The organism is Labrys sp. Lb11 (genome assembly GCF_057554225.1).
In genome coordinates, this window is the sequence record NZ_BAAJOT010000011.1 from 56919 (window position 1) to 169077 (window position 112159).

Annotated in this window: 100 protein-coding genes and 2 pseudogenes (2 of these 102 only partly in view); 29 read left to right on the forward strand and 73 right to left on the reverse strand. The window is 69.4% G+C overall.

Annotated elements, in window-relative coordinates; genetic code table 11:
* Window positions 1-136 carry the 5' end (the start) of an ArsC family reductase gene (locus AC27L4_RS31895; RefSeq protein WP_487146726.1) on the reverse strand. 224 nt of this gene lie to the left of the window's left edge, so the window shows 136 of its 360 coding nt (coding positions 1-136); it begins with the start codon at window positions 134-136; its stop codon lies off the left edge, out of view.
* Between the two features lie 115 nt (window positions 137-251).
* On the reverse strand, window positions 252-668 hold the full coding sequence (locus tag AC27L4_RS31900) for a DUF2000 domain-containing protein (protein WP_487146727.1): 417 nt from the start codon (window positions 666-668) through the stop codon (window positions 252-254).
* 145 nt (window positions 669-813) lie between these two features.
* Between AC27L4_RS31900 and AC27L4_RS31905 the strand changes: the two genes are divergently transcribed.
* Complete coding sequence (locus AC27L4_RS31905) at window positions 814-1323, forward strand: Lrp/AsnC family transcriptional regulator (RefSeq protein WP_487146728.1); 510 nt, start codon at window positions 814-816, stop codon at window positions 1321-1323.
* A 37-nt stretch (window positions 1324-1360) separates the two neighbouring features.
* Here AC27L4_RS31905 and AC27L4_RS31910 read toward each other — a convergent pair whose 3' ends face one another.
* The 4 genes from AC27L4_RS31910 to AC27L4_RS31925 form a co-directional block, all read right to left on the reverse strand.
* A complete protein-coding gene (locus AC27L4_RS31910) occupies window positions 1361-2257 on the reverse strand; it encodes a carbohydrate ABC transporter permease (protein ID WP_487146729.1) in 897 nt (298 codons plus the stop codon).
* A 62-nt stretch (window positions 2258-2319) separates the two neighbouring features.
* Window positions 2320-3612 carry an ABC transporter substrate-binding protein gene (locus tag AC27L4_RS31915; RefSeq protein WP_487146730.1) on the reverse strand — a complete coding sequence of 431 codons (1293 nt, stop codon included), beginning with the start codon at window positions 3610-3612 and terminating at the stop codon, window positions 2320-2322.
* Window positions 3613-3659: 47 nt separating this feature from the next.
* Window positions 3660-4484 (reverse strand): carbohydrate ABC transporter permease, encoded by an 825-nt coding sequence (locus AC27L4_RS31920; protein WP_487146732.1) that lies wholly within the window; start codon window positions 4482-4484, stop codon window positions 3660-3662.
* Window positions 4485-4822: 338 nt separating this feature from the next.
* Window positions 4823-5614 (reverse strand): SDR family NAD(P)-dependent oxidoreductase, encoded by a 792-nt coding sequence (locus AC27L4_RS31925; protein WP_487146733.1) that lies wholly within the window; start codon window positions 5612-5614, stop codon window positions 4823-4825.
* Window positions 5615-5770: 156 nt separating this feature from the next.
* Here AC27L4_RS31925 and AC27L4_RS31930 point away from each other — a divergent pair, with 156 nt between their 5' ends.
* Window positions 5771-6571 carry a BtpA/SgcQ family protein gene (locus AC27L4_RS31930; protein WP_487146734.1) on the forward strand — a complete coding sequence of 267 codons (801 nt, stop codon included), beginning with the start codon at window positions 5771-5773 and terminating at the stop codon, window positions 6569-6571.
* Window positions 6572-6666: 95 nt separating this feature from the next.
* Here the strand turns inward: AC27L4_RS31930 and AC27L4_RS31935 are convergent, their stop codons facing one another.
* A complete protein-coding gene (locus tag AC27L4_RS31935) occupies window positions 6667-7287 on the reverse strand; it encodes a TetR/AcrR family transcriptional regulator (protein WP_487146735.1) in 621 nt (206 codons plus the stop codon).
* A gap of 32 nt (window positions 7288-7319) precedes the next feature.
* Here AC27L4_RS31935 and AC27L4_RS31940 point away from each other — a divergent pair, with 32 nt between their 5' ends.
* Window positions 7320-8090 (forward strand): NAD(P)H-dependent oxidoreductase, encoded by a 771-nt coding sequence (locus AC27L4_RS31940; protein WP_487146736.1) that lies wholly within the window; start codon window positions 7320-7322, stop codon window positions 8088-8090.
* Here AC27L4_RS31940 and AC27L4_RS31945 read toward each other — a convergent pair.
* A complete protein-coding gene (locus tag AC27L4_RS31945; RefSeq protein ID WP_487146737.1) occupies window positions 8072-8539 on the reverse strand; it encodes a MarR family winged helix-turn-helix transcriptional regulator in 468 nt (155 codons plus the stop codon). The two genes, AC27L4_RS31940 and AC27L4_RS31945, sit on opposite strands and share 19 nt — an antisense overlap.
* Before the next feature lie 45 nt (window positions 8540-8584).
* Here AC27L4_RS31945 and AC27L4_RS31950 point away from each other — a divergent pair, with 45 nt between their 5' ends.
* Both AC27L4_RS31950 and AC27L4_RS31955 read left to right on the forward strand, forming a co-directional pair.
* Window positions 8585-8986 carry a DUF488 domain-containing protein gene (locus AC27L4_RS31950; protein ID WP_487146738.1) on the forward strand — a complete coding sequence of 134 codons (402 nt, stop codon included), beginning with the start codon at window positions 8585-8587 and terminating at the stop codon, window positions 8984-8986.
* A gap of 138 nt (window positions 8987-9124) precedes the next feature.
* Window positions 9125-9915, forward strand: a pseudogene (locus AC27L4_RS31955) (PLP-dependent cysteine synthase family protein).
* A gap of 49 nt (window positions 9916-9964) precedes the next feature.
* On the opposite strand, the gene AC27L4_RS31960 reads toward AC27L4_RS31955, so the two are convergent.
* Together AC27L4_RS31960 and AC27L4_RS31965 are read right to left on the reverse strand one after the other, a co-directional pair.
* Complete coding sequence (locus tag AC27L4_RS31960; RefSeq protein WP_487146739.1) at window positions 9965-10774, reverse strand: alpha/beta fold hydrolase; 810 nt, start codon at window positions 10772-10774, stop codon at window positions 9965-9967.
* Between the two features lie 227 nt (window positions 10775-11001).
* Window positions 11002-12531 (reverse strand): ATP-binding protein, encoded by a 1530-nt coding sequence (locus tag AC27L4_RS31965; RefSeq protein WP_487146740.1) that lies wholly within the window; start codon window positions 12529-12531, stop codon window positions 11002-11004.
* A 759-nt stretch (window positions 12532-13290) separates the two neighbouring features.
* Between AC27L4_RS31965 and AC27L4_RS31970 the strand changes: the two genes are divergently transcribed.
* Window positions 13291-14778 carry a nucleobase:cation symporter-2 family protein gene (locus tag AC27L4_RS31970; protein ID WP_487146742.1) on the forward strand — a complete coding sequence of 496 codons (1488 nt, stop codon included), beginning with the start codon at window positions 13291-13293 and terminating at the stop codon, window positions 14776-14778.
* A gap of 112 nt (window positions 14779-14890) precedes the next feature.
* Here the strand turns inward: AC27L4_RS31970 and AC27L4_RS31975 are convergent, their stop codons facing one another.
* The 5 genes from AC27L4_RS31975 to AC27L4_RS31995 form a co-directional block, all read right to left on the reverse strand.
* Window positions 14891-15925, reverse strand: a complete 1035-nt coding sequence (locus AC27L4_RS31975) for a MerR family transcriptional regulator (RefSeq protein ID WP_487146743.1) — start codon at window positions 15923-15925, stop codon at window positions 14891-14893.
* A 56-nt stretch (window positions 15926-15981) separates the two neighbouring features.
* On the reverse strand, window positions 15982-16632 hold the full coding sequence (locus tag AC27L4_RS31980; RefSeq protein WP_487146744.1) for a 2'-5' RNA ligase family protein: 651 nt from the start codon (window positions 16630-16632) through the stop codon (window positions 15982-15984).
* 215 nt (window positions 16633-16847) lie between these two features.
* Window positions 16848-17489: a glutathione S-transferase family protein gene (locus AC27L4_RS31985; RefSeq protein WP_487146745.1), complete on the reverse strand. Its 642-nt coding sequence runs from the start codon at window positions 17487-17489 to the stop codon at window positions 16848-16850.
* Window positions 17490-17507: 18 nt separating this feature from the next.
* Window positions 17508-18104, reverse strand: coding sequence for a YdeI/OmpD-associated family protein (locus tag AC27L4_RS31990; RefSeq protein WP_487146746.1), 597 nt, complete (start codon window positions 18102-18104; stop codon window positions 17508-17510).
* A gap of 195 nt (window positions 18105-18299) precedes the next feature.
* Window positions 18300-19322 (reverse strand): helix-turn-helix transcriptional regulator, encoded by a 1023-nt coding sequence (locus tag AC27L4_RS31995; RefSeq protein WP_487146747.1) that lies wholly within the window; start codon window positions 19320-19322, stop codon window positions 18300-18302.
* 105 nt (window positions 19323-19427) lie between these two features.
* Between AC27L4_RS31995 and AC27L4_RS32000 the strand changes: the two genes are divergently transcribed.
* The 3 genes from AC27L4_RS32000 to AC27L4_RS32010 all read left to right on the forward strand — a co-directional run bounded on the left by AC27L4_RS32000 (window position 19428) and on the right by AC27L4_RS32010 (window position 24572).
* On the forward strand, window positions 19428-19952 hold the full coding sequence (locus AC27L4_RS32000) for a cupin domain-containing protein (RefSeq protein WP_487146748.1): 525 nt from the start codon (window positions 19428-19430) through the stop codon (window positions 19950-19952).
* A 277-nt stretch (window positions 19953-20229) separates the two neighbouring features.
* Window positions 20230-21408 (forward strand): efflux RND transporter periplasmic adaptor subunit, encoded by a 1179-nt coding sequence (locus tag AC27L4_RS32005; protein ID WP_487146749.1) that lies wholly within the window; start codon window positions 20230-20232, stop codon window positions 21406-21408.
* Entirely contained in the window at window positions 21405-24572 is a 3168-nt protein-coding gene (locus AC27L4_RS32010; RefSeq protein WP_487146750.1) for an efflux RND transporter permease subunit, read from the forward strand. Before AC27L4_RS32005 ends, AC27L4_RS32010 begins: the two co-directional genes overlap by 4 nt.
* A gap of 298 nt (window positions 24573-24870) precedes the next feature.
* On the opposite strand, the gene AC27L4_RS32015 is transcribed toward AC27L4_RS32010, so the two are convergent.
* From AC27L4_RS32015 to AC27L4_RS32075, 13 genes and pseudogenes are all read right to left on the reverse strand, one after another.
* Window positions 24871-25923, reverse strand: a complete 1053-nt coding sequence (locus AC27L4_RS32015) for an ABC transporter permease (RefSeq protein WP_487146751.1) — start codon at window positions 25921-25923, stop codon at window positions 24871-24873.
* Between the two features lie 11 nt (window positions 25924-25934).
* A complete protein-coding gene (locus AC27L4_RS32020; RefSeq protein WP_487146752.1) occupies window positions 25935-27449 on the reverse strand; it encodes a sugar ABC transporter ATP-binding protein in 1515 nt (504 codons plus the stop codon).
* An 84-nt stretch (window positions 27450-27533) separates the two neighbouring features.
* Window positions 27534-28694, reverse strand: a complete 1161-nt coding sequence (locus AC27L4_RS32025) for a sugar ABC transporter substrate-binding protein (RefSeq protein ID WP_487146753.1) — start codon at window positions 28692-28694, stop codon at window positions 27534-27536.
* A gap of 258 nt (window positions 28695-28952) precedes the next feature.
* Complete coding sequence (locus tag AC27L4_RS32030) at window positions 28953-30794, reverse strand: heavy metal translocating P-type ATPase (protein ID WP_487146754.1); 1842 nt, start codon at window positions 30792-30794, stop codon at window positions 28953-28955.
* A gap of 71 nt (window positions 30795-30865) precedes the next feature.
* Window positions 30866-32123 (reverse strand): annotated as a pseudogene (locus AC27L4_RS32035) (multicopper oxidase family protein); the annotation flags it as partial.
* A 183-nt stretch (window positions 32124-32306) separates the two neighbouring features.
* Window positions 32307-32804 (reverse strand): cupin domain-containing protein, encoded by a 498-nt coding sequence (locus tag AC27L4_RS32040; protein WP_487146755.1) that lies wholly within the window; start codon window positions 32802-32804, stop codon window positions 32307-32309.
* 68 nt (window positions 32805-32872) lie between these two features.
* Entirely contained in the window at window positions 32873-33928 is a 1056-nt protein-coding gene (locus tag AC27L4_RS32045) for an ABC transporter ATP-binding protein (protein ID WP_487146756.1), read from the reverse strand.
* Window positions 33928-34716 carry an ABC transporter permease gene (locus AC27L4_RS32050; protein WP_487146758.1) on the reverse strand — a complete coding sequence of 263 codons (789 nt, stop codon included), beginning with the start codon at window positions 34714-34716 and terminating at the stop codon, window positions 33928-33930. The genes AC27L4_RS32045 and AC27L4_RS32050 overlap by 1 nt, the downstream gene beginning before the upstream one ends.
* Window positions 34716-35579, reverse strand: coding sequence for an ABC transporter permease (locus AC27L4_RS32055; protein ID WP_487146759.1), 864 nt, complete (start codon window positions 35577-35579; stop codon window positions 34716-34718). Before AC27L4_RS32055 ends, AC27L4_RS32050 begins: the two co-directional genes overlap by 1 nt.
* A 90-nt stretch (window positions 35580-35669) precedes the next feature.
* A complete protein-coding gene (locus AC27L4_RS32060; protein WP_487146760.1) occupies window positions 35670-36725 on the reverse strand; it encodes an ABC transporter substrate-binding protein in 1056 nt (351 codons plus the stop codon).
* 31 nt (window positions 36726-36756) lie between these two features.
* On the reverse strand, window positions 36757-37728 hold the full coding sequence (locus tag AC27L4_RS32065; RefSeq protein WP_487146762.1) for a PfkB family carbohydrate kinase: 972 nt from the start codon (window positions 37726-37728) through the stop codon (window positions 36757-36759).
* Window positions 37725-38759, reverse strand: a complete 1035-nt coding sequence (locus AC27L4_RS32070) for an ADP-ribosylglycohydrolase family protein (protein WP_487146764.1) — start codon at window positions 38757-38759, stop codon at window positions 37725-37727. The genes AC27L4_RS32065 and AC27L4_RS32070 overlap by 4 nt, the downstream gene beginning before the upstream one ends.
* 3 nt (window positions 38760-38762) lie before the next feature.
* On the reverse strand, window positions 38763-39488 hold the full coding sequence (locus tag AC27L4_RS32075; RefSeq protein ID WP_487146765.1) for a GntR family transcriptional regulator: 726 nt from the start codon (window positions 39486-39488) through the stop codon (window positions 38763-38765).
* 153 nt (window positions 39489-39641) lie between these two features.
* Between AC27L4_RS32075 and AC27L4_RS32080 the strand changes: the two genes are divergently transcribed.
* Window positions 39642-39992 (forward strand): GFA family protein, encoded by a 351-nt coding sequence (locus AC27L4_RS32080; protein WP_487146766.1) that lies wholly within the window; start codon window positions 39642-39644, stop codon window positions 39990-39992.
* Window positions 39993-39997: 5 nt separating this feature from the next.
* On the opposite strand, the gene AC27L4_RS32085 is transcribed toward AC27L4_RS32080, so the two are convergent.
* The 3 genes from AC27L4_RS32085 to AC27L4_RS32095 all read right to left on the reverse strand — a co-directional run bounded on the left by AC27L4_RS32085 (window position 39998) and on the right by AC27L4_RS32095 (window position 42296).
* On the reverse strand, window positions 39998-40459 hold the full coding sequence (locus AC27L4_RS32085; RefSeq protein ID WP_487146767.1) for a DoxX family protein: 462 nt from the start codon (window positions 40457-40459) through the stop codon (window positions 39998-40000).
* 379 nt (window positions 40460-40838) lie between these two features.
* The gene (locus tag AC27L4_RS32090) at window positions 40839-41288 is read right to left on the reverse strand and encodes a tetratricopeptide repeat protein (RefSeq protein WP_487146768.1); all 450 of its coding nucleotides are present in this window, start codon (window positions 41286-41288) and stop codon (window positions 40839-40841) included.
* Window positions 41289-41330: 42 nt separating this feature from the next.
* On the reverse strand, window positions 41331-42296 hold the full coding sequence (locus AC27L4_RS32095) for an MBL fold metallo-hydrolase (protein WP_487146769.1): 966 nt from the start codon (window positions 42294-42296) through the stop codon (window positions 41331-41333).
* A gap of 205 nt (window positions 42297-42501) precedes the next feature.
* Here AC27L4_RS32095 and AC27L4_RS32100 point away from each other — a divergent pair, with 205 nt between their 5' ends.
* Together AC27L4_RS32100 and AC27L4_RS32105 are read left to right on the forward strand one after the other, a co-directional pair.
* The gene (locus AC27L4_RS32100; protein ID WP_487146771.1) at window positions 42502-43062 is read left to right on the forward strand and encodes a sigma-70 family RNA polymerase sigma factor; all 561 of its coding nucleotides are present in this window, start codon (window positions 42502-42504) and stop codon (window positions 43060-43062) included.
* The gene (locus AC27L4_RS32105; RefSeq protein WP_487146772.1) at window positions 43052-43837 is read left to right on the forward strand and encodes an anti-sigma factor family protein; all 786 of its coding nucleotides are present in this window, start codon (window positions 43052-43054) and stop codon (window positions 43835-43837) included. Before AC27L4_RS32100 ends, AC27L4_RS32105 begins: the two co-directional genes overlap by 11 nt.
* A gap of 79 nt (window positions 43838-43916) precedes the next feature.
* Here the strand turns inward: AC27L4_RS32105 and AC27L4_RS32110 are convergent, their stop codons facing one another.
* The 5 genes from AC27L4_RS32110 to AC27L4_RS32130 all read right to left on the reverse strand — a co-directional run bounded on the left by AC27L4_RS32110 (window position 43917) and on the right by AC27L4_RS32130 (window position 48948).
* Window positions 43917-44930 carry a purine-nucleoside phosphorylase gene (locus tag AC27L4_RS32110; RefSeq protein WP_487146773.1) on the reverse strand — a complete coding sequence of 338 codons (1014 nt, stop codon included), beginning with the start codon at window positions 44928-44930 and terminating at the stop codon, window positions 43917-43919.
* 225 nt (window positions 44931-45155) lie between these two features.
* Entirely contained in the window at window positions 45156-45911 is a 756-nt protein-coding gene (locus AC27L4_RS32115; RefSeq protein WP_487146774.1) for a hypothetical protein, read from the reverse strand.
* Between the two features lie 112 nt (window positions 45912-46023).
* A complete protein-coding gene (locus AC27L4_RS32120; protein ID WP_487146775.1) occupies window positions 46024-46293 on the reverse strand; it encodes a hypothetical protein in 270 nt (89 codons plus the stop codon).
* Window positions 46274-47086, reverse strand: coding sequence for a DUF899 domain-containing protein (locus AC27L4_RS32125; RefSeq protein ID WP_487146777.1), 813 nt, complete (start codon window positions 47084-47086; stop codon window positions 46274-46276). Before AC27L4_RS32125 ends, AC27L4_RS32120 begins: the two co-directional genes overlap by 20 nt.
* A gap of 161 nt (window positions 47087-47247) precedes the next feature.
* On the reverse strand, window positions 47248-48948 hold the full coding sequence (locus AC27L4_RS32130; RefSeq protein ID WP_487146778.1) for an SWIM zinc finger family protein: 1701 nt from the start codon (window positions 48946-48948) through the stop codon (window positions 47248-47250).
* A gap of 407 nt (window positions 48949-49355) precedes the next feature.
* Between AC27L4_RS32130 and AC27L4_RS32135 the strand changes: the two genes are divergently transcribed.
* Both AC27L4_RS32135 and AC27L4_RS32140 read left to right on the forward strand, forming a co-directional pair.
* On the forward strand, window positions 49356-50579 hold the full coding sequence (locus AC27L4_RS32135) for a helix-turn-helix domain-containing protein (protein ID WP_487146779.1): 1224 nt from the start codon (window positions 49356-49358) through the stop codon (window positions 50577-50579).
* 29 nt (window positions 50580-50608) lie between these two features.
* Entirely contained in the window at window positions 50609-51265 is a 657-nt protein-coding gene (locus AC27L4_RS32140; protein WP_487146780.1) for a Vgb family protein, read from the forward strand.
* Window positions 51266-51329: 64 nt separating this feature from the next.
* On the opposite strand, the gene AC27L4_RS32145 is transcribed toward AC27L4_RS32140, so the two are convergent.
* From AC27L4_RS32145 to AC27L4_RS32155, 3 genes are all read right to left on the reverse strand, one after another.
* The gene (locus AC27L4_RS32145; RefSeq protein ID WP_487146856.1) at window positions 51330-51800 is read right to left on the reverse strand and encodes a cytochrome P460 family protein; all 471 of its coding nucleotides are present in this window, start codon (window positions 51798-51800) and stop codon (window positions 51330-51332) included.
* Window positions 51801-51860: 60 nt separating this feature from the next.
* Window positions 51861-52892, reverse strand: coding sequence for an alpha/beta fold hydrolase (locus AC27L4_RS32150; protein ID WP_487146781.1), 1032 nt, complete (start codon window positions 52890-52892; stop codon window positions 51861-51863).
* Between the two features lie 205 nt (window positions 52893-53097).
* Window positions 53098-54846 carry a cytochrome c biogenesis protein DipZ gene (locus AC27L4_RS32155; RefSeq protein WP_487146782.1) on the reverse strand — a complete coding sequence of 583 codons (1749 nt, stop codon included), beginning with the start codon at window positions 54844-54846 and terminating at the stop codon, window positions 53098-53100.
* Between the two features lie 280 nt (window positions 54847-55126).
* Here AC27L4_RS32155 and AC27L4_RS32160 point away from each other — a divergent pair, with 280 nt between their 5' ends.
* Together AC27L4_RS32160 and AC27L4_RS32165 are read left to right on the forward strand one after the other, a co-directional pair.
* Window positions 55127-55867 carry a response regulator gene (locus AC27L4_RS32160; RefSeq protein ID WP_487146783.1) on the forward strand — a complete coding sequence of 247 codons (741 nt, stop codon included), beginning with the start codon at window positions 55127-55129 and terminating at the stop codon, window positions 55865-55867.
* Complete coding sequence (locus AC27L4_RS32165) at window positions 55864-57186, forward strand: sensor histidine kinase (RefSeq protein ID WP_487146784.1); 1323 nt, start codon at window positions 55864-55866, stop codon at window positions 57184-57186. Before AC27L4_RS32160 ends, AC27L4_RS32165 begins: the two co-directional genes overlap by 4 nt.
* Window positions 57187-57200: 14 nt before the next feature.
* Here the strand turns inward: AC27L4_RS32165 and AC27L4_RS32170 are convergent, their stop codons facing one another.
* Window positions 57201-58175, reverse strand: a complete 975-nt coding sequence (locus AC27L4_RS32170) for an isocitrate lyase/PEP mutase family protein (protein ID WP_487146786.1) — start codon at window positions 58173-58175, stop codon at window positions 57201-57203.
* Between the two features lie 64 nt (window positions 58176-58239).
* Here AC27L4_RS32170 and AC27L4_RS32175 point away from each other — a divergent pair, with 64 nt between their 5' ends.
* Window positions 58240-59211 (forward strand): LysR family transcriptional regulator, encoded by a 972-nt coding sequence (locus AC27L4_RS32175; protein WP_487146787.1) that lies wholly within the window; start codon window positions 58240-58242, stop codon window positions 59209-59211.
* 144 nt (window positions 59212-59355) lie between these two features.
* Here the strand turns inward: AC27L4_RS32175 and scpA are convergent, their stop codons facing one another.
* Both scpA and AC27L4_RS32185 read right to left on the reverse strand, forming a co-directional pair.
* Window positions 59356-61488: a methylmalonyl-CoA mutase gene (scpA, locus tag AC27L4_RS32180; protein ID WP_487146788.1), complete on the reverse strand. Its 2133-nt coding sequence runs from the start codon at window positions 61486-61488 to the stop codon at window positions 59356-59358.
* 136 nt (window positions 61489-61624) lie between these two features.
* Window positions 61625-62452: an SDR family oxidoreductase gene (locus AC27L4_RS32185; protein WP_487146789.1), complete on the reverse strand. Its 828-nt coding sequence runs from the start codon at window positions 62450-62452 to the stop codon at window positions 61625-61627.
* Window positions 62453-62546: 94 nt separating this feature from the next.
* Between AC27L4_RS32185 and AC27L4_RS32190 the strand changes: the two genes are divergently transcribed.
* Window positions 62547-63461, forward strand: a complete 915-nt coding sequence (locus AC27L4_RS32190) for an AraC family transcriptional regulator (RefSeq protein ID WP_487146790.1) — start codon at window positions 62547-62549, stop codon at window positions 63459-63461.
* A 138-nt stretch (window positions 63462-63599) separates the two neighbouring features.
* Here the strand turns inward: AC27L4_RS32190 and AC27L4_RS32195 are convergent, their stop codons facing one another.
* The 8 genes from AC27L4_RS32195 to guaB all read right to left on the reverse strand — a co-directional run bounded on the left by AC27L4_RS32195 (window position 63600) and on the right by guaB (window position 76599).
* Window positions 63600-64277: a DUF3142 domain-containing protein gene (locus tag AC27L4_RS32195; RefSeq protein ID WP_487146791.1), complete on the reverse strand. Its 678-nt coding sequence runs from the start codon at window positions 64275-64277 to the stop codon at window positions 63600-63602.
* A gap of 821 nt (window positions 64278-65098) precedes the next feature.
* Entirely contained in the window at window positions 65099-67225 is a 2127-nt protein-coding gene (locus tag AC27L4_RS32200) for a PA5441 family protein (protein ID WP_487146792.1), read from the reverse strand.
* A gap of 262 nt (window positions 67226-67487) precedes the next feature.
* Window positions 67488-69185, reverse strand: coding sequence for a GmrSD restriction endonuclease domain-containing protein (locus tag AC27L4_RS32205; RefSeq protein ID WP_487146793.1), 1698 nt, complete (start codon window positions 69183-69185; stop codon window positions 67488-67490).
* 2 nt (window positions 69186-69187) lie between these two features.
* Complete coding sequence (locus AC27L4_RS32210; protein WP_487146794.1) at window positions 69188-69457, reverse strand: hypothetical protein; 270 nt, start codon at window positions 69455-69457, stop codon at window positions 69188-69190.
* Between the two features lie 767 nt (window positions 69458-70224).
* Window positions 70225-71484 (reverse strand): AAA family ATPase, encoded by a 1260-nt coding sequence (locus AC27L4_RS32215; protein WP_487146795.1) that lies wholly within the window; start codon window positions 71482-71484, stop codon window positions 70225-70227.
* A 359-nt stretch (window positions 71485-71843) separates the two neighbouring features.
* The gene (guaA, locus tag AC27L4_RS32220; RefSeq protein WP_487146796.1) at window positions 71844-73394 is read right to left on the reverse strand and encodes a glutamine-hydrolyzing GMP synthase; all 1551 of its coding nucleotides are present in this window, start codon (window positions 73392-73394) and stop codon (window positions 71844-71846) included.
* Between the two features lie 49 nt (window positions 73395-73443).
* On the reverse strand, window positions 73444-74742 hold the full coding sequence (locus tag AC27L4_RS32225; protein WP_487146797.1) for an RsmB/NOP family class I SAM-dependent RNA methyltransferase: 1299 nt from the start codon (window positions 74740-74742) through the stop codon (window positions 73444-73446).
* 357 nt (window positions 74743-75099) lie between these two features.
* The gene (guaB, locus tag AC27L4_RS32230; protein WP_487146798.1) at window positions 75100-76599 is read right to left on the reverse strand and encodes an IMP dehydrogenase; all 1500 of its coding nucleotides are present in this window, start codon (window positions 76597-76599) and stop codon (window positions 75100-75102) included.
* 230 nt (window positions 76600-76829) lie between these two features.
* Between guaB and AC27L4_RS32235 the strand changes: the two genes are divergently transcribed.
* The gene (locus tag AC27L4_RS32235) at window positions 76830-77357 is read left to right on the forward strand and encodes a pentapeptide repeat-containing protein (RefSeq protein WP_487146799.1); all 528 of its coding nucleotides are present in this window, start codon (window positions 76830-76832) and stop codon (window positions 77355-77357) included.
* Window positions 77358-77396: 39 nt separating this feature from the next.
* On the opposite strand, the gene AC27L4_RS32240 is transcribed toward AC27L4_RS32235, so the two are convergent.
* From AC27L4_RS32240 to AC27L4_RS32270, 7 genes are all read right to left on the reverse strand, one after another.
* The gene (locus tag AC27L4_RS32240; RefSeq protein WP_487146800.1) at window positions 77397-78083 is read right to left on the reverse strand and encodes an ABC transporter permease; all 687 of its coding nucleotides are present in this window, start codon (window positions 78081-78083) and stop codon (window positions 77397-77399) included.
* A gap of 4 nt (window positions 78084-78087) precedes the next feature.
* A complete protein-coding gene (locus tag AC27L4_RS32245; protein WP_487146802.1) occupies window positions 78088-78795 on the reverse strand; it encodes an ABC transporter permease in 708 nt (235 codons plus the stop codon).
* 326 nt (window positions 78796-79121) lie between these two features.
* Window positions 79122-79919 (reverse strand): transporter substrate-binding domain-containing protein, encoded by a 798-nt coding sequence (locus AC27L4_RS32250; protein WP_487146803.1) that lies wholly within the window; start codon window positions 79917-79919, stop codon window positions 79122-79124.
* A gap of 78 nt (window positions 79920-79997) precedes the next feature.
* Window positions 79998-81959 (reverse strand): DUF2817 domain-containing protein, encoded by a 1962-nt coding sequence (locus AC27L4_RS32255; RefSeq protein ID WP_487146804.1) that lies wholly within the window; start codon window positions 81957-81959, stop codon window positions 79998-80000.
* Between the two features lie 102 nt (window positions 81960-82061).
* Window positions 82062-83192 carry a histidinol-phosphate transaminase gene (hisC, locus tag AC27L4_RS32260; protein ID WP_487146805.1) on the reverse strand — a complete coding sequence of 377 codons (1131 nt, stop codon included), beginning with the start codon at window positions 83190-83192 and terminating at the stop codon, window positions 82062-82064.
* 41 nt (window positions 83193-83233) lie between these two features.
* Window positions 83234-84331: a 2Fe-2S iron-sulfur cluster-binding protein gene (locus AC27L4_RS32265; RefSeq protein ID WP_487146806.1), complete on the reverse strand. Its 1098-nt coding sequence runs from the start codon at window positions 84329-84331 to the stop codon at window positions 83234-83236.
* Window positions 84328-85368 (reverse strand): aromatic ring-hydroxylating dioxygenase subunit alpha, encoded by a 1041-nt coding sequence (locus AC27L4_RS32270; protein WP_487146807.1) that lies wholly within the window; start codon window positions 85366-85368, stop codon window positions 84328-84330. Before AC27L4_RS32270 ends, AC27L4_RS32265 begins: the two co-directional genes overlap by 4 nt.
* Window positions 85369-85494: 126 nt before the next feature.
* On the opposite strand from AC27L4_RS32270, the gene AC27L4_RS32275 reads away from it, so the two are divergent.
* The 3 genes from AC27L4_RS32275 to AC27L4_RS32285 all read left to right on the forward strand — a co-directional run bounded on the left by AC27L4_RS32275 (window position 85495) and on the right by AC27L4_RS32285 (window position 87867).
* Window positions 85495-86424 carry a LysR substrate-binding domain-containing protein gene (locus AC27L4_RS32275; RefSeq protein WP_487146808.1) on the forward strand — a complete coding sequence of 310 codons (930 nt, stop codon included), beginning with the start codon at window positions 85495-85497 and terminating at the stop codon, window positions 86422-86424.
* Between the two features lie 112 nt (window positions 86425-86536).
* Window positions 86537-87010, forward strand: a complete 474-nt coding sequence (locus AC27L4_RS32280; RefSeq protein WP_487146809.1) for a carboxymuconolactone decarboxylase family protein — start codon at window positions 86537-86539, stop codon at window positions 87008-87010.
* The gene (locus AC27L4_RS32285) at window positions 87010-87867 is read left to right on the forward strand and encodes a sigma-70 family RNA polymerase sigma factor (RefSeq protein ID WP_487146810.1); all 858 of its coding nucleotides are present in this window, start codon (window positions 87010-87012) and stop codon (window positions 87865-87867) included. Before AC27L4_RS32280 ends, AC27L4_RS32285 begins: the two co-directional genes overlap by 1 nt.
* 110 nt (window positions 87868-87977) lie before the next feature.
* On the opposite strand, the gene AC27L4_RS32290 is transcribed toward AC27L4_RS32285, so the two are convergent.
* The 10 genes from AC27L4_RS32290 to AC27L4_RS32335 all read right to left on the reverse strand — a co-directional run bounded on the left by AC27L4_RS32290 (window position 87978) and on the right by AC27L4_RS32335 (window position 99313).
* Window positions 87978-89561: a GMC family oxidoreductase gene (locus AC27L4_RS32290; RefSeq protein ID WP_487146811.1), complete on the reverse strand. Its 1584-nt coding sequence runs from the start codon at window positions 89559-89561 to the stop codon at window positions 87978-87980.
* A 30-nt stretch (window positions 89562-89591) separates the two neighbouring features.
* Window positions 89592-90368, reverse strand: a complete 777-nt coding sequence (locus AC27L4_RS32295) for an enoyl-CoA hydratase-related protein (RefSeq protein WP_487146812.1) — start codon at window positions 90366-90368, stop codon at window positions 89592-89594.
* A 3-nt stretch (window positions 90369-90371) separates the two neighbouring features.
* A complete protein-coding gene (locus AC27L4_RS32300; protein WP_487146813.1) occupies window positions 90372-91331 on the reverse strand; it encodes a dihydrodipicolinate synthase family protein in 960 nt (319 codons plus the stop codon).
* Between the two features lie 63 nt (window positions 91332-91394).
* Window positions 91395-92345, reverse strand: coding sequence for a substrate-binding domain-containing protein (locus AC27L4_RS32305; protein WP_487146814.1), 951 nt, complete (start codon window positions 92343-92345; stop codon window positions 91395-91397).
* A gap of 64 nt (window positions 92346-92409) precedes the next feature.
* A complete protein-coding gene (locus tag AC27L4_RS32310; RefSeq protein WP_487146815.1) occupies window positions 92410-93402 on the reverse strand; it encodes an ABC transporter permease in 993 nt (330 codons plus the stop codon).
* A gap of 13 nt (window positions 93403-93415) precedes the next feature.
* Window positions 93416-94249: an HAD family hydrolase gene (locus tag AC27L4_RS32315; protein ID WP_487146816.1), complete on the reverse strand. Its 834-nt coding sequence runs from the start codon at window positions 94247-94249 to the stop codon at window positions 93416-93418.
* 4 nt (window positions 94250-94253) lie between these two features.
* A complete protein-coding gene (locus AC27L4_RS32320) occupies window positions 94254-95720 on the reverse strand; it encodes an aldehyde dehydrogenase family protein (RefSeq protein ID WP_487146817.1) in 1467 nt (488 codons plus the stop codon).
* 10 nt (window positions 95721-95730) lie between these two features.
* Complete coding sequence (locus tag AC27L4_RS32325) at window positions 95731-97224, reverse strand: sugar ABC transporter ATP-binding protein (protein ID WP_487146818.1); 1494 nt, start codon at window positions 97222-97224, stop codon at window positions 95731-95733.
* Between the two features lie 50 nt (window positions 97225-97274).
* On the reverse strand, window positions 97275-98096 hold the full coding sequence (locus tag AC27L4_RS32330; RefSeq protein ID WP_487146819.1) for a 3-ketoacyl-ACP reductase: 822 nt from the start codon (window positions 98094-98096) through the stop codon (window positions 97275-97277).
* Window positions 98093-99313 (reverse strand): CaiB/BaiF CoA transferase family protein, encoded by a 1221-nt coding sequence (locus tag AC27L4_RS32335; RefSeq protein WP_487146820.1) that lies wholly within the window; start codon window positions 99311-99313, stop codon window positions 98093-98095. Before AC27L4_RS32335 ends, AC27L4_RS32330 begins: the two co-directional genes overlap by 4 nt.
* Window positions 99314-99449: 136 nt before the next feature.
* Between AC27L4_RS32335 and AC27L4_RS32340 the strand changes: the two genes are divergently transcribed.
* Both AC27L4_RS32340 and AC27L4_RS32345 read left to right on the forward strand, forming a co-directional pair.
* Window positions 99450-100478, forward strand: coding sequence for a LacI family DNA-binding transcriptional regulator (locus tag AC27L4_RS32340; RefSeq protein ID WP_487146821.1), 1029 nt, complete (start codon window positions 99450-99452; stop codon window positions 100476-100478).
* Window positions 100479-100504: 26 nt separating this feature from the next.
* Entirely contained in the window at window positions 100505-100789 is a 285-nt protein-coding gene (locus tag AC27L4_RS32345; protein WP_487146822.1) for a muconolactone Delta-isomerase family protein, read from the forward strand.
* Window positions 100790-100830: 41 nt separating this feature from the next.
* Here the strand turns inward: AC27L4_RS32345 and AC27L4_RS32350 are convergent, their stop codons facing one another.
* The 4 genes from AC27L4_RS32350 to AC27L4_RS32365 all read right to left on the reverse strand — a co-directional run bounded on the left by AC27L4_RS32350 (window position 100831) and on the right by AC27L4_RS32365 (window position 105774).
* A complete protein-coding gene (locus tag AC27L4_RS32350; RefSeq protein ID WP_487146823.1) occupies window positions 100831-102108 on the reverse strand; it encodes an L-fuconate dehydratase in 1278 nt (425 codons plus the stop codon).
* A gap of 80 nt (window positions 102109-102188) precedes the next feature.
* Window positions 102189-103133, reverse strand: coding sequence for a substrate-binding domain-containing protein (locus tag AC27L4_RS32355; protein WP_487146824.1), 945 nt, complete (start codon window positions 103131-103133; stop codon window positions 102189-102191).
* Between the two features lie 101 nt (window positions 103134-103234).
* Window positions 103235-104233 carry an ABC transporter permease gene (locus tag AC27L4_RS32360; RefSeq protein ID WP_487146825.1) on the reverse strand — a complete coding sequence of 333 codons (999 nt, stop codon included), beginning with the start codon at window positions 104231-104233 and terminating at the stop codon, window positions 103235-103237.
* Complete coding sequence (locus tag AC27L4_RS32365; RefSeq protein ID WP_487146826.1) at window positions 104230-105774, reverse strand: sugar ABC transporter ATP-binding protein; 1545 nt, start codon at window positions 105772-105774, stop codon at window positions 104230-104232. Before AC27L4_RS32365 ends, AC27L4_RS32360 begins: the two co-directional genes overlap by 4 nt.
* Window positions 105775-105986: 212 nt before the next feature.
* Between AC27L4_RS32365 and AC27L4_RS32370 the strand changes: the two genes are divergently transcribed.
* Window positions 105987-106766, forward strand: coding sequence for an IclR family transcriptional regulator (locus AC27L4_RS32370; protein WP_487146827.1), 780 nt, complete (start codon window positions 105987-105989; stop codon window positions 106764-106766).
* Between the two features lie 111 nt (window positions 106767-106877).
* The gene (locus AC27L4_RS32375) at window positions 106878-107384 is read left to right on the forward strand and encodes an AAA family ATPase (protein WP_487146828.1); all 507 of its coding nucleotides are present in this window, start codon (window positions 106878-106880) and stop codon (window positions 107382-107384) included.
* Window positions 107385-107428: 44 nt separating this feature from the next.
* Here AC27L4_RS32375 and AC27L4_RS32380 read toward each other — a convergent pair whose 3' ends face one another.
* On the reverse strand, window positions 107429-108226 hold the full coding sequence (locus tag AC27L4_RS32380) for an AraC family transcriptional regulator (protein ID WP_487146829.1): 798 nt from the start codon (window positions 108224-108226) through the stop codon (window positions 107429-107431).
* 104 nt (window positions 108227-108330) lie between these two features.
* Here AC27L4_RS32380 and AC27L4_RS32385 point away from each other — a divergent pair, with 104 nt between their 5' ends.
* From AC27L4_RS32385 to AC27L4_RS32395, 3 genes are all read left to right on the forward strand, one after another.
* A complete protein-coding gene (locus AC27L4_RS32385; protein ID WP_487146830.1) occupies window positions 108331-109536 on the forward strand; it encodes an MFS transporter in 1206 nt (401 codons plus the stop codon).
* Window positions 109537-109812: 276 nt separating this feature from the next.
* The gene (locus AC27L4_RS32390; protein WP_487146831.1) at window positions 109813-110097 is read left to right on the forward strand and encodes a hypothetical protein; all 285 of its coding nucleotides are present in this window, start codon (window positions 109813-109815) and stop codon (window positions 110095-110097) included.
* Between the two features lie 171 nt (window positions 110098-110268).
* Entirely contained in the window at window positions 110269-110703 is a 435-nt protein-coding gene (locus AC27L4_RS32395; RefSeq protein ID WP_487146857.1) for a YqaA family protein, read from the forward strand.
* A gap of 72 nt (window positions 110704-110775) precedes the next feature.
* Here the strand turns inward: AC27L4_RS32395 and AC27L4_RS32400 are convergent, their stop codons facing one another.
* Window positions 110776-112159: the 3' portion of an alkaline phosphatase D family protein gene (locus AC27L4_RS32400; RefSeq protein ID WP_487146832.1), read on the reverse strand. Its footprint extends 203 nt past the window's final position; only the last 1384 of its 1587 coding nucleotides appear in the window; the start codon falls outside the window, past its right edge — the gene reads right to left on this strand; it ends in the stop codon at window positions 110776-110778.

Genomic DNA, 112159 nt, shown 5'->3' on the forward strand with positions numbered 1-112159 from the left:
GGGCGCGGTCGATGCCCTCGGCCTTGTAGTCATGGAAGGTGTAGGCCATGCCGCGGCCGTCGAGCCAGCTGCGCGCCTTCTTCATCGTGTCGCAGTTCTTGATGCCGTAGATCGTGACGGGCTTGCCCCCGGCCATCGCCTTGCTCCGCTTGCGCCCGGACGCGATGCGGGCTCATCGGCAGCCGCTATAGCCGCCGGGACCGGGGCATGCCAGCAGCCGGACGCCGCATCCACAACCCCGGCTCGCCGCGTCAGCGCAGCAGCCTGAGGGATCCCGTCAGCGACTTCACCCATTTTGCCGGGCCGGCCAGGCCGAGGCCGTCAATCGCCTCCGCCTGCAGGTCGCGCCCGAGGAGCGCCGCCTCGTAGTCGGCGAAGGCGTGCAGGCTGCGGGCGAAGGCGGGGAACGGCACCACCGCCCGCTCGCCGGGCTGGGCGAGGGCCTTGACCAGCAGCGCGCGGATGGCCTCGTCCGCGGCCTGGAGCAGTGGCACCGGCCGGTTCGAGCCGATGTCGATCGTCCTTCCCTTGCGGTCGGCGAGCTGGCTGCCGGCCAGCAGCGGCAGCCGGGCGCCGAGCCCGATCGCGACAGCGCCGATGGTGTTGGCGAGGAGGCCGAGCGGAAGCGCGGGATTGACGATGATGGCGACGCGGAGGTCTTCGTTCACGGCAGGACCTGTCGATGCATTGCGCCGGGCCGGCGCTTCTCGACCAGGATATGCCGACCCCTTTGGGCAATCATGCCTCATTATTGCGTGAGATGGCACGATATCGGTAGAATCCACCTCTCTTTTGAAAGGAGAAAGGTGAATTATGCCTGAGCACACGATCGAGGCCGCGGACACGCGAATCCTCGCCGCCCTGCAGAGTGACGGCCGGCTGACCAACCAGGAACTGGCCGACCGGGTCGGGATGTCGACCTCGCCATGCTGGCGGCGGGTGCGCCGGCTGGAGGAGCAGGGCGTCATCCAGGGCTATCGCGCCGTGCTCGACCGGCGCCGGCTGGGCCTGGGCGTGCTCGCCTTCGTCAGCGTCCGCATCGACAGCCACAGCGAGGCCGAGGCCCAGGCCTTCGAGCGCGACGTGCTCGGGCTCGACGAGGTCGTCGCCTGCTACAGCATCGCCGGCAATGCCGACTTCCTGCTACAGGTCGTGGCTCGCGACCTCGATACCTATGCCGAGTTCGCCATGACCGTGATCCGCCGCCTGCCCCGGATCAAGGAGATGCAGACCATGTTCGTCCTCAAGGAGATCAAGCCCTTCGCCACCCTGCCGCTGGCACCTGCCTTGGGCCGAGAGCCCGGCCCGAAAGCCGGAGCCTGAGCACCGGCCGGCTGCCGGATGGCCTCACGCGGCGACGTCAGATGGCCTCGCGCGTCTCGGAGCGTTCGAGCATCCAGAAGAACAGCACGGTCAGGACCAGGACGATCATGAGGAGAACGAAGGCCGCGGCCGCTCCCTGGTTCAGCGCCAGGCCGAGGAAGGCGCGGCGATAGGCGAAGAAGCTCAACACCTCCGTGGCCGAGCCCGGGCCGCCGCGGGTCAGGACATAGGTGAGGTCGTAGGTGCGGAACTCGTTGATCAGCTGGATGACGACGGCGATGGCGGCAACCGGGCGCAGCATCGGCAGGGTGATGTAGAAGAACTGCTGCAGACTGCTCGCACCGTCGACCTCGGCCGCCTCGTAGGGCTCGCGCGGCAGGGCGGCGAGGCCGGCGGCAAGGATCAGCACGACGAAGGAGGTCTGCTGCCAGATGTCGATCGCCGCCATCGTCGACAGCGCCAGGTTCGCGCTGCCGAGCCAGTCGACCCGCGGCAGACCGGCGCTCTCCAGGAGATGATTGACGATGCCGAGATTGGGCTGCAGCAGCATGCGCCAGACCAGGGCGACGCTGATCGGCGACATCGCCATCGGGATGGTCAGGACCGCGAAGTAGAAGGGCTTCATCCGCACGGTGCGTTTGAGCATGAGCGCGATGCCGAGACCGATCGCGAACTCGCCGGCGACGGTGACGATGGAGTAGCGCACCGTCAGGAGCAGCGTGTGCCAGAACAGCGGGTCGGCGAACAGGACGGCAAAGTTGTCGAAGCCTTTCAGCGGCCACAGGCTCGGGCGCATCAGCGTCATCGAGGACACCGACATCAGCACGGCATAGGCGAGCGGGAAGCCCATGACCATCGCCAGCAGCGACAGGCCTGGCGCCGCGAACGCCCAGCCCATGCGCCATTCGCGCCCGAAATCCGTGATGGCTCGCATCGTCCGTTCTGCCCCTCTCGAACAGGCGGCGCGGCCCGGCGGGCCGTGCCGCTGCGCCGGCCTCAGCGCGCCTTGAGGTCGGCCAGTCCCTTGGCGGCAGCGGCCAGGGCTTCGCCGGTGCCGGAGCCGTCGCTCGCCGCCGTCGAGATCTGCGTGCCCAGCACGTTCTCGTACTCCGCCGAATAGGTGAAGATCGGGAAGGATTTGCCGCTGGCGACCACCTGCTGGGCGATCGCGTAGTAGGGGTACTTGGCCGTCACCGCCGGGTCCGAATAGACGTCGCTGCGCACCGGGGCATGCCCCTGCAGGGCGCGCTTCACCGAGACGTCCTTGCTCTGCACCCACTGGATGAAGCTCCAGGCGGCGTCCTGCTCCTCGGGCGTGGTGTTCTTCGGGATGCCCCAGCCCCAGCCGCCGCTCTCGCCATGACCGCCCGGCATCACCGCCAGCGCCACCTTGCCCGCCACCGCCGGGCAGCCCTTGGCGTCGTCGAGCTGCGGCAGCATCCACCAGTAGGTGACCATGCTGAAGGCCTTGCCGCTGCACATCAGCCGCAGCGTGTCGTCGAGCGTCGCCGACAAGGCGCCCTGCTGGGCGCCGTTCTTGATGTTGTCGACATAGAGATCGAGCGCCTTGCGGCCCTCGGGGCTGTCGAGCACCACCTTGCCGCCGGCATCGAGATAGGCGCCGCCAGCCGAGAACAGGTAGTTGGAGAATTCGATGGAGTTGGGGTCGCCGCGCTGGCCCTGCATGGCCGCGCCCTCGACGCCGCCCTTGGCCTTCATGAACTTCGACAGGGCGACATAGTCGTCCAGCGTCGCCGGCACCGCGAGTTCCTTGCCGGTCGCGGCCTTGTACTCCGCCTGGAGCTTGGCATCGGCGAGAAGGTCGGTGCGGTAGATCAGACCCATCGAATAATTGTACATCGGCAGGATCGGCAGGGACTGCTCGGTGCGGCCGAGCAGGTCGAGCATCGCCGGGATGAAGGGTGCGAGGTCGTAGTTCGATTTCTCGACCAGGGGCTTGAGGTCGACCAGCCAGTTGGCCGCCGGGAACTCGCCGGCCCACAGGAAATCGACGGACAGCAGGTTGTACGCGCTTTGCGGGCTGACCAGCTGGGTTACCAGCTTGTCGTGCATGTCGGGATAGCCGATCTTCTCGAACTCGACCTTGATGCCGGTCTTGGCCGTGAACTCCGGCAGCAGGCCCTCGATGATGCGCGTCTCCGGCACGTCCTCCATCAGCGCGCGCAGAGTGGCCTCGGACGCGGCGGCCGGGCCGGCGATCGCCGCGAGGCAGACGGCGGCGAGGGCGGCGCTCCGAAGGGCTCGCCTGGGCAATGGGGGCATTTTCATCGGTCTCTCCTCTGGTGCTTGCAGGCCTTTGCGGCCTTGCCGTTGGGTCATTTGACGCTGCCGAAGGTGAGCCCCTCGACCAGGAAACGCTGGATGAAGCGCGAGGCGACGAGGAGCGGCAGCACCGCGAGCACGACGCCCGCCGCCACATTGCCGATCTGCACGCCGTTGGAGGTCTGCAGTGCGGCCAGCGCCACCGGGATGGTCGCGGTGCCGGGGCCGCTGAGCACCAGGGCGAACAGGAACTCGTTCCAGGCCAGGATGAAGCCGAGCACGCCTGCGGCGGCGATGCCGGGCAGGGAGATCGGCAGGACGATGCGCCAGAAGGCGCCCCAGGCCGTAGCGCCGTCGGTCATGGCCGCCCATTCCAGATCGACCGGGATGCCCTTGAAGAAGCCCATCAGGATCCACGCCAGGAACGGCAGGTTGAGCGCGGCATAGACGATGATCAGCCCGGCAAGGCTGTTGGAGAGCTCCAGGGTGCGGAACAGCATGAAGGTCGGCAGCACCAGCGCCACCGACGGCAGCATCTGCGTCGCCAGCACTGCGAAGCGGGCGAAGCCGCCGCCGGTCCGGAAGCGGGCGAAGGCGTAGCCCGTGGTCGCGGCGAAGGGCATGGCGACCACGACGGAACCGATCGCGACGACGAGGCTGTTGAGATAGGACTGGCCGAAGCGGCCGGAGAGCAGGGCCCGGTAGTTCTCCACCGAGACGGCCGGCATCAGCTCGGTGCTGTAGGAAAGCTCCGGCGGCACCAGGCTGACGCGCAGCACCCAGAGCAGCGGCAGCAGCACCGCGAGGCAGACGAAGACGAGGCCGAGGTGCAGGGCGACCTTGCCGACCCGGCTGCCTTTGCCCCCCGCTCCCCTCATGCCGCATGCCCCCGGCGAAACCGCGGCGCCGACGCCGGACAGGCGGGCGGCCCGGCCGCTTCGCCGGCGCGCCAGGTGGAAGCGCCGCCCGGGCGCCCGCATATGCCGCGTCGTTCGATACCCGCCATTGGCCGCTCCCGCTGTGGCGCGTGTGACCGGCGTCCGCCCGCAAGGGCCCCGATGCGGGGAAACAGCCCGGCGAAGGCTGCTCCATCGCGGAACGCCGGCCGGGTTCCGCATGGTCCCGATCCGGACCGAGACGTCGTCACGATACAAACAACTTCAAACATTTCTAGAGTGGAAGCCGGGTTGCCCTCCTTCCATCCCCGGCTTCGGTCTCAGGTCATGTAGACGCCGCCGGTCACGTTCACGCCCTGCCCGGTCATGAAGCGCGCCCGGTCCGAGGCGAGGAAGACGACGACGTCGGCAACGTCCTCCGGCTTCTCCAGCCGCCCCAGCGGCGTCTGAGCGATGTAGTCGGCGACGACCTGCTCGGGCGGGACATCGCGCAGCTCGGCTTCCCAGGCGATCTCGCGGGTCTGCATCCCGGTCTTGACGAAGCCGGGGCACACGGCATTGACGCGGATGCCCTTCGGTGCCAGCTCGCGGGCCAGCGCCTGCGTCCAGCCGAGCACCGCGAACTTGCTGGCGGAATAATGCGCCAGCAGCGGCGCGCCGACCTTGGCGGCGAGCGAGGCGGTGTTGACGATGCAGCCCCTGCCCTCGGCGATGAAATGGCGGGCGGCGATCTGGTTGGTCAGGAAGACGCCGCGGGCGTTGACGTCGAAGTTGAAGTCCCACTCCTCGTCCGTGATCTCCAGCGCCCGCTGCATGGTGGAGACGCCGGCATTGGCCACGAGCAGGTCGCAGCCGCCGAGCTGCTCGCGCGCCACGGCAAAGGCCGCTTCGACCGAGGAGCGCTTGCGCACGTCGATCTCGATCGCCACTGCGCCCTTGCCGATCGCGGCGGCCGCCTTGGAAGCGCCGGCAAGATCCAGGTCGGCGATCGCCACCGCCACGCCCTCGCGCGCCAGCGCCGCGGCGATGGCCCGGCCGATCCCCGTGGCGCCTCCTGTGACCATGGCCCGGCGGCCGGCGAGCTCGGGATAGGCGATGCTGGCTTCGGGCATGAGGCTGGGCTCCGCGATCGATGCCGGCAACGCTATCCAACAAAGCCCGGCGCATCAACAGATATTGTTTGAATATGTTCGGTTTGTGCGTATATTTTCAAAACCTGCCGGTGCGTTCCGCCGCCCCGCAAGCCCCCCGCCGCAAAGGACAGACAGATGGTGTTCGACTTCTTCGGTGACCGGAAAAAGGTCGTGATCGCAATGGCCCATATCGGCGCGCTGCCCGGTGCGCCGCTCTACGACGCCGACGGCGGCATGGCCAAGCTGATCGACGACGTGGTCGCCGATATCGAGAGGCTGCAGGCCGGCGGCGTGGACGCGATCATGTTCGGCAACGAGAATGACCGGCCCTATGTGTTCAAGGGCTCGCCCGAGAGCATCGCCGCCATGACGGCGATCGTGCAGGCGGCCCGGCCGTCGCTGAAGGTGCCCTTCGGGGTCAACTATCTCTGGGATCCGGTGGCGAGCGTCGCCATCGGCGCGGTCACGGGCGCCAGCTTCGTGCGCGAGATCTTCACCGGCCTGTTCGCCTCCGACATGGGACTGTGGCAACCCGACTGTGCCGGAGCGGCACGCCTGCGCACGCAGCTCAAGCGCGACGACATGAAGATGCTGTTCAACATCAACGCGGAGTTCGCCCACTCGCTCGACCAGCGCCCGATCGCCCTGCGCGCCCGCAGCGCCGTGTTCTCCTCCAAGGCCGACGCCATCCTGGTCTCCGGCCCGATCACCGGCCAGCCGGCCGACCAGTCGGATCTGCGCACGGTGTGCGAGACGGTGAAGGACGTCCCGGTCTTCGCCAACACCGGCGTCAACATCGACAATGTCCGCGACGTGCTGGCGCTGGCGCAGGGCGTCGTCATCGGCACCCATTTCAAGGTCGACGGCAACACCTGGAACCCCGTGGACGCGGCGCGCGTCAAGCGTTTCATGGACCTGGTGGCGACGCTGCGCTGAGCAGGCCGCGCAGAGGCTGCCGGCCTGCGCCGGCAGCAAGCTCGGAGCGACGTGGCCGCGCTGGAGCGGCGGAGGACCTGCCGCCGGCGGCGGGCTCAGGCGGCGGCGCCCGGCGCCTCATCCACAGGCACGGCGCCGCCGGCGCGCTCTCCCCGCCTCGGCAGGGCGAGGATCAAGCCGGTCAGCACGGCCGTCGCCTCGGCCGGCGCGACCCGGCCCGAGGCAGCCGCGGCCGAAAGGCTCTCGGCGGCACCGACCATGGCGATCAGGCCCGCGGTCGTGATCGCCGCCCCGCCGCCGAAGGGCGCCAGCGCGGCCTGGCATTCGCCCATGAAGGCGTCCAGGCATTCCCGCTTCACCGCCTCCAGCTCGGGGGAGCCGGCCAGGGCGGCGCTGACCGCGACGACCTCGGGCTGGGCGGAGACGATGCAGTCGACACAGGCCCAGGCCAGGATGCGCGCGGCATCATCGAGCGTCGCGGCACCAGCCCCCAGGGCCGCCCGCAGCGCCGCCGCCTGGCGCCGGTCATAGTCGCGATAGAGCGCTGCGAGCAGGCCGGCCCGCGTGCCGAAATGCTCGTAGGCGATCGGCTTGGTGACGCCGGCCCGCTCCGCGAGCCGGGCGAGAGTCAGCGCATCCGTCCCCTCCTCGGCGACGAACGTCCATGCCTGCGCCAGCAGCTGGCGGCGGCGCTCCTCCCTCGACATCCGGCTCATGACGTCCGAACCGCCCTGGCCTCCGCGGCCTTTTGCTTGACAGAAAATCTACCATAGGCAACTTACCGATTGTAACATATTTCCGCAGGTCAAGCATGTCTGCCGAGACCCGACCGCCGGACGCGCCCGCCGAGGAAGCCGCCGTCTCCGCTCGGGACTTGGACACTGCGCTCGTCGTCGTATCCCATCCCGAGCAAGCCTCCCTCACCCGCCGGCTGGCCGACACCCTGGCGGCTACGGTCGCGCAGGCCGGCGGCCGCGCCGTCATCGCCGACCTGCATGAGGAAGGCTTTGATCCGCGCATCGGCGCCGCGGATCTCGCGTTTTATCGGGGCGAAGGCCCTGCGCCCGCCGAAGTCCTGTCCGAGCAGGCCCGGATCGATCGCGCGGCCGCCCTTGTCCTGGTCTTTCCGGTCTATTGGTGGTCGATGCCGGCCCTGCTGAAGGGGTGGATCGACCGGGTCTTCACCATTGGCTGGGCCTATGGGACCGGGCCGGACGGCAGAATCCGCGGCCTTTTCTCCGGCCGCAAGGTCGTGCTTGTCATGGTGGCGGGCGAGGATGCCGACGGTTTTGCCCGGCACGGCTACGCCGAGGCCATGCGTAGCCAGATCGACCGCGGCATCTTCGGCTATTGCGGCATCGACGATGTGACCGCCCTGACGATCCATCGCTCGGAGAGCCGCGACGACCGGCACCGGCTGCACGGCCTGGAGCAGGTGCAGGCTCTGGGAGCGGCCCTGGCGGCGCGGCACGCCGCAGCTCCCCCGCTTCCGGCGGACGATCAGCCCTCGCCGGGCTGAAGCGAAGCGGCCTGGTCCGCCAGCCGCCGGGCCAGCTCGGCATCGACCTGCCCGGCCAGCTTGGCCTGCGCCCGGCGCCAGGCCGGCAGCGCCGCCTCCAGGCGCCGCAGGCCGGCTTCGGTGAGCCAGGCCGCCCGGCGCCGCAGGTCGGTTGCGACCGCGGCGATCTCGACCATCCCCTCGCGCTCCAGCGTGCGCAGGTTGCGCGACAAGGTCGACTGCTCCAATCCGGTGCGCTGGGCCAAGGCATTCAGCGTGTCGTCGGACAGGACGGCGATCTGCGCCATCAGGCCGACCTGCGCCGCGGTCAGGCCCTGATCCGCCAGCTCACGGTCGAGCGCCATGGCGATGCGCCGGGCCGCCAGCCGGCTGTTCCAACCGGGGCAGGTCTCGACCAGGGCGCGGGCGTCGGCGCGCAGGGTCCTTTGCGGTTGCTTCGGCATGCTCATGGATGTATGCATGTACAATATATGTAGATACATGGAAAGCCATCCATGGCTCCGATATCTCTCGCCTCCCCCGCTTTTCGAGGTGTCTCACCCGCCCTCAAGCGGGTCTACGACCCGCCGGCCGCCGAGGACGGCACCCGCATCCTGGTCGACCGGCTCTGGCCGCGCGGCCTCGCCAGGGACAAGGCGCGGATCGACCTGTGGCTCCGGGACGTGGCGCCGAGCGACGCCCTGCGCCGGCGCTTCCATGCCCGGCCGGAGGATTGGGAGGCGTTTCGCGCCGCCTATGCCGCCGAGCTGGAGCAGGAGCCGGCGCGAGCCGCCGCAGCCGAGCTGCTCGATCGCCTGCGGCAGGGGCCGGTCACCCTGCTCTATGCGGCCCGCGACGAACGGCACAACAACGCCGCGGCGCTGCAGCTCTGGCTGGAGGGGAGGCAGGCCTCGTGACCGCGCCGGCCCCCACCACCGTCTTGGACAGGATCGGCCGCACCGCCCTGCTCGCCTTGCCTCGGATCGCGTCCGGCACCGGCGCGCATCCTGCTGAAGCTGGAGAGCGAGAATCCGACCGGCAGCATGAAGGACCGGATGGCCCTCGCCATGATCGAGGCGGCGGAGGCGGATGGGCGCCTCGCCGCCGGCGGCTCGGTGGTCGAGTACACCGGAGGCAGCACCGGCGTATCGCTGGCACTGGTCTGCGCCGTCAAGGGCTATCCCTCGACATCGTCACGTCGGATGCCTTTGCGCGCGAGAAGCTCGACCATATGCGCGCCCTCGGCGCAAGGCTGCAGGTCCTGGCGAGCGACGGCGGCCGCATGACGGAAAAGCTGACCCGCGACATGATCGAGGCCGCCCGCATCGTCGCCGAGCGGACCGGCGGCTTCTGGCCCGACCAGATGAACAACACCGACCAGCTCGCAGCCTACCATGCCATGGCTGATGAGATCTGGCGCCAGACCGGAGGCCGGGTCGACGGCTTCGTCCAAAGCGTCGGCACCGCGGCATCGCTGCGCGGTCTCGGCGAAGCCCTGCGCCGACATCGCGGCACCGTCCGTCTCGTCGCGGTGGAGCCGGCTGAATCGCCGGTGCTGTCGGGAGGGCCGACCGGCGCCCACGGCATCGACGGCATCGGCGCCGGCTATGTCGTGCCGCTCTGGCACCCGGGCGCCGCCGACCGGATCGAGCCGGTCTCCACGGCCGAGGCCGAGGCCATGGCGGCCCGGCTCGCCCGGGAGGAGGGCCTGTTCGCCGGCACCTCGACCGGCGCCAATCTCGTCGCCGCCCTTCGGCTGGCCGAGACCCTCGGCTCCGGCGCCACCGTCGTCACGGTGATGTGCGACACCGGCATGAAGTATCTCAGCAAGCGCGGGGCGAGGTGAGCGGCCGGTCCCGGCTGGTCGTGCCCGGCGCGAGCTGCACCGGCAGGATCTAAGGCAGGGCCCGGCGCAGGAAGCCGAGCACGGCGGCGTTGAACAGCACCGGCCGCTGCAGCGGCGCGAAATGGCTGACGCCCGGCAGGATCACCAGTTGGGCATCGGGAATGACCTCGGCGAGATAGGTCGCGTGCTCCGCCCTGATGAACTCCTCATGTTCGCCCTGCACGACCGCCACGGGCATGCGAATGCCGGCAAGCACCTCGGTCGGACAGTTGGGCTGCGTCTTCATCATCCGCTCGACGTCGGCGACGAAGCCCTTGAACGCCTCGGGCGTGGCCGAGAGCCGGGCATAGTCCTTGGCATGCCGGCTGAAGCAGCGGTCGAGCAGCGGGCTCGGCTCGACCACCGCCTTCACGCCGCTGGGGTCCATGTTGCAGGCAAAGAAGAACACTCCCGCCACCCGCCGGGGCGCCGCGATGGCCAGGGTGAGGGCGATGCAGGCGCCGTCGCTCCAGCCCACGAGCACAGCCTGGCCGAGGCCCAGCGTGTCCATCACCGCGAGCACATCCGTCGCCATCAGGTCGTAGCTGTAGGGCCGATCGTCGCGCGTGCTGCGGCCATGGCCGCGGCTGTCGACCAGAACGACGCGATAACCCGCCACCACCAGCGCCGGCAGTTGGTAGCACCAATTGCCGCCATGGCCGAAACCGCCGTGCAGCAGCACCACCGGCGGGCCGTCTCCATAGGCCGCGTACCAGATCCGGGCCCCATCATGCTCGACATGACCCTGCACATCCGCGGTCGGCAGGGGCGCGCAACCCTCGGCTTCGAACCGTTCGAGATCGTCGTCGCTCATATCCATCCTGGTTCCCACGCGCGTTGCCGGGTCGGCGACGCCGCTGCCCATAGACGAACGGCGGGGCAGAAAAGCGACATCCCGGCCGAAAAAATCCGCCATGCGGAAGATCCCGCAGCCGGCTGCCGGCAGGCGCCGCGTCGCCGAAATGGCATGCGTTCCGCGCCGCGCAGAGGGATCGTCGTCCGCCGTTCCCGGCCGATCCGGCCTTCGCGCGCCCCTGGCGGCCGGCCCTACTCCGCCGCGACGATGTCGCCGTCGCCGGTCTCGGCCAGCGTCGCCGGGCCGTTCGGATCGCCGAGAGCGGTTTCCCAGCCCAGATCCGGCACCACGGCGATGCGGTTGCCGCGCATGTCGGCGCGGGTGACGATGAAGCCGGCCCGTTCGAGATGGCGGATCTGGCTCTTGGCGCGGCCGGCGGAATGGGAGCCGCAGCGATGCGCCACCTCCATGTTGGAGGGACAGGGCGTCCCCTGCAGCGCCGCGCCAGCGAGAATGAGGAACACCGCCTGCAGGTCGCTGGGGATGCGACGGGCGACGTCGATGGCCGCGTCCCAGCCCGACGCATCGACGACATCCGGGTCGATGCCGGCGCGGGCGATGTTGAGGTGCACCCGGAAGTCGGGCAGCGGCGGCGTGCCCAGCACCCTTTCGAGCCGACAGCGGGCGAGGAAGTCCTGGTACAGCACGGCTTCGGGCCGGAAATGCGCCTGCGGTTCCAGCATCATCTCGCGCGCCAGCCGGCGGAACAGCGCCTCGCGCTCGGCGGGCGGCATGACCGGCCCCTCTTCCGCGGGCGCGGAGGCCGGGCGGTTGCGCACCACCTGCTCCAGGATCTGGTTGGTCGACAGCGGCGGCGCGACCGGCCGCCGCTCCGCCGGAGCGCGCGCCGGCGCAGCCGGCACCGGCGCCAGGATCAACTCGCGGGCGCTTTCGGAAGGCTGCTCCGGGAGCGGCGTCAGCTTCGGCGCCGCGGCACGCACCTGCGTCTCCACCGGCCCGACCTTGATCGGCAGCGGGCGCCGCGAGATCGCCGGCCCGAGGGCGACGAAATGGCCGCGCTGCAATTCGCGGAAGGTCTCGGCCTGGCGCCGGTCGAGGCCGAGCAGGTCGGCGGCGCGGGCCATGTCGATGTCGAGGAAGGTGCGGCCCATCAGGAAGTTGGAGGCCTCGGCCGCCACGTTCTTGGCCAGCTTGGCCAGGCGCTGGGTGGCGATGATGCCGGCGAGGCCGCGCTTGCGGCCGCGGCACATCAGGTTGGTCATGGCGCCGAGCGAGAGCTTGCGCACCTCCTCGCCGACATCGCCGGAGACGGAGGGGGCGAACAGCTGCGCCTCGTCGACCACGACCAGCATCGGATACCAGTGGTCGCGCTCGGCGTCGAAGAGAGCGTTGAGGAACACCGCCGCCGCGCGCATCTGCTTTTCCGCGTCGAGGCTCTCCAGGTTGACGACGGCCGAAACCCTGTGCTGGCGCACGCGCCCCGCAATGGTCTCGAGCTCGGCGACGCCGCGGTCGGCGTCGACGACCACATGGCCGTACCGCTCGGCCAGGCCGGCGAACTCGCCCTCGGGGTCGATGATCACCTGCTGGACATGCGGGGCGCTCTGCTCCAGCAGGCGGCGCAGCAGATGCGATTTGCCGGAGCCGGAATTGCCCTGCACCAACAGGCGCGTAGCCAGCAGTTCCTCGATATCGAGCATCGCCGGCCCACCGGCTCCGCCCGGGGCGGAGACGCTGCCCATCTCGATCTCGATCTTCATCCGCCTCCTCCGGCTCGGGCGTGGCTGTCGCCGAGTCGGTGCGAATTCGGCAGCCCTTGCATACCGGCATCGGCGCGCCGATGAAATCCCCGGTCAGGCCGGGCTTGCCGCGCTTTCCACATGTTACACCTCGGCGCGGCGACTCCTGCCAAAGCAGGCCGGCGGTGCCGGGCTCGCCAGCCCCGCGGGTTGGGAGACGGTGGATGCGCCGGCGCAGGCATTGCGCTATGGTGGGCCATGCCCCGCTGCGGCACCGTCGGCGCCCGGCGCCATGGCCGCGATCATCCGGCTTGGCCGAGGCGGAAAACACGGGCCGAGGATCCGGGGCGATGCCTCGGATTTTCCCATTCTGCAAGCAAGTGCTTCGCGCGGCGCGCCCCTTCTGCGCCGACAGCCGTTGCGGAATGATGACACCAACAAAGGCGTCGACCGCTTGTCGAGTTCACGCTGGCAATGGGAGGCCGGAACGCCGCGCCTGATACCCCGGATGGCCGGGGCTCCCCATCGACTTTGGGCCGGCAGCGTCCGGTCCCCTGCCTGCCGCCCATGACCGCCCCGTAGGGCGGGCGGCAACGATTGTCATGCCTATGCCGGCACGGCCGATGTGGCCGCCGCGGCAAGTGATTGTGCGATGCGGGCGCCCGAAGCTGGCCCTGCCGTCCTGCCTGCCGCAGGGCGTGCGGCCGCCTCCCGCCGCGTCGCGGCCTGTCCGACGATTGTCAGTCCATCGACGCAGAACGAGCAAGGGGAGAAACCGGTTTGACTTCGACAACGGCATCGCCCGCTGCCATCGAGGCGCAGCGGCCCGAGGATGTGAATCTCGGCATCGGGGCCAACCTGGCCTACGGCCTGCAACACGTCCTCACCATGTATGGCGGCATCGTCGCCGTTCCCCTGATCATCGGCCAGGCCGCCGGCCTGGCGCCCGCCGAGATCGGCCTCCTGGTCACCGCCTCCCTGTTTGCTGGCGGCATGGCGACCATCCTGCAGACCATGGGCCTGCCCTTCTTCGGCTGCCGGCTGCCGCTGGTGCAGGGGGTTTCCTTCGCCGGTGTCGCCACCATGATCGCGATCGTCACCGCCAAGGACGGCGGCGGGCTTCCGGCCGTGCTCGGCGCGGTGATGGTCTCCGCCTTCATCGGCCTGCTGATCACGCCGGTGTTCTCGCGGATCATCCAGTTCTTCCCGCCGCTGGTCACCGGCATCGTCATCACCACGATCGGCCTGACGCTGATGCCGGTCGCCGCACGCTGGGCCATGGGCGGCAACTCGAGCGCGCCCGACTATGGCAGCGTCGCCAATATCGGCCTCGCCGCCTTCACGCTCGCCGTCGTGCTGCTCTTGAGCAAGCTGGGCAGCGGCATGATCTCGCGCCTGTCCATCCTCCTGGCCATGGTGATCGGCACCGTCGTCGCCGTCGCCCTGGGCATGACCGACTTCTCCAGGGTGGCCCAGGGACCGACCGTGGCGCTGCCGACCCTGTTCCATTTCGGTCTGCCGACCTTCAGCATCGCCGCCATCGTGTCGATGTTCATCGTCATCATCGTCACGCTGGTGGAGACCTCCGCCGACATCCTGGCCGTCGGCGAGATCATCGGCACCAAGGTCGACTCGCGCCGCCTCGGCGACGGCCTGCGCGCCGACATGCTCTCCAGCACGCTGGCGCCGATCTTCGGCTCCTTCACCCAGAGCGCCTTTGCCCAGAATGTCGGCCTGATCGCGGTCACCGGCATCAAGAGCCGCATCGTCGTGGCCACCGGCGGCCTGATCCTGGTGGCGCTCGGCCTGCTGCCGGTGATGGGGCGCGTGATCGCCTCCGTGCCGCCGTCGGTCCTCGGCGGCGCCGGCCTCGTCCTGTTCGGCACCGTGGCGGCCAGCGGCATCCGCTCGCTCGCCAAGGTCGACTACGCCAACAACATGAACCTGATCATCGTGGCCACGTCGATCGGCTTCGGCATGATCCCGATCGCGGTGCCGCAGTTCTACGAACACTTCCCCAGCTGGTTCGCCACCATCTTCCACTCGGGCATCAGCTCGGCGGCCCTGATGGCGATCTCGCTGAATCTGTTGTTCAACCACCTGCGGGCCGGCACGCCGGACCAGCCCTCGGTCATCGCCGCCGGAACCGAGCGCATCCTGCGCTACCAGGACATCGCCCCGCTGCATGACGGCGACTACTTCCTGAACGGCAAGCTCTACGACGCCCAGGGCCAGGAAGTGCCGATCGCCTCGTCCCATCACGGCTGACAAGCTGCGCCGGCAAGGGCGCCCCGCCGGGAGGCCGGGCCGGGGCGCCCTTCGCGTTCGCGGCTGCCACCCGACTGCCGGGCCTCGCGGAAATCCGAGCCGGCCACAGGCCCTATGCCGCTTGCGGCCGCCATGCGACGACGCCCTCCGTCCGCGCCCGCACCTCGGGCGGGGCCAGGCAGGTGGCGACGGCCTCGTAGCCGGGCGCGCCGGGACATGGATCGACCGGAATCGGCGGACTGTGGTTGGCCGGGCACAGGATGATCGTTTCGTTCGGACCGACCGCGGCCAGATCCAGGATCACGCAGGACCGGGTGAGCAGAAAGAGCGGGCGACCGGTCGCTCCGCGGCGCCGCAGATGCGCCGCCAAGGCCGCCTGCGTGGCCCGATCCAGCCCCTGCTCCACCAGGTCGACGACGAGAGCGGCGGATCCCTCGGCCTCCAGCCCGGCGAGCAGCGCCACCAGAGCCTCCGACACCGCGGCGCCGTCCTCGGCGAGCCGGCCCAGCGTCCGCTCGACCCGCGTCTTCAGAGAAGGATCGGCATCGAGCCGGGACCGGACCGCCGCCCCGCCATCCGCCGAGCGGTCAAGACCCAGGAAGGCGGCGCCGGGCAGGGTCTCGGCCAGGCGCCGGGCCAGCCGGGTCTTGCCGCTGCCGAGCGGGCCGACAACGTAGGTCAGCGCCCGGACGTCCCGCAGCTCGAACCGCTCGCCGCCCCAGGGCCAGGGCAAGTCGAAGGCGACACGGAGCCCGGTGCTCCGAGGCGTGCTCCGCTCCAGCCCGCCAGGAGGCGGCACATTGGCCTGCGCGAGCCCGGACCGGAGCTCCCGCACTTTCGCGACGGCGCGGGCGAGATCCCGGATCCGGTCTTCCAGGACCGCCTGATGCCGGGCCAGGGTCGGCGCCAGCGCCTGCGCCTCGCCGGCCAGAACGGACGCGATGTCGGCGAGACCGAGGCCGACCGCGCGCAGCGCGACGATCTCCGCCGCCCGCGCCATGGCCTGCGGACCATAGGCTCGCCATCCGGCCGCCGTGCGCACCGGGGCGATCAGGCCCTGCTCTTCGTAAAGTCGAAGCGCCTTGACGGAGACCCCGAGCCGCGCGGCGGCTTCGGAGGGGCTGAAGGACCGGGCGGAAGACCTCACGACTCACCTCATCCAGTGTTGGTCTCCGCCTTATCGGGGCGCCCCCGGGGACCGGGTCAAGCCGATCCGACGGTTTCGCTGCCGGTTGCCCGGCCTGGACGCCCCGCGCCAAGCGGATGCAGCGGCCAGCGCCCGAGCTCGTCATAGCGCGACAGGCCCTGCCAGCTGCGGATCAGGACGAAATCCTCGACGGTCCAGTGGATCGGCCGTATCGCGGTGGCCGGCACGTGGTTCTCGTCATAGAGCAGGGTGAGATGGGGCGGCCGCGGCGCGCTGACCTGCAGGCCGGCACTCTTCAGCGACAGGCAGAGCTCGGCTCGGAACGCGTGGAGCGCCGGCAGTTCCTCGCTCGGCTGCAGCACGAAGGGATGCCTCGCCGCATACTCGGAATAGCTCAAGGCCTGGTCGAGGCAGACCGCGAAGCGCGGCACCGAAATCGCCTGGATGGCGCGCGCCACGCGCCCGACGAAATCGGACTCCGCCTCACCCGCCCGCGAAGCCCCGGAGAGCGTGATGTGATAACGCTCCGCGCCGATCGCCGGCCGCCTCAGCCCGTAGCGGCGCCTCAGGTCGGCCGCGGTCCTGTCGATGTGCCCGGCCGTCTCCCGATCCGGCAGGATCGCGAGGAAATAGGCGATCGCATAGGCGCGGCGGCGTCCTGTCCGACCTCTCCTTCCTTCCGGCTTCGACCCATTGCCCTGCATCATCGAACCGCCCTCCCCGGCATTGAGCTTCTGACGTTGATGAAAGGCGATGATAGAACAAAACAAGAACATTTCAAGCAAAAGAACAGCGGCCCGAGAGCCGCAGCCTCGCCTTCATGCTCGACGACGAGGCTGCGCCGACCCGCCACCCGGCGGGGAGCACGGCCCGGCCGGCCCGTTCGACACCTGGAAATTACCCTTCGCGTCTTTCGCCGCCCTCAGCGGGCACGCAGGGCCTCGTACGAAATCATGACGTGCTCGCGGAAGGGCGCCCGCCCGGCGAGCCGGTCATAATAGCGCCGCAGGGCCGGATGATCCGGCCGCGCGATGGCGATGTCGTAATAGCGGTAGAGCACATGGCCGAACTGGATGTCGGCCAGGCTGAAGTCGTCGCCGGCCAGGAAGGCGTGGCGCTCGAGATTGGTCTCGGCGATGTCGAGCTTGCGGCCGAGCGCCTCGATCGCCCGCCGGATCGCCGCCTCGTCCCGCTCCCGCGGCGCCGTCCGCACCACCCGCCAGAAGATCGGCCCCGTGAAGGCCATGGCGATGTTGATCTTGGCCCACTCGGTCCATTTGTCGACATGCGTCCGTGCCGCGCCCTCGACCGGCCAGAACGGAGCCGCACCGTAGCGTCCGGCGAGGTAGCGCAGGATCGCGCCGGTCTCCCAAAGCGGCTCACCGTCCCCGTCCCGCAGGACGGGGATCGCGCCGTTCGGGTTCATCGCCAGGAACTCCGGTGTATCGTTGCCGCCATGGACATGGCCGATGTCGTGGCGCTCGAACGCCAGCCCGAGCTCGCCGATGGCCCACATCAGGGCCTGGACATTGGACGACGTCTTGCGGCCCCATACCGTCAGCATGCCCGGTCCCTCCGGTCGTCACTTTCCCTGCGGATAGATCGTCTCGCCGCGCTTCAGCATGGCGACGAAGGTCTCGATCTTCTTCCGGCGCCCGGCTTCGGTCTTCATATTGCGGGTGCGGAAGGCCAGCGCGAAGCGGTTCTGGGCGCTGAGCCTGGCCAGCATGGCCCTGGCTTCCGGAACGGCGTCGATGGCGGCCTGGAGGTCGTCGGGGATCGTCATGTCCTTGCCGCCCTGATAGGCACGGTCCCAGCGCCCGTCGGCCTTGGCGGCCTCGACCTGCCTCAATCCGTGCTCGGTCATCCGCCCCTCGGCGATCAGCCGGGCGACGTTGTCGACGTTGATGCGGCTCCAGATGCTCTTGCGCCCGCGCGGGGTGTAGCGCTGCAGATAGCTGGTATCGTCGAAAGCCTTGCGGATCGCATCGATCCAGCCCCAGCACAGCGCCACGTCGATGGCCTCCCGCGGCGTGATCGAGGGCAGTCCCGAGCCGACCTTGTGGATCTTGATCCAGATCTCGCCGGCCGTGGCGTGATGCTCGCCGAGCCATGCGTGGAAGCCGGCGGCATCGGCAAACTCGCGGATCCCGGCGGGATCCACAATGACGGGCGCCATCAGCCTGCCCTCGCTACCGCGGACAGCCGGCGGGCAAGGCCGCGGCCGCGGCCCCTGCCTGGGTCGCCGCCCGCCTCAACGCTCCAAGGCTTCCGCGTCATCACCACTCTCCCTGACAAACGGCCACCATCCAACCGCGGCCGGCGATCGGCCGGCGACGATCATGCGTGATTCCGGCGACAACTCCGAAGCACGTCAAGCCGGCGGGGCGTCGCCTTCGGCGGACTGTTCCCGATCCTCCGCCGCACCCTGCCCTCGTGCATAGAGTTCCGCCAGCCCGGATATGGCCCTCTCCATGGCGGAGCGAACCTCCGGTGGATCGAGAACCTCGATCTCGGCGCCCAGGCGAAGCAGATCGAATGCCGCTTCGTGCGCCGGCCCCACCGGCAGCGTGGCGCGCCGCCAGCCCCTGGCATCCGCCGTCTCCTCGATCCGCGTCGCACCGCGCACGAAGGGCGGACTGACAGCCTTCAGCATCCGGATGCCGAGCGGCGACAGCCGGACCGTGGCGACATGGGGATGGAGCTCCGCGTCAAGGCGCTCCGTCGCCTCCTTCCAGTAGGCGGCGAGGTCGAAATCGTCCGGTCGCTCGAAACGCTCCTCGAGCACGGCCAGTTCCAGGACGCGGCCGATGCGGTAGCTCCGCACGCTGTGCCCGATACGGCCGGCGAAATACCAGGCTCCGCCCTTCAGGACGATGCCGAGCGGATCGACGATGCGCTGCTTTTCCGCGCGCCAGCTGCGATAGCGCATGTACAGCCGTCTCTGACGCCAGACCGCGTCGGCGATGGCGGGGAGATGGAGCGGCTGCTCGGCCTCGCCGAACCAGCCGGGCACGTCGAGATGGAAGCGGGCCCGCATGCGCTCGGCACTGGCCCGCAATTCCTGCGGCAGCGCCGCCAGCAGCTTGGTCTGGGCGGCGGCAACCGCGGCGCCAAGGCCGAGATCGGCCGCCGGGCCGGACAGGCCGGTCAGGAACAGGGCTTCCGCCTCCCGCTCCGACAGGCCGTTCAGCCGCACCCGATAGCCGTCGAGCAGGCGGTAGCCGCCATCGGCTCCACGGTCGGCATAGACGGGGATGCCGGCGGCGGCGAGCGCGTCGATGTCGCGGTAGATGGTGCGCACCGAGACCTGGCATTCGTCGGCCAGCGACTGCGCGGTCACGCGGCCGCGTGCCTGCAGCGTGGTCAGGATCGAAAGGAGCCGGCTCGCGCGCATGATGCAAAAGACCTAAACAAACCTGACACGGATTGACAGATATGGCGGCGTACCCTGCATGCCGTCGAACCGCCGGCCCGTGCCGCCGGCGGCCCCACAAGGACCATGGCCGTGCCCCATCCCATCCTCAATGTCGACGACCTCGACTTCCAGCCGCGTCCGGCCGCCTTCGCGCCGACCGGCGCCGCCGCCGAGCGCTATGACGCGAAGGTCGCCTTCATCGGGCCGCGCATCGGCGCCCGCAAGCTCGGCTACAACGTCACCGCCGTGCCGCCGGGCAAGCGCGCCTATCCCTTCCACAATCACCAGGTGAACGAGGAGATGTTCTTCGTGCTCTCCGGCACGGGCGAGGTGCGCATCGGCAAGGACATTTTCCCGATCCGGGCCGGCGACATCATCGCCTGTCCGCCCGGCGGCGCCGAGACCGCCCACCAGATCGTCAACACCGGCGAGGCGGAACTGCGCTACCTCGCCGTCAGCACCAAGATGTCGCCCGAGATCGCCGAATATCCCGAGACTGGCCGCTTCGGCCTGCTGGCGGAGATGGCGCCGCGCGCGGACGGCTCGCCGCGCACGCTGATGTTCATCGGCCGCGAGGACCAGAGCCTGAACTATTGGGAAGGCGCGTAGGCCATCCGCGCCACAGGCTTCCCGTGCCGCTCTGGAAGCCAGTCGATGTGCGCGGACGGACCTGAGGTGTCCGCCCGTCCCGACACCGTTCACGCACGATTGATCGGCCGAGCCCGCAACGGCGCAATCCCGCGCGCCGGGACCTTGCCCAAACTTCATACGGCGGAAACACTTCTTCACACCGGACAGGCAAAATCGCCACGAATATTTGGTTAAACGCACCGTCCCACTGAGCAACGCATCGGAGGCGACCATGGCCGGGGCGAAGCGTGGATTGGTGCGTCGCGGACTCCCGCTGCTGGCGGGGCTCCTGGTCCTTGCGGGCGGATACGGCGCATGGCGCCATCACGCGGACAATACGGCGCGAACCGCCGATGCGGCCGCTCCGGCCGCGGCGCCGCGGGTGCCCGTCACCGTCGCGACGGTCGGCCGAAACGACTTCCCGCTCTACCTCTACGGGCTCGGCACCGTCGATCCGCTCAACACGGTCTCCATCTCCAGCCGCGTCACCGGCGTGGTCACCAGCGTTCCCGTCGAGCAGGGACAGATGGTCAGGCAGGGCGACCTGCTTGCCGAGATCGACCCACGCCCGTACCAGGCCATCCTCGACCAGGCGACGGCGAAGCAAGCCCAGGACGAGGCCAACCTCAAGAACGACGAGCTCAACCTCAAGCGCTTTGCGACGCTGATCAAGCAGAACTTCGAGACCCAGCAGAACGTCGACACCCAGCAGGCCCTGGTCGACTCGACCATCGCCCAGATCAACGGCGACAAGGCCGCGGTCGAGACCGCCCGGCTCAATCTCGAATTCACCCGGATCACCGCGCCGCTGACCGGCAAGACCAGCTTCCGCAACATCGATCCCGGCAACATCGTCCAGGCCAACCAGAGCCCGGGCCTGTTCACCGTCATCGAGTTGCAGCCGATCGACGTGAGGTTCACCCAGCCGCAGGAGCAGGTCGGCGCGATCAACGCCGCCCTCGCGGCCGGCCCGGTCCCGGTCGACGCGCTCGGCCCGGACAAGCACACGATCCTGGCCAGCGGCAAGCTGGAGGCGGTCGACAACACCATCGACCGGGCGTCCGGCACGATCTCGCTGAAGGCGACCTTCGCGAATGCCGACAATGCCCTCTGGCCCGGCCTCTCCGTGAACACGCGCCTGCTGGTCGGCACGATGCCGCAGGCCGCCACCGTTCCCGACAGCGCCGTGCAGCACGGTCCGGACGGCCTCTTCGCCTATGTCGTCGGCGACGACGGCAAGGTCCATCGCCACCCGGTCACGGCGGGCCCGGCGGACGATGGCAGCACGGTGATCACCGCCGGCCTCTCCCCGGGCCAGCGCGTGGTGGTCGCCGGCCAGTACCGGCTGTTCGACGGGGCGAGCGTCGACGCGACGCCGGCGCCCGCGACGACGCCGCGGGGCGACGCCGCCAAGGCCGGGGGAACCGGCTCATGACCTCCGGCGGCTTCTCCGGCCTCTTCATCCGCTATCCCGTCGCCACCTCGCTGCTGATGGTCGGCGTGCTGTTCGTCGGCCTGGTCGCCTATCTCAACCTGCCCGTCGCGCCGATGCCTCGCGTCGACTTCCCCACGATCGAGGTGTCCGCCAGCCTGCCGGGCGCCGATCCCGTCACCATGGCTTCCTCGGTGACGCAGCCGCTCGAGACCCGGTTCGCCCAGATCCCCGGCGTCGCCGAAATGACCTCGGTCAGCCTCTCCGGCTCGACCGAGATCACCCTCCAGCTCGCTCTCGACGTGAACATCGACGCCGCCGCCGGCCTGGTGCAGTCCGCCATCAACGCCGCGGGCGGGCAATTGCCCAAGACCCTGCCGAGCCCGCCCACCTACCGGGAAGTCAACCCGACCGATGCGCCGGTGATGCTGATCGGCGCCACCTCGGACGACCTGCCCCTGACCACCGTCAGCGACGATCTCTACACCCGGCTCGCCCAGATGATCAGCCATGTCGACGGCGTCGCCCAGGTGCTGGTCGGCGGCCAGCAGACCCCCTCGATCCGGGTGCAGCTCGACCCGGCCAAGCTCGCCGCCCGCGGCCTGTCGCTGGAGGATGTCCGCGCCCCGCTGTCGGTGAACACGGCCGACCTGCCCAAGGGCAATCTCCAGGGCGAGATGCGCTCCTTCGCCATCTTCTCCAACGACCAGATGACCGACCCCGGCGACTGGAACAACGCCATCATCGCCTATCGCGACGGCGCGCCGGTGCGGGTGCGCGACATCGGCCGGGCGGTGCTGGCGGCGCAGGACTACACCCAGGCCGGTTGGGCCGACACCACCCGCGGCGTGGTGCTGGTGATCTTCAAGCAGCCGAACGCCAACGTCATCGCCACCGTCGACAAGATCAAGGCGGAATTGCCGCGGCTGACGGCGTCGATGCCGGCCTCGCTCAAGGTGCAGGTCATCTCCGACCGGACCCAGACCATTCGCGCCTCGGTCAAGGACGTGCAGTTCACCCTGCTCCTGACCATCGGGCTGGTGGTGCTGGTGATCTTCCTGTTCCTGCGCAATGTCTGGGCCACGGCGATCCCGGCGGTCACCGTGCCGCTCGCCCTGCTCGGCGCCTGCGCCCCGATGTGGTTCGCCGGCTACAGCATCGACAACCTCTCGCTGATGGCGCTGACCATCGCGGTCGGCTTCGTCGTCGACGACGCCATCGTCATGCTGGAGAACATCGTCCGCTATGTCGAGGAGGGCGAGCCGCCGATGGCCGCCGCGTTCCGCGGCGCCGGCGAGATCGGCTTCACCATCCTGTCGATCAGCATCTCCCTGATCGCGGTGCTGATTCCGCTCTTGCTGATGAGCGGCATCATCGGCCGCCTGTTCCAGGAGTTCGCGGTGACCCTGGCCATGACCATCGCCGTCTCGGCCGTGGTGTCGCTGACCCTGACGCCGATGATGGCCTCCCGCTTCATCAAGCCTGCCGCCGAGGCGCGGCACGGCCGGCTCTACCGCTCGAGCGAACGGGTCTTCGACAGGCTGCTGCGCAGCTACGAGCGCGGCCTCGACGTGGCGCTGCGCCATCGCTTCGTCACGCTGCTGAGCTTCCTCGCCTGCATCGGCATGACCGTCTATCTCTTCCTCGTCATCCCCACCGGCTTCTTCCCGCAGCAGGACACCGGCCTGATCGTCGGGCGGGCCATGGCCGGGCAGGACGTCTCGGTCGGGCAGATGCAGGGCTATATGCGCCAGTTCGGCGCGATCGTCATCAAGGACCCGGCCGTCGCCCATTTCGGCATGATGATCGGCGGCACCGGCAACACCCTCAACGCCGGTCGGATGTTCATCCAGCTCAAGCCGCGCGACGAGCGCGACGCCTCGGCCGACCAGGTGATCCGGCGCCTGCAGCCGGCGCTCGCCAAGGTCCAGGGCGCGCGCCTGTTCATGCAGGCCCAGCAGGACGTACGCGTCGGCGCCAAGACCACCGCGGCGCAATACCAGTACACGCTGCAGGGCGCCGACATCGACGCGCTCGACCAGTGGGCGCCCAGGCTCCTGGCCAGGCTCCAGGCCCTGCCCGAGCTCAAGGACGTCTCCACCGACCAGATGAGCTCGGGCACGACCCTGACGCTGAAGGTCGACCGGGACCAGGCGGCACGCTACGGCCTGACCGCGGAGGCCGTCGACAACACCCTGGACGACGCCTTCGGCCAACGCCAGATCGCGCAGTACTTCACCCAGCTCTCGACCTATGACGTAATCATGGAGGTGCTGCCGTCGCTGCGCGGCGACATCAAGGCGCTGGACCAGATCCGCCTGACCGCGTCCGGCGGAGCGGAGGTGCCGCTCTCGGCCATCGCCCGGTGGACGACGGAACCGGTGCAGCCGCTGGTGATCAACCACGACAACCAGTTTCCGTCGGTGACGATCAGCTTCAACCTGGCGCCCGGCACCTCGCTGGGCCAGGCCACCGACGCGATCGCCAAGGTCACCGGCGAGATGCGGATGCCCGCGACCATCCAGGCAGCCTTCGCCGGCACCGCCCAGGCCTTCCAGCAGTCGCTGTCCTCGGTGCCGATCCTGATCTTCGGCGCGCTGGTGGTGGTCTACCTCATCCTCGGCATCCTCTATGAGAGCTACATCCACCCGCTCACCATCCTGTCGACCCTGCCCTCCGCCGGGCTCGGTGCCCTGGCGACGCTGCTGCTGTTCCACATGGAGTTCAACCTGATCGGCCTGATCGGCCTCATCCTGCTGATCGGCATCGTCAAGAAGAACGGGATCATGATGGTCGACTTCGCCATCGCGGCCGAGCGCGACCAGCGCCTGACCTCGCGCGAGGCGATCCGCCAGGCCTGCCTGCTGCGCTTCCGGCCGATCCTGATGACGACCATGGTGGCCATGCTCGGTGCCCTGCCGCTGATCCTGGGCAACGGCACCGGCGCCGAGATCCGCCAGCCCCTCGGCTACACCATGTTCGGCGGCCTGCTCGTCAGCCAGATCCTGACGCTGTTCACCACGCCGGTCATCTACCTCTACCTCGACGACTTCTCGCACTGGATCGGCCGGTTCCGGCCGCATCGGGCCGGCGGCGAAGCCTCGGATCCGACCGCCGGCGAGACGAAGCTCGCCGACGCGCCGAAGCGTCCCGTCGCGGCCGAATAGCCGGCGCCCGCGTCATCGCCCCAGCTCTCCGGACGGCAGGCGAACGACGACCCCGAAGCCGCCGGCCAAGGCCCTCCCTCCCGAACGGCATCGACGACGGCGCGACGGGCCGCTGCGCCCCTCCCATCGGAGCGCGGCGGTGATGCCGCACACGCCCTTTAACGCGATGCTCAAGCACCCGCGACGGCTGTCGGCTCCTCGCTTCCCGGCTTCGGCGCCCGGCGGCGGTTCGGCGAGATGGCCGTCCCGCGCGGGTCCGACCGCCGTGACGCCCCCGGGTGCGACGGCTCCCGGCCGCTCAGACCTTGGACATCTTGCGCCGGCGCCACTGGTCGAAGACGACGACCAGCACCACGACGACGCCCTGGGCGATGCGCTGGTAGAACGGGCTGACGCCGAGCAGGTTGAGGCCGTTGCCGAGCACGCCGACCAGCATCGCGCCGATCAGCGAGCCGATGACGCCGCCCTCGCCGCCGAACAGGTTGGTGCCGCCGATGACGACGGAGGCGATGGAGCGCAGTTCCTCGCCCTCGGCCAGCAGGGCGTTGGCGGCGCTGAGCCGCGCCACCAGCAGCACCCCGGCGATCGAGGCCAGCAGGCCGGAGATGGCGTAGACATAGATCTTGGTGCGGCCGATCGAGATACCGCACACCCTCGCCGCCTCCCGGTTGCCGCCGACGGCGTAGATCGCCCGGCCGAGCGCGGTGAAGCGCAGCACGTAGATCGCGGCGGCGGCGCAGGCCAGGGCGATGAAGATGCTCACCGGAATGCCGGCGAGATTGGCCGAGCCGAGCCAGGCGAAGGCGTCGGGCATCTCGCGGGTCGAGGACGGCCCCGGCACGGACTGCCCGCCGGTGGTCAGCAGGGCGACGCCGCGGAACACCTGCATGGTGCCGAGCGTGGCGATGAAGTCCGGGATCTTGAAGGTGGAGATGATCCAGCCGTTGAGGATGCCGGCGAGGAGGCCGACCGAGAGGCCGACGCCGATGCAGACGGGGATCGGCAGGTAGCCGAAATCGACCCCGAACAGCACCAGCGGCGCGGTGAGCAGCACCGCCGTGGTCGCCGAGGCGAAGGCGGCGATCGCCGCCACGGACAGGTCGATGCCGCCGGTGAGGATGGCGAAGGTCTGGCCGATCGCCATGATCGCCAGCGGCGCGGTCTGGCGGCCGATATTGGCGAAGTTGGCGTAGGTGGCGAATTTCGGCGAGGCGAAGGCGAGATAGCCGATCAGGGCGACGAGGGCGATCAGGGGCCCGGCCTTGAACAGCACGTCGCGCAGGGCCTGGCGCCGCTGCGAGGCCACCGCCTTGGTCGGTTGCAGGTCGGACTGCGCGGAATCGGATGCCATGGCAATGCCTGTCAGTGGGAATGGAGCAGCAGCGCTTCCTGGGAGAGCTGGTCGCGGGGCAGCTCCACCTTGATGCGGCCGCCGCGCATGACGAGGACGCGGTCCGCCAGCGCCACCAGCTCGTTGATCTCCGAGGAGATCATCAGGATCGAGGTGCCGGCTTCGATCAGCCGGCTCATGATCGCGAAGACCTCCGCCTTGGCGCCGACGTCGATGCCGCGGGTCGGCTCGTCGAAGATCAGCACCTTCGAGCCGCTCGACATCCAGCGGGCCAGGATGATCTTCTGCTGGTTGCCGCCGCTGTAGTGCAGCAGGCTCTGCGTCATCGAGGGCGGCCGGATCCGCATCATGCGGATATAGTCGGCGCTCTCGCGCTTCTCGCGGTTGAGGTCGAGGGCGGAGAGCATCGCCCGGTCCGCGAGCCAGGCGAGGCTGAGGTTGGGGGCGATCGGCTGCATCGGCACCAGGCTCTGGCGCCGGTCGCGCGAGAGCAGGCCCACCCCGGCGGCGATCGCATCGGCAGGACTGTGGTTGCCGAGCCGGACGCCGCCGACCTCCACGGCGCCGCCCTCCATCGGCGTCAGCCCGAAGATGGCGCCGGCCAGATCCGCCTGCCCGGCCCCCATCAGGCCGTAGACGCCGAGGATCTCGCCGCGCCGCAGGGCGAAGGACACGCCCTTGAGCGCGCGGCCGGACACGAGGTTGTCGACGCGCAGCACCGTCTCCCCGGCGATCGCGCCCTCGAATTTCGGGAATTGCTGGTCGAGCGTCCGGCCGACCATGAGGCCGACGATCTTCTCCTGGCTGGCTTCCGACACCGGCAGCGAGGCCGCGACCTCGCCGTCGCGCAGCACGGTGATGCGGTCGGAGATCGCCATGATCTCCGAGAGGTTGTGCGAGATGTAGACGATGCCGTGGCCATCGGCCTTGAGCTGGCGGATGACGTCGAACAGCCGGCTCCTTTCGCTGTCCGACAGCGCCGAGGTCGGCTCGTCGAACAGGATGATCCTCGGCGCGCGCTCGAGGACGCGGGCGATCTCGACCAGTTGTTGCTCGGCCACCTCCAGCTTGCGGACCGGCATGCGCGGGTCGACGTCGACGCCGAGCCGGGCGAAGGCGGCGCGCGCCTTCTCGTGGGCGCCGCGCCAGTCGACGGCGCCGAAGCGCCGGGGCAGCCGGCCGAGATAGATGTTCTCCGTCACCGACAGGGCCGGCACCAGGCTCAGTTCCTGGTGCACCAGGCCGATGCCGTACTCGGCCGCCTCGAACCGCGCGGGAACCGCCCTGCCTCCGACCGTCATGGTGCCGGAGGTCGCCTCATATTCGCCGGCGATGATCTTCATCAGCGTCGACTTGCCGGCGCCGTTCTCGCCCATCAGGGCGTGGACCTCCCCGGCGCGGATGTCGAGCGACACGGCGCGCAGGGCAACGTTGCCGGGAAAGGTCTTGCCGATCGCCTCGAGCGCGAGCAGCGGCGCGGTGTCGCCGCCGGGATGCGGCGGGACGCGTACGGGCGAGGCAGCCATCGGGACGGCTCCGTGCAGCGGGTCGGATCGCATTGAAGGAAGGCGGGGCCACGGCGTTCGCGCCGCGGCCCCGCCGTCAGGTCGTCACTTCTTGCAGCTGGCGCGCAGCCCCTTCCAGTCGATCTGCTCGAGCTTCGGGTCCGGATAGAACTGGCGGGCATTGTCGATGTAGACGGTGCGCGGCCGGATGTCGAAGACCTTGGGCGCCTCGAGCTTGCAGGCGATCTCGACAGCGATCTTGGTGCCGTACCAGCCCCAGTCGGCGAAGCCGTGGGTGGTCTCGGCGATCAGCTTGCCTTCGGCGATGCGGTCGACGGATTCAGGCGTGACGTCGTTGGTGAAGATCGCGACCTTGTCGTCGCCGGTCTTCGGACCGTCCGCGGCGGTCTCCAGCCGCTTGGCGTTCTGGGCGGCGAGCATCGCGCCGAGGCCCATCTCGTTCGAGGCCGCCCAGATGAAGTCGATGTCGCCGTTGGCCTGCAGGAAGTCCTCGGCGCAGTTGGCGCCCTTCTCGCGCTTCCAATCGCCGGCGCAAGGGGCGCCGACGATCTCGATGCCCGGGAAGTCCTTGAGCACGTTGCGGAAACCGGCAAGGCGCGTGTTGGAGAAGAAGTTGCCGGCCACGCCCTCGATGATGACGCCCTTGGCCTTGATGCCGGCCTTCTGCTCCGGCGAGAGCTTCTCGAAGGCCGCCTTCCAGAAGGCACGGTCGAGATAGGTGTCGGGCTTGACGTCGATCTTGTCGCCGGCGCCGAGCACGCCCGGCCCGCCGAAATAGTCGACCACCGCCGAGGCGCTGACTTCGGCCGCGATGGTGTTGTCGTAGCCGATATAGCTGTCGACTTCGACGCCCTCGACCGGCTCGAGCAGGTTGACGATGATGACGCCGATGCCGGCCTCCTTGGCGCGCCGCAGGGCCGGCTTCACCGAGTTCACGTCGGCCGGCGACACGGCGATCACGTCGACCTGGCGCTGGATCAGGTCGTCGACCGCGTTGACCTGTTGGGCGATGTCGTGGCCTTGGCCTGTGGACGTGACGATCTTGACGTCGAAGCCGTTCTTGCTCGCCTCGGCCGCCGACTTCTCGAAGAAATCCGTAGCCGTCTTGAACACGCCGGACACGTCCGGCGGCGCCCAGCCGATCGTCACCTGGACGGGTGCGTCCTGGGCCAGCGCGCCGGGGGCGGCGGCAAGCAGAGCGAGCGGCGCGGCGGCGATCGCCAGCGCCCGGTACAGTCGGGTCATCGTTTCCTCCCTTGGTGCGTCTTCTGACCACCCGCCGTCACTGTGGCCAGCGACGATACCTATGTCAACATAGGCGGATGTCCTGACAAGTTGGTTTGTCGTGCAACGACGACCGAATCGCGCGGGCGGCCTCGCGACGCCGGGACGGGATGGGACGTTCCGTCGCGGGCAAGGCGGCGCCATCGCGACCGGCAAAACCGGATTGCCCGGCCAGCGGCCGACGCCATCCTACCGCCGGCGTCGCGGCCAGGGGGCGCTTCAGCGCAGCGCCCGGAGCGCGTTGAGGATCACGGCGATGTCGATCGCCTCCTGCAGCAGGGCGCCCTGCACCGGCGGCAGGTAGCCGAGCGCAGCGACGATCATCGCGCCGACCGACAGGCCGAGGCCGACGATCACGCTCTGCAGGGCGATCCCGCGGGTGCGATGGGCGACGCCGATCGCCTTGGCCAGGGGCGCCAGCGCATCGACCAGCAGCACGACGCCCGCCGCCTCCGAGGAGGCGGCGGCGCCGCGCGCGCCCATGGCGACGCCGACGCTGGCCGCGGCGAGCGCCGGCGCGTCGTTGACGCCGTCGCCGACCATCATCACCGGCGCGGCTTCGGCTTCCCGGCGCACGGCAGCGAGCTTGTCCTCCGGCGCAAGGTCGCCCAGCACCGCATCGACGCCGAGGCTGCGGCCGACGCGCGCGGCGATGTCGGCGCGGTCGCCCGAGGCCAGCACGATCCTGTCGATGCCGGCCGCCCGCAGGGCGGCGAGCGTCTGCCCCGCGTCTTCGCGCAGCCGGTCCTCGAGCACGATGATGCCGGCCGTCTCGCCGCCGATCGCCACTGCGACGGTCATCGCCCCGGCCGGCACGCCGTCGTGCAGGCTGTAGGGATCGACGCCGGCGCTGCGGTCGCGCACGAAGCCGTCGCCGCCGACGATCACCGGCACGCCCTCGACCAGGCCCTCGACACCGGTGCCGGCGGTCTCGCGCGCCTGCTCCGGCGGCGACAGGGCGAGGCCGCGCGCCCGCGCCTCCTTGATGAGCGCCGTCGCCACCACGTGGCTCGACGCCTGGTCCAGGCTGGCGGCCAGGCGCAGCACTTCGTCGGCGGAGCGCCCGGCCACCGTCCGCACCTCGGTCACCGCCGCCTCGCCGCGGGTCAGCGTGCCGGTCTTGTCGATCAGCGCGGTGCGGATGTTCGCCATCGCCTCGAGCGCGCCGCCATCCTTGACGAGAACACCCATGCGCGCCACCCGCGACATGCCCGAGATGATCGCAACGGGCACGGCCAGGATCAGCGGGCAGGGCGTTGCCACCACCAGCACCGCCAGCACCCGCACCGGCTCGTGCGAGAACAGCCAGGCCGCGCCCGCCATGGCGAGGGTGAGGACGAGGAAGCCGATGGCATAGCGGTCGGCGAGACGCATCATCGGCGCCTTGCTCGCCTGCGCCGCCTCGACCAGCCGCACCACGCCGGCATAGGTGCTCTCCGCCGCCGGGCGGGTCGCGACCAGATCGAACGGTGCGCCGACTGAGGTTGCCCCGCTGAGCGCCTCCCCGCCTTCGGAGGCGGCCTCCGGCCGGGACTCGCCGGTGAGCGCCGACAGGTCGAGCATGGCTCCCTCCCCGGCGACGCGGCCGTCGACCGGCAGGACCTCGCCGTGGCGGATCAGCAGCCGGTCCCCCGGAGTGATCTCCGTGATGTCCGTCTCCTCCAGCGCATCGCCGCGATAGCGCATCGCAGTGCGGGCGACGCGCCCGAGCAGCGCGGTCATCTCCCGCTGCGCCCGGCGCTGCGCAAACGCCTCCAGCAACTGCCCGCCGGAATACATCAGCGCCACGACATTGCCGGCCAGGGGTTCGCCGAAGGCGAGGGCCGCCGACATCGACAGGGCGGCGACCACGTCCAGTCCGACATCGCCGCGGCGCAGCGACGCGACGATCTGCACCAGCAGCGCCGCCAGCACCGGCAGGATCGCCAGCGACCAGGCGAGGTGCGCTGCGCCGGGTCGGTCGGTCCAGGCGAGAAGCCCACCGGCGGCCAGGCCCGCAATGGCCACCGCCACCAGCCCGATATCCCGCCGCGCCACCAGAGAATGCCACACGCCTGCCATCGCCCGCCCCGATCGGATCAGCCTCCGGCGGAGCAGCGCCTGCGTGGACGCCGCTCCGCCGCCCTCACCGGCTACACGAGGTAGCCGACATACGCCATCATGCCCGTCGCCATGTGATAGAGATGGTGGCAATGCAGCGGCCAGCGGCCGGGATTGTCCGCGTCGAAGGCGATGACGACGCCGGCCGTCGGCGGCACCAGGACGGTGTCGCGCACCGCCCCCGCCACGGCCTCGCCGTTGATGCCGACCACCTGGAAGTGATGGCCATGCAGGTGCATCGGATGCGCCATCGTCGACATGTTGCGCATCGCGACCTCCACCCGCTCGCCGGCTTCACCGCCATCTCCTCGCCGCCGGCGATAACCCCAGCGATAGCCCGCCATGCTCCCCGTGAGCGTCAGGGCGAAGCGGCGGTCCGCCGGACGGGACGCCAGCGGCGTCACGGCGCCGAGGCTCCGCTCGAGGTCGAGCCCGACGATCGGCCCCCTGCCCTCGCCCGGCACCGCCAGGCGTTCGATCCTCGCCCCCGCCGACGCCAGGATGACGCCGGCGCGCTCGGGCTGCCTTCGCGGAGCGCCAGGATCGGATAGGCACCGCCTTCGCGCGGCAGCGTGACGCGGATGTCGAGACGCTGGCCCATGGAGACAGGGAAGGTTCGACCGGCGACAGGCCGGACCTCGCAGCCGTCGACCGCGATCAGTTCGCCGGCCAGCGCGCCGGTGTCGATGGCGAAGGCCGTCGCCGTCGCGCCATTGATGACGCGCAGGCGGACGCGGCCGCCCTTCTCCACCGTCACGACCTGCGGACCATCGAGCGTGCGATCATTGGCGAGGTACGCGTCATAGGCGATGTCGTTGAGATCCATTCCGGCCATGCCCGGCATCGACATGCCGGGCATCGACATGTCGGCGGAGCCGTGTTCCTGCATCATCCCGCCCAGGGCCCCATGCCCCATCGCGGCATGCCGCCCGCGGACGAGGCCGTGAGCCTGGCCAGCAGGTCCTCCGGCGGGGTGAAGGAAAAGTCGTGCAGCAGGATCACGGCGTCCGGCTTATCCCGTCGCCGGTCCGCCGCCGTGTGCACGATCAGCGGCGCTGCCAGCGGGCTCTGCTCCTGCAGCGTATGCGCATGCATCCAGTGCGTCCCGCCTGGACCGGCGGGGAAAGCGTAGCTGCGGCTCTCGTCCGGCTTGAGCAGGGCGGCGGGGTTGTCCGGCACGCCGTCCTGTGGCCAGGGCGGCGTCAGGCCGTGCCAGTGGATCAGGGTCGGCGCATCCATGCGGTTGGCGAGCGCGACGTCGAAGCTCGCCTCCGCATCGAGCGTCAGGCCGACGGCGGCCAGGGCGCGGGCATGAAGCCTCAGCGCATGTATCGCCAGTTGCAGGAGACAGCGGCCTGAGGCCAGGAGGGGGGGGCGTCGTGCGCCCCCCGGATCACTCGACGCCGGCTCGCAGCTCGGCGCCGGCCCCGGCACGCGAGTCCCTCATGCACCGGCAACCTGCACGGCTTGCCTCTACCCCGTCTCCTCCCCGTCCCAGTAGCCGCGCATTGCGGCCATGTCGAAGATGTCGGCCTGGCGGCGCAACGCCCTCACCGACACCTTGTTCGAGTCCGGATAGACGCAGACTTCCGCGGGATTGCGCTCGCCGATCATCAGGTAGCGGCAGGGGCCGGCGCCGCTGTTCAGGAAGGCATGGCCGACCGGCAAGCCGGCGGGGAAGCAGACATAGTCGCCGGCCGTCATCTCGTGGCGCTCCTCGTCGAGGCGCAGGGTGAGCCGGCCTTCGAGGATGTAGACATGCTCCTCCTCAAGGACGTGATAATGCGCCGGCGCGCTCTGCATGCCCGGCGCAAGCTCCTCGACGGCGACGCCGACGCGCCGGTCCTCGCCGAGCGCCGCCCGGCTCAGGGCCCGGACGCGCCGGCCGAAGCGCGGCACCTCGGACCAGTCCTCCCACGCCAGGTCGCGCTCGGAGATCGGCTTCGGCGGCATGGCTGTCGGCGCTGGCATGTCGGGCTCCTCCGCGGCACGGGAGCATTCGAGACCAGGCCCCTCCGCGACGCAAGCCGGATGCGGCCTTACGCCGACAGCAGCACCGTGCTCTCCGGCGACCAGCTCAGCACCACCTCCTGGCCTTCGCCCAGCCGGGCCTGGCCGCTGTTTTGCACCAGCACCTTGATCGTCTCGCCGGCGCGATCGACGAAATAGGTGCTGGAATTGCCGGCGAAGATGCGCCGGGCCACCCGTCCGCTCAGGCTGTTGCCGCCGCCTGCCGGCTCCGGCGCGGGTGCGATGCGGATGCGCTCCGGCCTCACCGCGCAGACCGCCCGGCCGCCGGCCGCCGCGGCTCCGGACCGGGCGGCGATCGGCGTCCCGTCGGCGAGGCGGATGCCGTTGCCGGTCGCCTCGCCGCGCAGGATGTTGGCGTCGCCGAGGAAGGTGGCGGCAAACTCACTCCGCGGATTGTCGTAGATGTCCTCGGGCGGGCCCTCCTGCACCAGCCGCCCGTCGCGCAGGATGCCGATGCGGTCGCTCATGGTCAGCGCCTCGTCCTGGTCGTGGGTGACGAAGATGGTGGTGATGCCGATCTCGCGCTGGATGCGCTTGAGCTCGATCTGCATGTCGACGCGCAGCGCCTTGTCGAGCGCCGAGAGGGGCTCGTCGAGCAGCAGCACGCGCGGCCGCGTGACGATGGCGCGGGCCAGGGCCACGCGCTGGCGCTGGCCGCCGGACAATTGATGCGGCCGGCGCCCGCCGAGCTTGCCGAGCTGGACCAGGTCCAGTGCCCGCTGCACCGCCGTCTCGATGGCCGCCCTGGGCTCGCCGCGCACCGACAGCCCGAAGGCGATGTTGTCGGCGACGCTCATGTTCGGGAACAGCGCATAGTTCTGGAACACCATGCCGATGCGCCGCTTCTCCACCGGCACCCGCTCCACGCCTTCGCCGCCGATGATCAGGCGGCCGGAATCTGGGAAGTCGAAGCCGGCGATCATCCGCAGCAGCGTGGTCTTGCCGCTGCCCGAAGGCCCGAGCAGGGCGTAGAAGCCACCGTCGGGAAAGACGATCGAGACCTCGTCGAGCGCCCTGTGCGCGCCGAAGCTGCGCGAAACCTTCTCGACCACGACCTCGGCCATTACCTCTCTCCCCCGAACCTGAAGAAGCGCGCCGTCAGCAGCATCAGCCCCATCGAGACCGCGATGATGATGGTGGACACGGCGTTGATCTCCGGCGTGAAGCCCTTGCGGATCGCCGCGTAGATCTCGACCGGCAGCGTCGCCTGCCCCGGCGTCGACAGGAAATACGACACCACGAACTGGTCGAAGGACACGGCGAAGGCGAACAGCGCGCCGGCGATGACACCGGGCATGATCCAGGGCAGCGTCACCCGCCGCGTCACCTGCCACTGGCTGGCGCCGAGCGAGCGGGCGGCCTCCTCCAGGTCCGGCGCGAAGGTCTGCAGGCGCGCCGAGACGACGACGATGACATAGGGCAGTGCCAGCGCCACATGCCCGAGCAGGATCGCATGCAGGCCGCGGCCGATGCCGACGCCGAAGAAGAAGATCAGCATGGCCGTGCCGGTGATCAGCCAGGGAATGGCGATCGGCGGGAACAGCAGGGCCTGCAGCAGTTTCTTGCCGCGGAATTCGTAGCGGAACAGCGCCAGCGATGCCGCCGTGCCGAGCACCGTCGCGATCGCGGTGGCGATGAAGGCGATCTCCAGGCTGTTCCAGGTCGCGGCCAGGAGCTGCGCGTTGCCCGACAGCTGCACGTACCAGCCTGTCGTCCACTCGAAGGGCAGCTGGTAGAAGGGCGAGGCGTTGAACGACATCAGCGCCATGATGGCGATCGGCAGGTAGAGGAAGGCGAGCAGCAGCCCGACATAGAAGCGGCCGAGGCCCCGGAGCAGGCGGGTGGTCGACATCAGGCGCGCCTCCGCATCACCGGCGCCGCCACGGCGAGGATGACCAGCACCACCGCCAGCAGGATGAAGGACAGCGCCGCGCCCAGCGGCCAGTTGAAGACGGCGACGAACTGGTCCTCGATGACGGTGCCGTAGAAGGTGCCGGTGCGCCCGCCGAGGATGCGCGGCTCCATGAACGAGCCGACGACCGGCACGAAGATCAGCACCGCGCCCGCCACCAGCCCGGGCATGGACAGCGGCACGATCAGGCGGCGCAGCACCTGCAGCCGCGAGGCGCCGAGCGAGCGGGCCGCCTCGATCAGGGAATCGTCGATCGCCTGCAGCGTCAGATAGCAGGTCAGCACCATGTAGGGCACGTAGGAATGCACCAGGCCGATGATGACCGCCGGGTAGGAATACATCAGGTCGATGCTGACCTTGAACGGCAGCACCGCGTTCAGCGCCGTATCGAGGATGCCGCCCTCGCGCAGCACCATGGCCCAGGAGAAGATGCGCACCAGCCCGTTCGACCAGAACGGCAGGATCACCAGGAGGAAGATCGCCTCGCGAGCCCGGCCCTTCAGCACCTTGGCGAGGACATAGGCGGCGGGAAAGCCGATCACCGCGCACCACGCCGTGACTTCGAGCCCCAGCCGCAGCGACGCCCCCAGCAGGGTCGGATAGAGCGTCGAGGAGAAGAAGGCCGTGTAGTTCTTGAGCGTGAAGGACCACGCCTTGCCGGAGAGCGGCAGGCCGGTCATGACCGAAAAGAAGGCCATGGCCGAGAGCGGCAGGAAGATCGCCACGGTCAGCCAGAGATAGGCCGGCGCCAGCAGCGGCAGCGCCGGTGCCAGGCCGCCACGCGCGATGGATCGCGTCGCCATGCCAGTCCTCCCGTCGGTCATGCCCGCCGGCTCGGTGGGCGGACGACCCCGCTTCCCGGCGGCGCCTGCGGGCCGCCGGGCAAGCGCGGCTCACTTCACGTCGACCTTGAGCTCCTGCCAGGCCGCGAGATAGGCCTCGCGCTGCGCATCGGTGATCGGCGCCTGGAACTGGATGCGCTCGGCCACCTTCGGGTCGCCCATGACCTTGCGGTTGAAGGCGTCTTCCGGCAGGGCCGCCACCGCCTTGGGGTTGGCCGAGACCGGCGCCCCGACCTTGGTCACCCATTCGACGTAGAAGGCCGGGTCGATCATGTAGTTGATGAAGGCCGTCGCGCCGTCGACGTTCTTGGCGTCGGCCGGGATGGAAAAGGCGTCGAGCCAGGCCACGGCGCCCTCCTGCGGGATCACCAGCGTGACCGGCAGCTTGAACTGCGTCCTGGCGCGGTCGGCCGAGCCGCTCCAATAGGTGCCGACGTCGATCTGGTTGGACGCCACCATCTGGTTCCAGTCGTTCTCGGAGCTCCAGAAGGTGCGGATCTGCGGCATCAGCGAGGCCAGCTTCGCTTTCACCGCATCCATGTCCTTGATGTCGTTGATGTTCTGGCCCGATGCGATCGCGCCGAACTGGATCGCCTCGACGGCGTCGTCGCGGATGACGACCCGGCCCTTGTGGGCGGGATCCCACATCACCGAAATGCTGGTCGGCGGCCTGTCGAAGGCCTTGTCGTTCACGGCGATGGCGGTCAGGCCCCAGACCCACGGCACGCCGAACACCTTGCCGTCACGGTTCAGCATGGGCGAGGCCGCCTTGTCCGGGCTGATGTCGGCGTAGTTGGCGATCTTCGCGGTGTCGATCGGCTGGACCAGGTTCTCGGCCAGCGCCTGCCCGGTGAAGGCGGCGTTGATCATCACCACGTCGTAGAGGCCGGGATTGGTGCGCAGCTTGGTCAGCATCTCCTGTTCGGAGTTGAAGAAGTCGTTGATCACCTTGTGGCCCGTCGCCTTCTCGAAGGCTGCCACCGCCCACGGCTCGTCCGCGCCGTAGCCCTTCCAGTTGAGCACATGCAGCTCGGCCGCGCCGGCCGAGACGGCGAAGGCGGACACCAGGGCGCTGGTCGCCGCCAGCATTGCAGTCAATCTGCGCATGATCGTTCCTCTCCCTTGTCTGTCGATCGCGTCAGGCCGTCCTTGTCCTGCGGTCCCGATCGCTTGGTCCCGCGCCGCCCCTGGCTGCGAGGAAGGTGCTGATTTCGGCGTCGGTCGGCGCCGACGAGCCGCCGTGCCGGGTCACCGAGATGGCGGCGGCCGCATTGGCATAGCGCGCGGCCTCGAAGGGGTGTTCGCCGCGCGCGAGCGCGCTGACGAAGGCGCCGATATGGGTGTCGCCGGCGCCATTGGTGTCGACCGCCGCCACGGCGAAGCCCGGCAGGGTCGCCGAGCGCCCGTCGCGCAGCCGCACATGGGCGCCGGCCGCGCCGGAGCGGATAACCAGGCCGGCGGCGCTCGGGCAGTGCCGGGCGAGCAGCAGCTCGGCATTGGCCGCGACATCCGGCGCGCCGGCGATGATCCGGGCCTCCGCGGCGTTGCAGCTCAGCCAGGTCGCGCGGGCCAGCACCCGCGCCAGGATCGGCCCGGGGATTTCCGACACGACCGGGGTCGGGTCGAACACGAAGGCGGCGCCCTCCGGCAACGCCTCGATCCAGTCGGCCAGGGCGTCGCGGCTGCCGGGGTAGCTCAGGGTGTAGCCGGAGGTGAACACCCAGTCCGAAGCCTCGACGACGACCGGCGCGAAATCGGCGAGGCCGAGCACGCCCTCGGCGCCGGGCCAGGACACGAAGGTGCGCTCGGCGTCGGCGGTCACCAGCACGACGCAGTTGCCGCTGTCCATGGCCGGGGCCGGCGGGGTCAGCGCCGCGATGCCTTCTCGCGCCAGGACCCGGCGCAGCAGGTCGCCGTTCGGGCCGGTGCCGTGCCGGCCGGCGAAGACCACGGTCATGCCGGTGCGGCCGGCGGCGACCATCATGTTGAAGCCGCCGCCGGCGACCTCGTCGTAGCTCGCGGCGATCTTCTCGGTTCCCGGCGCGGGCAGGCTGTCGAGGCGGTAGACATGGTCGACCACCACGCTGCCGGCGTGAACGAGGCGGCTCACGCCGCGCCTCCCGCGGGCTGCGCCGCGGCAAAGCGCGCGGCGACGAGATCGGCCGCCAAGGCCCGGACCGCGGCGAGGTCGAGGCCCTTCAGCCCGGCGACATGGCGTTCGGGCAGCGCCGCCATGCCGGTGCAGGCCGCGGCCATGCCCGCCGCGATGGCGCCGATCGTGTCGGTGTCGCCGCCGAGATTGGCGCTGATCACCGCCGCCTGCCAGGGGTCGCCCTCGGCCACCTCCAGAACGGCGAAGGCCGCCGGCACGGATTCCCGGCTCGCCACGCCGGTGCCGACCCGGCCGGCGATCAGCTCGATCGCCTCCTCCGCCGGCTTGCCGCGCACGAGGCCGCAGGCCCAGGCGATGCGGGCGGCGATGTCGACGCTGTCGATCCGCCGCCCCTGCCGGGCGCCGAGCTCGGCCGCGGCCGAAGCGCCGGCGGCGGCATCGCGCCAGTCGCCGCCGGCGATGCCGCGGCTGATCGCGGCGGCCACGGCGGCGGCGGCGGCGATCGCGGCCGATGTGTTGTGCGTGGCCCGGCACGTCTCGGCGACCCTGGCGACCAGGGCGTCGAGCGGCGCCGGCGGCATGCTGATGCCGACCGGCGCGATGCGCATGGCCGCGCCGTTGGTGTCGCCGGCGAGGCCCGCCTCCTCCGGCGCCGTACCCGCATTGATGGCGTCGATGGCGCGCTTGGTCGAGGGGCCGAGCAGGTCGTAGCTGCCGCGCGCCTTGACGTCGCTCTCCCAGCCGACCAGCGCGTCGACCCAGCGCTTGTGGTCGAAGCCGGCGCCGGACTCGAGCAGGATGCGGCCGAGCAGCAGCGTCTGCTCGGTGTCGTCGGTAATCGCTCCCGCCGGCAGGCCTTTCGACACGGGGTGCTCGTCCGAGGGCGCGACGAAACGGTCGACGAAGCCGTAGGCCGCACGGATCTCGGCCGGCGACAGGAGCTGCGTCGGCATGCCCAGCGCGTCGCCGAGGGCGCCGCCGATCAGCGTCGCCACGGCCCGGTCCGTCGCCATTCCCCGCCCCGACATGGTTCAGAACTCCAGATGCAGCGCGAAATGCGCCGGGTTGAGCAGGCTGGTGACGTATTCGATCAGCCGCTCGTCGGCGGCGCGGGTCACCCGCCGGGTGCGCAGGAACGGCGCTCCCGCGGCGCATCCCAGGATGGCGGCGTCCTCGGCGCAGAGCATTTCGATGTCGACCCACTCCTCGCCATGGTCGGGCACGAGCCCGGCGCCGCGCAGTGTCTGGTGCAGCGAGCCCTCGCGCAGCCCCTTGAGCGGGATTTCCTCCAGCTCGGGCGACAGCGGCAGGCGGCTGCGCTCGATCGAGATGGCATGGCCGTCGCCGGCATGGCTGCGCACCCGGTCGACGGCGATGAAGGCAGGATTGTCCAGGGCGAAGCGCGCGGCGAGATCGATGTCCTCGATCACCTCGAGCCGCAGCGTGCGGGTCTGGGCATTGGCGCCGGCATCCGCCAGGGCCCGCGACCAGCCGATGGCGTCGTCGACCGTCTTGCCGTCGAAGGTGACGAAGGAACCGATGCCGACCCTGGTTGTGATCAGGCCGCGGCTCGACAGCTCCTCGAGGCCCTTGCGCACGGTGTTGCGGCTGACCGCGAAGCGCTGGACGAGCTCGCTCTCGCTCTGCAGCCGTTCGCCGAAGCCGAGCGCGCCGGAGCGGATCTCGCGCTCCAGGACCGTCGCGATCTGCTCGGGCTTGCCGGTTCCCGGCGAGGAGGCGGTCGCGCGTCGCACCATATTCATACCTGTTCAGTGAACCTGTATAACCCTGTTCAATAAATCGTCGAAGCCGTCCTGTCAACGATGCTGTCGTGCGTCGGTCGCCTTGCCGATGCCGCTTGCCGGATGTATGCCTTTGACGCGAACACATCAGGAACAAAGGAGGCGAAGTTGGGCTATGACGGAAGCTGCCATTGCGGCGCGGTGACCTTCAGCATCGCGACGGACCCGCCGGCCGAGGCGATGACCTGCAACTGTTCACGCTGCCGGCGCACGGGCGTGATGCTCGCCTTCGTGCCGGTGTCCGCCTTCACCCTGACCGCGGGGGAGGAGGCGCTGGCCAACTACCGGTTCAACACGCACCGGATCCGCCACCGCTTCTGCCGCCATTGCGGCGTCCAGCCCTTCGCGGAGGGGGTGATGCCCGACGGCACGCCGATCCGCGCCGTCAATCTGCGCGCCGTGCCGTCGGTCGATATCGATGCGCTGACGCTGAGGCACTTCGACGGAGCGAGCGTCTGAAGCGTTCACATGGGCAGAGGCGCCCCGCCCTCCCCTGACGGGCGGGCGCCGGGGTCGATGGTGCCGGCGCCCCGTTGCCGGGACAGCCCGGCATCGAGCGAGAGGCGCCCGGCGCCGCGGGCCCACACCACCAGGAAGGCACCGGCGAGCGCCAGATCCTTCTCGAAATGGAGGACCTGGTTGCGGTCGCCGAACGCGGTGTGGAAGATGACGGCCGTCGCCGTGCAGAAGGCGGCCAGCGCGAAGGCGGCCGGGCGCGTATGCCAGCCGGCGATCAACATGGCGCCCGCGCCGAGTTCGAGCGCGATGGCCGCCGGCAGCAGCATGAGCGGCAGGCCGAACGCGCTCATATAGCGCGCCGCCGCGCCGTAACCGCCGAGCTTGCTCATCGCTTCCGCGACGAACAGCAGGCCGAGCAGCACCCGGCCGGCCAGCTCGGCGCCGGCCCGGATATCCCATCGGGTCATGCGAGTTCTCCTTGGGTGTCGTTCACGGATAAATGAATGGATGTTTTGAGGACGCAGTGGATACGTCTCGGGCTGGGCGAGACTGGCAATCTCAGGCAATAGCGCGACGTCTGTGCCTTCCCTCCCCGGCAAGTCGGATGTTTCCGACTTGCCTTCCTTGTCTGCCCATCTCGGGAACACCCGAGATGGCTGGGCAGGGATAAAGGGTGGGGGTCGTGAAGAACTGGTCGCGCCTTATCCTACGTGACCCCCACCCCTACCCCTCCCTACAAGGAAGAAGGGGAACCGCTGGCGTCACGCCTGAAGCATTTATTCTCTCACGGCTCCTTCGGGTTGCGGCGCGCCGGGGCGCAGCGGCCGGACGCGCCGACGGGCGGCGTCACTGCGCCTTGGCGGCGGCGCCTTCGATCGCCTCCCGCAGGTCGGCGAGTTCCTCGCAGCCATTCGGGCAGAGCGTCTTCAGCTTCGCCTCGTTCAGGCGGGCATGGGCGAGGTCGCCGAGCTGCACATAGAGCTCGCCCGAATATTCGAGCGCGCCGCGATGGTTCGGATCGAACTCGAGCGCCTTCTGGTAGAAGGTCATCGCGGTTTTGGTATCGCCGCTCTTGCGCAGGCTATAGCCCAGCAGGTTGTAGACGTCGGCGTGCTGGACGCCATGGTCGATCATGCCGTTCAGCTCGGCGATCGCCGCCTTGTAGTCGTTGGCCTTGATCAGCGCCCGTACGGTGCCGAGATCCGGCGCATCCGTGGAGGTGGCGGTGTCGACGGCCAGGGCCGGCGAGCCGGCGACGAGCGAGGCGGCGACGAGAAGGAAGCACAGGCGGTTCATCGATCGGTTCCTTGCGATGGAGGAGAGAAAGTCCGGTGGCCCTCACGCCATGTCCGGAACGAAGGCATAGGCGGCGCCGTCCCTGGCGAAGACGCCGGCGCCGGGGAACGGAAAATGCGCGCCGCACACATGCAGCCTGTCGGCGACCGCGCGGTCGAGCAGCTTGCGGCGCGTCTCGACCGCGAGCGGGCCGTCCTGATCGTAGGCGCCCTGCCAGTCCGGGTGCGGGGCGAGGAGCGCCGGCACATAGGCCACGTCGTTGGAGATCAGCAGTTGCTCGCTGCCCGACGACAGGAGGAAGGCCGAATGCCCCGGCGTATGGCCCGGCGTCTTGAGCAGTCGGACGCCGGGCGCGACCTCCCTCTCGTCCTCGACCAGCGTGAAGTTCTTCCAGGTCGGAAACACGGCGTTGATGCGCTGGCCGAGCCCGCGGCGCGCGTCGGGCAGCTTCTCCACCCGCCCCGGCTCGGTCCACCAGCGATACTCGGCGCCGCTCACCACCAGTTCGGCCTCGGGATAGACCGGCTTGTCTGTCCCCTTCTCCATCAGCCCGAAGATGTGATCGGGGTGGAAATGCGAGATCAGGATCGTACCGATGCCGGCCGGATCGATCCCCGCCGCGATCATGGCGCCGTGCACGCCCCAGGCCGTGGGCTGCCACTGGGCGCCCGAGCCGGTGTCGACCATGACGTGCCTGCCGCCGATGGTCAGCACCACCACGGTCAGCGGGATCGGCACGAAGGCCGTCGGCAGGCCGGCCTTGGCCAGGGCTTCCTTGGTGTCGGCGATCGAGGCGTTCTTGATGAAGGCAGGATCATGCGGCTTGGACCATTGTCCATCGTAGAGTGCCGTCACCTCGACCGAGCCGACCTTGTATTTGTGGAAGCGCGGCGGCGGCGCTGCCGGCGTCTCGGCGAGGGCGGCGGGAATGGCGATCCTGCCGCTGAAGCCGAAGGCTGCGGCAAGGGCGGATGAGGCGATGAAGGTACGGCGCGAGAGGTCTGGCATCGGAATCGCTCCATGATCGGGGAGGCGCCGGCGGAGATGCCGTGCGAGGCGCCTTGCCGGAGAAGATTCGACGGCGGCGGGCTTTATTCCGGAACCGCGTGTCCGGCACCGCGAAAAAGATTATTGGCGCGGCGGGAATAAATCGCCGCAGTTCGGGATCAGATGTCAGGACGAGCCCATTGGCCGGAGCGCCCGGACGGACCGGATGACCTCGCTGCAGGATTTCGAGCGGCAATCGCTCGCGCATATGGAGGCGGCCTACAACCTGGCCTATTGGCTGGTGCGCGACCGCGACGATGCCCAGGACGTGGTGCAGGACGCCTATCTCCGCGCCTTCCGCGCCCAGGCAGGCCGGGTCGGCGACGACATCAAGCCGTGGCTCCTCGCCATCGTGCGCAACGTCGCCTATCGCTGGCTCTCCGTGCGCAACCGTTCGGCCAAGGTGATCTCGTTCGAGGGCGCGCTGGCGGGCCGGGACGATGACGAGGCGCGTCTGCTCCAGGTGCCGAGCGGGGAGCCCTCGGCCGAGGAGATGATGATGAGCCGCGCCGACCAGGGCCTGGTGCGCGCCGCCCTGGCGGAGCTGCCGCCGGCTTTCCGCGAGGTGGTCGTGCTGCGCGAGCTCGAAGGCCTCAGCTACCAGGAGATCGCCGGCGTGACCGGCGCGCCGATCGGCACGGTGATGTCACGACTGGCCCGGGCCCGCGACCAGCTCCGGGAGCGCCTGCGTGCCCTGCTCGCCAAGGAGACGAAGAATGCGCTGTGACCAGGCCCGCGAACGCATCGGCATGCTGGTCGACGGCGAACTGCCGGCCGGCGAGCGCGAAGCCCTGATCGCCCACGCGGCCGGCTGCCCGGACTGCGCCCGCTGCCGCGACGACCTGACCCGCCTGCGCCGCCATTTGCAGGCGACGCGCGAGCCGGCCCCGGCGCGGCTGGCGGCGCGCCTGTCGGCGGCTCTCGCCGTCGAGGCGGCCGGGCCTCCCGTCGTGCTTCCGGCTCAGCCGGGCTTGCGGCAGGCCCTGGCCGGCCGCATCGCCCACGGGCTCGCGCCCTATCTGCGCCAGGCCGCTGCCGTCCTGCTCGCCTGCGTGATCTCGGCCGGCGGCACCGCCTGGTGGCTGCAGCGCGCCGACGGCGAGGCGGCACTCTCGCGCGACGTGCTCGCCGCCCATGTCCGTGCCCTGATCCAGGACCGCCCGGTGCAGGTCGTCTCGCTCGACACCCACACGGTGAAGCCATGGTTCGCCGGGCGCCTCGACTATTCGCCCATGGTCAAGGACCTGGCGGCCGAGGGCTTCCAGCTCGTCGGCGGCCGGCTCGACTATGTCGACGGCCGGCGCGTCGCGGCGCTGGTCTACAAGCGCCGCCTGCACCAGATCAGCGTGTTCGTCTGGCCGGCCGGCGCGCAGCCCGCGCCGCTCTACGCCGCCAAGGTCGAAGGCTTCAACGTCCTCGGCTGGAGCCGGGGCGACATGTCCTACTGGGCGGTGTCCGACCTCAACGAGGGCGAGCTGCGCGAATTGCAGGCGCTCCTGTGAGCACCTGCGCCCCGGCACCTCGCTTGCGAGGCCGTCCGACCGGACTGGCGCCGGATGCCGCGGGCATCCGGCGTTCCCGTCACTCAGCGCCCTTCGACCAGGACGGCCAGTCCTTGATCACGGCATCGGCGAAGGTCGAACCGACACGGTAGGCGTTGGCGACCGAGGGGCCGAAGCCGCCGGAGTTGGAGGCAAGCGACTCGGCCGCGCTCTGGCCGGGCGCCTCGCGGTCGAAATTGGACGCGGTGCGCAGCACGGCGATCCGGTTGAAATCGAGCAGGCCGGCGTCGGCGCCCCGTTTCAGGGCCGTCAAGGAGGCGTTGTCCTCCATCTGGGTGGTGCAGTAGTTCGCCTTGCCGTCTGTCGAGTCCTTGGCCCAGCGCTCGATCGCCTCGGCGATCTTCGAGCCGTGCCAGTAGGTGTCGATCGACACGGTGTCGCACAGCTTCACCACCGGCTTGCCGCGACCGGCCTCCTCGCCGTAGCGGCTGCGGTACTGCCGGGCCTGCTCGCTGTCGGCGAGCTCGACCGACTTCGTCAGATCGAACGCCTTCTCGGCCAGCTTGGCGTTGAGGGCGTAGACTTCCGAGCCGGCATGCCATCCCGCCTTGTCGCCGGGCCGCTTGGCGCCGAGCGCCAGCATGCCGTCGGGCCAGTCGGCCGGGATCTGGCGTGGGTCGATGTCGTGGCGGAGGCCCCCGTCGATGACGTAGCGGGCCCAGAGCGCCGAGCCGAGCGTCGCGTCCTTGGGGTCGACCCCGGCGATGCCGTCGATCAGGAAATAGGTCTGCTTCAGGTCGAACTTGCCGCTGAGGACCAGCGCCGCCACCGAGCTGGCGGCGTTCGAGAATCCCATCGCGGTCGTCATCAGGCACAGCCCGGCCTCGTCGCAGGCGACCTCGGGATAATCCGCCGACAGGCCGGGCACCTTCACCCTGGTGGTCAGCGCCCTCGCCTCCAGCCAGGGCTTGGCCTCCTCGCCGAACATGGTGATGACCATGACCTTCGGCGCGATCGGCTCGGCCGCCTGCGCACCGCCCGCGCCGAGCGCCACGGCGAGCCCGAGGCTCGCGCCGAAGCAATGTTGTCTCATGACCGTCCCCCTTCGATGCCGACATTGGCCTGGCGCCGGGACCTGCAGGTCGACCGCCGCCCGGCACGGTGCGCTCGGGACCGATCCAGTGGGATCGACCGAGCCATCGCGCCGAGTTCGGATATAGCCATAGCGGACAGGTCCGCGCCAATCGGGTCCCGCCGGCGGATGCACAGCCCCGCGCTCATGGCCGAAGGGGGCCGGCCCCGCGGATCTCAGGCCGGCTCAGTGCTCGCCATGCTTCAGGCACAGAACATCGCGATAGGCGCAGAGATCGGCGAGCAGCGCCTTCTCGTCGGTCAGGATCTTCGCTTTTTCCGCCTCGCCCGTCAGTTGGATCACATAGCTGTGCTCGGGCGCGCCCTGCTGGTCGATGAACGGGCTCGTCAGGCTGGCATGGTCGGCGAGGTTGGGCCGCGCCCCGAGGTCGGCGTTGGTGACGCGCGGCGCATAGAACATCACATGCGGCATGGCCATGGTGTGGACGGTCATGTCGGGCGGCCCGATCGTCCGCATGACCGGCGCGACCATGTAGGAGACGCCGACCCTGTCCGGAACCCGGTAGACGCCCTCCCGGTAACGCCTTTGGATCTCCGCCTTCAGGGCGGCGGCGCCCATGCCCTGTGCGCGCAGGGCGGCCGCTTCCATGATGTGCCGCAGATAGGTCCCGCTGCCCGCGGTGTCGTAGCAGAGCGGGATATAGATGTCGTCGCGGTCGTCGCCGAGGTCCCAGGACGTGCGCTCGACGATGCAGCTCACCCCGCTCGTCCCCTGCCGGGCCAGGCGATACCCCTTGTCGGGATCGAGGAGGTAGACACTCGCATCCCCGCGCAAGGCCGGAGGTGCGGCGCTGAGGGCCAGCCGCGTCTCGAGATCGGCCGGCATGCGATCCAGCGCCGTCCCGGTGGCCCAGCCCGGCGCGGCGGTGGCCATGGTGGCGGCCGCGAAGGCGGCAAGCGCGGCGATCCATCCGATGTTCATGTCTCTCTCCTGTTCGATGGGGCGCATGCCGGCCCATGGCCGCGGGCGAGCCGCGGCGTCGAGGGCCGGCATGAATGGGCGGAGTTCTTTCTCTGGTCCGGCCGGGACCGGATCAGGACCTTCCGGCGGCGGCGCGGCGCCCGGCGATCAGCCTCAGCCAGGGCGCGGCATGGAAGACGCTCATCAGGAGATACATCGGCACCATGCCGCCGAGGGGCGAGGCATTCCTCCCGGCCGAGCAGACCATGTCCGGCGCGGCGCCCTGGGTCGCCGTCAGCAGCGCCACGATGGCGAAGGCCGGCGTGGCCGTCAGGCAGAGCCAGTCGGCCGCGCCGAGCGGGGCCGACCGGCTGCCGCCGATGTCATGCCGAGCAGCAAGCATGGCGGCTGCCCTCCTGCGCCGACCGGACGCTCTCGTACTCGTCATGGCGGCGCCACCACACCCCCGTCTCGTTGCGGCCCTTGGGGGCGCGGTCGAGCCACTGATACGCGCTCCACAAGCCGTCCAGTCCGCGCGCATAGGTGGAGTAGGTATGGTAGATGACACCATCCTCGAGCACGAAGGCGCTCATGCCGGGCCTGTCGCGCTGGAAGGTGGGCACGTCGGTGCCGCACATGGCCGCGAACCCGCATCCCGCCCCGTCGCCCTCCTGCCCGTCGCGCCAGAGGAACGCCGGCTCGCGCCGGTAATTGTAGTCGATGGTTCCCTGGCGCTGCTGCGCCTCGGTGAAGGCGACGTTGAAGTCGGCGTTGAAATCTCCGTCCTGCGAGGACGCCCAGGGGAACGTCCAGCCCATCCGCTGCCTGTAGACCAGCAGCTTGGCGAGCGGCGCCCGCGACACCGCCCAGAGCATCACGTCATGGTTGGCGAGGTGCGTCGTGAAGCCTTCGAAGCCGTCGGCGATCATCGAGCAGGACGGGCAGCCCGCCGCATAGTCGGGGCCGAACATGAAGTGATAGACGAGCAACTGCGAGCGCCCCTGGAAGAGATCCGCCAGCGAGGCGCTGCCCGCATCGGTTTCGAAGCGGTACATCTTGTCGAGTCGGACCCAGGGCAGCGCCTGCCGCCGCCGCGCCAACTCGTCGCTGCGCCGCGTCAGCTCCTTCTCCGCCTCGAGCAGGTCGAGCCGCGCCGCCAGCCACTCCTCGCGTGTTCCCGTGATATGCGTCGTCATCGGTCTTCTCCCTCGCCTGTCCCGCGCGGCCTGCCCTCGACGAGGGCGGCCGCTCGGCGGTCGCGGCACACAATGGCGCCGGCGGGCGGAGCGGTGGGAGTGACAAGTTTGGCGGGATTGCCGCGGATCAGGCGGTCACGGCCTCGGGAAGGGTGTGGCCGCTATCTCGTGACATCCCGGTCGAGCAGCTTCATGAAATTGCGCCGGCGGCCGAAGCGGGCCCTGACCCCGACGACATAGGCCGCCTGCTCGCTGCGGTCCCGCAGCCTCCCCATGCGGGCGATCAGCGCCACGGCCTCCTCATAGCCGCCATTGCCGCCGCCTTCGGCGAGTTGCTCCACCCGCTCGGAATACACTTCGAGCGCCGCGCGCGGATAGGCCGCCTCGCTCGCCCGGGCGAGGCTTTCCCGCAATCCGATCGAAACCTTGTGTGCGCGCACCGCGGCCCAGGCCGCCTCGAACAGCCCTTCCCGCATGAGGACCCTGACGAGAAGGTCGGCGGGAAAGTTCCAGCTCCAGGTCTTGCCCCGCTCCTTCCCCAGCCGGGCCTCGAGCAGCGCCACCGCACGATCGCGTGCACTCTCGCCGCCGAGGCCGCGCAACCGCTCATACAGCGCCATGTTCGGCTGCTTGCCGAACAACTGCCACAGACGCGCCTCGGCGTCGTCCTTGCGCCCGGCATTCACGAGGAGATCGACGGCCAGCAGGACCAGCCGCTCGTCGACACGGCTTTCATCCTCGAACACCCACAGCCCTTCCTCCGCGCGGCGCAGCGCCTCCTCCTCGCGTCCCTGCGCCCGGCAGAATTCGACGAGCTGCATATAGTCCCAGGGCGTGGACAGGTTTTTGGCGCGCAGGGCGATGCGCGCCTCCACATCCCCGTCGCGCTCGGCGAAAAGGTCCAGGATCGCCGCGATCCCAGTGTAGTCGCCGGAAAACGGGCGCTCGCCGCCCCTGGCTGGGGTCCTCGGCGGCAGTTCCGCCCAGGCGACCGACGCCAGACGGCGGTATTCGGCCTCCCCGGCCTGGCCGAGAACGTCGGCATAGATTTGGGCGGCGCCGGAAAACGTGCCGTAGTCGCCATGCAGTTCCCGTTCGAACAGATCGCGCGCCAGCGCCACGGGATCGGGTCTCGCCGCGCGGGCCGCGGCGAGATGGATGTCGCGAGCCCGCTCCAGCAGCCCGCCGCAATGACCGTCGGAATCGTCGACGCTTTCGATGGCGTCCGCGATCAGGTCGAGCGCCCGCGTCGCCAGCGCCAGTGCCGGGCCGGCTCGTCCGCCCGGCACGAGATCGGCCACGGCATCGAGCACATCCTCCACGCCGGCGGCCCAGCTGGACGCCTCCCGATACTCGATATAGGCCCCGGTTCGCGTCGCGGCTTCGAGGGCGTTGCGCAGGCGGGACTCGACGGTCCGGTCCTCGCCCTGCTCGATCGCCGACGCCGTGTCCAGGCGTCGAAACAGCACCGGATCGCCCATGGCCAGATCGATGATCATCTCGACCAGGGCGTCTATGCCCCTCGCCGTCAGGTGCCTGCGGATGCGGGCCAGCGTGTCGTCGCCAGCCTCGTCGCCGGTCACGGCGTTGGCGGCCAGCGCCGTCGCCACCATGTGCTTGCACGCCCCCCGGTCCGCGAAGGCCGGGCAGGAGCATTTGCCCGCGATCGCTCCGTCGCGCACGCCGACTTCGGTGCGATAGATCTGCGTCCCCGCCACCTCTGCCAGGGCGCGGTCCGGCTCGACGCCGAGCAGGGTGACCAGCCCGCCGGCGTGATAGGATGCGCCGCGCTCGAACACCGTCTTCCCCACCAGGTCGCGCAGGACGTCGAGATCAAAACGGAGCCGGGTGATATTGGTCATGGCGGGCACAGCGATCCGTCGCGCTCGATCGTTTGCGGGATTTCTTCGAGCGGGGCGGAGGAATGGAGGCGACGTCCCCCTTGACATGATCGAGGCGCGAGAAGGCGGAATCGGCCCCACCTCTCCCGCCGCGTCGGCATGCTCCCGGCTCCGCGTCTGATTCGTTCGCCCCGCCCCCCCGGCAGCATATTGCCGGTTCGGGGGGAATTGCGAGGCTCGGCGCCCGCTTCTTCCCGCTGGAGACGGTCGCGGCCGCCGCCGGCCATTCTCCCATGCCCGGATCGGCTGTTCTTCCTTGACTGTCGCGCGCCACGCGGTTCGTTCTCGTCGGGCGGCCTGCCCGGCCGCCGCGGCACCGCGCGGCGCCCGAGGCCAACCGGTGGGAGGACAGGCTTGGCGGGATTGCCATGGACTCGCTGATCACGGCCGCGGCGCACGCGCTCGCCGCGGGCGATCCCCTCGGCGCGCTGAAGCGGGTTGCGTTGCGTGACGATCCGCCGGCGCTGGCGCTGCGCGGCATCGCCATGGCGCAGCTCGGCGATCTCGCGCGGGCCAAGGTCCTGCTGCAGCGGGCGGCGCGCGCCTTCGGTCCGAGGGATACGGTGGCGCGCGCCCGCTGCGTCGTCGCCGAGGCGGAGATCGCGCTGGTCTCGCGTGACCTGCGCTGGCCGACACGGGCGCTCGATGCCGCGCGGGCGACGCTCGAACGGTATGGCGACCGGGCCAACGCCGCCTATGCCCGCTATCTCGCCGCCCGCCGCCTCCTGCTGATCGGCCGCCTCGACGAGGCCGAGCGCGTGCTCGCCGGTCTCGATCCGGCACCGCTGCCGCCGGCCTCGCGCGCCGCGCACGACCTGGTGGTGGCGGGGATCGCGATCCGGCGGCTGCGCACGCAGGACGCGCGCGCGGCGCTCGCCCGGGCCGAGCGCGCCGCGCGCCAGGCCGGCGTCCCGGCGCTGCTGGCGGAGATCGAGGGCGCCTCACTGGTGCTCGACACGCCCGCCGCGCGCCTGATCGCGCCGGGCGAGCAGCGCCTGCTCCGGCTCGAAGAGGTGGAGGCGCTGCTGGCCTCCCAAGCGCTGGTGATCGATGCCTGCCGCTATTGCGTGCGGCATGCCGGCGCGGTGGTCTCGCTGGAGACGCGGCCGGTGCTGTTCGCACTGGCCCGGGCGCTGGCCGAGGCCTGGCCGGGCGACGTGCCGCGGGCCGGCCTCATCGTCCGGGCTTTCCGCGGCAAGGACGCCGACGAATCCCATCGTGCCCGGCTGCGGGTCGAGATCGGCCGGCTGAGGGCCGAGCTCGGGCCGCTGGCCGATATCGGCGCGACGCCGAACGGCTTCGCGCTGACGCCGGCCCGGGCCGGCGACACCGTGGTCGTGCTGGCCCAGCCGATCGATGAGGAGCATGCCGCGACGCTCGCCCTGCTGGCCGACGGCGAATCCTGGTCGAGCTCGGCGCTGGCACTGGCGCTCGGCGCCAGCCAGCGTACTGTGCAGCGGGCCCTCGACGAGCTGGCGGCGACCGGCCGGGTGCAACCCGTCGGCCGCGGCCGCGCCCGCCGCTGGATGACGCCGCCCGTGCCGGGTTTCCCGACAGCCTTGTTACTCCCGGCGCCCATGCCGAACGGCTAGGCTTGATGAAGAGCCAAGGAGAATGGACAATGCGTCGATCGTCCGCCGAAGTCCTGCGCGAATACGGCCCCTTCCCCGATGTCAAGCACGTGGCCGGCGTCACCTATGACGGCCGCAACGTCTGGTTCGCGTCCGGCGACAGGCTCAACGCCATCGACCCCGACAGCGGCGCGGCGGTACGCGCGATCGATGTCGCCGCCCATGCCGGCACCGCCTTCGACGGGCGGCATCTCTTCCAGATCGCCGAGGACCGCATCCAGAAGATCGATCCGGAGTCCGGCGAGATCCTCGCCACGATCCCCGCCCCCGGCGGCGGCGGCGATTCCGGCCTGGCCTGGGCGGAGGGCTCGCTCTGGGTCGGGCAATATCTCGGCAGGAAGATCCATCAGATCGACCCGGAGTCGGGCGAGGTCCTGCGCGTCATCGAATGCAGCCGCGTCGTCACCGGCGTCACCTGGGTCGACGGCGAGCTCTGGCACGCCACCTGGGAGGGCGGGGAGAGCGACCTGCGCCGGATCGACCCGAAGACGGGCGACGTGCTGCAGCGGCTCGACATGCCGGCAGGAATCGGCGTGTCCGGGCTCGAATCCGACGGCGGCGACCGCTTCTTCTGCGGCGGCGGCGACAGCGGCCTGGTGCGGGCCGTCAGGCGGCCGAAGCGGACGACGGCCCGGGCGGCGTCGTAACGCGCCGCCGGAGCCCGGCGTCGTCCCGAGGCCCCGCGGCCGTGTCGCGAAGACGCGCTGCGGCTCAATGTGCATACCGCGTGAAGACGAAATCATGCCCCTTCACGCGGGCCTCGTGGCAGGCGAAGCAGGTGCGGTGCTCGGCTTCGCTGGTCGGCCTGCCGTCGACGAAACGCCCGAAACCCCAGCCGCCGGTGGCGGCGTATTTCCGGGAGTCCTTGACCATGACCTGGACGGCCGTCGCGGCGCCCGGCACGGTCGCCAACGGAAACTCCTCCGACTGCTTTTCCTTCCAGGTGAGCTTGACCAGGACGGTGCCGTCCGGGAACGGCAGGGTGCCGGCGCGATAGGCCTCGGCTGCGGCGCCGTTGCCGAGGATGGCGCGGATCTCGTTGAAGGATCCGCCCTCGAGCGCGGGCGCGATCAGTTGCCACTGCCGATAGCCCTCCGGCACCGTGACGCCGTAGACCGGCGAGGCGGCCTGCGGCTCCGCGCCAACGGCGGCCGCCGACAGCGCGGCGACGGCGGCAAGCATCGCAGCGACACAGGGCAGGATCATCATGCGGGTCATCGGCAAGCTCCGTCGGATGGATGGTCAGAGTGCGGCGACATCGATCACCGCCCGGGCGAAGGCCTGCGGAGCCTCCTGCGGCAGGTTGTGGCCGATGCCGCCCGTGATCAGCCGGTGCTCATACTTGCCGGAGAACTTCCCGGCGTAAGCATGCGGATCGGGATGCGGCGCGCCGTTGGCGTCGCCTTCCAGTGTGATCGTCGGCACGCCGATCGTCGGGAACGCCGCGAGCCGGCGCTCCAGCTCGTCGAATTTCGGCTCGCCGGCGGCCAGGCCCAGCCGCCACCGGTAGTTGTGGATGGCGATGGCGACGTGGTCGGGATTGTCGAGCGCGGCGGCCGAGCGCTCGAAGGTGGCGTCGTCGAAGGCCCATTTCGGCGAGGCCGACTCCCAGATCAGGCGGGCGAAATCCCGCCTGTACCTGGCATAGCCGGCCTCCCCACGCTCGGTGGCGAAGTAGTACTGGTACCACCATTGCAGCTCGGCTCTCGGGGGCAGCGGCGTCCGGTTCAGAGCCTGGCTGCCGATGAGATAGCCGCTGACCGAGACCATCGCCTTGCAGCGCTCCGGCCACAGCGCCGCCACGATATTGGCGGTTCGCGCGCCCCAGTCGCAGCCGCCGATGACCGCCTGGCCGATCTTCAGCGCATCCATCAGCGCGACGGCGTCGACAGCGAGCGCCGCCTGCTGGCCGTTGCGGGCGGTCTCGGCCGAGAGGAAGCGCGTCGTGCCGTAGCCGCGCAGATAGGGGACGATCACCCGGTATCCGGCCGCCGCCAGGATCGGGGCGACATCGACATAGGTGTGGATGTCATAGGGCCAGCCGTGCAGCAGCAGCACCGGCGGACCATCCGCCGGGCCAGCCTCGGCATAGCCGACATCGAGCCCGCCGGCCTTGACCTGCTTCAGCGCGCCGAAGGAGCTCCCGCTCCGTGCCTGCGGCGCCCGCCCGGATGTTTCGGCGCCGGCCGGAACCGGCCCGAACGAGGCTGCGGCCCAGGCCAGCATCGCCGTGCCGAGGATCCTGCGCCGCCCCTGATCGATTGTCTCCGACATGTTGGTCTCCCGACAGTTGATGTGTCCTCGCAGGACGCCGCAGCCATGTATCCCGGCTGTGTCGTCTCCGGCCGGCATCGAAAGCCCCGGTATCATCCGGCCTGCAGGATACAGACCAATACGAAACGGTGCATCGGCTTGTCAGTCCCGGGATGAGCGCCGCGCTCGGCTGCGACGGCGCCCCAAAGGCCTGGCCTCCCGCGGCTCAGCCGAAGGTGAAGGCATAGGCTTCGACGCCCGGATCCAGGAAGCGGATCTCGAAGGTCCGCTCGCGCACCTCGCCCGCCTGCCGCACGAGCTGGTAGAGCCTGGTTTCGGAGATCGTGCCGTTGCCGTCGGCATCGACGTCCGCGCCGTGGTCGGCTCCCGGCGCCCGGCCGTCGACCGTCACCCGGATCCGGATCGGTCGCCCGCGTGCGCCCGGGCCGAGAACGAGATGCAGGTCGCGGGCGCTGAAGCGATAGGCGATGCCGCCGTCCGGCCGATTGAGCGTGGCCTGCTCGGCGCCGACCGTCCAGTTGCCGGAAAAGCCCCATTGATTGCGGCGCAACCCGCCCGCCGTGTAATCTTGGGCACGGTCAGCCCCGACACTCTCGGGCGAGGCGAAGTTCTCGGCCCTCCTGTAGCCGACATCGGTCTCGCCCGAGCCGAGCGCGCCGAGGTCGGGAGCGGCTTCCGCGCCCCGCGCCTGCGGCGACACGAGGGGCCCGTCTGCCTTGCGGCTTCCCGCCGCTTCCGCCAGGAGGTCGCGGATGACCTGCTCCGTCTGCTCGTAGTCACCCTCGCCGAACTGATGGAAGCGGATGCGCCCCTCGGCGTCGATGACGTAGTGGGCCGGCCAGTAGCTGTTGCGGAAGGCGCGCCAGATCTTGAAATCATTGTCGACGGCCACCGGATAGGTGATGCCGAAATCGCGGACCGCCTGCTCGACGTTGCCGATCTTGCGCTCGAAGGCGAATTCGGGCGCGTGGACGCCGATCACCACGAGGCCCTGGTCCTTGTACTTTTCGGCCCAGGCCCGGACATAGGGCATGGTCCGGATGCAGTTGATGCAGGAATAGGTCCAGAAATCGACGAGCACGACCTTGCCGCGCAGCTGCTCGGCGGCAAGCGGCCTGGCGTTGAGCCAGGTCACCGCGCCGTCGAGCGAGGGGGCCGTCCCCTCGACGGGCAGGCTGCTGCGATAGGCCGGATGCCCCTCCGCGGCCGCGGCGGCAGTCGCATCCCCGACCGGCGCGTCATGCAGCCGATCGAGCAGGGACTGCTCGAGACGGCCGGTGCTGGCATAGGACAGGCGCGCCAGGACGCCGGTGTCGAGCCCGAGGGCGATGACGCCGACGCCGGCGAGGACGGCGACGCCCAGCGCCTGCCGGATGCGCTCGCCGATGCCGAGCGAACGCTTCATCGCCGCGAACACCCGGCCGCCGGCAAGCACGGCCAGCGCCAGGGACGTCGCCGCGCCGGCGGCGTAGGTGACCAGGAGCAGGGTCGTCTGCGGGTTGGCACCCTGCAGCGCGGCCCCGGTCAGCACCAGGCCGAGGACCGGGCCGGCGCAGGGCGCCCAGAGCAGGCCGGTCGCGACGCCGAGCAGCAGCGACCCGCCGACGCCCGGTCCGCCGGCATCGGCCGTGCCGGAGAGCCGGTTGCCGAGCGCGACGATCGGCCGGGTGAGGAAGGCGGCCGCGCGCGCTGAGACGAGCGTGAGGCCGAACACGGCCAGCAGCGCGACGGCGGCCGATCGCCCCGCCTCATTGGCATGGACCGCCCAGCTTCCCCCGACGGCGGCGAGGCTCGCCACCGCGGCGAAGGCGGCCACGAGGCCGACCAGCATCGGCAGGACATGGCGGAGGAAGGACTGATCGGCCCGGGAGAAGACGAAGGGCAGGATGGGCAGGATGCAGGGGCTGACGATGGTCAGCACGCCGGCGAGATAGGAGACGATGAACAAGGTCATGACGGATCCTCCGGGACGCCGCCGATGTGCGCGGGCGCACCGGCAGCGTCGAGCAAGGCCCGCAATTCACAGGCGTGGCGTATCTGCGGTGTGTTCCGGCCCCATGGGATTTGTATCGCCGTGTAGCCCCTCGGGACGCGCCCGGCATGGCGGAAATCGTGTCCGGCCGTGTACCGTCCGGGAGCGCCGATACATGGCGATACAATTCTTCCCCGGGACGCCCGGTTGCCCTGCGCCCCGCAATGCTAGACTGGCGGGAGCATCATCGGGGCACCGCCGGATGGACCATATCGACCATGTGCTGATCGTCGACGACGACCGGGAGATCCGGGACCTCGTCTCCAGCTATCTGAAGAAGAACGGCCTGCGCGTCACCGTCGCCGCCGACGGCCGGCAGATGCGCGCCTTCCTCGACGGCGACCGGGTCGACCTCGTCGTGCTCGACATCATGATGCCGGGCGACGACGGCCTAGTGCTGTGCCGGGAGCTGCGGGCCGGGCGGCACAAGGCGACGCCGATCCTGATGCTGACGGCGCGCAGCGACGAGACCGACCGGATCGTCGGTCTGGAAATGGGAGCCGACGACTATCTGGTCAAACCCTTCGCCGCCCGCGAGCTGCTGGCCCGGATCAAGGCCGTGCTGCGCCGCACCCGCATGCTGCCGCCGAACCTGCAGGTGACCGAGGCCGGGCAGTTGCTGACCTTCGGCGACTGGCAGCTCGACACGGTGGCCCGGCATCTCCTGGACAAGGACGGCACCGCGGTGGCGCTGAGCGGCGCCGAATACCGCCTGCTGCGCGTCTTCCTCGACCATCCGCAGCGGGTGCTCTCGCGCGACCAACTCCTCAACCTGACGCAGGGCCGCGAGGCCGAGCTGTTCGACCGCTCGATCGACCTGCTCGTCAGCCGGCTGCGGCAGCGCCTGCGCGACGATGCGCGCGAACCGGCCTGCATCAAGACCGTGCGCAGCGAGGGCTATGTCCTGGCGATGCCGGTCGAGATCACCACGGCGCGGGCATGAGCGCGCTCGGTCGGCTGCGCGCCTTGCGCTGGCACCTGCCGCGCAGCCTGCGCTGGCGGCTCTTCCTCATCCTGCTCGCCGGGCTTGCCGCGGCGCACGCGCTGTCCTTCGCCGCGCTGTTCCTGGAGCGCACCATGAGCGCCAAGGCGATGATGCTGACGACGCTCGAGAACGACGTCGCCACCTCGATCGCCCTGCTCGACCGCCTGCCCCCCGGGGAACGGCCGGGCTGGCTCGCCCTCCTGGACCGGCCGACCTACCGCTACGAGATCGGTCCGGGCCAGCCCGGCGTGCCCGAGCTCAGCCGGCGGGCCGCCGAGATCGCCCAGACCGTCAATGCCGGGGCCGGACGGCGCTTTCCCGTCCGGGTCGAGAGCATCCCGGGCGACCGGGAGCACCTGCAGGCGCATGTCACGCTCGGCGACGGCTCGCCGGTGACGATCGACATCGTGCCGAAGCCGATGCCGCTCGCCGCCTGGCTGCCGGCCGTGCTGGCCGCCCAGCTCGCGCTGCTCATCCTCTGCACCTGGTTCGCCGTGCGGCTGGCGATCCGGCCGCTGCTGCGTTTCGCCACGGCGGCGGAGGCCCTCGACCCCGGCGGCACCGCGGCCCGGCTGGAGGAAGGCGGACCGACCGAGGTCGCCTATGCCGCGACCGCCTTCAATGCCATGCGCGACCGCATCGCCCATTATCTCGCCGAGCGCGTACGCATCCTCGCCGCCATCTCGCACGACCTGCAGACCCCGATCACCCGCATGAAGCTGCGGGCCGAGCTGGCCGAGGACAGCCCGGAAAGGGACAGGCTCGTCGCCGACCTCGGCGAGATCGAGACGCTGGTGCGCGATGGCGTGGCCTATGCCAGGAGCGCCCACGGCAATGTCGAGAAGCCGACCCGCATCGATCTCGGCTCCTTCGTCGAGAGCCTCGCCTTCGACTACCAGGACACCGGCAAGAGGGTGACGGTGTCCGGCACGGTCGAGAGGGCCGTCCTGACCCGGCCGCACGCCCTGCGCCGCATCCTCACCAACCTCGTCGACAACGCCCTCAAATTCGCCGGGGCGGCGGAGATCGAGGTTGCCGGGACGCCGGAGGGACGGATCCGCATCGCCGTCCTCGATCGCGGCCCCGGCATTCCCGCCGACCAGCTCGAAGCCGTGCTGCAGCCCTTCTACCGCCTCGAGCAGTCGCGCAACCGCGACACCGGCGGCACCGGCCTCGGCCTCGCCATCGCCCATGAGCTGGCCCTGGCGATCGGCGGCAGCCTCCGGCTGCGGAACCGGGACGGCGGCGGGCTCGCGGCCGAGGTCGTGCTCGACTGACGCGGCGAGGCCGCTCAATGCTGCGGCGCGGATGCGCCGCGCGCCTGCGCGAACAAGGCGTTGAGGTCGGATTGCGGGATCTGCTGCTCGGCAAAGCCGATCGTGCCGTGGTCGCGCAGCTCTTCGGCGCAGCGGCGGACGAAGCCGAGTGCGGAGCGGGCGATGCTGCCGCCGAGGCTGATCCGCCGCACGCCGGCGGCGAGCAGGGCGCGGGCATTGCCCTTCGCCGTGCCGAGCCCCATCACCACGTTGATCGGCCCGGCGATCTCGCGCGCCAGCAGGCCGGCGGTGTCGACGTCGCAGGCGCCCGGCACGAACAGGCAGTCCGCTCCCGCTTCGCGGTAGCGGCTGCAGCGGCGGATGGCGTCGGCGAGGCCGGCCCTGCCCGACTGCAGGACCGCGTCGCTCCGCGCCGTCAGGACAAAGGCGCTGCCGCGGGCGTCGATGGCGGCGCGGGCTGCCGCGATGCGCGCGACTGCGAGATCCTCGTCGTAGAGCCCCGGCCGGCCGGGGACCTTGTCCTCGATGTTGCCGCCGGCGACGCCCGCCGCGATCGCCAAGACGATGGTCTCGGCGACCGCCTCCGGGCTGTCGCCATAGCCGGCTTCGAGATCGGCATTGACCGGAACCTTCGCCACGCCGGCGATCAGCCGGATATGGTCGAACATCTCCTCGCGCGACACCGCGAGCCCCGGCGACGCCATGCCGTAATCCGCCTTGCCCAGCGCGAAGGCGATCCCGGCGCTGGTGGTGGCGATGGCCGGGAAGCCTGCCGCGGCCAGAACGGCGGCGCTGCCGCCGTCCCAGGCGTTCGGCATGATGAAGCCCTCCCGGGCGGCGTGCAGGGCCTTGAAAGCGCGCGCGTCGGTCTCGCGATCATGCGGCATGTCGATCTCCTCCCAGGTGTTTTGCGCGGCCCTTCGCTCGATCGAGACGCCGGGCCGGCGCAGGGTCCGGTCCGGCCGGAGCGCCTTCGCCCCTTCGTTCATGCCGCTTGCCCCACCATTTGTCGAAGTCATAATATCTCTGATCCTGATCAGCTTTTTGCATGCCATGGACAGCGAAGCCCTCCTGACCTTCGTCACCATCCATCGCGCCGACGGGTTTTCCGCCGCGGCGGAGCGCCTCGGCCGGTCCCAGCCGGCCATTAGCCGGCGCATCGCTCTGCTGGAGGACCAGCTCGGCGTGCCGGTCTTCGAGCGCGTCGCCGGCGGCGTGGTGCTCAGCGAGGCGGGCCGCACGCTGCTGCCCCACGCCGAGCGCGTGCTGGCGGCGCTGGGGGATGCCCGGAGCGCGATCGACGCCATGCGCAAGGAGGTTGCCGGCCGCGTCTCGATCGCCGCGGTCGGCACGCTCGCCGGCACCAACCTCACCGCGGTGCTCAAGCGCTTCTCGAGCGACCATCCCGGGCTCGACCTGTCGATCAGCACCGCCAACAGCATCGAGGTCAGCGACATGGTCCGGCGGGGCGAGGCGGTGATCGGCCTGCGCTACCTCCTCGACATCTCGCCCGATCTCATCTGCGAGCACATCGCCTCGGAAGCCATGGCCGTCGTCTGCGCCGCCGACCATCCCTTCGCGGGCGAGCGCCTGGCCTCGCTCCTGGCGCTGCGCCACGAGCGCTGGTTCGCTTTCCGCAACGCCTACGAGCAGCGCGAGACCTTCGCCGACAACATCTTCGCCCAGTTCCAGGCGCGCGGCGTCGGCGAGATCGGCTGGACGCCCGTCGACAGCCTCAATGCGATGAAGCGCCTGGTCGAGGCCGGCCTCGGCGTCGCGCTGCTGCCCGAGAGCGCCATCGACGAGGAGCGGCGGGCCGGCTCGCTCGCGACCATTCCGGTCGCCGACCTCGTCGTCGCCAACCCGGTCTACGCCGTCGTGCGCCGCGGCGGCTATCTCAGCCCCGCCGCGCTCGATCTCCTGGCGCGGCTGCGCAACGCGCCCGACCTCGCCGGCCGGCCGGCGCCCGCGCGCCGAGGCAAGGCAAAGGCGCCCGGCAAGCGGAAAGCGGCCGGCCAACCCTGACGGGCCGGCGGACGGAGGCGCCGAGATCCCGTCGATCCGACGGTTCGCGGTAGCGACGGCCTTCGCCGGCAGGTCTCAAGCCGGCAAAACTTCTCGACGCTTTGAGATCGCGGTCAGCCGAGCCCTCAGCTCGATTTGGTCAAGTCAGGCGTTCCGCCGCCTGCCCTCCATCAGGTCGAGGATGGCGCGGGCGGCGTCGAGGACGTTGGTGCCGGGGCCGAATACGGCCGCGACGCCGTGGTCGAAGAGATACTGGTAGTCCTGCCGCGGGATGACGCCGCCGACCACCACGATGATGTCCTCGGCGCCGCGCGCCTTCAGCGCCTCGACCAGCTTCGGCGCCAGCGTCTTGTGGCCGGCCGCCAGCGACGACATGCCGACGACATGCACCTTCGAGGCGACCGCGAGGTCCGCGGCCTCCTCCGGCGTCTGGAACAGCGGCCCGGCCGTGACCGCGAAGCCGAGGTCGCCGAAGGCGGAGGCGATGATCTTGGCGCCGCGGTCGTGGCCGTCCTGCCCGAGCTTGGCGACCAGCAGCCGCGGTGCTTCGCCGAGCCCGGCGGAGAAGCCCTTCACCCGGGCGACCAGGGTCTCGTATTCCGGCTCGCCGGCATAGGAGCCTTCATAGACCTTGCGCACCACCTTCGGCACCGCGGCGTGGTCGCCGAAGGCCTTGCGCATGGCGTCGGAAATCTCGCCGACCGTCGCCCGCGCCCGCGCCGCCTCGACGGCCGCTTCCAGGAGATTGCCCTCGCCGCCGGCCGCGATCCCGGCCAGCCGGGCCAGGGCTGCGTCCACCTGCCCGGGGTCGCGCAGGCGCCGCGTCGTCTCGATGCGGGCGACCTGCGCCTGGCGCACCGCCCGGTTGTCGATGTCGAGGATGTCGATCGGCTCCTCGTTCTCCAGCCGGTACTTGTTGACGCCGACGATCACCTCGTCGCCCCGGTCGACGGCGGCCTGCCGGCGCGTCGCCGCCTCCTCGATCAGGCGCTTGGGCAGCCCCTCGTGGACGGCCCGGGTCATGCCGCCCATGGCCTCGATCTGCTCGATCAGCGCCCAGGCGGCGTCGGCGAGATCCTTCGTCAGGCTTTCCACGTAGTAGGAGCCGGCGAGCGGATCGACGACCCGGGTGACGCCGGTCTCGTGCTGCAGGATCAGCTGCGTGTTGCGCGCGATGCGGGCAGAGAACTCGGTCGGCAGCGCGATGGCCTCGTCGAAGGAGTTGGTGTGCAGCGACTGGGTGCCGCCCAGGACCGCGCTCATCGCCTCGAAGGCGGTGCGCACGATGTTGTTGTAGGGGTCCTGCTCCTGCAGCGACACGCCGGAGGTCTGGCAATGGGTGCGCAGCATCAGCGAGGCGGCCTTCTTGGGTTGGAACTCCTGCATGATGCGGGTCCACAGCAGCCGCGCCGCGCGCAGCTTGGCCGCCTCCATGAAGAAGTTCATGCCGATGGCGAAGAAGAAGGACAGGCGCCCGGCGAAGGCGTCGACGTCCAGTCCCTGCTTCAGCGCGGCGCGCACATATTCGCGCCCGTCGGCCAGCGTGAAGGCGAGCTCCTGCACCAGCGTCGCCCCGGCCTCCTGCATGTGGTAGCCGGAGATCGAGATGGAGTTGAACTTCGGCATCTCCCTGGCCGTGTAGGCGATGATGTCGGCGACGATGCGCATCGACGGCTCGGGCGGGTAGATGTAGGTGTTGCGGACCATGAACTCCTTGAGGATGTCGTTCTGGATGGTCCCGGAGAGCTTTTCGCGCGGGACGCCCTGCTCCTCGCCGGCCACGATGAAGCTCGCCAGGATCGGGATCACCGCGCCGTTCATGGTCATCGACACGGAGACCCGGTCGAGCGGGATGCCGTCGAACAGGATCTTCATGTCCTCGACGGAATCGATCGCCACGCCGGCCTTGCCGACATCGCCCTCGACGCGCGGGTGGTCGCTGTCATAGCCGCGGTGGGTGGCTAGGTCGAACGCCACCGACACGCCCTGCTGCCCGGCCGCCAGGGCCTTGCGGTAGAAGGCGTTCGAGGCCTCCGCCGTCGAGAAGCCGGCATATTGGCGGATGGTCCAGGGGCGGCCGGCATACATGGTCGCGCGCGGGCCGCGCAGGAAGGGGGCCTCGCCCGGCAGCGAGCCGAGATGGCCGATGCCCTCGCTGTCCTCGGCGGTGTAGAGCGGCTTCACGTCGATGCCTTCCGGCGTGCGCCAGACCAGCGTGTCGGGATCGGCCTTGATCTCCCGTTCGGCGAGGGAGCGCCATTTTGCGTTCTGCGTCATGCCGGCATCCTCGCCTGTCTGCATCTGTCCGTCAAAGCGGCTTATCGCAGCGCGGCAAGATGGTGAAGGGACCACTGCCCCGGGCCGGCGCCGCGTCGCGACGCCGCGCGGAGCGGCGCCGCCCGGCGACGGCAGGTCACGAGGTCCGGGGGCCGAACATCTCGCGCATTTGCCGCTGATACTCCTCCTCCGAGCGGCTCCGGCGCAGATCCGCGAGCAGCTTCGTGTCCGCTCCGGCGGGATAGCGGAGCCGGGCGCCCTCGTCGGTGGCGGCCGCGTGCACCGCCTCGGCGACATCCGCCTCGCTGCAGAAGGCGGTGGGATAGGCCGCGAGCCGCGAGAAGCACGCCCGGGCGAAGGCGCCGTAGTCGTCGGGGATCAGCCCCTGCATCCGGGCGCTGCCGTTCGAGCCGAAATTCGTGCTGGGCGCGTAGCCGGGCTCGACGAGGCGCGCCTTGATGTTGAACGCCTCCAGCTCGTAGGCGAGCGACTCGGTGAAGCCCTCCACGGCGAACTTGCTGGCGGCGTAGAAGGCGACCAGCGGCATCACGCCGATCGTGACGCTCGACGTGACGTTGACGATCACGCCGTGGCCCTGCCGGCGCATCCGCGGAATGATGGCGCGGCACGCGGCGAACACGCCGAACGTATTGGTCTCGAAGATGTCGCGGACCGTGCCGTCGGGCGTCGCCTCGACGACCGAGGCAAGGCCTATGCCCGCATTGTTCACCCAGACGTCGATCGCCCCGAACCTGGCGACGGCGGCGTCGATGGCGCCGGCGATGCTCTGCGCGTCGGTGACGTCGAGCGGCAGCACCTGCAGGCGCTCCGAACCCGCCGCGAACACCGTCGGGTCGGGCCGCCGCATGGTGGCGACGACGTTCCAGCCCCGGTCGAGGAAGAGCTCGGCGGTCGCCTTGCCGTAGCCCGACGAGGTTCCGGTGATGAGTACGGTCCTGGGCATGTGAGGTCTCCTTCATTGCGATGGAGGCACACTAGAAATTCTGATCGGGACGATCCATAATCGCACGTCCGAGATCAGTTACGGATCGTCCAGGATGGACCCGCTCAGCGACGTCATCGCCCTCCTGCGCCCCAGCACGGCGGTCTCCAAGCCGATTTCGGGCCGCGGACGCTGGGGCGTGCGCTACGCCGCCCATGACGCACCCGGCTTCACGATCATCCTGCAGGGGGAGTGCTGGCTCGCCTTCGCGGGCGAGGCGCCCGTCAGGGTCCGCAAGGGCGATTTCCTGCTGCTGCCGTCCACCCCACCCTTCTCGCTCTGCAGCCATCTCGGGGTCGAATGCGAGCCCCGGGATCCGGTGGACGTCGCCGTCCGCCATGGCGACCAGGAGGGAGAGCCCGACTTCGTCTCCCTCGGCGGCACCTTCCGGATCGAGCCGGTGAACGCGCCGCTGCTGCTGGCGCTGCTTCCCGGCCTCATCCACATCCCCGCCTCGGAGGGGCGCACCGGACGGCTCGGCCGCGTCGTCGAGCTCATCATGGACGAATGCGCCGGCGAGGCCCCGGGCAAGGAGATGATCCTGCAGCGCCTGCTCGAGGTCCTGCTCGTCGAGGCGCTGCGGTGGCGCAGCCTCGATCCCGACGCCGCGCCCGCCGGCCTGCTCCGCGGCATGCGCGACCCGGCCCTGGCGCGGGCCCTGCGCGCGATGCATGCCGACGTCCGAGCGGGCTGGACGGTCTCGGAGCTCGCCGGGATCGCCGGCATGTCCCGGTCGGCCTTCGCGGCGCGGTTCGGGACCGTGCTCGGCTGCGGTCCGATCGAATACCTGGCCCGCTGGCGGATGGCGCGGGCGAAGGACGCGCTGCGGCACGGCGCCATGAGCCTGGACCGGATCGCCGACGAGATCGGATACGAGTCCGCCAGCGCCTTCAGCACGGCCTTCCGCCGGCGCCTCGGCTGCCCGCCCGGACACTTCGCCCGTTCCGGGGATGCGAAGGCGCCCCCGTAGCGCGGGGCGCGGCCTCCGCCTTGACGGCCTGCGTCCGGAGCCTGGCGTCCAGCGTCCGGCTCGCGTCATGCCCGGCAAGCGATGCCCCCGCGGACCGTCCCGGTCCGGATGCAGGCGCGGCTGTCGCAGGCGGCAGGCTCACGCCCGCGGCGGATTGCGCAGGAACACGACGAAGCCGCGGAACCACGGGTGTGACGCCAGCCCGGGCGGCATCCGCCACTCGCCGCCCTGTAAGAGGCCGATGCGGAACGGGATCTTCAGCCGGTCCAGCCTGGCGAGATAGGCCTCGTAGCCGGGAATGACCCGGCGCCCCTGGTAGATCTGCAGCACGACCTCGTCGACGACGCCGGCCAGGGCCGTGAGGCCGGCCGGGTCGCCGTTGGCGCTCCAGTCGAGCAGGCCGGTGATGCCGAGCCGGCAGTCCGCCGGCAGGCGGCGCCTGAGATCCGCGAGGAACCGGGCATAATCCTCCAGGTGGCGGGTGCGGGCGTCGAAATCGATCTGCAGGCCGGCGACCGCATTGCCGGCCGAGCGCCAGCGCTCCAGTTGGGCCAGGACCTGCCGGGTGACCTCGGGCGGCCAGCGCAGCGTGCCGACGCGCACCACCATCCACAGCTCCGGCCCGCGCACCCGCGGCATCGCCGGCCGCTGCGCCACGAGGCGGACGGGATCGCCGGCCGTGACCTCGCTCTGCAGGAGATAGAGGCGGCGCGCCCGCGCCAGCACCGGCTGCGGCCTGACGCCGGCCCACAGCCAGAAGGCGTCGTAGTCGCCGGCCTCGACCGTGTCCGCGGTCGCGGCCGGGCTTGTCCCCACGGGCGGCAAGGCAGAGCCGGACCATGCCGCTCCCGAGAAGGGCGATGTCCTTTCCGCCGTCATGGCCGGACTTGGCCCCATCGGCGCTGAGATAAGTTCTCGTCGGGCAAATGGGCTCGCCCGTTCAATCGCGTCATGGCCGGACTTGATCCGGCCATCCACGCGCACGCAACGATACAGAAGCGGGTGACGACAACCCCCAGTCGCCGTGTTCGCGTGGATGGCCGGATCAAGTCCGGCCATGACGGCTGAGGGGGCGTCGCCTTTCCCAGCAGCGACGTGGTCCGTCTCTATCTTAGCGCCGATGGGACTTGATCCGGCCATCCACGCGCACACAACGACACAGAATCGGATGAAGATAGGCCCCAATCGCCGTGTCCGCTCACGAGATCGCACGCGATCTCGCAGCGAAATCGAGTTCGATTTCGCTCGGGATGGCCGGATCAAGTCCGGCCATGACGCGATTGAGCGGGCGAGCCCATTTCCCCGACAATCACTTATCTTAGGCGTCCTTCACGGATAACTGAATCGATGGTTTGAGAGCGCGGCGGATACATCTTCGACTGGGCGAGACTTGTCATCTCAGGCAAGAATGCGACGCCTGTGCCTTCCCTCCCCCTTGCTGGGAGGGATAAAGGGTGGGGGTCGTAAAGAACTGGCTGTGCCTTTTCCTGTGAGACCCCCACCCCTTACCCCTCCCCGCAAGGGGGAGGGGAACTGCAGGCGTCGTACCTGAAGCAGCTATTCTTGCGCGATTCCTTAGCGTCGACGGAACCTGATCCGGCCATGACGATTCGAAGTACTTGGTCGCGACCGGATCCTCACCAGTAATAGGTCAGGTCCTTGGCCCAGCGCGACGCGGGATAGTCCTGCTTCAGGCGGCGGAACCAGCCCGCGCGCTCCTTGCGCGGGGCGCCGCCGCCGCCGCAGGCATTGTTGCCGGAGGGCGCATAGCAGTTGACCGCGCGATAGAGCGCATAGGCCTTGTCGTCCGCCGCCGCCTTCGGATCGGCGATGATCGCCCTGTAGGTCTCCAGCCGCGCATAGGGCTTGCCGGGAAACGTCGAGGGGGCGCCGCCGAGCTCGTCCTTCGGAGGCTGGGTGTCGAGGAACAGGCCGTCGAGGCCGGCGATGCGCATGAAGTCCGCCAGGCAGAGCCGCGCCCGGGCGTCCTGCGGCGCGCGCGCCAGCCGCGCCTGCGTCTCCGCCAAAGACGGGCAGTCATACTCCCCGGCGGCGACGGGCTGCGTGAACACCTGGGGCGACATCTCGCCCATCAGGCTGCCGGATGTGCCGTCGGAGGGCTCCGCCGGCGCTTCCGCCGGCCCCACCAGCGCCAGATCCCGGGCGAAGTCGGCATGGGGGCCGCGCGTCGCATCCTTGTAGAGCAACGTGAAGACCGCGAGGTCGCGCTCATGCGCGCTCGCCTCGGGCGCCTTCGCCTGCCGCCGCAGCAGGGCGGCGTCCGCGCCATGGGCCAGCAGGATCGCGCGGATCGTCGGGTTGCGGACCGGCGATCCCGCCGCGAACACCGTCTCCAGCGCGCCGGCGCGCTCCTCGTGCAGGACGATCGCCAGCTCCAGCGCCGGGCGCTGGTACGGGCCGGTCGCGCCCGTCAGCATGTCCGCCCAGAAGCCGCGGGCGTTGCGGTCGGCCAACGCCTCCAGCGCCATGCCGCGCAGCATCTGCCGGCTGAACTGCAGCGGCCCGAACGTGGCCTGCCGTGCCGCATCCGGGATCAGGCCGAGCACGGCCTTCGGCTTCTTCTGGACGTAGAAGGCATGGGCGGCGAGCAGATAGTCGAACAGCGCCGGATTGGCCGAAAAGGCCGGGCGCTGCGCCTCCAGCTCGGCCAGGGTGATCCGCGTGTCCTTCTCGCCCTTGTCCGGCGCGCGCATCCGGGCGAGGTCCATCACCGCCAGCAGGACCGGATCGCGCGTCTCGGAAACCTCGAGGCCGGGCAGCAGCTTGTTGTCGATCTCGTCGGCCAGCACCCCGTCGTCGAGCCCGCGCGTCGGCCCGTCCTCGGCGAACAGCGCCGCATATTCGGCCGCGAGCTTGTCCTTGCGGCCGCCGAGCCAGTCGACGCGGCGCATGAGGCCCCGCGCCGACCTGGCATAGGCGCCCTGCGGATAGGCCTTGAGATAGGCGCCGAGCGCCGTCTCCGCGCGGTCGACCAGCGCCGGCGCGATCGTGTCGGCGTCCTTGGGATAGCCGTACTCGTCGAAGGCGTCGACCTGCATGCGGTTCACCGCGACCCGCCCGAGCATGTAGAGCCCCGTCTCCTTCAGCCAGGGCACGTCCGACCCGCCGAGCGACGCGAAACGCGCCGACGCGGTGTCGAAATCGCCGTCATAGAAGGCCTGCGTGCCTTCCAGATAGGCGAGGAACGCCTTGCCCGGCACCGATTGGATCTGATCCGCTATCCCCTCCGGCTCCGCCGCCCTGGGGTTCGTACAGGTCGGCGACAGCGCCTTGCGCGCGCCGACCAGGGCCACCCGCTCCGCCTCGGGCAGCGCCGCCGTGGCGGCGACGGCGGCCTCGAACTCCGCCATGCCGGCCTCGTTGCTGCGGCACCGCGAGCCCTCGCCCGAGGCATAGCCGCCGTTGAAGGAGTCACCGGGACCGGAAAAGAGGCGGGTCTTCAGGGCCGGCCAGTCGAACAGCGGATCATCCCCGCCGCCCTCCCCGCCCCCGCCGGCCGCCGCGGGCGCCGCCGTGGCGCGCGGATGCCGATCCGCCAGCAGCAGCACCAGGTTGACGCGGGTGTCGTTCCCCGGCGCCAGCATCGCCATGTTGCCGCAGTCGGTCAGGGTGTCGTGGGCGAGGGTCCAGGCCGGGGAACAGCTGATGTCGGCACTGGCCCGGGCGGAGTGGGGAGCGGCGAGGGCGAGGAGGAGGGCGACGGCGGGGGCGGCGAGACGGCGGGTGAAGAAGGATGGGGTCATGGCGTCGGCCTGGACTGCGCGCGGACATACCGTAAGAGGCTTGGAGTTCATCATGGTGCCTAGACACGGATGGACCTGCCGGTATCCTTAGCAGCATCGGCAGGTGATATCAGATGAAATACCGCAATTTCCGGAGATACCACAACCCCACACTTCCAGTTGAGTTTACACAGCACCCATCGATGCCAACAAGAGCGGCACCTTCAATAAATCGGCATTTGCAATGCCCAACGAGAAATACTTAACAACCGAATCGAAGGCATTACTCATCGGTGTCTATTTCCTCGCCACTACGTTTAGCTGACGTATCGATTACCAGCTGGTATGACCCCAAAAATTTCTGCTCCGCAGCAAGAATATTAGCCTCCCTCCTAGAAATGAAGATTTCAAAGTCATCTCGCGACAACGCCTCGAAGGCTTCACAATCTATGAAGTGAGACGCTAGCGTCAACTCGTCACCAGGATCCTTAATATCCAATCCTGTGAAGGTTACCCTCACGTTCCTAGGATAGCCGCCAGGAAGGATGACACGATTCGCAGGATTGGAAACCTTAGGTCTTCGCTGATTAGGGAAAAAGTACGGAAGATCACGCGTCACTGAGTCAGCGAAAACCGCCGAACCATCGAAGATTTGGCCTGTCTTCGGCTCTCTCGGCTTCCCTTCAAGAATCTGCACCAGCAAAGACGCTCGAACGCGAGCCGAGCGCCTATCGAACGTCTCGGGAAATGCGCGGATCGGCCTATCGATGAAAAACGCTGAAAATTCCATCTCGTACTGAACACTAGACTGCGCCAGCTTGCGCATTGCATCGCCCGCTTGGCGAAGTTCCGTGGTGTTTGCCCCAGCAAACCATCCGTTGAAAGACGTTGCCCAAAACCACTTCTCAAGGGATCGACGATCGGACACGGTATGAGATATATTACCATTTATTATCGTGTCGAAATATATAGACAGCATCACAATCTGCGAAGCATAAGGCAACAGCCGGCTGGTCTTCAGTCCTATGTCGTGATCCAAAAACCGCACGCTTTCGTGAAGTGCCGCTGTGGCTCGCTCAACAGCGGGACGCATCCTGTCGAACGAGGATCGGTCCACTATGCGTTCATAGGTAAGTCGAGTAAAATCCAGATCCGCCGAGGCAAGAATGACTTGCAGGATCGTGCGTCGCTGCAAATCTGAGAAGCCCAACTCCCTCAAGCCGCCCAGGATCCGGTCAATCTCACCCGCGAGATCAAAATCACCCTCATCCCTGTCGCGGAATGTCAGTGCTGATACCATTTGATCGGGCGTCATATCGCGCCCGCGCTGGTTAGTTCGCGCAAAGATATTCACAGCATCATCAAGTGATCCGTAACGCATCACCGTCATAGGAACTCGATACTCTCGAACTCTACTTTGGACAAGATCTGCACGATCCAACAACTGCTCTACCTCACTTGCAGCAAAATCTGGAGACGCCATTATCTCTCGAGTACGACGCGCAAACTCAGAAGTACGCAAGACACTACGCAAAGGCAGCTGATGAAGTGGAATTTCTACTGTTGATTGCTTGATATGAACAAATTGCTGAGTATTGAGATCGTACGCGATCCACCACCGCCAATCGTCGCGACGGTCACGAGGATAATTCTCTGGAAGCAGAAGCACACCTAGCAGGGTTGCGAGCCGCTGATGGCCGTCAACGACGTATTGTCGCGTCAGAGGGCCACTTTGGGGCAACACAATTGGGCCGAGTGTCTCTAGGCTGGTGATGTCGGCTCGGTCCGTCTGCCACAAGAGGAGCGACCCGATTGGATACCCACGCAGAACGCTGTCAAAGAGCTGGATCATGTCGTCAGGTCCCCAGACGTACGGTCTTTGGAAACGTGGGATCCTGATAACACCGGAAATAACGCTGTCGAGAAGGTCGCTGACAGCGAGGATCTCCGGCCGGGCGGAGGCGGCGGGATTGCTGATCAACGTCATATCCTTTCGTAGATCGAATCGAGCAAGCCACCTAACTCTGCTTCATCTAGAGAGTCCAAGGCAGCAAGATCGACCGGCTGAGGCCGATGTTCATCTTCAATAAAAATATCGGATAAATTTCTTCCGAAACCGGATGCTAATTCCTTCCAATCAGCAGTTGGCACAGCCCCGAACAGCACACGCTCCTGTGCACTTATCTCAGGGGCGGTAAGATAAACAGCTTTGGTAGGGGCGCCGCCGTTTTTCAATCGGAATCCAGTCTTCATATGATAGTGTCGGCGTTGGTCTGGCGTTAGTCGGAACAGCGCATCCACCCGATCCTTAAACGCTGCTGAGCGATCGTAACGCGTTAACGCAGTGTATGGAAGATAGCTCTCGATAGAGCGCCTAGCCAACTCGTGGACGAACGCGACCCACGGCGCCAACTCCCTCACGAGCCCCGCGTTTGGCGAGTGCTCGGGATACTTCGAGTCATTGTCGAGAACAGCACAGGCCCAAAGGCGCATAGCTCTAGCGTGCCTGCCATTCGGAGCAGGCCAAACACCTCTCGAGAGAACGCTGGCTGACCTCTTTAGGGCCCCCTTACCGCCCGCATGCCGGAAGATAAAGCGGTTCGCCCGATAAGCCCTAATCAGAGCTTCTCGCCTTAGTACCCTGGCCATCCAAAGCAAAAAAGCGCCATCGGACGCCTCATCTTCCACGATAACTGAGAATGGCTGCGCGAGAAAGGTCAAGCAATCTTGAGGGTGCAATGAAGTCGTATAATCGTCATCAACTCGACCACCAAGCGGGACAGTCGCGTCGATCCTGATTACGTTTTTGTCTGCAAGACGATCGTGTGAACGGGCAGTCGCAGAATGAATGATTAACTCCCGATCCTTCCTACTTTTCCCCTGCATCCAGACGCTACTTAGAAGGCTTTTCACGTCCTCCGCCGCAAACGCGTGACGCTTCTCCTCCAAGTGTAGGAGAAGGATGTCGAATATCGGAAACCAGCGTTCGGTTTCGAGGGTATTCGCCTCAATCGCGAGCCTCATTGTTCGCGGTCACGCGCGGCTCGGCGGAGCGCCGTTAGATCGTCCAATGCCTCCTCAAAGACCCCTACAGGCCAGGTGTCAGGATCGCCTGCGGCGTCGAACTTTATGACACGCAGCGGGTCTTCGATGGTGTTCGCATCATCCGATTCGCGATGGTTTAAGGACCAGAGCGCAACTTGGTCGGGGTCGAACCCTTCCGCAATCCGACGGCGTAGGCGCATTATTATTTGCTCTGAATGAGTTTCAAAAAGGCAGTTGGGAACACGTGCTTGATGGGCACTTTTCACGGTTTGCAAGGCAAGATCCATGACTGCGCCATGCGCCCCTGGATGGAGGTGCAGCTCAGGCTGCTCGACGATCAGCGTGGAAGCCGGCAGCCGCTCCTTCCTGAAGGCATAATGTTGCACAACGACAGGCAATACCTGAGAGAACCCAGCTCCGGTATCGGCCAGTGAAACATCGGTCTGAGATCTGTGATCGGTTACAAAAAGGCGCGATCGATCATCCAATATATCTATCGAAATACCTTGACCGAGCGCATCAGTGAACCATTCGCTGACCCCACGAACCAAGTCACCGCCGAACCGGATTTGATCCTCTGCGAGCAATTCGATCGCACGTTCCCCTTTTGGGCCCAGTTGCCGAACCCGTTGGCCGGGAGCACGGTTGGAACGTCCTCCAGCTTCCATCCTGAATGGCCCCAGGTATGAGGGGGCCGGCAATGCAGCCCTGATTGCAGTTAGGGCTTCGGTCAACGATTCCCTGAATACGCCATCGAAATCCGATACATTTGGCAGAAGGCCCACAAAACCGATAGCTTCGGCCGAACGCTGACCATCGATTATCACGTCGTAGCGAGGGTTATCCAACGTTAGCTGGCTCTCGTCCGACAGCTCAGCCTGGAGGAAACATTTACCTCGATGCGAGAGCCAAAACGCTTCGATTGCCAAGCTGTGACGCTCGCTGACATAGCGAAGCGACGTCTCGAACTCGAAGCAGTTGTTACCGTCGGTGACCTCCGCGCCTAAGCTGAAAGGCAGTCGGCTTCGAGAATGCACGAGGTCCTGATATGTAGCAGCGTGCACTACTCCGCCGGCGGATAGATCAAGAGGATCGATCGCATCTTTATCGACGCCACTGGCGAGCAGCACCAGTAGCCGCGATATGACACTTTTGCCGCTCCCATTTCGCCCAATGATAAGAGTGACGGGCGCCACCTCGACCCGCTGCCGCTCTTTGAAGCTCCGGTAACGCATCCAAGAAAGTGCGCTAACTCTCACCCCTACACCCCTCGCTGACGGGATACCCAAGCTGCAACTTTGGCTGCGCTGCGGCCGCTTAGCAAGCTTGCCAGACCGAGAGGCTCGTCAGCTTTTAGCACGGGCCAAGGGCTACACACTACTCGGCAAGCGACGCCCGCTTTCAGGGGCATCGTGGACACGTTCAAAGCTGCGGCCTTCTCGCCCTCTGAAATTTCCATACATCGATCGAAGATTGAATGCAGATTGAATCTGTGAATATCGACAGGGTGCCCGTGCCGCTCCGCGGGAGTTAGCAGCTGGCAGGAGCGTGAACTGCCCGCAGCAAAAATCGCCGTTGACCGGACGTTGCCCCCCTACTCCCACTCGATCGTCCCCGGCGGCTTCGACGTCACGTCGTACACCACCCGGTTGATCCCCTTCACCTCGTTGATGATCCGCGTCGCCGCCCGTCCCAAGAACCCCATGTCGAACGGGAAGAAATCCGCCGTCATGCCGTCCACCGAGGTCACGGCGCGCAGGGCGCAGACGTGGTCGTAGGTGCGCCCGTCGCCCATCACGCCGACGGTGCGCACCGGCAGCAGCACGGCGAAGGCCTGCCAGATCGTGTCGTAGAGGCCGGCCTTGCGGATCTCGTCGAGGTAGATCGCGTCGGCCTTGCGCAGGATGTCGAGTTTTTCGCGGGTGATCTCGCCGGGGACGCGGATGGCCAGGCCCGGGCCCGGGAAGGGGTGGCGGCCGACGAAGGCGGCGGGCAGGCCGAGTTCGCGGCCCAGCGCCCGCACCTCGTCCTTGAACAGTTCGCGCAGCGGCTCCACCAGCGCCATGGCCATGCGCTCGGGCAGGCCGCCGACATTGTGGTGCGACTTGATGGTGACGGAGGGTCCGCCGGAGAAGGAGACGCTCTCGATCACGTCGGGATAGAGCGTGCCCTGGGCCAGGAACTTCGCGCCGCCGACCTTCTTGGCCTCGGCCTCGAACACGTCGATGAACAGCCGGCCGATGGTCTTGCGCTTGGCCTCGGGGTCGCTGACGCCGGCGAGCGCGCCGAGGAACAGGTCGGCCGCGTCCACATGCACCAGCGGGATGTTGTAGTGGTCGCGGAACAGGCCCACCACCTCGCCCGCCTCCCCGGCCCGCATCAGGCCGTGGTCGACGAAGACGCAGGTGAGCTGGTCGCCGATCGCCTCGTGGATCAGCACCGCGGCGACGGCCGAGTCGACGCCGCCGGAGAGGCCGCAGATCACCTTGCCGGTGCCGACCTGGGCGCGGATCTTGGCGATCATCTCGCCGCGATAGGCGGCCATGGTCCAGTCGGACTTGAGGCCGACGATGCGGTGCACGAAGTTCTGCAGGAGCTTTGCGCCGTCCGGCGTGTGCACCACCTCCGGGTGGAACATGGTGGTGTAGTAGCGCCGGGCCTCGTTGACGGCGATGGCGAAGGGCGCGTTCTCCGAGGTGCCGACCACGGCGAAGCCCGGCGGCAGCTCGGTGACGCGGTCGCCATGGCTCATCCACACGGGATAGCGGCCGCCGACCTCCCACACTCCCTCGAACAGCGGGCTCGCCGCTTTGATCTCGACATCGGCCCGGCCGAACTCGCGGGCATGGCCGCCCTCCACCTTGCCGCCCTGCTGCAGCGCCAGGGTCTGCTGGCCGTAGCAGATGGCGAGGATCGGCACGCCTGAATCGAACACCGCCTGCGGGGCGCGCGGGCTGCCCTCGTCATAGACCGAGGCCGGGCTGCCGGAGAAGATCACGCCCTTGGGCTGCAGCGCCGCAAAGGCGGCGCCGGCGCTCTGGAAGGGATGGATCTCGCAATAGACCCCCGCCTCGCGCACGCGCCGGGCGATGAGCTGGGTGACCTGCGAGCCGAAATCGATGATGAGGATGCTGTCGTGTGTCATGGCGAGCGAGTAAAGGAACGGTGTCGGCGATGCAACGGTCTCGTGCGGGTCAGGGGCTGCCCTCGCGCCGCAGCACGGCGACGAAGAAGCCGTCCGTGCCGGTGCGCCGCGGCGTGAGCTGCACGCCGAGGCCGCGCGGCGACAGATGCGGGGCGAGCGCGGCGAAGCCGGCGGCGGCCAGCGCCTCGGCCGGCGCGGCCGCGGCGAAGCCGGCGTGGCCGGCGAGGAAGGCCGCGACGGCGTCGTCGTTCTCCTCCGGCAGCAGCGAGCAGGTGACGTAGACCAGCCGGCCGCCCGGCTTCACCGCCCTGGCGCCCTCTGCCAGCACGCTCGCCTGGTCCTTGATGCGGTCGGCCAGGCTGTTGGGGCGCATGCGCCACTTGGCGTCCGGGTTGCGGCGCCAGGTGCCGGAGCCGCTGCAGGGCGCGTCGATCAGCACCAGGTCCATGCGGCCGGCGAGATCCTCCACCGGCAGGACGCCGCGCGGGGTGCGCACCTGGGCGTTGCGCACGCCGGCCCGCTCCAGCCGGTCATGGATCGGGGCGAGGCGGCGCTTGTCGGAATCGGTGGCGTAGATCTGGCCCTTGTTGGCCATGGCGGCGGCGAGCTCCAGCGTCTTGCCGCCGGCGCCGGCGCACAGATCCAGCACCTGCTCGCCGGGTTTCGCCCCGGCCAGGGCGGCGGCGATCTGCGAGCCCTCGTCCTGCACCTCGAACCAGCCCTTCTGGAAGGAGGGCTCGGCCTGCACCGAGGGGCCGCGGCCGTCGGCGCCGAGCGGCACGCGCAGGCCGAAGGGCGAATGCGGCGTCGGCGCGGCGCCGAGCGGCTCCAGCTCGGCCAGGAGCTTGTCGCGCGTGGTCTTGAGGGCGTTGGCGCGCAGATCGAGCGGCGCCCGCCCGGCCAGAGCCTGGCCCTCGGCGACCGCCTCCGCCCCGAAGGCGGCGGCGAAGCCCGGCCACAGCCAGTCCGGCACGTCGGCCTGCACCGCGGCCGGCGCCTCCTCCAGGCGGCGCTCGCGCAGGGCGGCGCGCTCGGCCTCGGCCAGCGGCTCGGGTGCGAAGCGCTCGCCCGAGCACAGCGCGGCGACGGCGTCCGCGTCGAGGCCGCGCTGCAGCGCCAGCATGCCGAGGAGCGTGGCGCGCGGCGTCTCCGCCTGCATCAGCCAGCGGGCCGAGGCGCGGCGGCGCAGCGCGTCGTAGACCAGGCTGGCGATACCGGCGCGGTCGCCCGAGCCGGCGAAGCGGTGCGACAGGCCCCAGTCCTTCAGGGCGTCGGCAGCCGGCCGGCGCCGGGCGTCGATGTCGGCCAGCACCTCGATGGCGGCGGAAAGGCGGGCGGCGGGCGTCACGGCGTCACGGCCGGCGTCAGGAGGATTTGCACGGCGAAGGGTCCGTTCGGGAATAGGCACGAATCGTCATGGCCGGGCTTGTCCCCATAGACGCTGGGGCCGGACCATGTCGCTCCGGGGAAAGGCGATGCCCTTTCAGCCGTCATGGCCGGACTTGATCCGGCCATCCACGCGAACACCTCCGGCGCCAAGCTATTCGACGACCTGGACCAGTGTTCCTGCCTGATCTGTCGCGTTCGCGTGGATGGCCGGATCAAGCCCGGCCATGACGGCGGAGAGGGCGAGGCCAAAAAGCAATCGTCAGCACGCCTCACTTGTTTGCCGACAACGGCGAAGATCATCCGAAGGGGCATGGGCTCAGCCCCGGCCCGGCTGGTAGTTCGGGCTCTCGCGGGTGATGGTGACGTCGTGGACGTGGCTCTCGCGCAGGCCGGCCGAAGAGATGCGTACGAAGCGCGCCTTCTCCTGGAACTCCTCCACGGTCTTCGCCCCGACATAGCCCATCGAGGCGCGCAGGCCGCCGGCGAGCTGGTGCAGCACCGCGCCGACCGGGCCCTTGTAGGCCACCTGCCCCTCGATGCCCTCCGGCACCAGCTTCATCGAATCCTTGATGTCGGCCTGGAAGTAGCGGTCGGCCGAGCCGCGCGACATGGCGCCCACCGAGCCCATGCCGCGATAGGATTTGTAGGAGCGGCCCTGGTAGAGATAGACCTCGCCGGGCGTCTCGTCGGTGCCGGCCAGCATCGAGCCGACCATGGCCACCGAGGCGCCGGCGGCGATCGCCTTGGCGAAGTCGCCGGAATATTTGATGCCGCCGTCGGCGATCACCGGCACGCCGCTCTCGCGCGCCGCGTTGCCGGCGTCGATGATCGCGGTGAGCTGCGGCACGCCGACGCCGGCGACCATGCGGGTGGTGCAGATCGAGCCCGGGCCGATGCCGACCTTGATCGCGTCCGCGCCCGCGTCGATCAGCGCCCGGGCGCCGTCGCCGGTGGCGACGTTGCCGGCGATCACCTGCACCGCGTTGGAGATGCGCTTGATCCGCCCCACCGCGTCCAGCACCTTCTGGGAATGGCCGTGGGCGGTGTCGACCACGACGAGGTCGACGCCGGCGTCGATCAGCATCTCCGAGCGGGCATGGCCGAGCTCGCCGACGGTGGAGGCGGCGGCGACGCGCAGGCGCCCGTGCTCGTCCTTGCAGGCGTTGGGATGCAGCGTCGCCTTCTCGATATCCTTCACCGTCATCAGCCCGACGCAGCGATAATCGTCGTCGACCACCACCAGCTTCTCGATGCGGAACTGGTGCAGCAGGCGCTTGGCCTCCGCCTGGGTCACGCCCTCGCGCACGGTGATCAGCCGCTCCTTGGTCATCAGTTCGGCCACCGGCTGCTGCTGGTTGGTGGCGAAGCGCACGTCGCGGTTGGTCAGGATGCCGACCAGCTTGCCCGGCACGCCGGGGCCGCCGCCCTCGACCACCGGGATGCCGGAAATGCCGTAGCGCGCCATCAGGGCGAAGGCGTCGGCCAGCGTGCCCTGCGGGCCGATGGTGATCGGGTTCACCACCATGCCGCTCTCGTAGCGCTTGACCTGCCGCACCTGCTCGGCCTGCTCCTCCGGCGTCAGGTTGCGGTGGATGACGCCGAGGCCCCCGGCCTGGGCCATGGCGATGGCCATGCGGCTCTCGGTCACCGTGTCCATGGCCGAGGCGAGCAGCGGCAGGTTGACGGTGATGGAGCGGGTGACGCGCGAGCGGACGTCGGCCTCGGAGGGCAGGATTTCCGAGTGTCCGGGCGTCAGCAGCACGTCATCGAAGGTGAGGGCTTCGGGGAACAGCGACGAATCGATGATGCGGGCCATAACCAACTCTTTCTGAAAAGCAATGAGGCCGGGCTGCGGCTGAGTTGGCGCGATCGTCTAACACGCGGGCAGGCACGGCGAAAGCCCTGCGGGGGAGGCATCAGCCCCCCAAGGGAGAGAAAAATCACCCGCCGCCGCCTCGCCGGAGGCATGGTGGCCGAGGCCGGTTGCCGCATCGGGGAGACCATGCCAGCATACTGGCGGGGATTTCGACGTTCGAGGAGCCAAACGTGTCCCGGCTGAGCTATGAAGAGTCCTGCAGGATTCTGCAGGAACAGGGGCTATTGGCCGCAGGGACGGTTCCGCCGATCCCGGAAGCGATGCCCAACTACGACGACGAAGAGCCTCTGGGCGTCGAATTCTTCCGCACCTTCGTCGGCAACGGCGTCGATCTCGGCAACCTCACGCTGCCGCGCACCTTCTTCGGCCGTTCCGAGATCACGAATGTCCGGTTCGCCAACACCGACTTCACCCAGTCACGCCTGTGCTGGAACGACTTCACGGACGTGGATTTCTCCAGAGCCGTGCTGGCGCGTGCCGATCTGCGCGGATCGCTCTATGTGCGCGTGACCTTCGCCTCGGCCGACCTCACCGGTGCCGATATGCGGCACTCGACCTACCAGGACTGCAATTTCATCGATGCGCGCATGACCGGGGTGACACTGAGCCGGCAAGGGGGGCAGCAGTTGGACCTGTCGGCCGAGCAGATCGCGGGGATCGCCTGGACGGATGACGAAGGCCCCGATCCTGACGGCTGAGGCGTATCGCACGCACCTGTCCCGAGAGCCCGGCTCCCCTCACCGCCCCTGGTGGCGGGTCAGGCGGCGCTCCAGCACCCGCACCAGCGTCACCAGCACCAGGTTGGTGACGAGGTAGAGCGCCCCGGCGATGGCGAAGACCTCGAAGACGGCGAAGGTCTGGCTCATCAGGCGCTTGGCGTAGCCGGTGATCTCCAGCACGGTGATGGTGGAGGCCAGGCTCGTGCCCTTCACCGTCAGGATGAGCTCGTTGCCGTAAGCCGGCAGCGCCTGGCGGATGGCGAGCGGGAACTCGATGCGGCGGAAGCGCATGAGGCGCGACATGCCGCAGGCCTGCGCCGCCTCGACCAGGCCGGCCGGCACCGACAGCAGGCCGCCGCGCAGGATCTCGGAGGTGTAGGCGGCGGTGTTGAGCGCCAGCGCCAGCACGGCGCAGCGCGCCCCGTCGCTGACCACCCACCACAGCGCCGCGTTGCTCTTGACGATCGTCAGCTGGCCGAGGCCGTAATAGAGCAGGAAGATCTGCACCAGCAGCGGCGTGCCGCGGAACACCATGCTGTAATATTTGGCCGGCCCGGAGACGAAGGGGTTCTCCGACAGCCGCATGACGGCCAGGCCCAGGCCGAGGTTGAAGCCGATCAGCACCGACAGGCCCGTGAGCGCGGCCGTGACCTTGAAGCCCTTGAGCAGCACCGGCACCGCCTGCTGGAGAAGTTCGAGATCCATCGGCCTATTTCCTCGACCGCAGCCGCAGCAGCCGCTCGGCCCCGTCGATGCCGGCCTGGCTGACCAGGGTGATGACGAGATAGACCGCGGCGGCGACGAGATAGAAGATGAAGGGATGGCGCGTGGTGTTGGAGCCGATGAAGGCCGTGCGCATCAGCTCCTGCAGCCCGACCACCGACACCAGCGCCGTGTCCTTGATCGTGACCTGCCAGACATTGTTCATGCCGGGGATGGCGATGCGCAGCATCTGCGGGGCGATGATGCGGCGGAAGATGCGTGAGCCGGAAAGGCCGAGCGCCCGCGCCGCCTCGATATGGCCCTCGGGGATGGCGGCGAGCGCCCCGCGCACCACCTCGGTGGAATAGGCCCCGGAGATCGCCCCGATGGCGATGACGGCGATGACGAAGGCATAGCCGCTCTCGGCCAGCCGGGCATAGCCGAAGGTCTCCGCCACCCGGGTGACGAACTCCACCGAGGAGAAGAACAGGAGATAGATGATCAGGAGCTCGGGCACGCCGCGCACCAGCGCGGTGTAGCCGTCGACCACATAGGTCAGCGGCCGGACGCGGCCCCATTTGATCAGGCCGCAGACGACGCCGACCACGAAGCCGCAAAGCATGCTGGCGACCGCCACGGCGATGGTGATCGCCGCGCCGCGCAGGATGGCGCCGACCCAGCCGCCGTCCCATAGCTGCCAAAGACCGAATTCCATCGGGTTCGGATGCTCCATATCGAAAGGGGTCGTGCCGGGAATACGGCGCCGTCCGGACACAAGGGCTCCAAGCGCGACGCCTGCCGGTCCCCTCCCCCTTGTGGCGAGGGGTAAGGGGATGGGGGGCGTCGGCGTAGGGCGCACCGTATCCTGTTGGACCCCCCCTCTATCCCTCCCCACAAGGGGGAGGGAAGACCGATGCGTCGCGGTCAATCCAGAACCGTGGCGTCTCGCACGGCCGCAGCGAGGCCGGCATCGCGTCGCTCGTTCCCGGACGACGCCAAACGCGGCCCACGCCTCGGCGCAGGCGGCCCCGGATCACCGCCTCACGGACAGGGGCGGGAGATGTCCGTCTTGAACCACTTCTCGCTCGCCTTGCCGATCGAGCCGTCGGCGACCAGGCCGCACAGCGCCTTGTCGATCTCGGCCTTGAGCGCGGTGTTCTCCTGGGCAATGCCGACGCCGATGCCCTCGCCGAGCGAGGGGTCGAAGGTGCTCTGGATCTTCACGTCGACGAACTGGAAGTCCTTGCCGTCGGGCTTGGCCAGGAAGTCCTGCAGGGCCGAGGCGTCGGCGAAGGCGGTGTCGATGCGCCCGGCGGCCAGGTCGATCTGCATCTGGTCGAGCGTGTCGTAGGTCTTCAGGTCGGCGTTGGGCACGCGCTTTTCCAGGAAATGCGCATGGGTGGTGCCGGCCTGCACGCCGACCTTCTTACCGTCGAGCGCCTTGAGCAGGCTGTCGATGTCCTTGAGGCCGGCAAGGTCGGAGGTCTTGGGCGCGACGAACATGTTGGCGAGCTCGGCATAGCCGACGCTGAAGGCGATCTCCTTCTTGCGGTCGGCGGTGATCGACATGCCGGAGATGATCACGTCGAAGCGCTTGGCCTTGAGCGCCGGGATCAGGCCGTCGAAGGCCTGGACGACGAAGTGGCACTTGCGGTTGAGCTTGTCGCAGAGCAGCGCGCCGACGTCGGCGTCGAAGCCGGTGACGTTGCCGGCGGCGTCGGCCATGCTCCAGGGCGGATAGGCGCCCTCGGTGCCGATCGAAAGCTCGCCCTCGCCGGCGAGCGCGCCGCCCGTGCCGGCGATAAGGCAGGCGAGCAGCGACAGGATCTTGAGTTTCATGGTCCGGTTCCCCTTCTTGTCGGTCTTGGCTGGTCTTGCAGCGGGCCTTGCGCCCTGTTGCTCCTGGGATCGCGCCGGTCAGAGCGTCCTGGCCAGGAACTGGCGCAGGCGCTCCGAGCGCGGATTGGCGAACAGCTCCGCCGGCGCGCCCTCCTCCTCCACCTTGCCCTGGTGGAGGAAGAGGATCTTGTGCGACACCTCGCGCGCGAACTGCATCTCGTGCGTCACGAGGATCATGGTGTTGCCCTCCTCGGCGAGCTGGCGGATGACGCGCAGCACCTCGCCGACCAGTTCCGGGTCGAGCGCCGAGGTCGGTTCGTCGAGCAGGATGACCTTGGGCCGCATGGCCAGCGTCCGCGCGATGGCCGCGCGTTGCTGCTGGCCGCCGGAGAGCTGGCCGGGATACTGGCCGTGCTTGTCGGAGAGGCCGACCTTCCTCAGCAGCGCATGGGCGCGCTCCACCGCCTCGGCGCGCCGTTCCTTCAGCACATGCACCGGCGCCTCGACGATGTTCTCCAGCACCGTCATGTGCGGCCAGAGGTTGAAGCTCTGGAACACCATGCCGACGCGGCTGCGGATGCGCTCGACCTGGCGCATGTCGGCGGGACGGGAGCGCCCGTCCGCCGTCTTCTTCAGCCGGATCTCCTCGCCGTCGACGATGATGCGGCCCTCGTTCGGCTGCTCCAGCAGGTTGATGCAGCGCAGGAACGTGCTCTTGCCCGAGCCGGACGAGCCGATCATCGACACCACCTCGCCGGCGCTCGCCGACAGGCTGACGCCGCGCAGCACCTCCAGCTCGCCGAAGCGCTTGTGGAGATCCTGCACCTCGACCGCCGGCACCGGCGCATGCCGGGCCGCCGGGTGCGGCTGCACCACGGTGGCCGCCGCCGGCGCCGCCGACAGCGGCTGCTCGGCCATGGCGCCGCCGACGGCCTTGAGGTCGGCGAAGGCCCGGTCGAAATAGCGCAGGCCGGCGTTGAGGCAGGTCCACTGCCAGTCGGCGTCCTCGGGAATGAAGGCCGCGCGCAGGTCGGCCTTGATGCGCCGGCCGAGCGGCGAGTCCACCTTGCCGAAGAGATGCAGCCAGTTGTCGGCCTGCACCGCCTCCATCATCCTCGGCCCCTCGAGCGTGCCGCATTCCACCACCAGCGGCAGCACGCGGGCGCCGGGCAGGGCCTTGCGGGCCGCGGCCGAGACATAGCCGGTGGCGGTGGCGGCGATGCCGGTGGCGGTCAGGGCGTCCCGCCCGGTGAGGACCACCGAGAGCGCCGGCCCGAACATCGACCGGCCCCAGGCGAGCCCGTCATGCTCGGCCTCGGCGACCGAGAGCAGCGCCGGATAGCCGTAGGGGCCGGCGCCGGTGTGCAGGTCGAACAGCACGACCTCGCGGGCCGCGCCGGCAAAGGCGGCGAGGATGTCGGTCAGGGTGCGGTTCGACCAGACCGGCCCGGCGCCGCCGTAGAACAGCCCGTCCGGGAAGGCGTACTGGCCGGCCTCGACGATGCGGGCGAGCCCGGCATGGCCGCCGAGCCGCGCCTTCGCCGCCGCCAGGGCCTCGTCGGCCCGGGTGCGGTCCGGCCCTTCCCATTCGTGGCAGACCAGCGCCTCGTGCACGGCCGCATAGGCGTCGTTGGCCGGCGGGCCGGCCTGCCAGTCGACGAAATTGCGGTTGAGGTCGACATTGTCCTCGTTGACCCGGCGCGACCAGGCCGTGCCCCACGGGTTGATCAGGTGGATGGCGAGGACCGCGGTGTCCTCGGGCAGCCGCCACGGCGTATTCTCCTCCAGCCAGGCGACCTGACAGGCCGAGCCGAACGGGCCCTCGACGCCATGCGTGCCGGAGACCAGCACCATCAGCTTGGGCGCATCGCGCCGGCCGAGCCAGGCGACGTCGGTCGCCAACACCTCGCCGGCCGGGCCGTGCAGCGGGTGGAGATATTCGGTGAGCGCCGCGCCGGCCCGCCGCGCCGCATCAAGGAAGCGCTGGCGAAGCTCGGCGAAGCCGGCGGCGCAGGGTCGCGAGGCTGGCACGTCACGCATGGGCTCGGCATCCTCGCGCTCTGGGGTGATCGGCATGGCGCATGGCGGGCGCCGGCCCCGGGGACGACGCGCCGGTGCGGCCGGACCGGGCGTTCCGGCGGCTCATCGGTGCGCGATCCGGCCGAGGGCGTCCACCAGCCGGTCATTGTCGGCCGGCGCGCCGATGGTCGCGCGCAGGAAGGTCTGGTAGCCGGCCTCGCGCCAGGCCTTGACGACGATGCCCTCCCGCAGCAGGGCCGCCGCCAGGGCCGCGCTGTCGCCGCCGCAGTCGAAGAACAGGAAATTGGTCTGCGACGGCGCCACCCGGAAGCCGAGCGCGGCCAGAGCCGCCGCCACGCGGCTGCGTTCCCGCCGCAGCTGCGCCACCGAGGCGTGCATCCAGGCTTCGTCGCCGAGGGCGGCGAGGGCCGCCGCCTGGGCCGCGGCGTTGACGTTGAACGGCGTCTTGGCCGCCGCCACCGCCCGGGCCAGGGCCGCATCGGAGCAGACGACGTAGCCGACGCGCAGCCCGGCCAGGCCATAGGCCTTGGAGAAGGTGCGCAGCACGGCGAAGGCGATGCCGCTGCGGCGCAGCACCTCCAGCCCGTCCGGGCCGCCTTCGTCGGCGAACTCGAAATAGGCCTCGTCGAGGACGAGCAGCGTGCCGGGCCGCACCGCCGCGGCGAGCCGGGCCAGCCCCGCCCGGTCCAGCGCCGGGCCGACCGGATTCCAGGGCGAGGACAGGAAGACGAGGCGCGGGCCGCCGGCGATCGCCTGCTCCAGCGCGTCGAGGTCGAAGCCGAAGCCTTCGGTCATCGCCACCTTGGTCACGGCGGCTCCCTGCGCCAGCGGTTCGATCTCGTGCAGGCCGAAGCTCGGCACGACGGTGACCACCGCGGCCCCCGGCACCAGCGCCGCCCGCGACAGGGCGGCGATCATCTCCTCCGAGCCGTTGCCGACGACGATGGTGTCCGGATCGACCGAGAGCTTGCGGCCGAGCGCGGCCCGCAGGGCCGTGCAGGCCGGATCTGCATAGCGCCAGGGCTCCAGCGCCGGCGAGGCGAGCGCCGCCAGCACGGCCGGCGAGCAGCCGTCCGGGTTCTCGTTGCTGGCGAGGCGGGCGATGTCGTCGCGGCCGCTGACGGCACGCGCCGCCGCCAGGCTCATCCCGGCATTGTAGGCCGGCAGGGCGACCACATGCGGATTGAGCGCCAGCCCGGCGGCTGGCGAGGGTGCGTCGACCGAACTGTCCATGCCCATCGTCCCCTTCCCGCCCCCCTGCCCGGCAGTCCGCTTCACAGATCCAGCACCACCGGCCCCTGCGGCCTGGAGCAGCAGATCAGCACCTCTCCGTCCGGGGGCTGGTCCAGCGGCTCCTCGAAATAGGCGACCGCGCCGGCGAGGAGGCGCGAGCTGCAGGTGCCGCAGATGCCGGCCCGGCAGCTGAAATCCGGCTTCAGCCCCTGGTCCTCGGCGAAGGCGAGCAGCGACTCGGCCTTGTCGTCCCAGATGGCGCTGCGGCCCGACCGGCGGAACTCCACCGTCACCGCGCCGGCCGGCGCCGCGGCGGGCGCCGGCGCCGCCGGCCGTTCCGGAACGGGCTCGAGCAGGCTCGCCGGCCCGAAGAACTCCGTGGCGATGCGCGGCGCGGCGACGCCGAGGCCGCGCAGCAGGCCGTACACCGCCTGCATGAACGGCGTCGGCCCGCACAGGTAGAAGTCGTAGTCGTCGAGCGGCAGCAGCCGCTGCAGCGTCTCGCGCGTGACGACGCCCTCGCTGTGGTGGCGGCCGGCGGCCCGGTCCGCCGCCGTCGGGAAACGGTAGCAGAAATGCACCGTCGTTCCGGGCCGCGTGGCGGCGAGCGCCTCGACCTCGTCGCGCAGCGCATGCACCTCGCCATTGTCGCAGGCATGGATGAAGATGGCGCGCCGGTCGGTCGCCGCCAGGGCGTGCAGCATCGACACCAGCGGCGTCAGCCCGACGCCGCCCGAGAGCAGCACCACCGGCCGCCCGCTGCCCCGGTCGAGCACGAAGTCGCCGCGCGGCCCCTCGGCCGAGAGCACGTCGCCGACCTCGACGCGGTCGTGCAGGAAGCAGGAGCCGAGCCCGTCCGGCTGGCCGGGCGCGGCCTCCCGCTTGACGGTGATGCGGTAGCGCCCCGCCTCGGCCGGCGAGCAGGACAGGGAGTAGTTGCGCAGCGCGAAGCCCCGGCCGTCCGCCGTCGGGATGCGCAGGACCAGGAACTGCCCCGGCTCGAAGCCGCGCCAGCCCTCCGGCTGCACCGGCTCGAGATGGAAGGAGGTGATGATGCTGCTTTCGCGGCGCTTTCCCACCACCTTCAGGTCGCGGAACCCGGCCTTGCCGACGCTGACGGCGGGAGCGACGGCGTTCATTCCGCCGCCGCCAACTGCCGGTCCTCCGCCGCGATCAGCCTGGCCAGGTTGCGGCGGAAGCGCAGCGGGCCCACATCGATCTTGAGGTCGAGATTGGGCGTGCGCTTGTTGGCCATGCCCTTGTGCACGGCGTTGAGCACCACCCGGTCCTCGTCGAAGGCGCCGCGCACCGATTTGGCGAACTGGCGCGACACCTCCGCGTCGTCGGGTGCGAAATTGCGCATCTGGAACCAGTAATACCGGGTGGTGTTCTCGTCGACCGGGGTCATGAAGTTGTAGCTGTCCATCAGGAACACGTCCTCATGGTACGGCCTGCCCTCGCCGCCGGTGTTGGCCGGCACGAAGATCGCCTTGATGATGGCGTTGCAGGGATAGCGCACCTCATAGTGCTGCTTGCGGTCGCAGCGGCCGGAGAATTTGAGATAGGGCGCATAGAAAGGCGCGGGATCGACATCGATCATCCAGCGCCAGACGGTGACGCCGTCCTCGCCGACGGTGGTCTCCAGCGGCGCCTCCTCGGCGGCGGCGTTGCCGAACGAGGTCTGGTGCACCCAGGCGACATGCGAGGGGTCGAGCAGGTTGTCGGTCATGTAGAGGTAGTTGCAGTCCAGCAGCATCGACTCGCCGCGGTTGAGGCCCCAGGCCGGGTCGCCCCAGTGCTCCACCGCGAAGATCTTCGCCGGGTCGGCCTGGGCCGCATCGCCCATCCACACCCACAGGAGCCCGTAGCGTTCGGCGACGGGGTAGCTGCGCACCCGCGCCACGTGCGGCACCTTCTCGGCGCCCGGGACGCGGGTGCAGGTGCCGGTGCAGTCGAAGGTCAGGCCATGATAGCCGCACTCGACGGTGTCGCCCTTGATGCGGCCCATCGACAGCGGCAGCTTGCGGTGCGGGCAGGCGTCCTCCAGCGCCGCGACGGCGCCGTCGCGCTTGCGGTAGAGCACGATCTCCTCGCCGAGGACCTTGACCGGCTTCAGCTCGTCCTGGCCGACCTCGTGGTCCCATGCGGCGACATACCAGCAGTTCCTGAGAAACACGGCCGCTTCCTCCCTGGGATCTCGTCTTGGCGAGGGGAGGCTATGGCGGCCGCGACGGCACAAAAAGGGCTTGCAGCTGGCTTCTATTTTAGAAAAGCTAAAACAAGGGCGACCGGATCGGCTGGCGTGAAGAAACCTCCTCCCCTGCGGGCGATACAGGCGTTCGAAGCCTTCGGGCGCCTCGGCAGCGTCACCGGCGCGGCCGAGGAGCTCGGCGTGTCGCCGGGCGCGGTCAGCCAGCAGATCCGCAAGGCCGAGGACGAGCTCGGCGTCCGGCTCCTGGAGCGGCGCGGCCGGACGGTCGCGCTGACCTCCTGGGGCAGGATGTACCACGCAGCCGTCTCGGCCGGCTTCGACCGCATCCGGCAGGCCGGCGACCTGCTCGACCGGGCGCGCACGGAGAGCGCCCTCACCGTCTCCTGCCTGCCCTCGCTGGCCAGCAAATGGCTGGCGCCGCAGCTGTTCGACTGGCAGGCGCACCACCCCGGCGCCACGGTGCGGCTGATCGGCGCCGAGCCCGAGATCCGCTTCGGCGAGGACCAGGTCGACCTGCGCATCTCCTACGGCGCCAAGAGCCGCCTGTACGACCATTATGCCGAGCTGTTCACCGACTGGGTGGTGCCGGCCTGCTCGCCGGCCCTCCTGCAGCGCCAGCCGCTGCGCGCGCCCGCCGACATCCTCGAGCGGCCGCTGATCGGCATCGAATGGGCCAGCGACCACCGCTCGCCGCCGACCTGGGCGGAATGGGCGGCCAGCATCGGCGCCGGCTATTGCCGGACGGCAGGCGAAATGGCGTTCTCACTGTCGAGCGCGGCCATCGACGCGGCGGTCAACGGCCGCGGCTTCGTGCTGGCGCAGCTGTCCATGGCCGGCGACGACATCGCCTCCGGCCGGCTGGTGGTGCCGTTCGGCCTGCCGCTGCGCCTGCCCTACGCCTATTTCCTCGCCTGGGACCGCTCGGCGCTGCACAAGCCCCACGGCGCCGAGCTGCGCGCCTGGATCATCGCGCTCGCCGGCCGCCAGGCGGCCCGCTACGAGGGCTTGGGACGCCCCTGAGACCGGGACGCGCGCGGCCCCGCCGCGCCTCGCGATTTTTTTCGCGTGGCATGTCACACCGGGGCGGTCCCATTTCGTCATATCGCCGGACCCCACGAAAGGAGCCGGAACCATGACCACCGCATTCGATCCCTTTGCCGCCGCCCCCGCGCTGATGAAGAGCTGGATGGGCACCTCCATCGCCGTTGCCGCCAGCCTCGAGCCCAGCCTGATCGAGCTGGTGAAGATCCGCGCCTCGCAGATCAATGCCTGCGCCAACTGCATCAACATGCACACCGCCGAGGCGCGGGCCAAGGGCGAGAGCGAGCAGCGCATCTACCTGCTCTCGGCCTGGCGCGATGCGCCATGCTACACCGCCCGCGAGCGCGCCGCGCTCGGCTGGACCGAGGCCTTGACGCGGTTGTCGGAAGGCCATGTCCTGGACGACGCCCGCCGGGCGATCGAGGCCGAGTTTTCGCAGGAGGAACGGGTGAAGCTCACGCTGATGGTCAACGTCATCAACGGCTGGAACCGCCTGGCCGTCGGCTTCGGCCTGTGGATCGAGCCGGCGGCCGCCAAGGCCACGGCTGCCGGGGTCGCCGCCTGATGACGCAGGCCGCTCCGGAGGATGCGGCGGCGCGCTTCGCGCCGCTGCGCCCCAGGCTGATGCGCGTGGCCTACCGCATGCTCGGCTCCATGGCCGACGCCGAGGACGTGGTGCAGGAGGCCTTCATCCGCTGGATGGGGGCCGACCGCGCCGCGGTGCTCGAACCGGAGGCGTTCCTGCGCCGCACGGTGACGCGCCTGTGCCTCGACCAGCTCAAGTCGGCGCGCCACCGGCGCGAGACCTATGTCGGCCCCTGGCTGCCCGACCCGGTGGTGGAGGCGGAGGAGGACGAGGACGTCACCCTGCCGCTGATGCTGGCGCTGGAGCGCCTGTCGCCGCTGGAACGCGCCGCCTTCCTGCTGCACGACGTGTTCGGCCTGGGCTTCGAGGAGGTGGCGGCGACCATCGGGCGCGACGCCGCCGCCTGCCGCCAGCTCGCCGCCCGGGCGCGCACCCATGTCCGGCAGGAGCGCCCGCGGTTCCAGGTGGAGAAGCAGCGCGGCCTCGAGCTCGCCGGCGCCTTCTTCGCCGCCTCGCGCAGCGGCGACATGACCGCGCTCGGCGCCATGCTGGCTGCCGATGTCAGCCTCCACGCCGACGGCGGCGGCAAGCGCTCGGCGGTGATGCAGCCGGTTCTCGGCTTCGACCAGGTGATGCAGCTGCACGAGGGCCTGGCCGCGCTGTTCCGCAGGAACGGCTCGACCCTCCTGCGCACAGCCTTCATCAATGGCCTGCCCGGCTTCCTGACGCGCGAGGCCGACGGCGAGCTGCAGACCACCGCGCTCGACATCGAGGACGGCAAGGTCACCGCGATCTACGTCATGCGCAACCCCGACAAGCTCAGGCACCTGCACTGACCCCCGGCGGACGCGGCTTCGGGGACCGTCCGCCGCTGTGTCCGTCGGGGGTGCAAACCGCGTTTGGCCGGCTCGGAATCGCCGAGCCGTCCGCCGATGCCGGCCGAGGATCAGGCCCCGCGCCTGATCAGCTCGGCGGCCTTCTCCCCGATCATCATCGTCGGCGCGTTGGTGTTGCCGCTGAGAAGCACCGGCATGATCGAGGAGTCGGCCACCCGCAGCCCCGCGACGCCGCGCACCCGCAGCTTCGGGTCGACCACGGCCGTCTCGTCGACGCCCATCTTGCAGGTTCCGACCGGATGGTAGTCGCAACAGGCATATTGCCGGACATAGGCCATGATGTCCTGCTTCGTCCGCACATCCGGCCCCGGCAGCCGCTCCACCTTGACATACCGGGCGATCGCCGGCTGCGAGAGGATTTCGCGCGTCGCCAGGATCGACTTCAGCGACATGTCGCGGTCGTATTCCTCGGCATGGTAGTTCGGGTCGATCAGCGGCTCGACCGCCGGATCGGCCGAGGCGAGCCGGACCGACCCGATGCTTCTCGGCCGCAGGAAGGTGGTGTTGACCGTGAAGCCGTGGCCGCCCAGCCGGGTCTGGCCGCCGCGCACGACCAGGGCCGGCGCGATATGGATCTGCATGTCCGGTCGCCCGCCGCCCTCGCTCGATGCGAAGCCGCCGCCCTCCACGATGACGGAGGCTGCCGGGCCTTGGCGGTAGAGCAGCCACCGCAGCCCGTGCAGGATCGCCTTCGGATAGCGATCCTGGCCGTCATAGCTGATCGGCTCCTTCAGCGAGACATGGACGTTCGAGCACAGGTGGTCCTGCAGGTTCCGGCCGACGCCCTTCAGGTCGATCCTCGGGGCGATGCCGGCCGCCTTGAGCTCGTCGGCGTCGCCGATGCCGGACAGCATCAGGAGGCGCGGAGAATTGAGCGCCCCGCTGGTCACCACGACCTCACGATCAGCGCGGAAGGTCTCGACCGACCGGCCCTTCGCGACCTCGATGCCGACCGCGCGGTCGCCCTCGAGCAGGACGCGCAGGGCTCGCGCGCCGGTCATCACCGTCAGGTTCCTGCGGCTGCGGATCGGGTGCAGGTAGGATACCGCCGAGCTGCGCCGCCGCCCGTCGCGGCACGTCACCTGGTAGAGCCCGGCGCCGTGCTGCGTTTCGCCGTTGAAGTCGGGATTGTAGGGCAGCCCCCAGGACTGGCAGGCGCGCACGAAGGCCTTGGACAGCTCGTGCGGGTTGACCTGGTCCGACACCCAGAGCGGGCCGCCCTGGCCGTGATAGCGGCAGACGAGCCGCTCATTGTCCTCCGACTTGCGAAAATAGGGCAGAACGTCCTCGTAGCCCCAGCCCTCGTTGCCGAGCGCCGCCCAGTTGTCGTAGTCCTCCTTCTGGCCGCGGATGTAGATCATGGCGTTGATCGAACTCGATCCGCCGAGCGTCTTGCCCTGGGGATACCAGATGCGGCGATTGTCGAGGTGCTTCTGCGGCACCGTGTGGAAACGCCAATTGACGCCCGGGCCGAACAGCTTGCCGATGCCGCCGGGAATATGGATCATCGGATTCCAGTCGCGGCTGCCCGCTTCGAGCAGCAGCACGCTGACGCCGGGATCCTCCGTCAGCCGGTTGGCGATCGCGCAGCCGGCGGAACCGGCGCCGCTGACGATGTAGTCGTAGCTCCTCACCTCAGTCCTCCCGATCCCGCACGGGGATCCTCACTTGTCCTTGAAGACCGCCGGCCGCTTTCCGGCGAAGGCCTGCAGGCCCTCCATGCGGTCTTCCGTCGCGAAGGCCTCGATCGTCAGCTGCCGCTCCAGCTCGAGGCCGGCCGCGAGCGGCAGTTCGTCGGCCGCCCGCACGGCGCGCTTGGCATAGGGCGTGATCGCCGTCGATTTCCCGGCGACGGCGAGGGCGATCTCGAGAGCGCGCGGCATCAGCCGCTCCGGCTCCAGCACCTCGCTCACCAGCCCCTTGCGCTCGGCGAGGGCGGCGTCGATCATGTCGCCGGTCAACACCATCTGCATAGCGAAGGACCGGCCGACGAGGCGCGGCAGGCGCTGGGTGCCGCCGTCGCCCGGGAAGGACCCGATGCGGATTTCCGGCGTCGCGAACCGGGCGCCGTCCGCCGCCAGGACGATGTCGCACAGCAGCGCCAGCTCCAGCCCGCCGCCGAGAGCAAAGCCGTTGACCGCAGCGATCAGCGGCTTGCGGAAGCCCTCGATCGCCTGCCAGCGCGCCAGCCGGTCCGGATCGGCATAGGAGGCGACGCCGCGCTCCAGCATGTCGGCGATGTCGGCCCCGGCGGAAAAGGCCTTGCCGCTGCCGGTGAGGACGACGCAGGCCGTCCCGGGATCCCGTTCGGCCTCCGCCAGCAGGCCCGCCAGCTCGCCCAGCAATTCCTTCGACAGCGCATTCAGCTTGTCCGGCCGGTTGAGCGTCAGGACCAGCACGCGCGGGGCCGGCCGGTGCTGCAGGACGAGGTTCGCGGCCATGGCTCAGGCGACCTTCCGGTAGAGCGTCTCCGGCGACAGGCCGGCGCGGGCCAGGCAGGCACGGATCTTCTCGATCTCCTCGGGCGTCGGTTTCATCAGCGGCGGCCGGACATGCGCTTCCTCCAGGCGGCCGAGGATGACGAGCGCCTCCTTCATGCGGTTGTGCATGTCGAGGAGCGGCACGTCGTAGAAGGCGCGGACGGTCGGATAGATACGGTCGTTGATCGAGCGGGCCAGCCTGAGGTCGCCGGCCTGCACGGCGCGGAACAGGGCCACCTGCAGGCTGGCGATCACCGAGCCGGCGCCCGAGAGCAGGCCGTCGCAGCCGAGCGCCAGCGAGCCGAGCAGCCAGGCGCTGTGCGTGGTCAGCGTGCGGACCGGACGGTCGAGAGCCTTCAGCTCGCGGATCTGCCGCTCGTGCAGGTTGCCGTCGCCGCACTGGTCCTTGATCGCCTTGATGGCGGGGAAACGCCGGCACAGGTCCAGCAGCGTCGGCAGGGGATAGGCGAGGTTGGAGGCGAGCGGGTACTGGAACAGGATGACCGGCAGGCCGGACGCCTCGGTGATGCGCCGGAGATGCTCCTGGGCCATCTCCGGACGCAGCGCCCCGCCCAGCGTCATGAAGTCCGGCGGGAAGACCAGCAGCCCGTTGGCTCCCTCCTGCTCGGCCCGCGCGGCGATGCGGGCCGCCTCGAGGCTGGAGTTGGTGTAGACGCCGACGATGGTCGGCACCCTCTCCTGAAGCACGTCCTTGGTCACGGCGATGGCGCGGAACTGTTCCTCGAGCGTCAGCGCGTGCACCTCGGCCGCGTGGCCGTTGATCGTGATCGCCGTGATGCCCTCGACCCCGGCGACGTCGGCGAGGTGGGAGCGGTAGGCCCGCTCGTCCACCGCCATGTCGGCGGTGAACGGCATCAGGACGGCGGGAATGACCCCCTGCGGGTCATCGAAGTGACGGACCATCTCGTAAGCTCCTTGTCATGGGAGGCGGGCCGCGCCGATGCCGCGGCCCGCCGGACTTGCGCGTCAGATGCCCTTGCCGACGAACTGATCGACATTCGCGCCGGTGACCTGGACGGTCGGCAGCACGATCTCGGCGTCCACGGCCTCGCCCTTGGCGATCCTGTAGGCGGTCTGGATCCCCTCGGGCGCGCAATAGGGGTAGATGAAGCAGGCCGACATCTTGCCGGCCTTGATCGCCTGGAAGGCCGTGTTCTGCCCATCCATGCCGATCACCTTGACGCCGTCGAGGCGGTGGGCCGCCTCCAGGACCTGGATCGCGCCGAGGGCCATTTCGTCGTTGTGCGCGTAGATCGCCTGGATGTCGCCCGGCTTGAACCGCTGGATCATGTCTTCCATGAACTTGACGGCCTTGTCGCGGGTATAGTCGCAATTCTGGTCTGCCACGACCTTGAAGGCCGGAGCCTTGCCGATAACGTTGGCGAAGCCCTTGTGGCGGTCGATGGTGGCCGAGGCGCCGGCCGTGCCCTGCAGCTCGATGATGTTGCCGCCGGACGGCAGGGCCTCGATCAGGAACTTGCCGGCCCCCTCGCCGAGGGGCAGGTTGAGGCCGCCGAGATGGCATGTGACCTTGGCGTTGACCTTGCGGTCGAGCGTCAGCACGGGGATGCCGGCCGCCATGGCGTCGCGGACCACCGGCGTCAGCGCCTGCTCGGTGAGCGGCGAGATCACCAGGACCTTGATGCCCTGGGCCATCAGGCTTTCGACGTCCGCGACCTGCTTGGCCGCGTCGTTGTTGCCGTCGGTGACGATCAGGTCGATGTCGGAATAATGCTCCTGGGCGTATTTGCGGTTCACCTCCACCATGGCGACCCGCCAGGGATGGTTCATCGTGCCCTGGCTGAAACCGATCTTGAGCTTGTCTGCGGCGCGGGCGCTGCGCGGCGCGAGCCCCATGGTGCCGGCGGCGGCGAGCGCCGCCGAAAGGGTCAGGAACTGCCTGCGGCTGGTCGTCATGAACGTCACTCCTCCCGTTTGATGGACGTTTCCCTGCATCCCCGCGTCGCGATGCGGCGGCCCTTCAGGCCTTGCGGCGACGGCGGTAGACTTCGAACATCACGGCGGCGATGATGATCGCGCCTTTGACGATCTGCTGGGTGAAGGGCGAAATCCCCAGCAGGTTCAGAATGTTGGCGATGACGGCGATGATCGCGGCCCCGATGACCGTCCCGGCCACCCCGCCCTCGCCGCCGAAAAGGCTGGTGCCGCCGATGACGACGATGGCGATCGCCTCCAGCTCCAGATTGGTGCCGGCGGTCGGCTCGCCGACCGTCAGGCGCGAGACGGTGACGAGCGCGGTAAGGGCCGCGAGCAGGCCGGAGATGACGTAGACAGCCATGAGCACGGCACCGACCCGGATGCCTGCCAGGCGCGAGGCCTCGGCATTGGAGCCGACGGCGTAGACCTGGCGTCCGAAGGGCGTGGAGCGCAGCACGAGAAAGGCGGCGAGCGCCACGGCGGCGAAGATCCAGATCGGCACCGGCACGCCCAGCAGGAAGCCGCCGCCGAGGAAATAGAAGCTGTCGGTCGCCGCGCCGAGCGTCTGCGGCTCGCCCTTGGCGATGGTCATGGCGATGCCGCGGCCCATGACCAGCGTGCCGAGCGTCATGATGAAAGGCGGCATGCCGAAGACGACGATGCCGATGCCGTTCAAGGCGCCGAAAGCCATGCCCATGAGCAGGGCGATGGCCATGACCGCCGGGATGGGTAGGCCCGCGGCGAGCAGCATCGCGGTCGAGACCGCCACGACGCCGACGATCGAGCCGACCGACAGGTCGATGCCGCGCGTCAGGATGACGAAGGTCATGCCGACGCTGACGATGCCGAACAGCGCGACCTGCCGGCCGACATTCATCATGTTGCTGAACTGGAAGAAGCTCGGCGACAGGTAGACCGCCACCGCGCACAGCGCCACCAGCACCCAGAGCAGGCCCAGTCCCTGCACCACAGACCGGACCTGGGCGAAGCCGGCCGGCTCCGTCCGCGCATCGCCCCTTGCTGCCATGCCCGTCATTCCCTCCTCCTCTTCAGTCTTGTTCAGTCTTGCGGGCGGGCTCGTCCGGCGCACCACGGCGCAGCCAGTCGGCCGCAACCGCCATGCCCGCGTCGTCGCAGGACGGCCCGACGAAATCCGCCAGGTCCCGGACGGCCGCGACGGCATTGCCGACGGTGATCCGCACGCCCGCCCAGCGCAGCATGTCGAGGTCGTTTTCCGCATCGCCGGCGGCCGCCGTTCGGCTGCGTTCGATGCCGAGGTGCCGGGCGACCCAGGCGAGGGCGGTGCGCTTGGAGACGTGCCGCGGTCCGATCTCGAGCAGGCGCCAATGCGAGCCTGCGACCGACAGCCTGTCGGCGAAGGCCGCGCGCACGGCCGCAAAGCCGCCGTCACCGTCGCCTTCAGCCCGCACGCACATGATCTTGGCGGGCTCCCCGGGCAGGTCGGCGCCGCTCGCCGCGATGGCGAGCCTTTCACCGGTGATCCGCATTTCGCGCCGGGCGAGCGGGCTGTCGCCGACGACGGCGACGCCTTCGGGCCTGTACCAGAGGGCGAGCACACCGGCAGCGCAGGCTCGCTCCATGACCTCGATGGCCATGCGGCGCGCGATCGGCTCCTCGACCAGGGCGCGGCCGCGGCGCAGGCTGCCGATCCAGCCCCCGTTGAAGCAGATGGCAAGGTCGAGAAGGCCGAGCCGTTCCGCATAGGGCATCAGCGCCGCCGGCGAACGCGCCGTCGCCAGCACGATCCTGACGCCCGCTCCGCCCAACCGCGCCAGGGCCGCGACGACGGCGTCCGGCAGGCGGTAGTCGTGGGTCAGCAGCGTGCGGTCCACGTCGCAGGCCAGAAGGTCGATCGGGCGCATCGCCTCAGGCCCCGAAGACCGGCTGGCGCGGGCCGGTGTGGATGAGGAGCGTGCGCAGCTGCGTGAATTCCTCGAACCCGGCCTGCCCCATCTCGTAGCCGAACCCGGACCCCTTCACGCCGGCGAGGGGCAGCTGCGGCGCGCCGTCGATGACCGTGTTCGCCTGGACCCAGCCGCTCTTCAGCCGCTTCGCGACGGTCAGCACCGTGTCGATGCTCCCGGACCAGACATAGTTCGACAGGCCGTAGGCGCTGTCATTGGCCAGCCCGATCGCTTCGTCCATGGTCTCGAACCGGCTGATGCTGAGCACCGGCCCGAAGATCTCCTCGCGGAAGATCGTCATCGACGGCTGGACATGGTCGAACACGGTCGGCTCGACGAAGTGCCCGGCTCCGAGCTTCGCCGCCCCGCCGCCCGCCAGCAGCGTCGCCCCCTCGTCGATGCCGCTCCGTACATAGGCCAGGACCTTGCCGAGATGGGCCTCGTCGATCATGGCCCCGATGTCGGTGCCCTCGTCGAAGGGATCGCCGACCCTCAGCTCGGCGGCGCGGCGGGCGACGCGCGCGATGAAGTCGTCGGCGACGGCGGACTGCACGAACAGGCGCGAACCCGAGACGCAGCATTCGCCGTTGTTGAAGAACACGCCCATCAGCGCGCCGTCGACGGCGGCATCGAGGTCGGCATCGGCGAAGACGATGTTGGCGGACTTGCCGCCGAGTTCCATCGACGTCTTGACGATGTTTCCGGCGGAGCCGCGGATGACGTCCCGGCCGACCCGGGTCGAGCCGGTGAAGGAGATGAAGTCGACCTGCGGATGCTCGGTCAGCCGCCGGCCGACGACGGCCCCCTCCCCGCTGACGACGTTGATGACGCCTGCCGGCACGCCCGCCTCGGCGGCGAGGGCGGCGATTTCAAGCGCGCTGCCCGAGGTGAACTCCGAGGGCTTGACCACCACGCAGCAACCTGCGGCGAGGGCGAAGGGCACCTTCTGCATCAGGATCAGTGCCGGGAAGTTCCAGGGGGTGATCAGTCCCACGACGCCGACCGGCTCGCGCATGACCAGCGCCGTCCGGTTCGGCCCCAGATTGGTGTAGGCGGTACCGGCCATCTGCATGGCCAGGGAGGCGGCATAGCGGGTCAGCCCGACAGCCCCCTGGATGTCGCCGCGCGCGAAGCGGATCGGCTTGCCAGCCTCCTCGACCTCGATGCGCACGAGCCGGTCGGCATTGTCCCGGATGAGGTCGGCGAGGCGGTTGAGGACTTCGGCGCGCTCCATGCCGCTCAGCCGCGGCCAGTCGCCATGCTCGAACGCCGACCGGGCGGCCGCGACGGCCCGGTCCATGTCGGCCGGCGTTCCCTTCGCGAAGCGGGCGACCAGCCGGCCGTGCGCCGGCGACAGCCGGTCGATCCGGTCAGGGGCGCCGTCGTCGGGACGGCCGTCGATGAAGTGGGTATAGTCGCGAGCCGGCATGGCGGCCTCCTCAGTTCCAGACCGCATGCGACATCAGCGTTTCTTCGCTGGCGTCCCGGCCCTCGACGATCGCCGACACCTGCCCCTGCCGCATGACCATGATGCGGTCGCACAGCCCCAGCACTTCCGGGAGCTCGGAGGAGACCATGACCACGCTCGCCCCCATTCCGGCCGTGAGCTGGACGAGCAGGTCGTAGATCTCCCGCTTGGCCGCCACGTCGACGCCGCGCGTCGGCTCGTCGACCAGCAGGATCTGCGTGCCGGCGCTGAGCTGGCGCGCGATGCCGCACTTCTGCTGGTTGCCGCCCGAGAGGGTGCGCACCCGCGTCGCACCGGACGGGGTCTTGATGCGCATCCGGCCGATGTAGTCGCCGACCTTCTCGCGCTCGCGGCCCGTCAGCAGGAAGCCGCGCGGGGCCAGCGCGCCGAGCGAGGAGATGGTCACGTTGAAGGCGACGGACTGGTCGAGGAACAGGCCCTCGGTCTTGCGGTCTTCGGGCAGCAGCCCGATGCCGCTGGCGAGAGCCACGCGCGGGCTGCCTATGGCGAGGCGCTCGCCGTCGATGCGGATCTCGCCCCCGTCGATGCGGTCGGCGCCGGCAATCGCCCTGAGCACCTCGGTGCGTCCCGAGCCGGCAAGGCCGCATATGCCGAAGATCTCGCCGCGCCGGACCTCGAAGCTGATGTCCTTCAGCACCCCCTTGCGGCTGAGGCCGGAAACGGCGAGGCGAACTTCGTCGCGCGGCGCGGCGCGCCGGGGAAAGATGTCGCTCATCTCGCGGCCGACCATCTGCCGGATCAGGCCTGCCGTGGTCGTGCCGGCGATCGGCGCGGTCGAGATCAGACGGCCGTCGCGCAGCACCGTGACGTCGTCGCAGATCTCGTAGAGCTCCTTGAGCCGGTGCGAGATGTAGATGAAGGCGACGCCCTGCTCGCGGCTGAGCGTGCGGATGATCGAAAACAGGTTCGTCAGCTCGCTGTCGCCCAGCACCGCGGACGGCTCGTCGAGGACGACGATGCGGGCCTGTCGGGAGATCGCCTTGGCGATCTCGACCATCTGGCGCTGCGCGACGCTCAGCCGGTCGATGCGCGCCGCCGGATCGACGTGGAAATTGAGCCTCTGCAGCACTGCCCGGGCCTCGGCGCGGGCCCTGCGCCAGTCGACGAGGCCAAGGCGGTTGCGCGGCAGGCGGCCGAGGAAGATGTTCTCGGCCACCGTGAGGTGCGGCGCCTGGGCCAGTTCCTGGTAGATGACGGCGATGCCGAGCTCGAGCATGCGCTCGGGCGTCGGATGCCCGATCACGGTCCCGTCGATCGCGATCGTGCCCTCGCTCGCCGGCTGGGCGCCGGAGAGGATGCGCATCAGCGTCGACTTGCCGGCGCCGTTCTCGCCGACCAGGCCGTGGACGCTGCCGCGTGCGACGGAGAAGCCGACATCCCTGAGCGCGTAGACGCCGGGGAACCGCTTGTGGATCCCCTTCATCTCCAGGACCGGAGTTGCCATGAGAGCCTCCTCGACAACTGTGAAATCGTTTTCTCAGATGGCCGAAAAAATCAGAGCCGGGGGATCTGCATCCCACCGCCGATGTTGAAGACGTCGCCCGTGCTGAACGGGATGCCGCCGGTGACGAGGGTGGCGATGCCGCGCGCGATGTCCTCGGGCTGGCCCCAGCGGCGGATGGCCGACAGCTGGCCGTTCTCGATGCCGTGGCTGTAGCGCTCGACCACGTCCGCGGTCATGTCGGTGCGGATCAGCCCGGGCCGGACCTCGTAGACCTTGATGTCGTGCCCGGCCAGACTGAGCGCGAACTGCTGCGAGGCCATGGAGAGCCCGGCTTTGGAAATGCAGTAGGGCCCCTTTTCCGGCGACACGAGGTGGGCGTTCGCCGACGTGATGAACACGATCGACCGGTCCGCCGGCGCGTCCGCGCGCCGGATCATCTGCCGCGCCACCGTCTGGGTCAGGAAGAAGGTGCCGCGCAGGTTGATGGCGATCAGCCGGTCGAAACTTTCCTCCGACACATCCAGCAGATCGCCGCGCTCGGCCACCTGGACGCCGGCATTGTTGACGAGACAGTCGACCGGGCCGAGATCGGCCTCGACGGCTGCGAGGAACGCCGCGTGATCCGCGGTGCGGGCGATGTCCAGCCGGTAGAAGCGTGCCCGGCGCCCCTGCTCGCCGACGAGCTGCACGGTCTGCCCGCCCCCCTCGTCCTCGGCGATGTCGACCACGGCCACGTCGAAGCCTGCCGCCGCCAGCTCGCCGCAGATCGCCCGGCCGATGCCGCGGCGCGCGCCGGTGACGACGGCGACGCCACGCTTGCCCGTAGCCGAGCCCGCCTGGCCCGGCCGGGCGTCGATGCCGAGACCGTTCATCGGGCGGCCTCCTTCCCGGCTTGCTCCCGCGGCTCGGCGGCGGCGACGGAGCGGCCTGCCAGCAGCCGCTCGACCTCGGCCGGCGCGTAGCCGTGCTCGGCGAGGATCTCGCGGGTGTGCTCGCCGATGTCGAGCGCCAGCACCCGCAGATCCGGCACCTTGCCGTCGTAGCGGTTGGGATGGTTGACCAAGTGAATCCGGCGGCCGCGCACGTCCACTTCGCGGAAGACCTCGGAATGGGCGAGCTGGGAGTCGTCGAGAAGCTGGTCGTAGTAGTTGACGGGCGCCCACCAGACATTGTGGCGGTCGAAGCGCCCGCCGAGGTCCTCGACCGTGAAGCGCGCCGTGGCCTCGGCAAGGTGCCGGGCGAAGGCGTCGCGATCCTCGTAACGATCGGCCGCGAGCATGGCCCGCAGCGCCTCGCTGTCGACCGCCTCGGCCAGATGGGCGGTCTGGCAGAGCGACACGACGACATGGCCGTCGGCGGCGGGATAGACGCCGTAGGGTGCCTCGTGGAACCAGGTCGCCAGGTTCTTGCGCCGCTCCAGCGCCTTGCGCTCGATGCCGCCGGCGAGCCAGTTCACCAACGGCTCGCCCTGCAGGTCGATGCCGGCATTGAGCAGGCTGCCCTCGACGCGCGTGCCCCTGCCCTCGCGCATGCGGCGGATCAGGGCGCCGAGAATGCCCATGGCGAGCAACGCGCCGCCGTGCTGGTCGACCACCGCTGCCCCGACGGGTGTCGGACCTCCTTCGGGCGTGCCCGTGACGCTGATCAGGCCCGAACGGGCCTGTACCAGGAGATCCTGGCCCGGCTTGTCGGCCAGCGGGCCGCTCGAACCGAAGCCGCTGGCGGACGCGAAGACCAGCGTCGGATTCAGGTCCCTGAGCTCGGCCTCGCCGAAGCCGAGGCGGGCGAACACGCCGGGCCGGAAGTTCTCGAGCACGACGTCGGCGGCGGCAATGAGCTTGCGGGCCACTGCCTTGCCGTCCGGATTCTTCAGATCGATGGCGATCGAGCGCTTGTTGCGGTTGGCGCAGAGATAGAAGCCGCTCACGCCCTCGACATAGACGTTGGCGCCTGACCAGAGGCGCTCATAGGCCCCGGTCAGCGGCTCGACCTTGATGACGTCCGCCCCCATGTCGGCCAGGTACTGGTCCGCCGCCGGCCCTTGCAGGAAGTGGCAGAAGCTGACGACCTTGATTCCGTCGAGAAGCATGTCTCCTCCCATGCAATCTGTGAAATCGATTTCTCATATTCCCGCAGGCCTGTCAACGATCGTTGAAAAAATCCTTTTTTATCTGTTAGAAACGGGAAGCTCGTGCGATAAATCGCTTTCACGCAGGGAGGAGCCGTTGGTCGTTGAAGCTGACCGTGCCGGCACCAAGCTCATCGACGTCGCCCGCCGGGCCGGCTGTTCGGCGGCAACCGTGTCACGGGTGCTCAACAACAATCCCAAGGTAGGGCCCGGCGTGCGCGAGCGTGTGCTGAAGGCCGCGAGCGAGCTCGGCTACGTGCCGAACGGCTCGGCCCGGGCCCTGCGCTCCACCCGCACCCGGCTGGTCGGCGCGATCATCCCGACCCTCGACCATGCGATCTACGCCACCATGGTCAACAGCCTGCAGGCGCGGCTCGCCGAACGCGAGGTGTCGATCATCATCAGCACGACCTTCTACGACATCGATATGGAGCTGGAGCAGGCCCGCCTCCTGGTGGAACGTGGCGTCGAGGCCATCGTCCTGGTCGGCTCGACGCACCGCCGGGAAACGCTTGCCCTGCTCGAGCAGCGCGGCATCCCCTATGTCTTCACCTACACCGCGACGGCCACCGCCGTGGGCGCGGCGATCGGCTTCGACAACGAGAAGGCCGGGCGCATGGCGGCGCGCTATCTGCTCGACCTCGGGCATGCCAGGCTGGCGATGATCGCCGGCATCACCGAGAACAACGACCGCGCCTCCTCCCGCCGCGACGGGTTCGTCAACGAACTCCTGCGCAGCGGGCTGAAGAGCAGGGCCGTCCCGGTGCTCGAATCCGCCTACACGATCGAAGGCGGGCGCTCGGCCATGCGGATGCTGATGGCGCGGCCGGGCCGTCCGACGGCCGTGTTCTGCGGCAGCGACATCATCGCCGCCGGGGCGATCAAATATTGCCATGAGAATGGTCTTGCCGTCCCCGCGGATGTCTCGATCCTCGGTTTCGACAATCTGGAGATCGCCGAGCTGACGACCCCGGATCTGACGACCGTCGAAGTTCCCGCCCGTGAGATGGGACTGATCGCGGGCGACTATCTCATCGCCTCGCCGGCGCAACGCCGGCATATGCGCCAGCACGAGCTGCCGCTCCGGCTGGTGGTGCGCGCCAGCACCGCCGCCGTCGCACGCTGACCACTCCAGGACCACGGGCCGATCCCATGCAGTTCCTCGTCATTTCCCGACGGCTGACCGAAGCGTTCTCCGACGAGGACTTCGCGCCGATCGTCCCCCTCGAAGGCGCCCGGGCGCGCGAGCTCTACGCGGCCGGCTTCACCCGCCAGATCTGGCATCGCGGCGACCGTCCGGGCGCCTGCCAGATCGTCGAAGCCCCGGATCTGGCCGAGGTCAGGAAGCAGCTCTCCACCCTGCCGCTCGCCGCCGCCGGCATGATCGAGTTCGACGTCATTCCGCTGCGGCCCTATGCCGGCTTCGCCGCTCCCTGACGGCATGTCCGTCGGAGGCCGGCTTCGACGAACGTCGCACCCTACGCGCCGAAGCGGTAGGCCTGCAGGGTGTCCGGCTTCATCTCGATCGAGAAGCCCGGCGCGGCGGGCGGCATATAGGCGGCGTCGCGGATGATGCAGGGGTGCTTGAAGTGCTCGTGCAGGTGGTCGACATACTCCACGACCCGGCCCTCACGGGTGCCGGCGATGCAGACATAGTCGATCATCGACAGGTGCTGCACATATTCGCACAGGCCGACGCCGCCAGCATGCGGGCAGACCGGCAGGCCGTACTTGGCCGCCATCAGCATGACGGCGAGGATCTCGTTGACGCCGCCGAGCCGGCAGGAATCGATCTGCACCACGTCGATGGCGCCGCGCATGATGAACTGCTTGAACAGGATGCGGTTCTGGCACATCTCGCCGGTCGCGACCTTCACCGGCGCCACCCCTTGGCGGATCGTCCGGTGCCCCTCGACGTCGTCCGGGCTGGTCGGCTCCTCGATGAACCAGGGCTTGGCGAAGGCCAGGGCGCGCACCCAGTCGATCGCCTGGCCGACTTCCCAGACCTGGTTGGCGTCGATCATCAGCTGGCGATCGGGTCCCAGCACCTCGCGCGCGATGCGCAGGCGGCGGATGTCGTCGTCCCGGTCGCGCCCGACCTTCAGCTTGATATGGTTGAAGCCGGCCTCAACCGCCTCGCGGCAGAGCCGCCTCAGCTTCTCGTCCTCATAGCCGAGCCAGCCGGCGGAGGTGGTGTAGCAGGGATAGCCCTCGCGCTCGAGCACAGCGATCCGCTCGGCCTTGCCGGCCGCCTTCGCCTGCAGCATCGCCAGCGCTTCCTCGGGCGTGATGCAGTCGGTGAGGTAGCGAAAGTCGATGCATCGCACGAACTCCTCCGGCGTCATGTCGGCCACCAGCCGCCACACCGGCTTGCCTTCCATCTTGGCCCGGAGATCCCACACCGCGTTGACGACGGCGCCCGTGGCCAGGTGGATGGCGCCCTTGTCCGGGCCGATCCAGCGCAGCTGGCTGTCGGAGGTGACATGGCGCCAGAAGGCCCCCATGTCCGCGGCGACATCCTCCATCCTCAGGCCGACGACCAGATGGCGCATGGCCTCGATCGCGGCGCAGCAGATCTCGTTGCCGCGGCCGATGGTGAAGGTCAGCCCATGGCCTTCAAGGCCCGGCCGGTCGGTCTCGAGGATGAGATAGGCCGCCGAATAATCGGGATCCGGGTTCATCGCATCCGAGCCGTCGAGATGCTGTGAGGTCGGGAAGCGCAGGTCGAGCACCCGCATTCCGGTGATGCTGGTCATGGTCCGATACCCCGTCTCGCCGCGGCCCTGGAACTGGGCCGGAGGCGGATGCCGCCTCCGGCATGGTCGAACGTCGCCGATCAGTCGTAGAGGACCGCCGCGATCTCCGGCTTGTCGATGTTCGACTTGTCGTACCAGTAGAAGCCGGTGTCGATCTTCTTCTCCACCGGCTCGCCCTTGATCGCCTTCACCGCGGCTTCGACAGTCTTGTAGCCGATGCCGACCGGGTTCTGGGTGATGGCGCCGGCCATCAGCCCGTCGCGGATCGCCTGCTTCTGCTGGGCGCCGGAGTCGTAGCCGATGACGACGATCTTGCGGTTCATCTCCTTGACGCCGTTGACGACGCCGATGGCCGACCCCTCGTTGGAGCCGAAGATGCCCTTGAGGTCCGGATTGGCCTGCAGGATCGCCTTGGTGATCTCGGTCGACTTCAGGTGGTCGCCTTCGCCGTACTCGATCGAGGCGATCTCGACCTTCGGGTACTTCTCCTTGATGCGGTTGACGAAGCCGTCGCGGCGGTCGACGCCGGTGCGGCTGGTCTGGTCGTGCACGACGAGCGCGATCTTGCCCTCGCCGCCGATCAGCTCGGCCATCTTGTCGGCCGCCAGTGCGGCGGCGGCGACGTTGTCGGTGGCGGCGGTGGCCAGCGGAATGTCGCTGTCGACGCCGCTGTCGAAGGCGATCACCGGGATCTTGGCATCCTTGGCCTGCTGCAGCAGCGGGATAGCTGCCTGGCTGTCCAGCGCCGCGAAGCCGATCGCCGCCGGCTTCTTGGCGAGCGCGGCCGCCAGCATGTCGATCTGGCGGTCGACCTGGGTCTCCGAATCCGGCCCCTCGAAGGTGACGGTGACGCCGAGATCGGCGGCAGCCTTGTCGGCGCCCGCCTTCACGGCCTGCCAGAACTGATGCTGGAAGCCCTTCGAGATGAGCGCGATGTAGGGTTTGTCCTGGGCCGAGGCGATGACGCTCGTGCCCAGCAGGGCTGCGGCGCCGACGGCGCCCAGAACCATGCGACGAGTAAACATGTTGTTTCCATGGAACATTGGGTTGGTCGTTTCTCCGTCAGGGACGTTGCCGCCCTCTTCCTCCTTGTTGGCGCGGCGCGGGCCGCGCGGAATGCCCCTTCTCAGAGGCTGCGACGCCGCAGGATGTCGGTATAGACGGCGAGGATGATGATCGAGCCGGTGACGACGGTCTGCCATTCCTGCGCGACGGAGAGGATACGAAGGCCGTTGGCCAGCACGCTCATGATCAGAGCGCCGATCAGCGTGCCGATGATGGTGCCTCGCCCGCCGCTGAGCGAGGTGCCGCCGATCACCACCGCGGCGATGGCGTCGAGCTCATAGCCCTGGCCGAGCGCCGGCTGCGCCGAGTTGAGGCGCGAGGCGATCAGCAGGCCGGCAATGCCGCAGATGCCGCCGGCCAGCGCGTAGACGGCGATCTTCCAGCGGTCGGTGTTGACGCCGGAGAGCCGGACCGCCTCCTCGTTCGAGCCGAGCGCGAAGGTGAAGCGACCGAGGAGGGTACGCTCCAGGATGAAGGCTGCGCCGAGCGCCACCAGGAACAGGATCAGCACGCCGTTGGGAACCGGCAGGGCCGGGATGAGCGCTCCGATGAGCGAGCCCTGCGAGATCTGGGTGAAGCCGGGCGTCCCGTTGAAATAGATCGGCTTGGTGCCGGAAATCACCAGGGACAGGCCCTTGAGGATCAGCATCATGCCGAGCGTGGCGATGAAAGGCGGAATCTTGAGCTTGGCGACGAAGCTGCCCGAGATCGTGCCGCAGGCCGCGCCGGCCGCGACCGCGGCGATCACGCCGACGCCGAGCGGCATCCCCCAATAGGTCAGCACGACGCCGGTGACGACGGCGCAGAAGGTCATCAGCGTGCCGACCGAAAGGTCGATGCCGCCGGTGATGATCACCAGCGTCGCCGCCACGGCGAGCACGCCGTTCACCGAAGTCGCCTGCAGGATGCTCAGGACGTTGCTGGTCTGCAGGAAGTTCGGCGAGGCGAAGCTGAAGCCGGCGACCAGCACGATCAGGCTGGCGAAGGCCAGGAGCCGGTGGTGGGCTCCGGAAAGACGTCGGGTGCCCGGGCTCGATGCGGGGGCGGTCGCGGTGCTCATTGGTTCGTTTCCCCTGCCGGCGCCTTCGGGCCGCCGCCGTCGGCGGCCCCTCCCCTCCGGGTCGCCAGCGCCATGATCTCCTCCTGCGAGGCCCCGGCGGGCAGCATGCCCGTCAGCCGACCCTCGCACATGACGGCGATCCGGTGGCTGAGCCTGAGGATCTCCGGCAATTCCGAAGAGATGACGATGATGGCGCGCCCCTGGCCCGCCAGCGTGTTCAAGAGCTGGTAGATCTCGCTCTTGGCGCCGACGTCGATGCCGCGCGTCGGCTCGTCGAAGATCAGCACCTCGCAATCGCGCAGCAGCCATTTGGCGATGACCACCTTCTGCTGGTTACCTCCGGACAGGAGCCGCACTTCCTGCCGGTCCGACGGCGTCTTGATCGAGAGCTGGCCGATATAGCGGATGGCGACGTCGCGCATGGCCGCTTCCCGCAGCAGCCCGCCGGCGTCGGCGAAGCGCGACAGGCTGGCCATGGCGATGTTGTTGCGCACGTCCATGCCGGTGGCGAGGCCGAAATGCTTGCGGTCCTCCGACAGATAGCCGATGCCGGCGCGCACCGCGTCCTGGGGCCGGGCGATCCCGACCTTCCGGCCGTGCACGTAGATCTCGCCGCCTTCGAGCGGGTCGGCGCCGAAGATGGCGCGCGCCACCTCGGTGCGGCCGGCGCCCATCAGCCCGGCGAAACCGAGGATCTCGCCCTTGCGGACGGAAAAGCTCACATCGCGGATGGCCGAGCCGCGCCGGAGGTTCCGCACCTCCAGCACGGTCTCGGACCCGGCATGATCCGGCACGACGGCGCGCTCGTCGGTCAGCGCCCGCCCGACCATCATGGCGATGATCCTGTCCACGGGCGTGGAGGCCGCCGGCACCGTGTCGATATATTCGCCGTCGCGCATGACGGTCACCCGGTCGGCGATGCGCTTGAGCTCGTCCATCTTGTGGGAGATGTAGACGATGCCGACACCCTCGGCCTTGAGGTCGCGGATGATGGCGAAGAGCTGGTTGATCTCGGCGTCGTTCAGCGCCGCCGTCGGCTCGTCCATGATCAGCACGCGCGAACGATGCGACAGTGCCTTGGCGATCTCCACCATCTGCTGCAGGGCGATGGTGAGGCGCGAGACCTCGGTGCGCGGGTCGAGCCTGAGGTTCATCCGGGCGAAGATCCCCGCCGCGTCGGCGTTGAGCTTCGCCTCGTCCAGCAGCAGCCCGCCAGCCTTGCGCGGCTCGCGGCCGACGAAGATATTCTGCGCGGCCGTCAGATCCGGCATCAGGTTGAGTTCCTGATGGATGATCGAGATGCCGAGCTGCTGCGCCCGCCGCGGCGACGAAATCTCGACCGGCTTGCCGGCGAGCAGGATCTCGCCTTCGTCGCGCTGATAGATGCCGGCGAGAATCTTCATCAGCGTCGACTTGCCGGCGCCGTTCTCGCCCATCAGGGCATGAACCTCGCCGGAGTGGAGCTCGAGGCGCGCCTTGTGCAGCGCCCGCACGCCCGGAAACGCCTTGCTGATGCCGGTCATCGAGACCAGGACGGTCATGGCACGGCCCTCGTCGCGGCTGGCCGCGGAATCCCGCCCCGCCGGTTCATATGGTGACGCCGCCATGCGCCGGCATCGCCGGGCGCGCAAATTGCAGCCGCATCATCCGTCTCCTCCCCGAACAAACAGCTTGCATTGGAAAAATCCATATACGAACACTCTATTCATATGCAAACCAAAAGAACGTATGGACAGCGGAGAGCTTGGGGACGATGGCCAGGCAGAAGGCGGCGACGGCGGCAGCCGACGAGGACCAGCGCTACCGGGCGCCGGCACTGGACAAGGGACTGGACATCCTGGAGCTGCTCTCGGAGCAGCCGGGCGGCCTGACACGGGCCGAGATCGTCAAGGCGATGGGCCGCAGCCCGAGCGAGGTCTACCGTATGCTCGAGCGGCTGGTCGCGCGCGACTATGTCAGCCGCTCGCGCGAGGGCGACCGCTACGCGCTGACCATGAAGCTGTTCGTGCTGGCCCATCGCCATCCGCCGGTGCGGCGGCTGGTCGCCCGCGCCCGGCCGGTGATGGACGCCTTCGCGATCGAGAGCGGCCAGTCCTGCCATCTCGTCGTGGCCGACCGCGACACGGCCACGGTGGTCGCCCATGCCAGCCCCCCCGGCAACTGGGAGTTCGGCATCAGGCTCGGCGCGTCGATCGATCTGCTGGCCACCGGATCCGGCCAGGTGCTGCTCGCCTTCCAGGACGCGAACGCCCGCGCCGAGATGCTGGCCCGCTGGGAAGGCACCGAGGCGGCGCGGATCCATGCCGAGCTGGAGCCGAGGCTGGGCACCTATCGCGCCGAGGGCTTCCGCGTCGCCGAAAGCCGGCAGATCCGCGGCGTGGACGACATCAGCGTGCCGCTGCTCTCGCCGGACGGCCTCGCCCTCGGCGTCCTGACCTGCCCCTATATCCGCCGGCTCGACGACAGCCAGCCCGACATCGCCCGCACACTGGCGCTGCTCCGGGACGCAGCGGCGAAGCTGTCGCTATCCTGAGGCCCGGGCGGGGCGACGAGCCTGCCGTAGCGGATGCGGTGCATTCATGCCGGCATGCCGCAGACAGGTCGGCGCCGCACTGCCGCGCGTGCAGACAGGAGCAGAGCGGCGATGAGGTGCGTGCTGATCACCGGCATGTCCGGCACCGGCAAGTCCGCGGCGATCGCCGAGCTGGTCGCTCGCGGCCGCCGGGCCGAGGATCTCGACACGCCGGAATGGTCCGAATGGGTCGAGGCCGATCCGGCCGACGGCCTGACGCCGGACCAGGGCCGGGACTGGGTCTGGCGCGAGGACCGCGTCCGGGCGCTGCTGTCGGAACCGGGCGAAGGAACGCTGTTCGTCAGCGGCTGCGCCGAGAACATGGGCCGGCTGCTGCCGCTGCTCGACCTTGTCATCCTGCTCTCCGCCCCTGTCGAGACGCTGATGCAGCGCCTCGCGGCGCGTTCGCCCGGCGGCTACGGCCATGACCCGGCCGAGCGGCGCAAGGTCGCCGGCCTGCTCGCCGCGGTCGAGCCGCTGCTCCGCCGGACCGCCGATCACGAGATCGACACGCGCCGGCCGGTCGCCGCCACCGTCGACGCGATCCTGCAACTGGCGGAGAAGGCCGGCCCGCGATGACCGGCGCCGCCGGCGAGGCCCCCTCCTCAGCTCCGCTCCGGCGTTCAGGCCTCCCCGGCGCCGATGGCAGCCGCGAAATACTTGCCGGGCGTCTTGCCGAGCGACTTGCGGAACATCGTGATGAACGCCGTCACGGATTCATAGCCGAGCTCGCCCGAGACCTGCTGCACCGTGGCCCCGGCCGAGAGCTGGCGCAGGGCGACGACGAGGTGCAACTGCCGGCGCCAGCGGCCGAAGGTGAGGCCGGTCTCCTTCTTGACCAGCCGGGCGAGCGAGCGCTCGCTCATGGCGACGCGCCCGGCCCAGTCGGCCAGGGTGCCGCGGTCGGCCGGGTTGTCCGCCAGCTCCGCCGCGATCCGCCGGATGCGCGGTTCCGGCGAGGTCGGCAGGTGCAGCCGCTCGATCCGCATGCGCGTCAGTTGGTCGAGGAGCACGCCGACCAGCCGGCCGGTGGCGCTGTCGCCGGCATAGGCCCCGGTCTCGCCGGCAAGATGCAGAATCATCTCGCGCACCATCGGCGTGATCGACAGGGTGCAGCATTCGGCCGGCAGCGCCGCCGCGCCGGGCTCGACGAACAGGTAGCAGACGCGGGCATTGGCGGTGGCCCGGACGCTGTGCGGCATCTGCCAGGGGATCCAGACCGCACAGCCCGGTGGCACCATCCACACCGCCTCCGGAACCTCGCAGGTCACCCCGCCGCGCAGGGCCAGCACCAGCTGGCCCTGGCGATGCTGGTGCACCGGCACCTCGCTGCGCTGCTCGCGCATGTCGACGCGCATGGCGAAGGCGGGCTTGCCGGCCCTCTCCGGATCGAAGGTCCGCAGGGAGAGTTCGAGCGACACGCGGTTCTGTCTGCTTTCAGCGATCGGATGTCATTATCGCTGAATTCTTTCGCATCGCCAGCCGCTAATCAGGACGGCGGAAACCGCAAGTCCGAGTCCGCTCCATGACCCGTCCGTCCGCCCCGATCGCCAGGCCGGCCCTGCTCGTCGCCGGCTTGCTCCTGATCGCCGCCGGCCAGCGCGCGCCGATCACCGGCGTGGCGCCGGTCCTGGAGATGATCCAGGCGACATTCGGCCTCGACCCGGCCCAGGCGGGCATCCTCACCACCCTGCCGCTGCTCGCCTTCGCCGTGCTCTCGCCCTTCGCCGCGACCATCGCCCGCGGATACGGCCTGGAGCGCACCCTGTTCGGCGCCCTGGTGGTCATCGCCGGCGGCGTGGCGGTGCGCTCCCTCGGGCCGGTCTGGTCGCTCTATCTCGGCACCTGGGCGATCGGCTGCGGCATCGCCGTCCTGAACGTGCTGATCCCGAGCCTGATCAAGCGCGACTTTCCCGGCAGGGTCCCGGCCCTGACCGGAGCCTGCGCCGTGACCACCAGCGCCTTCGCCGCGCTCGCCTCCGCCCTGATGGTGCCGCTCGCCGCCATGCCGGGCGTCGGCTGGCCCGGGGCGCTCGCCGCCGTCATCGTGCTGCAGTTCGCGGCGATGGTGCTGTGGCTGCCCCAGCTCGGGGCGCGCACCGCTCCGGCCGCGGGCACGGCGACGCCGCCGCATGGCGGGCGCGTCTGGCACTCGGCGCTCGCCTGGCAGGTGACGCTGTTCATGGGCGTGAACTCGCTGATGTACTATGTGCTGATCGGCTGGCTCCCCGCCATCCTCGCAGCATCCGGCTTCTCGGCCGCCCAGGCCGGCTCGGTGCATGGCCTGATGCAGCTCACCTCCGCCATCCCCGGCTTCCTGCTGCCGCCGATCATCAGCCGCCTGAAGGACCAGCGCGCCATCGCCGTCGTCCTGGCCGCCCTGATGGGCCTCACCCTGGCGGGCTTCCTGGTGGCCCCGGCCCTGTCGGCGCTGTGGGCTGCCGGCTTCGGCGCCGCCTCGGGCGCCGGGCTGTTGCTGGCGCTGATCTTCATGGGCCTGCGCGTCAGCAATGCCCGCCAGGCGGCGGCCCTCTCAGGCATGGCGCAAGGCGTCGGCTACCTCCTGGCCGCGACCGGCCCCTACCTCGCCGGCAAGGCCCACGACCTCACCGGCGGCTGGACCGCGCCGCTGCTCGGCTGCATCGCCCTCTCCTTCGTCATGGCCGCCGCAGGCGCCCTTGCCGGCCGCCGGCTGCAGATCGGAGCGGACGCCGGGGCCGCGGCCGGGTAACGGCGCTACCGGCTCCGCGTGCGAGCGCTTGCGCGCCCAGGGAAGCCCGAATCGAGTAGTTATGTCCGCCATGGCGTTGCAACGCGTTCGCGATCCGCTCCACAATCTTATCGAGTTCAAGGACAATGAACTTGAACGTGTCCTTTGGCGTGTCATGCAAACGCGTGCGTTCCAGCGCCTGCGCCGCGTCAAGCGGTTCGGCTTCTCGGACCTCGTCTATCGCCTTCCGCTACAGGCACTATGGTCCCTATTGCGCGAGGCCGAGCACACCGCGAGTTGGGCGGCTCGTATTCGGTTTTCACCGTGCCCGCCTCGACCATGCCGGTCGGCTCCGAAATCCGTCGCAAGGTGGCAAAAGTCGCCAACGACGCAGACGCCATCGAGCTGGAACTGGCAGCCACGGCGGTCTTCTTGGCGCAGGAAGGCTACGACAAGCCATGGGACGAGACGGCCAGGCGCAAGCCTGAGAAAGCCGAGAATGGGCACCTGGATGGAGCGAAGGCCCTTCTGCGCACGCTGGCGCATATTCCCACCCCGATTGCACTGCCCGCAATCGCTTGATGCGAACGGACGCCGTGTGGCGGACGAATGCAGCCGAGCCTCGCCGCGCCCCGACCCATCGAGGTTCGGTTTGCCGCCGGCGAGACAAGACGCCTGCCCTGCCGCTGGCCGGCGGAGCAGGAGCGGATCGCCTCGCCCCCCGGCCGCCTGCATCCGCGTCACGACATCATGATGGCCGACCTGCCCGTCTATGCCGGGCTGTTCCTGGCGGCCTTCGTTGCGGCCACCATCCTGCCGATGCAGTCGGAGGCGGTTCTGGTCGGCCTGATCGTCGCCGGCTACCCGCCCTGGCTGCTGCTCCTGGTGGCCAGCCTCGGCAATGTGCTGGGATCGGTGGTCAACTGGCTGCTCGGCCGCGGCATCGAGCGCTTCCGTCATCGCCGCTGGTTCCCGGCGAGCGAGGCCACGCTCGACCGGGCGCAGGGCTGGTACCGGCGCTGGGGCAAGTGGTCGCTGCTCCTGAGCTGGGCGCCGATCGTCGGCGATCCCCTGACCGTCGTCGCCGGCGTGCTGCGCGAGCCCTTCCCGACATTCCTGCTGCTCGTCACCATCGCCAAGGTCGGGCGCTACCTCGTGCTTGCCGCCGCGACGCTGGGCCTTTCCTGACAATGATCAGCCGACACGCATCGTCCCGCAGCCGGCACGGCCGCGGGACGACACCGCCTCTCGCCAGTCGGTTCAGCCGAGCTTCGGTTCCAGGTCGATCGACCAGAGCGCATTGTCCGCGGCATCGCGCAGCGTCACCGTCATCACCCGCGTATCGGCGGCGATGGCGACATGGCCGAAGAACTGCAGGCCGGCGGCCGGCGACAGGTTCTGCTGGCCGGCCTCGGGCGCCTTCACATATTTCAGCTCCGGACCGAAGGTCATGTCGAGGTCGTTCGGCCCGAAGGTGCCGGCATGGAGCGGGCCGGACACGAACTCCCAGAACGGCTCGAAATCCTGGAAGGCCGCCTTGTCGGGATTGTAGTAATGGGCGGCGGTGTAGTGCACGTCCGCCGTCAGCCAGACCGTGTTCTTCACGCCCGCCGCCTTGATGAAGCGCAGCAGGTCGGCGAATTCGAGCTCGCGGCCCAGCGGCTTGCCGTTGTCGTTGTTGGAGACCGCCTCGAAGCCCTTCTTCTTGTCGGCGATGTCCCAGACGACCAGCGACAGCGGCATGTCGGCGGCGATCACCTTCCAGGTCGCCTTGGACGAGGCGAGCTCGCGCTTGAGCCAGGCGAGCTGCTCGGCGCCGAGGAAGGCGGCCTCGCCGCCCTCGACCGTCTGCAGGTTGTCGCCGTTGGGGCCGCGATAGGTGCGCATGTCGATGATGAACACGTCGAGCAGCGGACCATAGGCGATCTTGCGGTAGACGCGCTGCGGCTCGGCCAGGGTGGCGGCGATCGGCATGAACTCGTGGAAGGCGCGTGCCGCGCGGGCGGCCAGGAGCGCGATCGACTTCTCCTTGTAGCGGTCGTCCGCCGTCAGGTCCTTCGATGCCGACCAGTTGTTGGTCACCTCGTGGTCGTCCCACTGGGTGAAGACCGGCACCTGGGCATAGAGCGCGCGGAAGTTCTCATCCATCATGTTGTACTTGTACTGGCCGCGGAACTCGGCCAGCGTCTCCGCCACCTTCGACTTCTCCTCGGTGACGATGTTCTTCCACTTGGTGCCGTCGGGCAGCGTCACTTCGGCCTTGATCGCGCCGTCGGCATAGATGTTGTCGCCGGAATGCAGGAAGAAATCCGGCCGATGCTTGAGCATGGTCGAGTAGATTTTCATGCCGCCGCGGTCGAGATCGATGCCCCAGCCCTGGCCGGCGGTATCGCCCGACCAGACGAAGGAGACGTCGCGCAGCCCGGCCGGCGCCGAGCGCAGATGGCCGACCACCGGCTCGCTGACGACGTTGACGTCGGCGAGGTTCCGGAAGCTGACGCGGTAGAAGATGTCCTGATCGGCCGGCAGGCCCTCGGCCAGGATCTTCACGGCGTAGTCGCTCTCCGGCAACGCCGCCACGGTCGGCAGGCGGTTGACGGTCTTGAAGCTGTCGGTGGTCGACCATTCGAACACGGCATTGGCC

What these genes read in the sequence shown, in the direction of transcription:
- AC27L4_RS32305 (WP_487146814.1), bottom strand. Translation starts at nt 92,345, where the DNA reads ATGACGACCAGCCGCAGGCAGTTCCTGACCCTTTCGGCGGCGCTCGCC.
- AC27L4_RS32395 (WP_487146857.1), top strand. Translation starts at nt 110,269, where the DNA reads ATGGCCGACCTGCCCGTCTATGCCGGGCTGTTCCTGGCGGCCTTCGTT.
- AC27L4_RS32215 (WP_487146795.1), bottom strand. Translation starts at nt 71,484, where the DNA reads ATGCGTTACCGGAGCTTCAAAGAGCGGCAGCGGGTCGAGGTGGCGCCC.
- AC27L4_RS31905 (WP_487146728.1), top strand. Translation starts at nt 814, where the DNA reads ATGCCTGAGCACACGATCGAGGCCGCGGACACGCGAATCCTCGCCGCC.
- AC27L4_RS31995 (WP_487146747.1), bottom strand. Translation starts at nt 19,322, where the DNA reads ATGCGCGCGAGCCGGCTCCTTTCGATCCTGACCACGCTGCAGGCACGC.
- AC27L4_RS32105 (WP_487146772.1), top strand. Translation starts at nt 43,052, where the DNA reads ATGCGCTGTGACCAGGCCCGCGAACGCATCGGCATGCTGGTCGACGGC.
- AC27L4_RS32295 (WP_487146812.1), bottom strand. Translation starts at nt 90,368, where the DNA reads ATGGCCGCGAACCTCGTCCTGCAGCACCGGCCGGCCCCGCGCGTGCTG.
- AC27L4_RS32250 (WP_487146803.1), bottom strand. Translation starts at nt 79,919, where the DNA reads ATGAAACTCAAGATCCTGTCGCTGCTCGCCTGCCTTATCGCCGGCACG.
- AC27L4_RS31945 (WP_487146737.1), bottom strand. Translation starts at nt 8,539, where the DNA reads ATGAGCATGCCGAAGCAACCGCAAAGGACCCTGCGCGCCGACGCCCGC.
- AC27L4_RS32000 (WP_487146748.1), top strand. Translation starts at nt 19,428, where the DNA reads ATGGCCGTGCCCCATCCCATCCTCAATGTCGACGACCTCGACTTCCAG.
- AC27L4_RS32075 (WP_487146765.1), bottom strand. Translation starts at nt 39,488, where the DNA reads ATGGTGCGACGCGCGACCGCCTCCTCGCCGGGAACCGGCAAGCCCGAG.
- AC27L4_RS32030 (WP_487146754.1), bottom strand. Translation starts at nt 30,794, where the DNA reads ATGGCAGGCGTGTGGCATTCTCTGGTGGCGCGGCGGGATATCGGGCTG.
- AC27L4_RS32175 (WP_487146787.1), top strand. Translation starts at nt 58,240, where the DNA reads ATGGACAGCGAAGCCCTCCTGACCTTCGTCACCATCCATCGCGCCGAC.
- AC27L4_RS32265 (WP_487146806.1), bottom strand. Translation starts at nt 84,331, where the DNA reads ATGAACGCCGTCGCTCCCGCCGTCAGCGTCGGCAAGGCCGGGTTCCGC.
- AC27L4_RS32185 (WP_487146789.1), bottom strand. Translation starts at nt 62,452, where the DNA reads ATGCCCAGGACCGTACTCATCACCGGAACCTCGTCGGGCTACGGCAAG.
- AC27L4_RS32165 (WP_487146784.1), top strand. Translation starts at nt 55,864, where the DNA reads ATGAGCGCGCTCGGTCGGCTGCGCGCCTTGCGCTGGCACCTGCCGCGC.
- AC27L4_RS31910 (WP_487146729.1), bottom strand. Translation starts at nt 2,257, where the DNA reads ATGCGAGCCATCACGGATTTCGGGCGCGAATGGCGCATGGGCTGGGCG.
- AC27L4_RS32155 (WP_487146782.1), bottom strand. Translation starts at nt 54,846, where the DNA reads ATGACCTTGTTCATCGTCTCCTATCTCGCCGGCGTGCTGACCATCGTC.
- AC27L4_RS31920 (WP_487146732.1), bottom strand. Translation starts at nt 4,484, where the DNA reads ATGAGGGGAGCGGGGGGCAAAGGCAGCCGGGTCGGCAAGGTCGCCCTG.
- AC27L4_RS32245 (WP_487146802.1), bottom strand. Translation starts at nt 78,795, where the DNA reads ATGGAATTCGGTCTTTGGCAGCTATGGGACGGCGGCTGGGTCGGCGCC.
- AC27L4_RS32330 (WP_487146819.1), bottom strand. Translation starts at nt 98,096, where the DNA reads ATGAACGGTCTCGGCATCGACGCCCGGCCGGGCCAGGCGGGCTCGGCT.
- AC27L4_RS31985 (WP_487146745.1), bottom strand. Translation starts at nt 17,489, where the DNA reads ATGCTGACGGTATGGGGCCGCAAGACGTCGTCCAATGTCCAGGCCCTG.
- AC27L4_RS32055 (WP_487146759.1), bottom strand. Translation starts at nt 35,579, where the DNA reads ATGGCGACGCGATCCATCGCGCGTGGCGGCCTGGCACCGGCGCTGCCG.
- AC27L4_RS32210 (WP_487146794.1), bottom strand. Translation starts at nt 69,457, where the DNA reads ATGAAGACTGGATTCCGATTGAAAAACGGCGGCGCCCCTACCAAAGCT.
- AC27L4_RS31925 (WP_487146733.1), bottom strand. Translation starts at nt 5,614, where the DNA reads ATGCCCGAAGCCAGCATCGCCTATCCCGAGCTCGCCGGCCGCCGGGCC.
- AC27L4_RS32050 (WP_487146758.1), bottom strand. Translation starts at nt 34,716, where the DNA reads ATGTCGACCACCCGCCTGCTCCGGGGCCTCGGCCGCTTCTATGTCGGG.
- AC27L4_RS31960 (WP_487146739.1), bottom strand. Translation starts at nt 10,774, where the DNA reads ATGGATATGAGCGACGACGATCTCGAACGGTTCGAAGCCGAGGGTTGC.
- AC27L4_RS32010 (WP_487146750.1), top strand. Translation starts at nt 21,405, where the DNA reads ATGACCTCCGGCGGCTTCTCCGGCCTCTTCATCCGCTATCCCGTCGCC.
- AC27L4_RS31950 (WP_487146738.1), top strand. Translation starts at nt 8,585, where the DNA reads ATGGCTCCGATATCTCTCGCCTCCCCCGCTTTTCGAGGTGTCTCACCC.
- AC27L4_RS31930 (WP_487146734.1), top strand. Translation starts at nt 5,771, where the DNA reads ATGGTGTTCGACTTCTTCGGTGACCGGAAAAAGGTCGTGATCGCAATG.
- AC27L4_RS32300 (WP_487146813.1), bottom strand. Translation starts at nt 91,331, where the DNA reads ATGGTCCGTCACTTCGATGACCCGCAGGGGGTCATTCCCGCCGTCCTG.
- AC27L4_RS32375 (WP_487146828.1), top strand. Translation starts at nt 106,878, where the DNA reads ATGAGGTGCGTGCTGATCACCGGCATGTCCGGCACCGGCAAGTCCGCG.
- AC27L4_RS32110 (WP_487146773.1), bottom strand. Translation starts at nt 44,930, where the DNA reads ATGAGACAACATTGCTTCGGCGCGAGCCTCGGGCTCGCCGTGGCGCTC.
- AC27L4_RS32170 (WP_487146786.1), bottom strand. Translation starts at nt 58,175, where the DNA reads ATGAACGAAGGGGCGAAGGCGCTCCGGCCGGACCGGACCCTGCGCCGG.
- AC27L4_RS32345 (WP_487146822.1), top strand. Translation starts at nt 100,505, where the DNA reads ATGCAGTTCCTCGTCATTTCCCGACGGCTGACCGAAGCGTTCTCCGAC.
- AC27L4_RS32095 (WP_487146769.1), bottom strand. Translation starts at nt 42,296, where the DNA reads ATGCCAGACCTCTCGCGCCGTACCTTCATCGCCTCATCCGCCCTTGCC.
- AC27L4_RS32040 (WP_487146755.1), bottom strand. Translation starts at nt 32,804, where the DNA reads ATGCCAGCGCCGACAGCCATGCCGCCGAAGCCGATCTCCGAGCGCGAC.
- AC27L4_RS32360 (WP_487146825.1), bottom strand. Translation starts at nt 104,233, where the DNA reads ATGAGCACCGCGACCGCCCCCGCATCGAGCCCGGGCACCCGACGTCTT.
- guaB (WP_487146798.1), bottom strand. Translation starts at nt 76,599, where the DNA reads ATGGCCCGCATCATCGATTCGTCGCTGTTCCCCGAAGCCCTCACCTTC.
- AC27L4_RS32320 (WP_487146817.1), bottom strand. Translation starts at nt 95,720, where the DNA reads ATGCCGGCTCGCGACTATACCCACTTCATCGACGGCCGTCCCGACGAC.
- AC27L4_RS32385 (WP_487146830.1), top strand. Translation starts at nt 108,331, where the DNA reads ATGACCCGTCCGTCCGCCCCGATCGCCAGGCCGGCCCTGCTCGTCGCC.
- AC27L4_RS31965 (WP_487146740.1), bottom strand. Translation starts at nt 12,531, where the DNA reads ATGAAGATCGAGATCGAGATGGGCAGCGTCTCCGCCCCGGGCGGAGCC.
- AC27L4_RS32240 (WP_487146800.1), bottom strand. Translation starts at nt 78,083, where the DNA reads ATGGATCTCGAACTTCTCCAGCAGGCGGTGCCGGTGCTGCTCAAGGGC.
- AC27L4_RS32150 (WP_487146781.1), bottom strand. Translation starts at nt 52,892, where the DNA reads ATGTCGGAGACAATCGATCAGGGGCGGCGCAGGATCCTCGGCACGGCG.
- AC27L4_RS32365 (WP_487146826.1), bottom strand. Translation starts at nt 105,774, where the DNA reads ATGACCGTCCTGGTCTCGATGACCGGCATCAGCAAGGCGTTTCCGGGC.
- AC27L4_RS32025 (WP_487146753.1), bottom strand. Translation starts at nt 28,694, where the DNA reads ATGACCCGACTGTACCGGGCGCTGGCGATCGCCGCCGCGCCGCTCGCT.
- guaA (WP_487146796.1), bottom strand. Translation starts at nt 73,394, where the DNA reads ATGACACACGACAGCATCCTCATCATCGATTTCGGCTCGCAGGTCACC.
- AC27L4_RS32280 (WP_487146809.1), top strand. Translation starts at nt 86,537, where the DNA reads ATGACCACCGCATTCGATCCCTTTGCCGCCGCCCCCGCGCTGATGAAG.
- AC27L4_RS32130 (WP_487146778.1), bottom strand. Translation starts at nt 48,948, where the DNA reads ATGACCAATATCACCCGGCTCCGTTTTGATCTCGACGTCCTGCGCGAC.
- AC27L4_RS32355 (WP_487146824.1), bottom strand. Translation starts at nt 103,133, where the DNA reads ATGTTTACTCGTCGCATGGTTCTGGGCGCCGTCGGCGCCGCAGCCCTG.
- AC27L4_RS32125 (WP_487146777.1), bottom strand. Translation starts at nt 47,086, where the DNA reads ATGACGACGCATATCACGGGAACACGCGAGGAGTGGCTGGCGGCGCGG.
- AC27L4_RS32315 (WP_487146816.1), bottom strand. Translation starts at nt 94,249, where the DNA reads ATGCGCCCGATCGACCTTCTGGCCTGCGACGTGGACCGCACGCTGCTG.
- AC27L4_RS32120 (WP_487146775.1), bottom strand. Translation starts at nt 46,293, where the DNA reads ATGCTTGCTGCTCGGCATGACATCGGCGGCAGCCGGTCGGCCCCGCTC.
- AC27L4_RS31915 (WP_487146730.1), bottom strand. Translation starts at nt 3,612, where the DNA reads ATGAAAATGCCCCCATTGCCCAGGCGAGCCCTTCGGAGCGCCGCCCTC.
- hisC (WP_487146805.1), bottom strand. Translation starts at nt 83,192, where the DNA reads ATGGACAGTTCGGTCGACGCACCCTCGCCAGCCGCCGGGCTGGCGCTC.
- AC27L4_RS32020 (WP_487146752.1), bottom strand. Translation starts at nt 27,449, where the DNA reads ATGGCTGCCTCGCCCGTACGCGTCCCGCCGCATCCCGGCGGCGACACC.
- AC27L4_RS32310 (WP_487146815.1), bottom strand. Translation starts at nt 93,402, where the DNA reads ATGACGGGCATGGCAGCAAGGGGCGATGCGCGGACGGAGCCGGCCGGC.
- AC27L4_RS32335 (WP_487146820.1), bottom strand. Translation starts at nt 99,313, where the DNA reads ATGCTTCTCGACGGAATCAAGGTCGTCAGCTTCTGCCACTTCCTGCAA.
- AC27L4_RS32160 (WP_487146783.1), top strand. Translation starts at nt 55,127, where the DNA reads ATGGACCATATCGACCATGTGCTGATCGTCGACGACGACCGGGAGATC.
- AC27L4_RS32350 (WP_487146823.1), bottom strand. Translation starts at nt 102,108, where the DNA reads ATGACCAGCATCACCGGAATGCGGGTGCTCGACCTGCGCTTCCCGACC.
- AC27L4_RS32285 (WP_487146810.1), top strand. Translation starts at nt 87,010, where the DNA reads ATGACGCAGGCCGCTCCGGAGGATGCGGCGGCGCGCTTCGCGCCGCTG.
- AC27L4_RS31980 (WP_487146744.1), bottom strand. Translation starts at nt 16,632, where the DNA reads ATGATGCAGGGCAATGGGTCGAAGCCGGAAGGAAGGAGAGGTCGGACA.
- AC27L4_RS32190 (WP_487146790.1), top strand. Translation starts at nt 62,547, where the DNA reads ATGGACCCGCTCAGCGACGTCATCGCCCTCCTGCGCCCCAGCACGGCG.
- AC27L4_RS32115 (WP_487146774.1), bottom strand. Translation starts at nt 45,911, where the DNA reads ATGAACATCGGATGGATCGCCGCGCTTGCCGCCTTCGCGGCCGCCACC.
- AC27L4_RS32255 (WP_487146804.1), bottom strand. Translation starts at nt 81,959, where the DNA reads ATGCGTGACGTGCCAGCCTCGCGACCCTGCGCCGCCGGCTTCGCCGAG.
- AC27L4_RS32060 (WP_487146760.1), bottom strand. Translation starts at nt 36,725, where the DNA reads ATGCGCAGATTGACTGCAATGCTGGCGGCGACCAGCGCCCTGGTGTCC.
- AC27L4_RS32085 (WP_487146767.1), bottom strand. Translation starts at nt 40,459, where the DNA reads ATGACCCGATGGGATATCCGGGCCGGCGCCGAGCTGGCCGGCCGGGTG.
- AC27L4_RS31935 (WP_487146735.1), bottom strand. Translation starts at nt 7,287, where the DNA reads ATGAGCCGGATGTCGAGGGAGGAGCGCCGCCGCCAGCTGCTGGCGCAG.
- scpA (WP_487146788.1), bottom strand. Translation starts at nt 61,488, where the DNA reads ATGACGCAGAACGCAAAATGGCGCTCCCTCGCCGAACGGGAGATCAAG.
- AC27L4_RS32370 (WP_487146827.1), top strand. Translation starts at nt 105,987, where the DNA reads ATGGCCAGGCAGAAGGCGGCGACGGCGGCAGCCGACGAGGACCAGCGC.
- AC27L4_RS32145 (WP_487146856.1), bottom strand. Translation starts at nt 51,800, where the DNA reads ATGCTTGCCGCCGTCGCCGCGCTGTCGGCGGCCGCCGTTGGCGCGGAG.
- AC27L4_RS32045 (WP_487146756.1), bottom strand. Translation starts at nt 33,928, where the DNA reads ATGGCCGAGGTCGTGGTCGAGAAGGTTTCGCGCAGCTTCGGCGCGCAC.
- AC27L4_RS32325 (WP_487146818.1), bottom strand. Translation starts at nt 97,224, where the DNA reads ATGGCAACTCCGGTCCTGGAGATGAAGGGGATCCACAAGCGGTTCCCC.
- AC27L4_RS32090 (WP_487146768.1), bottom strand. Translation starts at nt 41,288, where the DNA reads ATGAACCGCCTGTGCTTCCTTCTCGTCGCCGCCTCGCTCGTCGCCGGC.
- AC27L4_RS32200 (WP_487146792.1), bottom strand. Translation starts at nt 67,225, where the DNA reads ATGACCCCATCCTTCTTCACCCGCCGTCTCGCCGCCCCCGCCGTCGCC.
- AC27L4_RS32100 (WP_487146771.1), top strand. Translation starts at nt 42,502, where the DNA reads ATGACCTCGCTGCAGGATTTCGAGCGGCAATCGCTCGCGCATATGGAG.
- AC27L4_RS32015 (WP_487146751.1), bottom strand. Translation starts at nt 25,923, where the DNA reads ATGGCATCCGATTCCGCGCAGTCCGACCTGCAACCGACCAAGGCGGTG.
- AC27L4_RS32140 (WP_487146780.1), top strand. Translation starts at nt 50,609, where the DNA reads ATGCGTCGATCGTCCGCCGAAGTCCTGCGCGAATACGGCCCCTTCCCC.
- AC27L4_RS31990 (WP_487146746.1), bottom strand. Translation starts at nt 18,104, where the DNA reads ATGGCGCCCGTCATTGTGGATCCCGCCGGGATCCGCGAGTTTGCCGAT.
- AC27L4_RS32070 (WP_487146764.1), bottom strand. Translation starts at nt 38,759, where the DNA reads ATGTCGGGGCGGGGAATGGCGACGGACCGGGCCGTGGCGACGCTGATC.
- AC27L4_RS32135 (WP_487146779.1), top strand. Translation starts at nt 49,356, where the DNA reads ATGGACTCGCTGATCACGGCCGCGGCGCACGCGCTCGCCGCGGGCGAT.